Consider the following 115,343-nt stretch of genomic DNA (forward strand, 5'->3'; position numbering starts at 1 on the left):
AGCTATTTTTTCATATCAGCTTAACAGATTCCACCATAATTTTAGTTATTTAAATTTGTTAAATATATTAAAAATTAAAGCTCTTCTCCATTTGATGCAATAACCTTCTTATACCAGTCAAAACTCTTCTTCTTTCTTCTTTCTAGAGTTCCTTTTCCTTCGTTATCCTTATCAACATAAATGAAACCATATCTCTTTTCCATTTCACCAGTTGAAGCTGATACTAAATCAATACATCCCCATGGAGTATATCCTATTAATTCAACTCCATCTTTTATAGCTTCTTTCATTTCATTTATATGAGTTCTTAAATAATCAATACGATAATCATCATTAATGCTTCCATCTTCTTCAACCTTATCAAAAGCCCCTAATCCATTTTCAACAATCATTAATGGAATTTGATAACGTCCATATAAATCATTTAATACAATTCTTAATCCAATAGGGTCTATTTGCCATCCCCAATCACTAGCACTTAAATATGGATTCTTAACTCCACCCATAAGATTTCCTGATGTTCCTTCTAATTCTGGATCATGAGAAACACAATTGCTCATATAATAACTAAATGTATAGTAATCTACACAACCTTCTTTTAATACCTTTTTATCTTCTTCTGTTATATCTAATTTAATATTATTTTCTTCAAAATAACGTTTTGCAAAGAATGGATATTCTCCTCTAACTTGAACATCTCCACATAAATCATTTGCTATTTGATTTTTTTGTTGAGCTAAAATAATATCTTCTGGATTACATGTATATGCATAATTTGACATATATGCAAGCATACAACCAATCTTAAAATCTGGATTAATTTCATGTCCTAGCTTAACAGCCCTTGCACTTGCTACAAACTGATGATGTAATGCTTGGAATCTAATTTGTGGATCATCAACTTGCTTTGTAAAATCTTCAGTTCCTTCATTTAAAATTCCTAAACCAAGATATCCTCCAAGTGGCATAGTTCCACAGTTAATTTCATTAAAAGTCAACCAATACTTTACTACATCCTTATAACGATTAAATATTACATTGCAGTAATTAACATAAAAATCTATAACCTCTCTAGATGCCCAACCATTGTATTCCTTAGTTAAATTAAATGGCATTTCATAATGAGATATAGTTACTAATGGTTCTATATTATATTTCTTTAATTCTGCAAACACGTCATCATAAAACTTTAATTCTGCTTCATTTGGAACTTCATCATTTCCATTTGGGAATATTCTTGTCCAATTTATTGACATTCTAAATGTTTTAAAGCCCATTTCTGCAAATAATGCTATATCTTCTTTATATCTATGATAAAAATCAATAGCCTCATGAGATGGATAGTTAAGACCTTCAATAGTTTCTCTAGTAATTTTACGTGGAATTGTATGAGTACCACCTGTTAACATATCACTAGTACTTGCTCCTTTTCCATCTACATTCCAAGCTCCTTCAAACTGATTAGCAGCTGTAGCTCCTCCCCATAAAAATCCTTCTGGAAATACTGTATTTTTAATCATAATACCCTATTCTCCTCTCTATTAAATCCGATAATATTCTATTCCTATTTAAGAATGGATAATTAAACTTTTATATTTAATTATCCATTCATTAATTATTACTATCTAAACAACTACTGTTAATAAATTCTCATTATAGCTTGCCTTTTTATTATCAGTTTCAACTACATCTAAGTAGTTATCTGAATTTGTAACTATTACAGGAGTTACTGTTGAGAATCCTGCTTTAGATATAGCATTAATATCAAACTCTAATAATAATTGACCCTTTTTAATCTTTTCACCTTGCTTTACTTTTGGAGTAAAGTATTTACCTTCTAATTGAACTGTATCCATTCCTACATGGATTAATATTTCTGCACCCTTATCTGTAGTAATTCCTAATGCATGTGATGTTGGGAAAAGAGTTGTTAAAGTACCATCTGCTGGAGCAAAAACTTTACCTTCTACTGGTGTAATTGCAACACCTTTTCCTAAAGCACCTGATGAAAAAGCAGCATCCTTAACTTCTGATAAAGCTACAACATCACCTTTTAATGGACTAACTAATATTTCTTTATTAACTAAAACTTCTTTATTTTTTGTTGTATTTTCTTCTTGCATATCTTCTTCTGATAATTTACTAAACATCATTAATATAAATCCAACTGCTAATCCTGCAATACTTGCTATACACATTCCTAGTACTGAACTATCAAATCCTTCTGCACCCATAAATGTTGGAATTGCAAATACACCCATACCACCAATCATGTAAATCTTTGATCCAAAGATACCTAAAATACCTCCAGTTACTGCACCACCTATACAGCTTAATATAAATGGTTTCTTTCTTGGTAATGTAATACCGTAGATAGCTGGTTCTGTAACACCGAAGAATTCTGAAATAGCTGCTGGAATACATAATGATTTTAATTTTTTGTTTTTAGTCTTCATTAAGATTGCTAAAACTACACCTGTTTGAGCAAAACAAACTGCCATTGAAGCTGCTACAACTGGGTCATATCCTAATACTGCTATATTGTTCATAGCTATTGGAACTAATCCCCAATGTAAACCAAACATAACGAATACTTGCCAGAAAGCACCTATAAACACACCTGCTACTACTGGACTGAAGTTATAAATACCTGTTGTTACTGTCCCTAATAAATTTGATGCATAAGTTGAAACTGGACCAATTGCCATAAATGTTAATGGAACAACTATTAGTAATGTGAAAAATGGAACTAAGAAAGTCTTAACTACATCTGGAATAATCTTCTTTAAGAATTTTTCAACTATTGAAGCAATGAAAACTGCTAAAATTATTGGAATAACAGTTGATTGATAACTACTTGAAGGCATCATTACTGGAATACCAAAGAAAGTTACTGTAGTACCAGCTAAAGCTGTAATACTTGGATAAACCATTGCTGCTCCAATTGCCATACCAGTAAATTGATTTAACTTAAATTTCTTAGCTGCTGTAAATCCTAAGAATATAGGGAAGAAGTTAAATAAACAATCACCAATAGCATTTAAAATTACATATGTTGAATCAGTATCTGCTAATAATCCTGTTGCTAGTAATATAGCATTTAAACCTTTAATCATACCTGTAGCACATAAAACTCCAAGTACTGGTTGGAATACCCCTGAAATAATATCTATAAATTTATTAAATGGACTCATCTTTTCTTCTGAATCTGATGCCGCTTCTGCAAATCCACCAATTGCTACTACATCTGCATAAACATCTGGCACATGGTTCCCAATAACTACTTGATATTGACCACCACTTTTAATTACAGTTACTATACCATCCATATTTTTTAATACTTCTGTATTTGCTTTACTTTCATCCTTTAGTTTAAAACGTAATCTTGTTACACAATGTGTTAAACTGTTAACGTTGTCTTTACCACCAACATTAGCTATTATGTCCTTTGCCAATTTTTCATACTTCATTATTTCTCTCTCCTTTTATTTATATTTAAATTTTTATTCTTATTTATAAAAAAAAGCGAAACCAAGATTTATAGGACAATATAGATATATACTTATCCTATAAATTTTGGTTTCGCCTGATTTAACAGTAACAATCCCCAGCTTATTTTAAATTACCTTGCAGTAACTCTTTGAATATGCAATGTTAGGTATAATTTTTCAGAATCAGTTAATTCTACACCTAGGTATTTTTCAACCTTTAACATACATCCATAAGCTTGACTATATTTAATTTTAACTTGTTCTAGTAAAAATCCATCTTCAGATTCTACTACTTCCTTTTTACTTAATCTTTTAAAGAAAAATCTTAAATGTGTAACAAATCTTTCATAATTTAATGAGTTCTCGTCTAATTGAGTATTGTATGTATACTTCACAATATTCAATATGTCTTGAACCATTACAGTCAATTTTCCAACTTCATTTTTATTATCTAATGACTTATTTATTTGTGCATTGACTAAGTGTAATGCAATACTTCCTGCTTCATCCTCTGGTAAAGTTTGTCCAGTTTCATCCTCTATTAATTCAATGGCTTTTAAGCCTATTTTATATTCTTTAGGATAAAACTTTTTTATTTCCCATATTAAAACATTTGACCTATGAATACCTTCACTATCCAGCTTTAAAGCATAACTTATATGATCAGTTAATGTAACATATATATAATCATTTAGCTCTACGTCTAACATATTTTTAGCATATTCAATAATATCATAAGACAAGGATACATGTTCTACAGGAATATCTTCTAATAATATCTTAAACTTTTCCGTTGTCTCTTTTTGTTTTAAAATAAAGGTTTTTTCAACCTTGTTATCATTTATAGCATCTCCAACTTTCTTTTTAAATGCTATTCCACAACCTAAAGCTACAACTTCATTTTTTGATGAATCCACAGCTAATATAACATTATTATTAAATATCTGCTTAATAATCATATTTTGAAACACCCCAATAAATTATGATAAAAAAAATAAACCTTACACCAATTAAAAGGATAGTAAAATACCCACTTTAATCAATTAAGGTTTCTCCTGATTTAACAGTAACGCATTGTATTTACTTTGTAAACTTTTGTCTATGTTATTATATTACCTTTATTTATAATTTTTGTCAACAGTTTTTTTGATTAAATTTACTTACAAGGAAAAATCATTAAATTTGAAATTTAATTTCCTTTTCCTATTCCTGTACTAGGTTTATCTACTATTTAACGCTATTTTCTTATTTAATTCAAGTCATTATCAATAACCACTCCAAGTTTAGTTGAAATTATAGTATTAAGTTTATTAATTGAAAAAGTTAACGCAAGTATTTGCTTTTCCAAACGCATCAATAAATAAGCACTTATAGCGACAGGAAAACCAACATTCGCAATTAAATTAGTCAAATCACCAAACTCCATAACACACACCCCATTTTCATATTAAATTTAGTATAAAGACTATATCTCTCCCCCTGCCCAACAAAATCAGTGGTAGAAATTAACATTCTAGTTTTCTTCACAGAAGTTATCGTTAAGGCATTTAAAATGATAAATTATTAATTTGTAGGGAGCATTTATAATGAACCGTAGAATTTAATCATTGATGGAATAATTAAATTTAGCACAAACATTAACTTTTTCTTCCTATACCACTAAAGTTTAATGTATTTAAAAAGCTAAGCGAAGTTCTAAATCTTGATTTAGCTAACTAAGCTTACTCCTTGGATGATAAGAGAAGGAGTTACCTATTAAATCGTAAGGAATATTTGCAATAAGCCGTAGAATTTAATTAATTTTGGAGTGATAATTGCGTAAAAAAGTTTTAATGTCCGAAGCGGAGCAAGTTTTAAAACTTTAGCAATTATCACGGAAAATTTAATATAAATTCAAGGTGAAATTGCAATAATTCCTGGAGATTTAATAATTAACTTTTTTATATCACCTAAACTTCAAATTTTGTTGTTTCTTTTTGGGTTAATGCAGCACTTTCTTTTGCTACATAGTCACCTTTTTTATTGATAAAAACGTTGTTCTCTATTATTGCATTCATAAGAGCTTGGACCTCTTCATTTGAAACATCCTCTCTTACATCTGATATTGAAAAAGTAGATTTTTCTCCACTTTCAGTTAAAAATGTCATAGCTAAAGTATAAGTCATAAAAACACATCCTTTCATAAATTAAATTTAAATTTCAATAACAAGTTATACCCATAATTTTAATTACTTCAGTTTAATACTAAAGAAAAGTTAATAATCTTTAGTTTTGTTGAAGCTTAGATACTTCTGTTAAATAGAAATATCTAGTATCCTTATCCAAAACATCTTCAATAACTGTAACAACTGCACCTATTTTTTCTGGATCAGCATTTTCCTTAACCTTTCCAATAGTTTTTTTGCTGTAAATTGGATTTCCATCATTATCTGTATCTGTCTCCACCTCAATAGAAAGAGCCTTAGTTTCAAAAGTTTTAGTAACTGCCATTTTTCATTCCTCCCTTTACATTTTATTAATTAAGTTATTTCATATAATATATATACAATTTTAAGAAAATTTTATAGATATAAACAATTTTATTTGTTATAATGTTTAAGAATTTTTTAGGAGGTGAATTTAAATGACAAAGTTTTTAAACAAACTATCATCAAATGTAGTAATATATCTATCATTGATTTTTACTATAGGTATGGTGATTTTAAATGGAATTGGATTAATTAGTTTTACTAACTTATTTTCATTTAACAGTGTATATGAAATCATAGGTATTATATTATTTCTAGCTTTAATGTTTTTATTAACAATGTACTTACCTAAGATAAAAGATAATAAAAATTTCTTAATTATCTTATTCATAGTAGCATTTATACTTAGACTTATATGGATAATATGGATTCCTACTGAACCAACATCTGATTTTAAGGTTATGTATGATGGTGCAACAGAAATTGTAAATGGTAATTATAATGCTATATTAGATAGCTTTTACTTTAATGTTTGGGCATATCAATTAGGCTTTACTGGATATTTAGCTTTATTAATTAAAATATTTAACGGTTCTTTATTTATGATAAAGCTAGTTAATGTATTAATTACATCATGTATTCCAATAGTAATATATTTTAGTGCAAAAAAATTATGTGGTGAAAAGCCTGCTAGAATAGTCTCTATCTTATATGCTTTATACATTGGAAGTATAGCTAATACCTCTGTTTTAACTAATCAACATTTAGCTACACTTTTATTCTTTATTGCTATTTACTTAATAATAAGTGATGTTAATAGAATATATAAATGGTTATTAATAGGACTACTTATTGGTTTTGGAGATATAATAAGACCTGAAGGGTCAATAATATTAATTGCACTTTTATTATTTGGAGTATTTAAGAATATTACTAATTTAAAAGAAGTAGCTAAAAGTATTTTAGAATTTGTTGGAATATTAGTTATTGTAGTAATGATTTCTAAAATAGTATCCTTTGGATTTGTAAATAGTGGTATAAGTAATTATCCATTAGAAAATAGAGATCCTCTATGGAAATTTACTTGTGGATTAAATCCAGAAACTAAAGGTACATATAGTGATGCTGATTTAGTTTATTTACATAATGCAGAAGTTTCAGGTAAATCTAGAAATGAAGCTCATATGGAATTAATTAAAGAAAGATTATCAAATCCACCACAATTAATAACTACTATGGAATATAAATATGTTACTATGTGGGCTGTAAATGATACTTCATTACAATTTGCATTTACAGACAATGTAGATAAGCCAGAAGTTTATGATTTTACACTTAAATTAGAAAAAATTCAGTACATATTAATTATAGTATTATTTATGATTGGAATAATTAATATAATTAAAAGAAAAGAAGGTTTCACTAATAATCATATCTATTTAATAATTTTATTAGGTTATTTATTAGCACATTTACTTATAGAAATACAACCAAGATATCGCTACTTTGGATTACCAATATTCTTTATTATAGCGGCATATTGCTTTTCTAAACCTTCAAGAGAATTAAGATTCTCAAGATATAACTAAATATAGTAAATTTAAGAGCCAAGTAAAAGTAACATATAATATTGCTTTTACTTGGCTCTTATTTTATTATCTTAAACTTTAAATTACTATGTATACTTTAATATATTTTTACAATATGAATTACTTTTTAAAAACCCATATTTTATTAAATATATAATTAATAATCATTACAATTCCTGTTGCTAATATTAGTGATATAAACTTATTTATATTAAATAAATCAACTAATAAAAATAAAATACTTGTATTTAATATTAATCCAACTATGTTTAATATTATAAACTTAACAGATGCTTTAGCCTTCGAACCTTCAGTATATTTAAATACCCATATAGAATTCCAAAAATAACTATGAGCTGTAGCTACTGTATAGGCAATGACATTTGCTATTATATAATAAACTCCCATACCACTTAGAACAAAGAAAATTATCCAATTCAATAAAGTATTTAAAACTCCTACAATTGCAAATTTTATAAAATTAAAAAAATCTTTTGATACTATGTTCATTTTTATTACCTCTTAGCTGTTAGTGGAATCTCTACCAATAGCTACTTCCTTATATATGTCTTGGTTTTCTTCTATGTTTCCTGAATACTCATCTACAAAATATAGTGGTCTTCCTTTAACTTCAATGAATATTCTTCCAATATATTCTCCTATAAGCCCTAAACAAATTAATTGAATTCCTCCAAGCATTAATAATATGCATATTAGACTTGCATATCCTGGTACATCAACTCCATAAACAACAGTTTTTACTATAGTAAATATCATATAAATAAATGATCCTATAGCTGATAAAACACCTATTATTGTTGCTATTCTAAGAGGTGCTGTGGTAAATGAAGTTATTCCTTCTATAGCTAAATCCATAAGCTTAAAATAATTCCACTTTGTACTACCTGCTACTCTTGGATCTCTATCATATTCTATTTCTTTTTTCTTAAAACCTATTAAACTAAACATACCTTTTGTATATCTTTGCTTTTCAGGAAATGCTTTTAGCGCTTCAATGGCTCTTCTACTTAAAAGCCTAAAATCTCCAGTATCCTTTTGAATAGGTACATTAGAAACTGATTCCAAAACTCTATAAAAGGCTTTTGATGTAAATTTCTTTAACCAAGTTTCACCTTTTCTGTTTCTTCTCTTTGCATAAACATCATCATAGCCTTGCTCATAAAATTTAAGCATATCTACTATAAGTTCAGGTGGATCTTGCAAATCCGCATCTATAATTACAACTACATCGCCTGTAACATAATCAAATGCAGCTCCCATAGCTACTTCTTTTCCAAAATTTCTAGATAAATTTAAATACTGTACTCTTGAATCTTTCTTTCTGTATTCTTTAACTATTTTTAATGAATTATCTTTACTTCCATCATTAACAAATAAAAATTCTAATTGATATTTATCTATCCTTTTTGCAAGCTCTACTAACCTTTTGTAAAGATATGGAAGTGACTCTTCTTCATTATACATAGGTATTATTATTGATAATTTTTTATTATCCACTATTTTCCCTCACTCTATTTGTTGTCTATCAATATATAGTTTATCTATTTCATTTCCCAATAAATGAAAGAACAAATTTTAATTTGTTTAAACTAATGATTTTTTATACCTATATATTCTATATTAAAATGCAAATTATAACCATACTTTATTATTGTATTTTTATGTACTTACAATTCATATATATCTGATAGCTCACTAAATACTCTATCAATATCAACATCATATTTATCTATTGCTTCAACTTCATTTATAGTAATATTAGGAATATATATCTTAAATTCACTACCTACATCTTCCATGCTTTCTAGTTCAATATATCCATTATTAACATCTACTAATGACTTAACTAAAGATAACCCTATGCCACTACCTTCATTTTTTCTCTTAAAAGTTCTATCCACTTGGATAAATTTATTAAATATATTTTCTTTCATATTATTTGGAATGCCAATTCCATTGTCAGAGATAATTACTAGTATATAACCGTCCTTCTGCTTCATCCTTACATGTATAAATCCATTTTCTTTACTAAACTTTATTGCATTTGATAATAAATTCAATATTATTCTCTCTATCATATATGGATCACATTTTGCAATCATCTCTTCTTCATCTGTATCAAATGTTATATAAATATTTTTAACTTCAACAGAAGATAAAACAGACATTGTTACCTCTTCAACTAAACTTACTAAATTATAATTACCAAACTTAGGTTTAATAGCTCCACAATCAATTTTGTTTATATCAATCATATTTTGTATTATTTTAAGCATACGCAAGCAATTAATCCTTACACTTTTTTCATGCTTTAAATAATATTCCTTAAAAACTTCATCACTTTTTCCCTTAAAAAGACTCATAAGTTGAATAGATGAATAAATTATATTTATAGGTGTCTTTAATTCATGAGATAAATTTGCAAAAAACTCTTCTCTTTCTCTTTCTTCCCTCTTTAACTCTTCATAGCTTTTTTGAACATTATTATACTTTGCCATTAAATTTACATGTTCTACATTCATAACAAGCTTGTTTACTTCTTCTATTGTTTCATATGCATTCTTATAATCTTCTAATGACTTATAATCATTTGCCAATGCTTCATATGCATTAATAGCATACTTTATCCTATATTTCTTTGATATATTTACTGCATTCTTATGATGTTCTATAGCATTAAAAAATTCACCTATTTGGTAATATATATCTCCATATAACTTTTCTATATAATAATCTACATATGCAAAAATAAAATTATCTATATCTCCTTGGAAAAAGTTATTAATTTCATCTAATATATCTAAGTTATCTTTTATATTTTCTTTTTTTGTTTTTATGTTATATTGAACTATTAATAAATTTAATTGCACTTTATATTGACCTTGTTTTATATAATCAATTTTTTTTATTTCCTTCTCACATTCATATAATAATTCTTGTATAGAATTCATATCAGCATTCTTTTCTAAAAGACTATTTATAAGGTCAAATCTTACACATAGCCTAGTAGAAGTAAAATCTAAAAACCTATTATCATCTAATATGCTATAAAGTGTATTAATAGCCTTATCCCTCATTCTTATTTCATCATATCCAATTCCTATGTAATATAATATCAACATCTCCATATAGATATCATTATAATATTTTGCTATATCCAATGCTTTTAAATACAAATCTATTGCCTTTTCAAATTCTCCATAAATTATAGAATAAACAGCTCCAATAGAAACATATAATTGTGCAGACCGTACTGATTGAAATTTAGTTATATAATCCAATGCTTTACCTAAATACATCTTTATTAAATTTTCCGGTTCTCCCCTTTTAGCCATATAAGCTGCGGTTTTAGTATCTAACATAGTCAAATCTTCATAAGCTTCTAACTCTTTATATATTTTTTCAGCTATTAAATAGTGCTTTTCAAAGCTATTAAATTCTTCTAATACAATATTATTTAGTGCTATTAATGCATGTGCTCTTGCTATAAAATACTTATCGTTTAAGTTATTAGCATATTCTAAAGATTTAAGTCCAGCTTCTATACTTTCATTATATGATCTTGTTCTATATCTAGTTAAAGCCAATAAATAATGTACTTTAAATAATATTTTATTCCCCAAATCATAACCAATACTATTTAAATTCTCCTCTATTTCATTCCTAATTCTTTTCGCCTTATTTATATCTAAATTTATTTCTGTTATATATTCAAATATCTCTATGTAATTATCAATTATTTTTTCCACTTTACTGCCCCCATTTAAAAAATCTCAGTATTATTATACTATTTTTACACTTTTTTGTAATTGTTTTTCTCCATTTTTTCACATAAAATGCTTTTATATCAAAATTTAAAAATACATTTTCCCCCTGAAAGATATGCAAATTTAATTATAAAACTTTAAAATTAATACTATTTACAAATTCCTTTTAATAAAAAATTAATTAAATTTAATTCTCGTTATAAAAAAAAGTGACAAGCTAATGCTTATCACTTTTTTACACTTCTCAATTCTAAAAATATTTAATTATCTTCTTTTCTTTAATCCTAAACATCCAGCAGCTAAAGATGTTACTCCCATGAATAAAGCTGCAACTCCTCCTAAATCTCCTGTATTAGGAAGTTGTCCTTTACTACTTGTTTTATTTGTACTATTTCCTGAAGTACTAGCTGCTACATTGTTACTTTCACTATTTGTTGTAGTTCCAGAGGCTACATTATCACTTCCTGTATTAGCACTTTCATTATTATTTCCATTACCAGCATTAGTGTTTCCACCATTTTCTGTAGATTCACTAGCAACTAAATTATCAATAGCTCCTTGTAATTCCTTTTCTACTTTTGCTATATCAGTACTAGTAGCTTCTTCATTTTCAAATACAGCCCTCGCTTTACCTAGAGTTTCTTGTAAGTTAGACCAAGATGAAGCTGTATATTGGTTTGCATCTAAAGTTTCAACTTTATTAATTAACCCTTCCAATTTATCTTTACTTGGTTTTAATCTTAATTCTAAGAATCCTCTTAAACCTTCTTTATAAGATTCAGCCACTTCTGCTTCAAGAGCATTTTCATCTGCTACAATAGCATTTGCTTTTTCAACAACTGTTTGTAAATTAGTCCAAGTAGATTGAATATATTCATCAGAATTTAATCCATTAATTCTATCTAATAAGTTAATTAATTGAGTTTTATCTCCTTTAATAAACTCTAACATTTGCATTACACCTGATAATCTTTCAAAAGCCTCATCTATTTCTGCTTGAGTTGAACTCTTATTTTCTAATATAGCCTTAGCTTCTTCAAGAGCTTCTATAAACTCATTAGCTACTGCAGGAACAACCTTTGAAAGTTCTTCTTCAGTGACTTCATTAGCTAATTCAACAGCAATTTCAAGATGAGAAGTAAACTCTACTTCTGAAGCCTTTGCATTAATTTTTATTGCAGTAACTGAATGTGGAGTTAATGTATATTGGAAATTACTAGTTTTAATAGTTTCAACAACAAACTCTTCCACAACTACATTATCTTTGTTATCAATGGTATTTTCAGCATCAAAGCTTGGACCATCTACTAACATTCCTTCTCCAGTTTTTCCTCTAAAATCAAACCCATCTACATTTATATTAACGCTAACTTCTTCTTTTGCAGTATTTACTAGCATTAAATATAAGTTTCCTTCATCATCCTTAGTTATCATAGTATCTAAGGCTTCTAAATTACCATATACTGTTTTATTATTAATAACTTTTTCATTTAAAACATAATTTCCTGTCATATTATTAAATAAAGTAAATACCTTTGCACTAGGAGTTGCAACAAACTCTATTTCCCCATTTTCATTGTATATACTTTGAATTATAGCTTGACCACCAGGCCCTAATAAGTCTCCTCCTGGAAAATCTACTAAACAATGCTTAGTTGCATATGGAATTGATTCAATATCTGCAAATCCAATTATAGATTTTGCTGTATATAAAGCATTTATTTGAGACTTTACAAACCTACTGCTATCATTAAATATCCCATATTCAGATACAACTACACTAACATCTTTTGCTTTTTCTTCCCCTAGTACTTCTTTTATTTTATTTTCATAATTTTGAGCCACATTTACCTTTTCTTCTGCTCTATATAATATTTTTTCATAATAATTTGCATCAGAACTACTTATTGTTCCTGAATAAGGATGTGTAACTATTCCATCATAACTTTTTTCCGTTCCCATTCTAGTTATAAAGTTCTCACTATCATAGCATGAATATATCTTTATATCTGGATCAACCTTTTTCATTTCTTCATAATAATCAACATATCCATCTCTATGAGCCTTATAAGAAACCTTTATTTCTTTTCCTTCTGCTGGAATATTTCCATTTATACCATCACCAAAATTTATTCTTCCGCTTTCATTATCATAAACAAATACATTACTTGCACCTTGACCTTCTAAAGACTCAACTTGTTGCCAAGTTTGTCCACCAACAGTTAATACTAGTGTATGTTCAACTATTGGATAATATCTAATTATTTTTTCTTGATTAGCTTTCCCATTACTTCTACCAGCAGTAGAATTTCTCCAATCCTCATATTCAACAACAAATTGGTTATTAAATTGGAATTCACCACCATCTATATAAGCTCCCATTGGATCATTAGATGCTGTTGTCCAATAAGCTTGCTCACTTAATAATTGAAATTCATTTCCCAGTTCAAAATGAGTAACATTATAAGGTTCAACTCTTCCATTTTCAGCTCTAACTTCAGCCCAATCTATTCCTCCATTTGGATTTTCTCCTACTTCGCAATTTAAATATTCAACCAAATCTGCTGCATCAAGCTTATTACCATTACCCATATTATAAACATAGGCAAGCTCACTATTATTTTCTTCTGCATATTTAGCAACTTCATCTACCCCAAAGTAAGGAAACTCTGGTTCTTGCTCTGGATCACCATGAATAGTATATTTTCTTTCATCTATATCTCCAATTGACTTCTTCCATTCAAAAAGATTTGCAACCTTTCCACCTGGATATCTTATAGCACCAAAATTAGATTCCTTATATAACTCATCAAATTCCTCTTTAACCTTTAAGTTTTCTGTATCATAACTGCCATAGCCATCCTTATGATACCTATGATTAGCCCCAAATAAAAATCTACCTATTTCCCTAAACACATCATTTATATCAGCCTTAACTAAAATATCATCTCCAATCTTATTATTTAAAGCTTCATTTACTTGTTCATTTAAATTATTTAAATAATTTATTTGATTTACAAACTCTTTAGCATCTTCTATATCACTTGATACTAACTCTTCTGATTTATTTATTTCACTTAAAAATTTATCAATTAAATCTCCACTTAAAAAATCAACAGCTAAATTATAAGTTTCATATGCCACATTAATAGCACTTAATAATTCATCCTTTAATATACTTATATCAGCATTTTCATAATAAATATTAAGTATCTGTTCATCTGTCAAACAATCCCCAAATATCATAACCTCATCAACTATACCATTTAAAGCTAAACCGTTATTATTTTTATGGTCCCCTAATCTTAAAGGATCATTAGAATTTGATAATGACGATAATAAATGTGTACTATCGAGCTTTCCATTTATATAAAACTTAATTTCCTTCTTAGAATAATCACTAACCATAGCTACATTTATCCACTTATCTTGAGTTAACTTTTCATTACTAAAGCTATCAGAACCACTAACAAAAGACCCTAATTTATCTCCACTACTACTTGCAGCATAATAAAGTATTGATTTACCATCGCCTTCTTGTTGTAGTAAAATGGTATGTCCACTCCTATTATTCTCACTTTCTGGTGATATATTTACCCAAAAGGATAAGGAAACGTTTTCTTGAGCTAAATTAAAAATCGAAGGAATACTTAAAAATGTTCCCTTTTCCCCTGTTAACTTAAGCCCCTTATTATTCTTTCCACCATCAACAATACTGGCATTTCCCTTCAAAGTTGCATCTTTTCCATTATTACTATCATCAATAATATTATCCCCTTCAACATTTTCAAATGTCCAGTATCCTTTTAAACTATCCATTGGTATAGCATCATTTTCTATAGCTCCTGCATACATACTTGGAAAATACGAAGTAGTAATAGCTAACACCGTAGCCATTGCAAGTATTTTTTTTATTTTCATAAATTTCTCCCTCCATTTATAATAAATTACAATACTTTATACATTAACTATCTTAAAACTTTATAATTAATATGTTTTAATATCCCTATGTAAAATTATACCATCTAAAAATTATGTTTACTTTTTTTTCGTTTTTCATTTTCTTTCAAATTTTTATCCACTATCTTGTTACTTCAAGCAAATAAGTATTATTCTTCATGTTCTAACAGCTACCGCCCGCGGGGTGAATCCAAATATTGGATTCACCCCGCGGGCGGTATTTATAAAAAATATACATATCTTAAAAGTAAACATAATATTATTTATATATACAAAATAAATTAATGGGGGAATCTTATGATTATAGCTGTTTGTGATGATAATGATATTGCATTAAATAATATATGTTCTTTAATTGAAAAAAACTTAGAGAAGCAATGTAGACTATTAAAATTTAATACAGCATCAGCTTTAGAGTTTTATATAGAGGATAATAAAAAAATTAATTTAGACATTCTTGTTATAGATATTGATTTAGGAAACTCCAATGGAATTGACCTTGCTAAAAAAGTAAAATCACATTTTCCACTTATAAAAATTATATTTATTACTGGTTTTATTAACTATGCTGAAAATATTTTTGAAGCTGATCCAACATATTTTATAGTAAAGCCTATAAAAGAAGATAAATTGGTAGACGCATTAAATAAAACTATAAATGCCATAAATGAAGATAAGCCAGATATCATATCCATTTCTTCAAAAGGCGCTATAACTAATATCAATTTAAAAAATCTAAAATATATTGAAAGCTTTAAAAGACAAATTATAATCCATGAATCTACTGATGAAATTAAGCTGTATTTCAAATTAAAAGAAATTGAAAAAATTCTTCCTTCACATTTTGTCCGCTGCCATCAAAGCTATATAGTAAATATGAATAAAGTTAAGTATTTAAATACTGGATCTTTTTCTTTATATGATGGTGAAAGTATTCCTATAAGTCAGTCAAGATACAATAAAACCAAAGAATCATTTATAAATTATTTAGGAGAAAAGCTATGTCATTAAAATCCTTAGCTATAATTAGTTTATTAATAGAGTCTTGTCTTACTTTTATATTCTTAATAAATGTATTAAACCTTAGGATAAATATCTTTAAGACATTTTGCATATTAATGGCTAGTATAATTTCTACTTCTATAGTAACTTACCCACTAAAAGAATTTCTTATTGTAAAACCTATAGCCATGGCAATTGTTTTATATATATGCCTAAGAAAAATTTCAAAAAACTCATCAAAGGAAATAATAATTATACTATCTGTTACTATCGGTTTCATCCTTGTAACAGATTTTTTTGCTCACTATATATATGGAATTTTTACAAATTTTGATTATACAAATTCACTTGAGCTTTCTGTCCCTAGAATTATAGCTATTCTCTTTGGATACATAGTTTACTTTACTTTAACTATGGGATTTTCTTTGTTTTGGAATAAAATTGTAAACTCCATAAAAAAGATTTTTATATTAATACTAATTTTAGTTCCAACTTCACAATTCACTTTACTTTTAGGTATGTATCTATATAACTATGATAATTTAACTGAAAAATTACTACAGTATGGAATTGCTTGTGTAGTTATCTTAATTGCAGTTGACACACTACTCTACCTTAGTATAAAAGAATATTCTAAGCTTACAAAAAAGGAAAAAGAGAGAGAATTTGAAAAAATGAAACAAGGAATGGAATTCTCCTACTATAAGTTAGCTAATCAAAATAAAGAATATATATCCAAGCTTAAACATGATATTAGAAATCAGCTTCAAACCGCTTATTTTCTTCTTAATAATTCAAATAATAATATTGATGCACAAAATATCGTTGATAACATAAGTCATAGGCTTGAATCTTTAGATAATATTTATTACTGTGAAAATTCAATTGTTAATACTATTATTAGTTTAAAAACTACTGAAGCAAAAAAGTATAAAATCCCAACGAAAATTTCTTTAAGAGATATTGATAAATTAGTAATTAACGAATTAGATTTATGTAGTATATTTAGTAACTTATATGATAACGCCATAAATTGTTGTATAAAAAATAAATATAAAGAAAATAACTTTATAAGCATAATTTCTTCTAAAGAAGCTGGCTATATAGTTATAAAGTTTTTAAATTGGTGTGACTTAGATATTGTCTTTAATAAAAAAAATACTATTTTAACAACTAATAAAGATAGTAAAAATCATGGCTATGGGTTAAAAATATTAAATGATATAACAAATAGATATGATGGAAACTTAAGTATGAAGCATGAAAATAATATTTTTTCTATAACACTATTATTAAAAATAGAATGAAACTTTAAATAATTACATTTTACACTTTAAAAATTACATCTCTAACCTTTATAAAAATTTTATTTTAGGAGGTGTTTACAATGCAAAAATTAAAAAAATTCATTTCACTTACAGTTTCATTAGCTTTTTTGCTTTCCTTTATTGGTAATCAAGGAATAACATTTGCACAAGATAATCCTGATGCAGAAAATTCTATAGAAGCACAAGAAGCTATGAAAGAAGAAACTTTCCTTGATGAAAGCTTAAATGAAGCTACCATCTTAGAAGAAACAGAAGAAGAGTTAATAGACGAAATAACTCCAGTTATAGATGAAACTACTTCGGATGAAGCTGAAATTACTACAGATATAAATGAATCAACTACATCAAACGAAACTATTAATAATGAAGATAATCTTGATGAAGTTATTATAGAAGATGTATCAGAAATTGAAGAATTTCCAAAAGATACTTCTACTGATAATACTAATGAAATAGAAGCTGAAGAGAATCCTATATTAACTAATGGAACCTCTGAAGAAGTATCTGAAAATGAAAATTCCAAAGAAACTACCTTAGAAGAAAAAGTTGAAGAAGTTCAAATTCCCTCTTCTATAGATGATATAGAAGTATATAGTATAGAAACTAATGGAACTTCCTTTGATTTTAGTAACTATACCATTCTTCCTTCAATAACTTTAAATGTAGCTGAAGAATTTAATCAATATATATCAACACAAATTACGCTTGTAAATATTAATGACACTAGTAAAACAGTATATTATACTTCTTATGGAAATAATATATCTACATTTGTTCCTGAAACTACTTCTGTTTCTGGAACTTATGAAATTTCAAAAATAGAAATTATACTTGATACAACTTATACTACTTTAGCTTATATAAACCCAAAATATAAAGATATAACAACAAGTTCATCTAATCGGACTGAATATAAAGACCTTGCACCTAACTTTCAATTAGAAATTATTAATTATGAGCCATTCAAATACTCCTTTGAAAACTTTAGTGTACCTCATATAGTTTCTAATGGTAATGAATTTACAGCTACTGTAACAATTAAATCAAATAGAGAGATAACAGGCCTTACAATCTGGTATCAATCAGATAATGATAGTATTGTTTTATATGATAATTCTGTAATTAAAGATGGTGATAATTATACTATTTCACCAATACCATACGTTTACGGTCAAGGATATACTCCATTTGAGTATTTAAAATCCGGAACTTATAGCGTAGAGTCAATGATTATTGAATATAAATATGATTCTTCTGACATTTTTGCTACATCTTATTTATCAATTTCAAATATAACTAGTGATGATGAATTTGAAAATGATGATTCTTACGATTTTAGCCCTTTAAACATAATATGCAACAATCCTAATGAAGATTTAACACCTCCAGTAATCAATAGTATTACTATGGAAAAAAATATAATTAACTTAAATGAAGTTGATACTTCAGATGGTATTAAAATTAATATTTCAGCCGACGTAATAGATGATCTATCTGGATTTTCTAATATGGATACATGGATGTTTTTAGTTTGGAATTCTCCTAATGGTACTTCTCCTATTTATTCGGAATTATATTATAATGATAGCTCAAATATGTTTGAAGGTTATGTATCTATAGATAAAGACCACCTTTATGAAGGCATTTATACGCTAGAATTTTTGTCTGTTTGGGATAGAGCTAATAATTTACTTAGCTATGACCGTGAAACTGACTCTGAATTTTTATCTAACTATGATATAACTATAACTAGAGATAGCTTAAACAATAACGGTAGCGATAATAACAACAATAATAACACTAGTAACAAGCCTAATGATTCATCAAATATTGGATCTAATTTATCTGGTAATAATAGTACAATTACTATTACTCCAACAAATAATAATACTAGTTCTCAAGTATCATCAAATAGCTCTACTTTAAATAAAACTACTCTTCCTTATACAGGAAGTCCTATTTCAAGTATATTTATCATTATATTTGGTAGTCTTATTTCAATAAGTGGATTTTATATGATTTTACGAAAAAAAGTTAATAAAGTCTAATAACTTTTATTTTTCTTTTTGTTATGTATTAGAATAAATCAAATGCTAATATTTATATAAACTAGCTGTATAAAAGTAAAAATTATAATAAAAAAAGCTATGTCAGATTGAATTTAAAATACAATCTGATATAGCTTTGCTTATTTTGATGCCCTTTTTAACAATTCATCTGCCATCTTTTTATTTTTTTCAGTTCCTAAACCATTCTCATACATAAAGGCTAATGGTATACAAGCTTCGTAATCTCCATGCTTAACAGCATTACTATACCAATAAAAAGCTTCATCATTATTAACATCAACAGTATCTCCATTTAAATAAGCATATCCTAACATTCTCATTCCTAATGTATTACCCTTATATGCAAGTTTCTTATACCAAACATATGCATACTTATGATTTTCTATAGTTCCTAATCCATGTAAGTACATATTAGCTAATTTATGAATATCATATTCATATCCTTTATCAACAGATATTTTATACAAAGTAAAAGCCTTTTTATAATCCTGTTCTAAATACTGTCCTTCATAATACATATCCGCTAATCTACTTATTGCTTCAACAACCCCTGCTTCAGCTAATTTATTATAAATAACAAAAGCTTTTTCATAATCTTGCTCTACTGCTATTCCTTCATAATATATATGTGCTAATATAATCTCTACTTCTCTTTTTTGTACTTCATTTTTACACCTATTAATATTAGATTTTATTAATTCAAAGGATTTTTTATAGTCCTTTTCACAACCCTCTCCATAGTATAGCATAATAGCCATATTGAATATTCCTTCTATATTATCTTGTCTAGCAGCTTCTGCATACCAATTAAATGCTGACCTTAGGTTTTGCTTTATTCCATTACCATTTTTATAAAAATCAGCTAATATAACCATTGAATCAGTATCATTTTTCATTGCTGCTTCCTCAAAATATTTAGCAGCTTTATAATTATCCTGTAATACACCTTGCCCTTTTAAATACATTTTAGCCACTAACTTAATAGCAGTTATCTCTCCTAATTTAGCTAACTCCTTATAAATCTCAAAAGCCTTTTTATAACTTCTTTCTATTCCTAATCCATTATAATACATATGTCCGCAATTAATCATTGCTTCCTTATTTCCACTTTTACCTGCTTCATTAAACCAAAAAAAGGCCTTTTGATAATCTTGAGTCACTCCTTTTTCAAAATAATACATTTTTCCTAAAAGTAATTGAGCTGCTGGATAACCCTTATTGGCAGAAAGCCATGCATTTTTATATGCTCTATTATAGTCATCATCATTTTTTGCTTTTAAATACAATAGCCTAGCTTGTCTATATAATTCTTCCTTAGAATAAAGTTCATATTCTTCTTTTTCCTTAATTCTATTTTCTTCTAATACTTTTATTTTGCTTACTGCTTCATCATAATGTCTTTTATTAATAATATCTAAACTTACATATCTAGTATATGATTCAATACTATCCTCATTAAGTGCCTTTCTCCATTCCTCATTATCCAATTTATTATTATTTTCTAAGCATGCCCTATTCCAATTAATTTCTTCTTCATTTTCCTTTTGATTAATAAAATTTAATTCTTCTATTCTTTTTAAGGCTTCATTTTTATATTTATTATCACCTTTTCTTGTAATATAATTTTCATAACTTTCTATTGTATTAATAGTACATGCTTGCTTCCATTCAATATCCTCTAAATTTATATTAAATTTATCATAATACCATTTAACTATATATTTTAATCCTTCAAATGCCCATTCTGCATCATCATAGGTAACTTCATCAAGCTCATTTTCCTGATAATGAGTACCCGTATTTCCCCATAATCTTGTGCTATTAAACCTATCCAATATTCTTTTATCTATTATTCCTTCTTTAAAAAGAATATTTAAAGAACCATTTAACGTTTCTTTCCCTTTACTTAATCCATTGCTTTTATATAAATGTGCACATATTGCTTCACAAGCCCTTCGTCCATTTGTAATAGCATCTTCATAATTGTCATTTAGAAAATACTCATAAACTTTAAATAATACTCTGCAACCTTAACTAATTCCCTACTATATGTATTATCATATGCTGTTATTTTTATTATTGCATTACATAACTCAAATAAATATTCTTCCTTTTCCAATACTCTCTCTTTTACTTTCACTTGTTTATCCTCTTACCATTAACTTAACTTTTATTTCTTTTGAAGCATTTGTATCATCACTATTTATAGTCCATTAATAGATATGTGCAAATCTTTTACTTCGTCCATCACCACATACAGGACATATTAAATGCCATGGATTTATATTGTCATTTCCTTCTCTTGATATATCATTAGTATTATTTTCATTATATATTGGTAAATGATAATTATCCCTATGCTTAATTAATTTATGTCCGCTATTAGCTTCACAATGATTTTTCACCCAAAACTCGCTACATCTTTTACAAGTATAATAATATTTTTCCTTTTTACCATAAGTAAGCCTTGTTTCTATATTAATTTCTTCGACTTCTCCACATTCCCAACAAATAGAATAAGATCTAAATTGATTAGAACTTAAATGATATTCACTTAATAACCTTAAGAATTTATTTAAATTACTAATATCTGAAGGAACTAGATAAAAGGCTCCATAACTATGAGGCTTTAAGCTATCTGCTATAGCTTCTCTTTTTATATTATCTCCTCCCCAATCTACATACCTTTTATAATTATGACTATGAACTATCATAGAACAAATTGGTTCATTTATAGTATCTTCAAAAGTCTTTATATACTTTTCTATAGCCACATCTTTTATATCCTTATGATATATGACTTCCCCTTGAGAATCATAATTTCTATATTTAGCATCTAAATATGCTCTTTTTTCAATAATAGTTTCTCCTAATTTATCTTTAAGAGTATATATAAATTGATAATCTGGAGTTTTAAACTTCTTTCCATCATAATAAACCCTTCCTTCATAAATAAGATTAAGTGTTAGCATATATCCATTTAGTAATTTTTTCTCAAAAACAAATTCTAATTGCTTTTCACTAAATGGCTCCTTTAGTTCCATAAAATTATTTAATGAATATGCTACTTCCTTATGATTCAATAAAGTAAATTTTTGCTTACCTATTAATATCTGTACTATTTTAAATAAACACCATATTTCATATATATCACTAGTTGACTTAATTAATATAGCCCTTGGACTTTTCATATTTAATAATAAAATATTATTGTTAAGCTCTTTTATAAGCTTATATATTCTTCTATATGATGGATTATTAATAAATACCTGTGTTAATTTAACATTGTAAATTTGTTTATCATTAATATTTTTAAACATACTTACACTTAGCATTTTATCTATTCTTTTTTCTAAGGAGTTCCATACTTCTCCATAAGAGACTCTCTCTTGAATATTATCTATTTCTTCCTCTTTACCTACTATAGAGTCAAGCATTCCTAATATTTCATCTTCATTATCATCTCTCATATACTTTTTCAAAAACTCTATCTTTTCTTCCATAGAATAATTTCTTCTAATAGATTTAACACCGTCAGCATATATAATACAATTACAATAAAATTCCCCATTTTTGCTTTGTTTTTTCTCTCTTTTATAATCATTAATATTCATATCTATAAATGTTGGTAGATTATTAATGGGCTTTTCTTCAATAATATTTATAAATGATAACATTTCATCAATATTATTAGTATATAAAAACACCTTTAAACCGTGCTTACTAATCTTCATTTCTTTTTCATTAAAATAACTATATCCAGCTGCTATATTTTTACCTATAGAAGTAAACTGTAGTCTAAACTTCTTTTTAGAGTAATCAAACATAATCTTTATAGACATATCATCAATCTCAGCATTTTTAAATATTCCTAATCTACAATTTGATTTTACATTAAGTCTATTAGGTAACTTGCTAACCCTTTTTATTAGCTCATATTCTAATGCTTTCTTATCCTTAATTTCTTTTCTTTTAGCTTCAACTGAAATATTAGTTATTTGTTTAAAGTTATCTTTCACTTTTTTAATATTATTTTTTTCTTCTATAATATAATCATCATAAAATTCTTTATAGCTTCTTACCTTTTCTTTTAAAGTACATAAAACATATTTAATTACTCTATTTTCATATACATCTAAGTTTTCAGAGTAATTAACAGCTGTAAATGAATTTTTATATGGATACATACTTTTTTCTATTAAAGTTTTACTAGTCATCTTATTTATCTGATTATAACTTTTCTTAATATACTCTTGCGTTAATGAAGATATTGGATTCTTATTTATTATATTTATGCTTTTTTCTAACTCACCTATAATCTTTTCAATATTTTCCTTCTTAGTTACCCAAAGTTCACCAATCCCAACCTTACTTTTATCATTAAGAATAATATCTTCCTTAATTTCTCTTAGTTCACGAATCATTTTTAAATAATCTTCATAAGACAAAGATGAAGGCAATACTAATATTGGAATAGTCTTTTCTATTACACTATTATCTTTTCTTATTATTTCAATAAAAAATCTACCTGATGTATCATTTGCTAATCCTAATGTTCTAACTATATTACCATTATCTTTATAAAAATAATCTGTATCAAAAAACAAATTATTTTTAGGGCAATATCTTAAATAATCAACTTCTTGATCTTTATTTGTCACTTTAATCCTTAAATAAAAATCATTAATATTCTCATTATTTTCTAATACTGGCTCAAATGCAATTCTATATCTTTTTTTTGGTGAATTAATTCCTTTACCCACATAGTGAGTTTTAATTATCCACCCTTCACTTCTTTCTTCTCCTAAAATAGTTCTATCTTCATATTCTTCTTTTGGTAGCTTAGTGATATTAGCTATTTTTAAAACCTTATATCTTGGATCTATTTTTATACCTTTTGGAAGCATACTAATATCTTCTTCCTTAGAGTAAGAAATACTTATCATATGAGAAATTAATTTCATAATATCCTACCTCCAGAAAGTTAATATCCCACATTGCTTCCAATAGCTTATCATCTTTGAAAATATACTTTTAGCAATAATAGTATTAGATAAACTCTTTTCAAAATCCTTTATTAAGCTTTCATTTTCAAAATCTATCTCCACGCTTATTTTAGGTAAAATCTTAGCAGTTACAATAGCATCAAATATATTATTTTCACTAATAATTTCAGAACCATATAACTCATTTACCTGTTGTCTTATTCTATTAGTTAATGTAATATCAAATTTTCTTAAAAGCAATTCCAAAGCATTTAACTCTTCTCTTAATTCCTTAGATAATATTTTAGTATTTCTTTTAAAACAATTAGCTTTTAGATATAAATTTTCTTTACATTCTATTCTGTCATTTTCAATTTTATTTTTTAAATCTTCAACTAATTTTATGCTATAAGGATTAATCTCCATAATATAGCTTCTATCCACAACCTTAGGACTAAGACTTTTCGTTGTTTCATCTTTATTAATAGTTCCTACAAATCTAATATTACTTGGAATTTTAAATTCATTTTTATATGTATTAATGGATTTCCATTGTTTTTTTAATTTATAATACTCATTAATATCTATATTTTTTAATAAACTTATACCTTCTTCCACATTTAAGGCATTTTCTTCTCTTTTATTAGTAAATAGCTCTATCTTAGAAAAAATTTCTTCTCTCGCTTCTTCATACAAGTTTTTACTATATAATGTAATTATATTATCCTCTGATTGAAGCTTACTTAAAAATTCAGAGAAATAATATTCAACATGAGCTAAATTCATTTCATCTAAGCATATAATATGTAACTGCTCTGGATTATTCTCAGCTTCAATTATTGCATCTAAAAATGGAGTAGAAATATAAGTTCCTTCTATTGGATTGAAAAATCCTAATAAATCCTGATTATCTGTCCAATTAGGTTGAACAGAAATAATTTTTAGCTTTGCAGCAATAGCATTGCAAAAACCTTCCACTAAGCTAGTTTTTCCTGTGCCAGGTTGTCCACTTAAAACTACTAATTGATTTGTACATAATCCAGCATAAAACTGTTCCAAAATTTCTTTACTATAATATAAAGGCTTTTCTTCCCTAGAAGCTAAATAGCTTTGAATATACTCGATATACTTATCTTTAGATATCTTAGTCTTTCCTCGTACAGCACTTTCTTTGTTATTATTTTCAAAACTAAATCCGTATTTCTCAAAAGTTTTTTTAAGCTCTTCTTTTTCACTTAACTCTTTATTTATAGTTTTCAAAAGTAATTCAATTTCATCTATTTTTTTAAATTCCTTCTTCTTTTTAGCTTCTAATCTTTTAAGTTCCTTATTCCCAGTTTCCCTTTTATCCAAAAGTCTTTTTCAAATTCCTCTTTTCTTTTAGCTAATTCATTTTCAACTTCTTCTATTTTTTTATTTAATTTTTCTTCTATATATACATCTTGTACTATATAATTTATATTCCCAACTATTTTCCTATTTTTAAACTGTTCTATAATGTCAGTCTTAGAAATCATATCTATATTTTCTGTATTAATTAGCTTAGATATATTTTTACTATCTGTTATTATAGGATTATAATTACTATTTTTATTTATTCTGAATTTAAAAACTACTTTATCTCTATAGTCTATATTAAAAGTTTCACTTTCAATCATACATTTTACTTTTAATTGTTCTACTTCATTAAAAGGATTTTTTAATATTTCCTGATTTCCTATTGCCTGAATATCTACTATTCCCATGTAACTTTGATTTTTATTATAAACTGTTCCAATTAAATACGGCTCATCTATTCCCCAGTATTTCATTAACTCTTTCAGCTGTTCTTCTGTACTCTCTAATTCTTTAAACTCTTTTATATTCATAACCTTTTCCCCTTATCTTGTGTAATATAATCTTATGGAGTATTATACCATAATTTCATTATTTATCTTGTATGTTTCCTTCCTCTAATAATCTCCCTGCTGAATTAATATTTGATTAATTCTTAAAGTTTCCTCCCAAGAACCATCATCATCATAATCATCCTGCTTATTATCTCTTTTATTGTAATCATACTCATCCCATTCATAATTTGAATCATCAGGTGCAAAATCTCTATAGTCAAATATATCATCAATTTCCTCTTGAGATTTCTTTATCCATTGACCTCTTCCCTTATTATTTAATATAATATTATGCCATCCCACGTAATTTTCTAAACCATTTCTATATTCTTTAAAGCACATCTTTTCTAAAATTTCAGCTTCCTCTGGTAATATTCCCTTTGTGTGCATTATATCTAAAATTGTGTTTCTTCCTCTTTGTCTATCTGTAGTACTTAATATCTCTGCGTAGCAATATTCCTCTCATATAAAATTTTTAATAGCTATCCCAACAAAGTATCTTTTTCTTTCCTCAATCTTCATTAATATACCCTCCTAATTTTTATTAACAGTTTTAGTAAGCCTTCAATTAATCTTTGAAGACTTACACCTCCATACAATAAATTAAATTTACTCCTCCATAATAGGCTCTTGTAATATAATTTCCCCTTCTTCTTCATTAGTTGCCACTTCAGAAGGATATTTCATTTCTAGTAAATCTCCTATTCCAAAACCTCTCATATGCTCTGTTAAATGATTAATTTCATCAGTTAATATATCAAGAAAATCACTATAATTTCCTTTAATAATATCTTCTACTTCTATTTTCCTCTTCATTGGAAAAACTAATCTATATCCTTCTTTTTCATACATCTTAGCTGCTTCATTTAAGTTTTTCTTTCCAGAATTCATTAATATAACTTGCTCAAGTTTTTTCTTAGCATCATTAAATTCTCCCTCTGCTACTCTGTATCTTGCAACTGTTTCAAATAAATCCATATCGCCTTTATTTAAATACCTAACTATATTTGAATACTGCTCAACTTCTTTATTTTCATTAACATAATCATAAACATCCTTCATAGTCTCATATCTATAACTTAATACAAGCTTTGAAAAATCCGAATTGTATTCACTTAAATCTACTCTTCCTGATTTTATCTCATCACTTTCAGCAATAACTCTAGCAATACTTGATACTAATTCAAATGAAGTATTAATTATCGCCCCACTTTCAATTCTTGAAATATATGTTGCACTTTTTCCAACCTTTTCTGCTAACTCCTTAGCCTGCATACCTATAGCAACTCTTATTTTTTTTAATTCTGTATACCACATATAAACCTTCTCCTCTTCACTTATTTAATTATTTAATCTATATAATTTCATTTTCTATTTATTTTCTACATATATAAAGCAACAAATTGATCAACTATCTTAAATCTTGAACTTTCGTTATCAAAGGTATTAACTACTCTCTTATATCCAACATTATAAGTATCATATCTTTTAAAATATTCAATTGTTGCATTACCATTATCATCATAATAGAAATTAGGTGCTTCAACTATTAAGTTATCTTCCTTAATTAGAGTTCTTTTACTTATTAGCTCATATTTATCATCAATGTTGCAAATTTCATTTAACTTGTTATTTAATAATACCAACTGCAAATAAGCTTCTGGGCTATTATCACTCTCTATTGCATCTAAATAACTTCTTTCTGCTTCATTAAATCTTAAACTAACTATCTCAAAATCATTAGTTACTAAATTATCAGAAGTTATGTTAGGTAAAATATCTTTATCTTTAAAAGCAAATATCATTCCCTTTTCTATCTCTTCAATCTTCACTTTATAAATTTGTAAAGTATAGCCTTCTTTTACCTTCAACTTATTATAATTCTTAACTATTTCATTTACATTAATACTACTGCTTAAAGCTTTCACTTCTATGTTTTCTTCATTTAAAACTATATTAAGACTTTTCCAATTTTCACTTTTACTATCCTTAATTTCATATATATTAAGCTTTTCATTTAACTTTAAACCATCATTAATACTTAAACTAGCAGGCATAAATGTTATCTTATTTGATTTCTTACTATTCCAAATTGATTCCTTCTCTGCTAAAGCTTTATTTATATCTTCCTCATTATTACTAACATAAAATCCATTATTGTTTAATAAAATACTATTCATTTCTAAAAAGCTATTAAAACCAAGCTCATTTAAAAATTCATCTCCATCATTTATTGCATTCATATATATATCCTTTATATTTTCCATACCAACCCCCCCCAAAATTAACTTATGAATATAATATAATTCAGATTTACATATTTGTAAAGTATTTTTCATTATAAAAATTACACATTTATAAATTTATATGATTTTAAACTGTTTTCTCTAAAAAACTACCCGCGGGGTCAATCCAAATATTGGATTGACCCCGCGGGTATTTCGTTAAAAATCCACAACTCTTGAATATCGTCCCTGCCATTTTACTGCACAAGTTCCTCTTTCACCATGTCTATTTTTTAAAACCACAACATTCATACATTCTGGGTTATTTTCTGCATTTTTAGAGTTGTATTTTATCTTTCCTTTTTTAAATAAACTTTCTCTATACTCTTATCATCTAGTTTAATATTTCTATAAAGAGCAATAACCTGATCACTGTCTTGCTCAATTCTTGCGCTATCTTGAATATCTGATGCATCTATTTTTTCAATTGCCATATCTGAAGTTCTTTTATCAACACTTCTATTTGCTTGCGCTAATAAAACAAAACAAATATCTTCTTCCATAGCTAATGTTTTTAACTTTGAACTAATTTTGCCAAGCTTATTTGTCATAATATCCTTGTCCGAAAAATCCACATACTTATTTATATAATCAATAAAAACAATATCTAAAGAATTTTGAAGCTTATAAACTTTAATTTCATTAATAAACTTATCAATATCTGTTTCTGTTGAAATATAAAAACCTCTATTAAAAAGCCTGCCCATAAAATCACAAATACCATCCTTAGCTTCTTTTGTAATTTTATCTTCATCAATTTCCTTACTAGACAAGGATAAATTACTTGCTGCCATCTTACTATAAACCTGCTTTGTACTCATTTCTGCACTACCATAAAGAACTTTAGCTCCTTTAAAAGCCATATTTGCTGCAATTTGAAGAGAAAAAGTAGTTTTACCAACACCACTTCTTGCAAAAATCGTTACAAGTCTTCCTCTTTGAAAATTACCAAGATAACTATCTAAATAAATTAATCCACTACTTATTCCTTTATTTCTATCAGCATCATAAAGCCATCTCATATATTCTTCATACTGCTTGTCTATATTAATTTCCTTCTTAATTTGGCACTTATGAATATTAATTTGAAGCATTTCAACTTCAGCTTCAATCTCCTCAATAGACATACTATCTGTAATCTTACCTACCATATCAATATACAAGCTCTTTTTATATGCCATAATAAACAAATCAAGCTTTGTATTAAAACCAATTTCACTAGAATTACAAGAGTAAATTTCAGAAACATAAGTTATACTATCCATTTCTCTTATATTTTCCTTGTGATACTCCAAAAAATTAACTAAATCAATCTCTAGCTTATTAGAAACCATTTCTAATATTCCAACATAAATCCTAACATGAGGCTTATATCTAAACATATAAGGCTTAATTTTCTCCCTAGCAGTAATTATCAACTCAGAATTCTTAAGTATAGCACCTAATATCTCCTGCTCCAAAACAACTTGATTACTCTCCAACATAAAACAATCCTCCCTAAATTCCTAACTACTAACCCCTAAATAATAGTTATAATCAACCATCAATGTATTGTTCTATGTCAAGACAATGGTCATCTTCTTCTTGATCTTTATAATTTAAATCTAAATAACTAAGCCAAATATCACCCTCACAACAAAATCTACTTATACCATTTTCTTTAACCAAAAAGTTTTCCAAAGTCCATCTTAAGTTATAATAATGCTTGCTTTTAAAAACCTCGCTATAATTATTAATAGCAGCTATAATTTCTTCTTCGCTATACTTAGTTAAAGCCCTAGATATACAATCTATAACTTTTACATTCAAAACTCTAACTACTCCGAGTTTTTTACTATTCCAATGATTTAAAATATTAATATATAATTTATTATTTATATTATTATAATTATTATTATTTATATTATTATCTTTAAATCTTTCTATTTCATTGTCATTATTATTAGAAATACTAGCAGTAATTTCAGTAGTACTAGCATTTTTACTATGAGTATTTTCAGCAGTACTATCTATTTTACTATGAGTAAATTCATCACTACTTTTACTTTCACTACTAGTATTTTCAACAGTACTATGATTCCTACTATTAGTATTTTTATAATTGCTCTCCACTTTACTAACTGCAATTTCAGTAGCAACATCATTTTCATTGATGAAATTCCCAATAACACTAATCTCTTTACTACTATCTAATTTTTCCTCTATATTATCCTTTAATAAATAATCCTTAATTAACTTATATTTATTAACAGTTCCACTTTTTCTAATGATTTCAATATATCCCTTACCCTCTAAAGCTTTTAATATTTTTGCCATCTTTACTTTATTTTTAGAACTTAAATATTTTAATAACAACTCATAAGGAGCTTTCACACAATTGTTTTCATCATTTAAACTATTTAAAGCAATTAACATAAGCTTTTCATCATTAGAAATATTAATATCACTTAAAATACTATCTATAATCAAACTATACATATATCTAACACTTCCCTTAATACCATATAATACCCTTAATTTTTTCAAATTATTGGTTGTTATTCTAATAAAAATATTTGAAAAAATATACATATTAAGGTAAAATGTTAGTTGAAGACAAACATTAATACATTAATATGTACTTAATGAATCTTAAGCAATGGTAGTTGCCGCTACTGTTGCTCTTTTTTTATTAAAATACTTTGTTTTAAATCAAATTCTCTTAAAACTCTAATACCTCTACTGCAGTCTTTTTTTCTAGATATATATCCTAATCTCTCAATCTTAACCAAATTATCATGAACAGAAGATGTTGACTTCATTCCTGAAAGCTTACTTATTTCTCTAATAGTTGGGGGTATCCCTTCCCTATTCATATAATTAATAATTTCCCGTAATATTATTTCTTGATTCTTACTTAACACACTATCACCTCCTAAATACATTATACCTGAACACCAGTTCACATTTCAATAGTTTTCTGTTATTTTATTACATTTTTCTTTTTCTCTTTATATTATGAGCCTTCAAAACTTACATAAAAGCTTCTTCACATTCTCTAATAAGCTTGTTCACTTTCATATCATAAACTGTACTTTCCCGTAAATTAGGTTGTATACATATAAGAGAAATAGTATTTGACTTAGTAATCTTTGAAAAAATCTTAGCTGCTCCAAATGCCATAAGTCTTAGCTCCATATCTTCCTTTGGACTTAGCCTATCATAATCAAATGATGATATTTTTATAACTTCTATTTTTTCTTTACCTACTATAACTACATCAACTATTTTAGATATGGAAATCTCATTAATATTTATGTTAACCTTTACACCAATAAAAATATTACTTCCTTTATCATTACAAAAACTTTTACTTACAATACCATCTAAAATTTCATATGCTATATTTCCCAAAGTATTTGCAAATTTATTAAACCTTTTATCCTCAGTTATTTTTATTAATTTTTCACTATAATCTTCATAATCTTGAAGCTTTAACTTCTTTCCTAACCTTGCCTTAGCATAGTTGGCAATTAGCTTGTTATCTTCCTTAAAATTATTGAAACAATTAATTTTATTTACTATTCTATACTTCTCCATTAAAACTCTCCTTAACCCCTTTCTTTATAATTTTTTCATAAATAAACCAACTTTAAATTTATCATTTTAATTTTTCTAAATAAAAAAAAGGCTATATTTATTCTATAACCTAATTTTACCATAAATTAAACTTTTTTCAATAATTTTATGTTTATTATTTTATATTTTTTACTTTCATCTTCATTTTTTACAATTAAGACTAACATTTGTTCCTTTTTTTATTTTATTTTTTAACTTTAATCTTCAAAATATCTAATTAAGGAACATTTGTATTGAAAATTTTTTTGTCCTAAATCTCAGGAACTCCTCCAAATATACCACTTAAATATTTTTGTGAATAGCTTTCAGTTTGTCTTACCTTCTTATCACTTAATCTATTTAAATAGCTTTGTCCATAACTATCCCTATCTACAAGCCAAATTTCATCTCTTCTAATATCTTTTTCAATTAAATTTGTATTATGTGTAGTGCAAATAAGCTGGGCATTTAATGGATTACTTTCTTTATTATAAAACTTGTCTATTATAGCTTTAAGTAAATTAGGATGAATAACATTTTCTATTTCATCAACAACCAAAATTCCACCTTCATCTAAAACCTTAAATACCAAAGGTAACAATTCAAAAATATTAATTGTTCCATGAGATTGCTCTTCAAAAAATGGTACTTTAATTTCCCCTACAACTTCATTATTCTTATAAATATTATGAATAGCTTCAACAGATATACTAGCTTCATTTTCATTAAATATAACATTTAGCTTCTTTATAGTTGGATCTGCTACTTTTATAATTTCTAAATACTTATTAAGCTTTCTTCAGTATATTCACTTTCACTTAATATATTTAAGGATTTAAATTTAGACATATTTATCACTATTATTTTATTTATAGCTTCAATTATTTTGTTGGCCAATTTATTATTTAAAATATTAGCCATAGATAAACATAAGGCCTTTTCCCTTACAATATGAATGTTAGGTTTAAAGCTCAAAAGTTCACCCTTTAATTCTATATCCTCATATCTTTCAGATGTTCTATTTAATATTAATTCTCTTCTTTTAACCTTTTTATATAGCTTTTCTTCAATAATTATATTATTTAAAGTTTTAAAACTATAGGTATATAAAATATCATCTATTAATAACTCTATACAAAAATAAATAGGGATACTTTCATACCCAGCTTCAAATTTAAAATAATTATCCTTTCCTTTAAGATGACTTTTAAATAAATTCATTTTCAAAGACTTTTCACATTAAATGCTATTATAGGTGATAAAGCTATAATACTCTTTAACCAACCTATAGCTCTACAAAAATTAGTCTTTCCAGAACCATTTGCCCCATATATGTAAGAAACTTTATTATAAACTTCTTCCTTTTCCTCAAATGTATTTCTTTCTAAATACTCTTTTTTACTATAATCAATTTCCGTTGTAAAACTTATCTCATCCTTAAAAGATTTAAAATTACTTACATAAAAAGATTTTAAAATTACTTTTTCCATATTCATCACTCCAGTAAATTCTCTACCATATAACAATAATACTTAAAATTATATTAAAAAGTTTCCGTATAGGAAACTTATATATATTTTATATCACTTTAGTATATTACTTTGTCATTTTCTGTCGTTTTTTAATAAAATTTACGTCATATTAGCTAACCAATCACCAGCTGCATTAATTGCTGTTCCTACTAAGATATTAGATATGACTCTTCCTACTATTTTACCTATGAAATATCCTATCTCATCTCTGTCAATATCAAAATAACTAGTTATCATTGCTAACTCATATACCTTATTTAATCTTATTAACATTATAGATAAATATAAAATTATTTTATAAAATTTACCAATATATATTTTAAATAAAGTTATTTATTTAATTTTATAATAGATTTATTAAATACATTTCAATATACTTGTGAAAAAAAGTGGTAAGCTTACGCTTACCACTTTAAATTCATTTAATATTCAGCATTATAAGAATTACTTCTTCTTATTGAAACGTACTCCTCCAAGCATTAATGAAACACCTGTAATTAATGAAGCAATTACTCCAGCACCATCTCCTGTGTTTGGTAATTTTGTAATATTTGAATTACCCTTGTTTGAAGATCCTGTATTTGAGTTACTTCCATTTGAAGTTCCCCCATTTGAAGTTCCTCCATTTGAAGTTCCTCCATTTGAAGTTGAATCATCCTTATCTGAGTTGTTATTATCATCTGAGTTATCCTTATCAGAAGTATCATCATCAGTAGTGATATCATTTACAGTTACCTTAAATTCTGCAGTCTTAGTAACATCATTTTCTGTATATGTTACAGTTATAGTTTGCTCTCCTACTACATAGCATCATATCCTTCTATAGTAGCGATTTCTGTAATATCTCTAGTATAATCATCTATATCATATTTAGCAGTTACGCTTAATTCTAACTCTTCACCCTTTTTATAAGTAGTTTTACCTTCTACTTCTAATGATTGTAATTTTGATGCTTCTAAAGTCTCTGGAAGTTGTACCCCTAATAATTGAGATAATGTTAAAGCTTTTAAGTCAAGCGGTTCATAAGTTTTATCTTCTCTTAACCATCCTGCATTACCAACTAATTCAATTGGAGTCTTTCCTAAAGCTTCAGCTGCAATTAATGATTGAGTGTAATATAATAATGAAGCTCTCTTTAAGTGATATTGACTACTAATCATTGAGATTGTTGAAATATCATATTGATTATATAAAATATTAAATGTATTTTGAGCATTTTGAACTGTTGTCATAGACTTATCTTCTATAATAAGTCTACTTTCATCAAAGTTTAACTCATTTACCATGTAATCTCTCATTTGTCCTGCTTCAGTAACCTCTTTATTATCTGCTGCAGTACCACCACCTGCTAATACAACATATGCATTAGGATATTTCATAGCACTTTCATATGCAACTTGGCAACGACCCTTTAACTCGTCTTGCATACTTCCATCACTATTTAGGGCATATCCTAAAACAACAAAAGCATGCTTGTTTGTATCTGGAAGTCCATCTGGAGCTACCCCTATACTTTCTACCATTGAATTTTCTGTATAATCCCAGAAATCTATTACTTGTTTTAATCTGTTATACTCCTTTTCAGAAACTGACTTAATAGAATCAAATGTTCTTAATATATCAGTAGATTGTCCAGTTTTGTAATAATAAATTAACTCTGCTTTTAGCTCCTCTACACTTTTTTCTACAGTCATTACTTGCTCATTTGTAATAGTTGAAGCAAAAACTGGCATTGAAAAACCAACTGATATACTTGTCGCTACAACCATACTACAAATAAATTTACATTTTTTATTCATTAATTTTTCCTCCTCAAAATCGGAATAATATTATACTAATCATAAATGACTTTTAATATATTCCTTTCTCTCTAATACTCATTTTTAGCGTTTTATGTAAAGGTTTTACATCGCATTATAAATAATATCATAGTTTTTTTCAAATTTCCAACTTTTTCTGTATACATTTTCATTTATTTTTCTACATTATTCTACATTATTCTACATTATTTTATATAATATATATTTTGTTATTGCTATTTTTTATTCTTATTTTTTAATTATTTACTATGTAAAATCCAGTTTCTTAAATGCTTGCTCCAAATAAAAGCATACATAAATTAACTGAAATTTTCCCTCAAAAAATATGCAACAAATAGTAACTATAAATCTAAATGTAGAAGAATCCTAAATAAAACCTTCATTTCTCGCATTAACAGTTATAAAAGGAAATATTATTAATTATATACTATATACTCTATAATAGCACTTACCTTATTGGCTCTAAAAGTCTTGCTGTTACTACTGTTCTTGCACCATCATATTCAAAGCTACATGTTACCAAAGTTATTAGACTACTGATTCCATCTTCATCAACTATATCTTCAGCATTTACATCCCTATAAAATATTGAGTTACCTTTTATTTCTTCCATGTATTTATTCATATCATCTTCATTTTCAAAATCAAAAACAATATTAGCCGCATCATCTTTTACAACAAATATTGAAAATATTTCATACTGATAGCTTATCCCATTTTTAAGTATAGTTATATATGGATTTTCATTGAAGTAAGTTTCATCCTTAAGATTTACTAAATCATGAAACATACTTTCATCCTTCATGTGATGTCCATATATCCATATGTTTTCATCATTTTCTATATCATTTCTATAATCAATAAAAATACTTCCTGGATAATAATAGTCTCCATTAAAATCCGTAGATAAATATATATCATTATCTGGGCCTTGCATTACTGGATAATTAATATTGGTATTAGGCATTTGTATCCACATTTTATATTCATTATTTTTTGACTTTAAAGTATTCTCACTTGCTAATAGCTCTTCATTAACTACTCTCTCAGCCTTTGTTTCCTCTTCTACTATCTCATCCTCTACTCTAGGAGAATTTATAACTATAATTTCATTAGGAATTTCTTCTCTTCCCTTCTTTTCACCTAGCTTATATCCTCCAAAACCTATTCCTCCCATTACAAGAATGCATAATATAGTAATAGCTATTTTTTTCACATCCATCTCCCCCCCAAATTACCCTCTTTATTATTTTCATAATAAAATTATAACATTTTATACCAATTTTAAAAGTTATATTTTACCATTATATATTAGTGATATATAATAGTACCCGCGGGGTCAACCCAAATATTGGATTGACCCCACGGGTACTACTTTATTCTTTTTCATGTCTACCTTTATTAGTTTTTTTACTTTGTGCTTCATTAATATTGGTAATTTTTTTATTCTATAAAATACATTATATCTGTTATCTTTCTTTCCTTTCCATCTGATGGATTATTTAATACTTCCCCATTAAAATACAACGTTGTAGAACCTCCACCATCTAGGTTATATCCCCAGTAGCATCCCCTATTTTTAAGTTCCACTGCTGCATCATAAAGACTAATTCCAACAGATGCTTCACTTCTTCCATCTATAACTAATATTACATATTCTAAAGGTCCTTTTTGACCAATAACTGTTCTTGGAGCTAAACCTTCCTTATACCATGTATCTCCATAGTCTACAATTTCACCATGTCTTATTAAATCAGGTCCAAAATCATATGTATGCATTGCACCCTTTTCAACTAACTCATCTCCTGTTAATAGCTCATCATATATTCTAAAATCACCATCATTTTGAATAACAAGTGGATCACAATCTAACCATGTATCTCTATAAACTACTCCATCTCTTATTACATAACTACTTTTGTTAAACCCAGTAGCAGCCCCATTAATAGCTAATATTGCATTATGCCTCATTGCCATATCAGAAGTCCTTTCCCTATTTATTAAAGAAAATTTATCTCCTGCAAAAGCTGATTTAATCTGAGAACCATCACCTATATTTACATTTACTTCCCACATCTCCAAATTAGGATTACTTTTCTTTATTGGAGTTATGTTTATATTTAAAGTATCTGACTTATACTCAATTACTCCAGTTTCACCATTTCTATTTATATATATTTCATTTGATTCATTAAAAACTGTATTTGCTTCTTTTATCTTTGACTTTGAATAAATATTATTTACTATTTTATATCCTACTCCAACTACCATTATTAATAATATAATACTTAAACACTTTATTATCTTATTGACCATATTAACCCTCACTTAAATTTATTCTATATTAATTTTTATCATAGTTATCTCATTTATTAAAACAATAACCTATTCCAATTTTTATTAGAATAGGTTATTACTTAATTATACAATATTTTATTTTCTTTATTTACTAATATTTTTTTATTTAACAATTTAATTATAGGATTATATATTAGATTAATTAAATAAGATGATACTAAGCATAATATAACTAACCACGGAAATATTAAAAAACTATATTTAGGAGCAAACACTAATTTCTTAAAATAAATCATATAGAAAAACATATGTGTAAGCCACATATTAGTTGAATGATTTCCTAAATAATCTAATAATTTATTTAACCATTTAGGTTTATCCATCAAATTAAATATACATATAAATGCTATTCCTGTGAATACTGCAACAAATAAAGTTTCAACAAAACCATGAGCTATAATCATTAAAGCTATTAATATAACACCTAATATATTTTTATACTTTATGTTATTAGCTATATTATACAATTTACTATATATTTTCTTATGTGCAAATATTGCTCCAACTATAAATGGTAGCTGGGATGTTCCAAAAAGAGCAACCTGTCTAATACTCCAATTTAATACTTCATTATCAAACACTATAATACCTTTTATTCTTTGCACATATGCTACTACATAAAATACAAAGGATATTGTCATAATAATTATACTGTTATATTTAACAATAATTTTATTTATAATTGGTGATAGCAATACTAAAATTATATATGTTGTTACAAACCACCAAGCTCCATTATATGCTGGAGATATTGCTGTAAAAGTTAATAAAAATGTTTTTAAATCACCCGGATATTTATTTACTTGTCCGCTTATAAATCCTAATAATACTACAAACATAAAAAGTATTATCCAGTAATTAACATACAACTTCAATATTCTTATTAGATTATTTTTAATATACTTTTCTTTATTATTTTTATAACTAATAAATAACCCATATCCACTACAAAAACAATAAATAGCAACACAACAATCTCCAAATAGTGCTAAATAATAAACTAATGGTATATCTCCTATAAATATTAATGGAGTATATAAACCTTCATATGTTTTTGTACAAAATAAATGTAATAATAGCATAAAACTTATTGCTATGCCTTTAGTTATTTTTATCTGATTTTTTGTTAATTCCATTATTACTTTTCACCAAATTTCTTTCATTTAATGAATATAAATTCTTATATACTATTTCATTTAGTTTCAAATCTATATTGGTAAATATATTCTTCATTTTTCAGATATACCTTTAATTGCCCCTGTTCTAATAACTTCTATAGTAAGGGCTATTATGTGTATTATAATAATACTTTTAAAGCCATAAATTATAAAAAACTTACTAAAATAAAATAGCTGAACCCCTTTTATTCTATTGAGTTCAAGTTTATTTCAATATACCGAATATAAATACTATAATCGAACTCAATATTATATATTAAAATACTATATTTATTTCAAAGCTTAAACTATCTAACTCTTTTTATCATATTATAAATTTTAATCTTTAATCTAATACTTAAGGGATCTTTTAAACTTTTTATAACTAATTTATCAAATGGAGTTTTATTAATTCTTTTAAAGAAATAATCTCTTCTAGGATTACAATATGAAGATTTAATTGCTGAAGAATTATACTTTATAGCTTCATCAATATCAACTTCAGCTTTTTCAATGGAATCAGATATATTTCTAAAATTTTTTTTTCCTTTTTCTGAATTGATTAAAATAAGAGAAATTCCCTTATCATCATTCATATCTCTTCTAACATTTTCTATTCCCCAAAAATCAGCTAATGTTATATCACTTTCTCTATTGATAGATTTAAATTTACAATTATGACAAGATGGTCTTAAATAAATATCTCCTATAAATCCATCCATATATGAATTTTCATTTCTTTTAATTAAGATATCACTACTATCTTCAAACTCAACCTTAAAAGAATATGATTTCCATCCATAAGTCTTATCTCTAAAATTTATACCCTTTATATTGTTGTTTTTTTCAAATCTCTGCTTATATTTTCTCCAACTAATAGGTGATGGTACTCCATGACATATCAAGTCTACACATATTAAATTCTCATGCTCTTTTTGTAAATATCTTTTCAAACCACCAATCTGACAAGGTGTTCCAGAAAAAAGTACTTTTCTCCCCTTTTCTAAAAACATCTTAGCAAGACTATAAGTTTCTCCTATATTGCTCTGAACATATTTTGCTCCCCTAAATTGAGCTATTCCATATATATTATCAGTATAATCATGAACTACCTCAAACTCATTATTAAATTTTGCTCCAAATACAATCCCACCACTTTTAATTATTGACTCTGCAATTAATGTGAATACTCCACCTGAAGAACTCTCTTTTCTTATTCGCTCATCCTTATTATAGGCTGCTAATGCTATAGGATTGTTATCCATATTTCTATTGTTTAAAATAGGACATACTTTATCACATAAATTACACTTTATACAAATATCGTTATTAATTTTAGGATATTTAAATCCCTCATCGTCTTCAATCATATTAATACAATTTTTAGGACAAACATTTGCACATCCATAACATCCTGTGCAATCTTTTTTTTCTAATATATTAATCATATCGTTCTCCTACTAAAGCAACCTTTCTCATAACTCTAAAGAATAAACATAATATTTTATTGGTCGCATTATAATATAATATTTTATATTCTATATCATTAGCTTTATATTTCTTTAGCATTATATAATTTTCTTTTAATAATTTAATATCCTTTTTATAAAAAGCTAAATTCATTAAATACTTAGCATATACAATTTCAAGTCTCTCTAAATATTTATTAAGTTCATCATCTGATAAAATAATATTAAGCATATGTTTTCTTATCTGCTTATATCCTAATAAATTTTTAACTTCAAGATTAAAATCTCCTTTTAGTTGTGATAATGAATTTTCTTGTCTTATATATTTCATAAGTGGTTTATCTATAAATCCAGATTTCCCCTTATAAGCTAACGGAAGCAATAATTGCAAATTTTGACCATATTTAGATTCATAAATATTTCTATCCTTATAGAATTCAAATAGTTTTGAGCTTCTTAGCATATAACTTCCCGCCCAATTATTAGTTTTTGCTTCAATTAAATCATCAAATATATATATATTATTTTTTTCATCATCATTAACAACAAATAGGTTTGTTTCATTATTTAAGTTTTCTTCGCTAACATAATATCCATTTGTTCTTACAATATCATACTCTTTATTATCTTCTAAAAACCTTACCTTTTCTTCAATTGAATTAGGCATAAGATAATCATCTATATCCAATAATGTAAGATATTTTCCTGTAACATGCTTAAGGCCACTATTTATAGCCCCTCCTGCTCCTTTATTTTGCTGATATATATATTTAAATTTAATATTTTTTTCCTTAAACTTTAACCTTTCTAATTTAATTATTTCTTCTGATTTATCTACTGATCCATCATTAACTAAAATAACTTCAATATTATTATAACTTTGGTTTAAAATACTATTAAAACATCTATTAATAAATTTTTCTCCATTAAAGCAAGGTATTACTATGCTAACCATATTTTTTCTCCTAATTACACTATTACTTATTTCATTTACTATTAGCTTATAAAACTTTATAAGCTAATTTTCTAATAATATTTTTATTATTTTATAAAACTCATCTAACTTAATAATTCGTAACACTTGTTTTTCTCAAATATTTCATAATTGAAAATCAAAAGCTACTTTTTATTTCATTACTGTCTACTTTTTATTAAATTTATGACTATATCTAAAACATATTTAAATTCTTTACTTCTACTAAATATAATAAAATTAATAAAATTAGGTAAAATAATACATATAATTGCCTTAATCGCAATATTTACAAAAGGATTTACTATATTTATCAGCTCACATATATAATAAGAAATAATCATGTGTAAGATTCCCATGAATACATAGATAAAATATTTTTTAAAATAATGAAAAACTGATTTTTTAAAAACTTTTTTGAAGATTACCAACGGCCTATACCAATCTGCAGTTAAAAGACTTCCAATTATACTTCCAAGAACTACTCCAAACACGCCAAAATATTTTGCTAAAACTACTGATGAAGCTAAGTTTATAATTGAAAATCCAAATGGAACCCATATATCCTCTGTGTAAATACCTGCAGCACTCTTCATTGTTATTATAGGCATTCTTAATCCTGTTAAGAAATTATTTATTACAATAACAGCTACTACAGGAAAAGAAAATAAATATGATTCTCCTATCCAAATTTTTATAAAAGGATTAAATAAACATATAAAGCATACCGCTTCAAAACTATACAATACAAATGAAATAAAAAACAATACATCAAATATTTCTAAACACTTATCTTCATTTTCTTTAGCCACTAGATTTCCAAAACCAGATGTTATTGCTCCAAATAATATTCCAATATATCCATTAACTAGATTTCTTAACATGATATAATTAGAGTAAATACCTACTGATACCAAGCTTATAAATTTAGAAATTATAAGATTATCCGTTGAATTTACACAAAAATCACCTATTTTAGCTGATATTAATCCGAATATATTTTTCTTAATTATTTTACTTTCATTTTCTGGGATTTTATCTTTTGAGTTAAAATTAATATCCTTATATTCATTAGTAATAAATCTATTTTGTAAATAATTAAGTAATATAGATGAAGCTATTTGTAAAAATAAATATCCTATATAATTTTTGAATATTAATAAATATATAATTTGTAAAATTTCAGTTGTTGTATTAATTTTTAATTGAATTGGAACTATTTTATATGCATTTTGGTCTGATGAAATTAAAGTCGTTTTATATGATAGAAAATATCCAACAACTATATTTATTAAATACATAAAATAAATATAGCCTATTTCTGGTGGTTGCTGACTTGGATCAACGAAAAAATCTAAATAATTATATAATATTGTTCCTATTACTAATATTACTATCCCTATTACTCTATAAGCCTTTCTATATAAACTCATTAATGAACTAATAAGTTTAGTATCATTATTAGCTATAGGCTTATATAAACTAAATCCTATAGCAGTACTTATTCCTAATTCAGAAATAGACAATAATCCAAATATATTTTGTAATAATCCTGATATTCCTAAATACGTAGCCCCTAATGTATATATAAAAACTGTTCTGGATATAAATCCTAAAATGCTTATGATAATATTGTTTGATAGTGCAAAAAAAATGTTTTTTATAGACTTTTGTACCCTCATTTTATCTTCCTTTTTTTATTCATTCATTAAAATTTTTAATTCTTTTGCTGCATCCAATGATTTTTCTTTATATGAAGACATAAATTTATCCAAATGTCCTTTTATTTTATCTTCATTACACTTCATCCATTCAAATGCTCTTGTTAAATCTTTTTCACTTTCTAGTGCTTGTACTGGTATAACATAATTCTCATATTCTCCAAATATATCCTTAGCTATTCCTTTTGCTTTTATTGAATATCCTACTACTAAAGTTGGAACACCTGTAGCATAAGCTGCTATTGTAGAGTGTGTTCTTGCTCCAATAAACATTCTACATCTTGATATATATCCCTTTAAAACTTCACAATTATCATCTTCTATTACTATCACCCTACCAGTATGTTTAAATTTATTATATAATTCCATAGATGGAATCCTATCATCATTATTATCTTCCCAAATTACATGTGGAATAAGTGCAATATTCATATCAGTATTTTTAATTATATCTTCTATTAATACTTCATAATTTTTCATAGTAATTCCACTTATTTTTTCATTTTTCATTATCATAGGGCTTATATTTATACCTACTGTATTACCTTCTATAAATCCCTTTGGTAAGTCCTTATTAATCTTATTTAGTTGAAAAGCAGGATCTGGATATAATTTCACATTTGCACCTATATCTTCTAACGCACTTAATGTTAATGTTTCTCTAGTAATAATCAAATCATAGTTTCTTAAATCTTCTGCCATTTCTTCATCTATTTTACTTGGTTCGACTGAGCATCCCCATAAAACAGTTTTTATACCTTTTTTTCTTAGCATATTATGTAACATAGTAAATCTTTGGTATCCTGGATAACAATAGTTATCTCCCCCAATTGATAATGCTATTGTACTTTTATCTTGTCCATAAAATGTATCTCTATATTCTAACTCTTCTGATTTTAGTCTATTATTAAATAACTTTATATTTAAATACGCATTAGCATATGCTAATGTTAATTTACTAACTCTATTTTTTTCATCAACAACATTAACAACCTTATCTAAGTTATACTTTTTATCCTCATTTCTTCCACCTGATGCTAATGTAACAATTGCATTATCATATTTATTTCTTAATATTTTAGCTGTTGATCTTACTATTGCCTCACATCCATGATTTCCACTTCCATTATGTCCATATAAAAAGAATCTATTTTTACTCATACTTACCTCCAAATTTCTATTTACCAAATTTTTTATTCATAATAAATTTATATATATTGCATGAATAGGATAATACTATAAATACTATTTTCTCATTACTATTAATACTTTTATTAATTATTAACTCTCTTCTATATCTAGCTAATAATTTTTTCGTTTCATTCATATATAAAACACTACTCTTTTTCTTCCACTTACTATCTATTTGTTTTTTATCAGAAATATACTTAATAACTTGAGAAATTACTCCGTAAAATGAAGTATCCCATATACTTGGAATTTTTAACTTTATAAATTCTAAAATATCATAGGCAGCTTTTATACTATCTCTACTTGGCTCTTTAATAAACTTAGCCATAGCACCTATGCCCTCTCTATGTAAGTAATAATATCTACATCTAGTTGTAAATACAACATTACCAGCTTTGTATATAGCTTTATAACTAAAAATTAAATCTTCATATACTTTTAATTCTGGAAAATACAAATCATTTTCAAATAAAGATTTGTGTATTAATTTACCACAAGGTCCACCATTTAAATTTTTAAATTCAAATAATTCCTTTAAAGCTTTAGTAGAAGAATAGATTCCATTCTTCATTTCCTTCATTGAAATTAAAGTACCATCTTCCTTTACAGATCGTATTCCACATATACTCATTTTTACATTATTATTTACACATTCATCATATAAAACCTTCAAATAATTCGAATCAATATAATCATCACAATCAATAAAGCATATATATTCTCCTACTGCACTATTAATTCCTATATTTCTTGCATTACTTACTCCAGAATTATTTTGATGTATTACATTTATTCTTTGATCCTTCTTGGCTAATTCCTCACATACTTGTCCACTGTTATCACTTGAACCATCATTTACTACTATTATCTCAAATTCCTTTAAAGTTTGTTTTTGTAAGTTTTTTAAACAACTTTTTATATATTTTTCTCCATTATATACTGGAACTATAACACTAATTTTAACCATATTATTTACCTTAATTGGCGAATTGCCTCTTTCTTCTTAGTGATAAAATATATCCAAAAGGTAATGCTATTAGTGTTAACAACTTTGCATTACTTTTAAATATATAACTACATTCTTTACCTATAATAGATAAAGCTATATGCTGACATGCATAATTAAATCTATCTTTAAATCCTTTAGTAAATTTTAATTTATGATTATATAACATAGCATATCCCATTGGATTATTTTTTAATAAATTCCAATTTCCTCTTGTCAAACCATCCTCTAAATAATCACATATATATATGATATCTTTATGCCATCTTACTTTATATCCACTTAATGACATTTCATTTAAAACTATCTCTTCAGGTGAAAATTTCTCTCCATTCCAAACCTCAAACGGAAAATTTTTTAATATTTTTATTTTATATGCCTCACACATATCTGCATCTAAATTATATTTACTTCTATCTATATTAGTCGCATCTAAATAACCTATACTTTCATCAATATTAGGTTCGATTCCTTTAATATATTTCATATTAGGAAATGCTCTAGCTGCGCCTACTGCAACTATATCCTCTACTTCATCTACTTCTTTTATCCATATTTCTAATTTTTTTATTGCATCTTCTAGTAAATAATCATCCGAATCAACCATAAAAAAATACTTTCCTTTAGCTAGTTCTACTCCCTTATTTATAGCTCGTGGCTTTCCACCATTCTCAAATTTATAATACCTTATATTAAATTTATTATCACTTTTACACCAAGTATTAAATAAATCTTCTGTGTTATCACTAGATCCATCATCTATAACAAGCCACTCAAAATTAAATGAACTTTGAGCTTTTAGTGACTTATATAATTTTTCAATAATATATCCTCTATTATAAGTAGGAGTAAAAACTGTTATTAATATGTTATCCATCTTAAATTTTCCCCTTTAAAACTCCATATCTAATTTTTCTATAAATAACTTCTATTCTTTTCCTTATATACAGCAATATCAATAATACAAAACTGCTCTTGCTTTTTATTAAAAGTATAATTATCCTTTTAAATAAATTTTGATTATCACTAGTTAAACTCATTACAATTCTTTGATCACCATAAATTCTATTAATTACTTTTTTATTTTTACTAAAAGAATAATCAAACTCCTCATATAAATAACATAATGTAAAACTAGTTATAACTTTATTAATAATATTTTCATTATTAATATTTAACGAATTATTTTTACTAAGCATATTTTTAGCCTTTAAATTAATAAGTATCTGAGTAAAATAATCATTTTTAAAATTTATGCTAGTAGACGAATTTTCAGCATTTTGTAAATAATAGTAATATGATTCATTACAAAAATATATATCATTAATATAATCATATAACGTTAAATAAAAATCTAAATCCTCTGCTAATTTAATATTTTTATCAAATTTCAGTCTTATTTTTTCTATTAAACTTCTCTTTATCAATTTATTACTAACACACCCATATAGTCCTGTGCTAAACTGTTCTTCTACAAAATTATCCATTAAATCTTGTTTGTTTTTTAATCCGTTTAATGAAGGTATTATTTTACTTATACTATTATAATCTTTATCAACTTTTGTTAATCCAGTTAAAATTATATCTGGAGTATATTTATCAATTATCTTTTTTAATTCTTTAAACATATCTAAATCAATATAATCATCGCCATCAATAAATTGAATATATTTACCTTTTGCATGTTCTAATCCTATATTTCTTGCATTAGAAACTCCTGAATTATTTATGCTTATTATCTGAATTCTATTATCTTTTCTAAAAAATTCATTACATATTTTTAAAGAATCATCACTAGACCCATCATCTACTATTATTAATTCAAAATCCTTAAATGTTTGATTAAGTATGGAATTTATAGATCTATTTAAATAATTCATCTTATTATACACAGGCATAATTATACTTATTTGAGTCATCTAATTTCCCACCCTAAATATATATTTATAATTTTCTTTCATACTAATTAATTTCTTATATAATATTGGATTTATATAAAATATAATAAATCTTATCTTGTCTTTTAATAATATTTTTTTATTTATAATTTCCAATAAAATCTTATTATACTGTTCAAAATACCTCTTATAGTCAATTTCATTATCCAATTCTTTTATTTTAAAATAATAACCAATATTTACATCACAATATTCTTTTAAACTTTTTATAAATAAGTCAACATATCCTACACTCTTAAACAAGCTACATCTTTCATATAAAATATCTAAATTAACAAGATTCTCTTTAGAAAACTTTTTGTTAGTTATAGACTGAGCAACTTGAATATATTTATATAATGGTTGTCCTAATAGATATATATTTAACTTTTTACTATATATTTGCGTACAAATCTGCTCATCTTCATGAATAGAGTTTATAAATCTTAGATTATTAAATATACTCTTTTTATAAATTTTATTCCAAATGCATACACACAAAGCATTTTTATGCTGACCTTCATAAATAAAATCCATGAACTCTTTACTGGTATATATTCCCTCTAAACCATTCATTAAATCTTTGTTATATAAAGAAATATTATCTTTTGTAAAATATTCAAAATTACAAGCACATATATCTACTTTTTGTTTAATAGCATTTTCATATAAAATTTCATACATATTTTCTTCTATCCAATCGTCACTATCTAAAAAAGCTATCCATTGCCCAGTTGCCAAATCTAAACCTATATTTCTAGCAGAAGATACACCTTCATTTTCTTTATGAATAACTCTTATTCTACTATCACTCTTAGCATAATAATCACAAATTTCTCCACTTTTATCTGTTGAACCATCATTTATTAATAATATCTCTATATCTTTCATTGTTTGATTAATTGCACTTTCTATGCACTTATTTAAATACTTTTGTACATTATATACCGGTATAATAATACTTATTAATGCCAATTAAAATCTCCGCCCTTTCAATTATCTAGTATAAAATAATAAAGAGTATATCCAACTTAATTTATATTTTATTAATATAGTTACTATTTTTAATCCCTTAGACACTTGTGGTATTTTAAACTCTTTAAATATTTTTCTTACTCTATCATTACACATTATTTCTTTGCAATTTTTGCTCTTTTCTATAAATACGAGATTTGATTTTCCATTTTCTGATAGCATATTTAATGTAAAATACAACATATTAATCTTTATTTGTCTTGAAAAATCAAAGTCACTCTTGTTAAAATATTTTTCCATTCGTTCATTTATTTTTATATATGAATCCCATTTATTTTTATTGTAAGTTGATGTCGTAGAATTGGGATTATAAAAATAATTATAAAAGTATTTATTTTTCATATAATAAAATCTATTAGCATTATACATAGATTTAGATCCAAATATAGAATCCTCACAATAATGAATATCTTCATCATAAAATATATTATTTTTAATTAAAAATTCCCTTTTAAATAGACATGTACAATTTGATATTGTAGGTGGAAATTCTATATTTTCAAACATAATTAAACACGGGAATACTTCTTTTTTATTCTATCCTTATCATAAAATCCACTCGATATTGGTTGAGATACATTGTATGATTTATCTACTCCCTTTTTAGAAAAATCACACATTATAAAATCCACATTAAATTCCTCTGCCTTTTCATACATACTCTTATACATATTAGATTCAATCCAATCATCTGAATCTATAAAGCTTATATATTTACCACTTGCTAACCTAATTCCATCATTTCTAGCAGCTGCTACACGAGAGTTTTTTTTATGTATAACCTTTATTCTACTATCTCTTCTTACGTATTCATCACAAATACTCGCGCTTGAATCTGTAGATCCATCATTCACTAATATTACTTCAATCTCTTTCATCTCTTGATTTAATATACTATCTACACATCTTTTTAAATATTTTTCAACATTATATACTGGAACAATTACACTTATAATAGGTAAACTATCGAATACCATACTTGTACTCCTTTTATTAATACTATTTAAAACATTTCATATAATTTTTTTAACTCATATTTGTTACTATAATCCGTGTTTCTTGAATTATTAGCTAACTTTTCTTTTAACTCTTTATTTCTATATAGCTTTTCTACTCCATTAGCAATGCCATCAATTGATAACTCACATATATATCCATCAATATTTTCTCTAACTTGACTTTTTGCTGTCGTATAATTTGTTATAATAACAGGCTTTCCAAGTATTTGAGCCTCACCTACAGTAACAGCTTTTCCTTCATATCTAGAAGGTTGTACATAAATATCACATACTTTCATATATGGATAAGGATTAGTTTTTTTACCTAATAATATAAAGCTATCTTTTAAGTTATTTTCTTCTATTAGTTCTTTTATAATAGCTTCATCTCCACCATATCCAACAACATACCATTTAATATTTGTAAATCCTCTGTCATGTAATACTCTTAAAGCCCTAACAGCATTATCAATGCCTTTAGCATGTGAAAGTCTTGCTACTGAAAGCAACTTAAAGCTATTATCTTTACTAATGTCATCATCTACCTTTTCTTCCGACATTCTTCTTATAAAATCAGGTGAAGTTATATTTTCCATTACCTTAACTTTATTATGTAAACTAGGATACTTTTTTAAGAAAGCATTTTTACATTCTTCTGATACTGCCATTATATAATCAAACTTATTCCACATTTTTAAGTCCATTTTTATATCAGTTTCTATTGTTGAATAATCTGTATGTATCCAAGCTATTTTAGTTTTAGCTTTAACCTTTTCTGCAACGAAATAATGAGGCCAAAGATAGCTTATTGCTACATCATATTCTTTATCTAGCTTAGGTAAAAAAGGTAATGCATATTTCCACATAAGCTGCATTTGAACTACACTTTCAGTATTATTCTTATTATCTTTTTTTGATAGTTCTCCAATTAATTTTGCTAATAATCTAGATGCTCCTAAAAATACTTTTCCTTCTTTTATAGTTTGTCCTATACCTTTTCTAAAAGTTGAATATGATTTGTGTTCTTCTAATAAATTAACTTTATCAGTTAAAAGATTCATAAAATCACCGGTATGTCTATATAACATTAAGTCAACTTCATTATTCTCATAATCGAAATTATTTAACATACTTATTAAACTTCTTTCAACTCCACCAACTTCCATATCAAAAGATGATATTAATATCTTCCTCATAATTTCACTCCTAGTTTATATCGATTTTATAAACATCTAATAAAGTATTAACTATATCTTCTATTTCATATCCTTTAGCTTTAAGGCTTCTTCTATAGCTTCTTTATTATTATTTTTTTTGCCTATAAGCTTTAATGCTTCATCTGCCCATTTATCTATTCCATCATCTAGCTTAATTTGCTTTACAAGTCCTATTCCTAAATCTGCTTCTGGCTGTATAGCCTCTGATACTAAACAAGGCAATCCACTTGCTTGTGCCTCTAACATAACCAATCCTAACCCCTCATATATAGAAGGGAAAAGAAATATATCACAGCTATTCAATATTAAATCTACATCTTTCCTTAACCCTAGGAAAAAAACATTATCACTAATTCCTAATTTGATTACCTTTTTTTCTATCTCTTCCTTTAATGGTCCATCTCCAACTAAAATCAGCTTTATCCTATTATCTTTATTTATCATTTTATTTGCTACTTCTATTAAAAAGTTATGATTTTTAGCATCTACAAATCTTCCAATATGTCCAGTAATAATATCATCATCATTTAATTTTAATTTTTTTATTAAGTTAATATTATTATTAAAATTTAAAAACTTAGTATAATCCACATAATTAGGTAATACCTTATATTTATTATTCTTAATTATATTTTTTCCAAATAAGTATTCTCCTGCACTATTACTACATGCAATATAATTAGTCGAAAATAATATTATTAAAATTCTCATAATAGTAAAATAAATCTTTTTTATAATACTATTTCCCATATCTAAATTAGTATGTGAATGTGATATTCTTATTTTAGTTCCTGCTAATTTTGCTGCTATCATAGCTATTCCACAATTAAACAAAGTATGAGCATGAACTATATCATATCTTCCTTCTTTTATAATTTTATATAAATTCTTAATAGCCTTTAATTGCCCTATTTCAGCAGGAGATTTTGTGCTAATAATCTTTCCACCTAGCTCAATAATTTCCTTATCATAATATCCATCTCTATCATAATAAGATATAAAGTCGAATCTAATATCTTTATGAATTTGCCTATATAAATTCATAAGCATAGTTTCCGTTCCACCTATATCCATTCCACCTACTACATGTAATACTTTTTCTTTTTTATTCATATTAATCTCAACTTTCTATACTTAATAAAAGAAATTAATTATATTAAATTTACTTGTATAATTTATTCCACTCATCTTAGAATCTACTACAAAAAATACGATATAACATAAAATTAAGAAATAATATATAACTCTTTTCTCTTTAATATTATTAAAAGATTTTTTTATTATAAAAGGTAATGTTATAAGTACATATAACTGAGTATATATAGTAAATCTTGCAAATATCCAATTATAATAGGATATAGCCATTATAAGAAAATTAATCAAAGTCATATTTATAAATATGTTACCATTTTCCCATTGTTTCAAACTTTCTCTCTTTATATATGACAACATTACTGGCACAAAATAAACTATTACTCTAATAATATTTGCTCCACCTTCATTAAAATCTTCATATCCTGCATATTTCGAATTTCCTAATATTTTGTATATTAAACTTATTGCTGGCTCATAAAATATCATCACTACAATAAAAGCTATAATTGCAACCCATATCTGTTTAGACCATTCCTTCTGTATCGCAACTAAATATATTGGAATCATAACCAGTGCGGATATATGAAAAGTAGACAGTGCTATCATAATAAGACAATATGTTTTAAACTTTCTATTAATAATCAGTGGAGTACATAAAAATATTATTGATGCAACTAACGATTGTCTAATTCCATTCATTGTAACTATATAATATGAGACCATATATAAAAATACACCTAATTCAAAATTATCCTTTGAATATTTTCTGATGACCCATATATTGCATACATTTATTATTAATGAAGTTATTAAAATCATAAATTGTGGATCTTCAGATATACTTTTTAATATCATAAGAAATATTGTAAATCCTGGCTCATAAGCTGAATTAGCAATATCATAATTAGGAGTAATTGAATTATATGAATGTACATAATAATATGTGTCCCCTATTCCACTTCTTAATCCTGATACTAAAGTAAATATACTAATTATTACTATAGTAATTAATAAATTTGCATTACCATTTTTATCTTTAAAAATTACTGCTAATATTGCTAAAACAAATGTAATTATCAATGTAAAATAAAAAATATCCACACTTTCTACCCCTCTATATTAACTTCTGATATACTTACATTATTATGATATCTTCTAATTAAAGCTATTGGTATAAACATAGTAACTAATGGTTTTAACAAGTATAAATAATATTTCAATGGAATACTTAACCTTTTATATCCTCTACAACTTATTACAAATACATTAAAATAATTTCTAAATGTTCTTCTCTTATAAGCATCATTATCATCTCTTACTTTATATAATGCATCGTCTAAGTTATATCCTTTAAAACCTTCTTCAAAAAATCTAAACCATAAATCCATATCTTCACAACGAGTTGTATACTTAGTTACTCTATATCCATTTAATTTTTCATAAACTTCTCTCTTAGCTAATATAGTAGCATGACAAAAAGCTGTTCCTTTTATCATTGTAAATTTATTAGGTATATTCTCTTCTATGCCCCTTATTCCATTTATTCCATTTTCATCGAATGAAACCATTTTTGTTCCAACTAAATCATATTCTTCATTCTCACTTAAAAACTTAACCTGTTTTTCTAATCTATCATTTAAAGATATATCATCACCATCTTGTCTTGCTATATAATCCCCAGATGCGATCTCAAGGCATCTATTAAGTGTAGGAGCTAATGTTATATTATTTTCATTTGTAATAATCTTTATTTTATCTGGATATTTATTAGCATATTCTTTAGCTATATCTAAAGTTTTATCTTTAGAACAATCATCACACATAATAAGCTCCCAATTATCATATGTTTGTCCTAATATAGAATCTATACTTTCTCTTAAAGTACTTTCACAGTTATATATCCCCATTATTACAGAAACTTTTGGATTCATATGCTCCTCCTAATTCAAACTTTTGTATATGTCCATTAACTCCTTATTAACATTAACAACATCATAAGGTTCAATTTCTCTAACTATTTCTTCATCACTACTTTCATAAGTAGCAGCAACTTCTAGCATTATTTCTTTCATATAGTAATATTCTTTAATTGTTCTTGCTGTTGCTTGAAAGTCTCCAACTTTAACTAACTGTCCAACATTTTCATTGCAAACTAAATCTCTACATCCTCTAATATCTGTAGCAATAACTTTCTTTCCATTTGCCATAAGCTCCATAATATTTCTTGGAAGCCCTTCTCTATATGAAAGTAATGTTCCTATATCACTTATATTGATAAGTTCATTAACATCATTTCTAAAGCCTAAGAATAAAACCTTATCCCTAACCCCTCTAGCTAAGGCTTCTTGCTTTAATTCATTAAGCTTATCACCCTCACCAACAAACATTACTTTAAGTCTTGGACAATCTTCTTTTAATAATTCAATTGCTTTTATAAGCTGTATTTGGTTTTTATTTTCATTAAGCTCTGCAATCATTATTACAACAAAATCCTCATCTTTAATATTAAGCTCTTGTTTCTTTCTTTTTTGTTCTTCATAACTTAATGTTTTATATGAATTTAAGTCTAATCCAACACCTTTAACTAAATAGCTTTTTTTAGGCTTAAGCTTTGACTTTGTAATTTCATAATCTTCACTATTTATATTGATAGTAACATCAGTAAATTTTGCCATAACCTTCTCAATTGGATAATATAAAAGCCACCCTGCCTTTGATCCACCTTTTAAGAAATGATACCCATGAGCTGTATAAATAGTTTTTAGCTTAGGGAATTTAACCTTAAGTAATCTACCAAATATAGAAGCTATAGGTGTATGAACATGAACTATTCCATACTGATTTTCCTTTTGAATTTTTATAAGCTCCTTAAAAGCTTTAAAGTTTCCAATACTTAAAGGACTTCTGCTAAATGGAACCTCAAAAACTCTAACTCCCTTTTCAATTAAACCTTTATCAATTTCCTTATCAATAGAACATGCAATATCAACGCTATATCCATTTTCTAAAAGCATCTCTATATGAGGAATTAAAAAAGCATTAACAGTTCTACTAACTGTAGTTATATATAAAACTTTTTTCATATTTTCTTTACTCTTATCTTTTTCATTATTTTCTTCTAGCTTTACTATGCTAGCATCATTTATTTCTTTCTTTTTAATAATCTTACTTGGAACTCCAACATTAGTTGTATTGCTTAAAACATCCTTAACTACAACTGCACCAGCTCCAATAATTGAACCTTGTCCAACAGTTTTACCTTGAATTACAGTAGCTCCAGATCCAATAAGCACTCCTTCTTCTATAAGATCATTTCCAGAAATATTAACATTCCAAAGAAGTGAGGCATAATCTTTTATGATAGAATCATGACCAATACCACATTTTGGACTTACAATAACATGATCGCCTATAGTAATATTAGTAGTCATAATTACACCTGGATAAATTATAGTCCCAGCACCAATGCTAATGCTTTCATTAATAAAAACATCTGGATGAATTATAGTAGCAAAGTCAAAATCATCCTTTAGCTTATCTACAATATTTTTCTTAACTCTATAATTAGCTATAGCAACAACAATATTAGGTTTATTAATATAAGTTATGTCACCATTATTTCTATATCTATCTAAATAGCTTAAACCACCTAAAACAACATATCCATTAACAACTTTTCCCCACATAGATTCATTATCATCAACAATCCCTAGTATGTTCCACTTTGGAGTCCTAGCATTTATCTGCTCAATAATCAAAGCAACTTCTCTACCAACTCCACCAGCACCGATAATTATAATATCCATTTTCCTACCTCCCTCTACAATGTGATTTTTAATAATGTTATTATAGTTAGACATTAATTTTAATATGTAATATTTATACAATGCTGAAATAAATGTTTCATATTAATATTTTAATCTTCATAATAATAGTAATAATAACTATCCTTTTTGTTTTCTACGGCATTTAGTACTGTTCCAACAACATTAGATTTAACTTTTTCTAGTTCCTTATATCCTTTAACTATATCAACACTCTTTGTTACTCCAGCTCTTACAACTAAAATAGTTCCATCAACCTTTGCTGATAGTACAACCCCATCATTTATATTTCTAACTGGAGGTGTATCAATAATTACATAATCATAAACATCCTTTAAAGCTGCTATTAAATCTTCCATTGCTTTTGAAGAAACCATTTCTGCTGGATTTGGTGTTTTTTGACCTGCTGTAATAATATGTACATTATCTTCTATCTTATTAACAACCTCATTAACCTTTTTCTTACCAATAAGGCAATCTGTTAATCCTGCAGTATTTGCTACTCTAAATTTTTTATGTATTGTAGGCTTTCTTAAGTCAGCATCAACAATAATAACTTTTTTTCCACCTTGAGCTAAAACAAAAGCTAAATTACCAGAAACAGTAGACTTTCCTTCTCCTGGATTACTACTAGTAACAACTAATGTTTTTAACTTCTTATCAACAGATGAGTATTCTAAACTTGTTCTTAGTCCTCTATAAGCTTCTGCTAATAAAGATTTTGGATTTTCTTTAACAGTTAACATATTATGCCCTCCTAACTTGCCTTTTTGTTATTTCTTTTATTTTTCTTGCTTCTGCTTATTTCATCATCTTCTAAAGGTAATTCCCCTAATACTGGTATTGGTAATAATTTTTCTAAATCTTCTCTTCTTGCTAAAGTATCATCTAAATAATCTAAAACAAATACTAATCCAATTCCCATTAATAAACCTGCAATAAGCCCTACTAAAACTACCTTAGCCTTTGCTGGTACTTTTTCAACTACCTTTACACTTTCAATAACCTTTGTATATGTATTTAAAACTATTTCTTTTACTCCAACTTCAAACTCACTAGATAATGTACTTACTACCTTTTCTGCTGTTGTTGGGTTATCCGAAGTATATCCTATAGTAAGTATTGGTGCATTTTGCGATGCAGTAAAGCTTAATCCACCCATAAGCTGACCTGGAGTCATATTTAAGTTTCCTTTGTCTATAACTTTTTTCATAAAGTCATCTGTTTTGATTATTTCTATGTATGAATTTATTAAACTAGCATAACTACTTAATTCACTACTGCTATAATCACCTTGAATATTTTCATTTTTCCCTGCAAATATCTTAACTGTTGCTGTATAGCTTGACTTCATTTTAAATGTAGCAAAAATACCAGCTAATAATGTAAATGCTAATGCACAAATTACTATTAATTTAAATCTTTTCTTTAAAACATATAAAAGCTCATCAATATTTAAAGTCTTTTCGTCCATTTTTTCCTCCTAATCAGTAACTACCCGCGGGGCCAATCCAAAAATTGGATTGACCCCGCGGGTCATCCATTAATTATTTCCATTAAAGAATTCTGCTGTAGCTTGACCTTCTTGGCTTATTCCTTCTCTCTTAGAGACTTTATAAAAAGTCATAAAGAATATTTTTATATCAAGCCATAAACTCCAGTTTTCAACATACCAAACATCAAGCTCAAACTTTTCATTCCAAGTTAATGAGTTTCTTCCATTAATTTGAGCCCATCCAGTAAGTCCTGGTGTTACATCATGTCTTTTTATTTGTCTTTCGTTATATAAAGGAAGATATTGAACAAGTAATGGTCTTGGCCCAATTAAACTCATATCTCCTTTTAATATATTTATAAGCTCTGGTAATTCATCTAAGCTTAAGCTTCTTAAAGTTTTACCAAGCTTAGTCATTCTAAGCTCATCTGGAAGCTGATCCCCATTCTTATCAACAGCATCCTTCATAGTTCTAAACTTAATCATCTCAAACTCTTTATTGCCCTTTCCAATTCTCTTTTGTCTAAAGAATATTGGACTACCAAGCTTTGTTCTTATAAGTATTGCACATATAAGTAAAACTGGTGATAATACTATAAGCCCCCCAAGAGCACAAAGTATATCAAACACTCTTTTTATTACTAAACTAAATCTATTCATTAAATAATCCCCTAAAACTACTTCACTACAATTTTATATAAATACACTTTTTACTATATTTATAACTTTATCTATTTCTTCTTCAGTCATTTTTGTATCTGATGGTAAGCATAATCCCCTATTGAATATTTCTTCTCCTACGCTTATTCCATATTCATTATGATTGAAGAATTCAAATTCACTATAGTATGGTTGCATATGCATTGGCTTCCATATTGGTCTACTTTCAATGTTCTTTTCTTCTAAAGCTAATATAATATCAAGTGGCTTAACCTTGCTTTCTTCCTTTAAAGTCATACAAGATAACCAGTAGTTTGGCTCACCATATTCACAAATTGGCATCATTGCTATATCTTCAATATCTTTAAATGCTTCTGTATATCTTTCAAAGATATGCTTCTTTTGAGCTATTCTTTCGTTTAAAACTCTAAGTTGTCCTCTACCAATACCTGCTGTTATATTTGACATTCTGTAGTTGTAGCCAAGCTCTGTATGTTCGTAATGTCTTGCATTATCTCTAGATTGAGTTGACCAAAATCTAGCCTTTGCTATTTTTTCAACATCATCTGAAACTAACATTCCACCACCTGAAGTAGTGATTATTTTATTTCCATTAAATGAAAATACTCCAAACTCACCAAAGGTACCTGTTTGTTTTCCTTTATATGTCGCTCCAAGTGATTCTGCTGCATCTTCAATTATTGGAGTGTTGTATCTATTACAAATTTCCATGATTTTATCCATATCAGCTGATTGTCCATAAAGAGGAACTACTATAACAGCTCTAGGCATTTTGTTTTCTTCCTTAGCTTTAATAAAAGCTTTTTCTAAAGCTAAAGGTGACATATTCCAGCTTTCTGGTTCTGAATCTATAAATACTGGCTCTCCATGCTCATACATTATTGGATTACAACTTGCTGCAAAAGTTAAACTTGTACAGAAAACCCTATCTCCCTTTTTCATTCCAATTGCCTTTAAAGCTAAATGAATTGCTGATGTTCCTGAAACTAAAGCTGCTGCATCCTTAGCCCCAACATACTCTGCAACTTCCTTTTCAAAATTATTGACATTTGGTCCAAGAGGTGCAACCCAGTTAGTATCAAAAGCTTCCTTAACAAAGTCCTGCTCCATTCCACCCATATGAGGAGATGCTAAATATATTCTCTTATTTTCCACGTTCTATTCCCCCAATCTTTTTTATTTAGGGGAATTTGCTTCTCCCCCATTACTTCATATTGCTCTTTCATGACTTACTTCTAGATCAACTTAATAAAATTACTCCTATGATAAAACACTTAAAAATTATTTACAAAATTTATATAATATTGAAGTGAATATTTAATATTAACCTTTCTAAATAACCTTACTATTTATTTCTTCTGGTTCTTTAAATGTATCAACAACCATCTTTAATTGTTTCTTAAGTCTAATCTTACTTCCTTTAGTTGCATATTTTAAAAGTTCTTCTGTCTTTTGAGCGATATCATCAATTTCAAAATCTCCTGGTTTTCCTATAAATATCTTCTCATGCTTTGTTTCTGTTAACCCTTCTTCATTCATAAGAAGTTCTTCATATAGCTTTTCTCCTGGTCTAAGTCCAGTAACTTCTATCTTTATATCTCTATGTGGCTCATATCCACTTAGCTTTATAAGATTTTCTGCTAAATCGTATATTTTAACTGGTTTACCCATATCAAGTACAAATATTTCTCCACCTTCTGCATAAGCTCCAGCTTGAAGTACCAATTGTGATGCTTCTGGTATTGTCATAAAGTATCTTGTTATCTCCTTATGAGTTAAAGTAACTGGCCCACCTGCTGCTATTTGCTTTTTGAATAATGGAATTACTGAACCATTACTTCCAAGTACATTACCAAATCTAACTGCAACAAATTCTGTATCACTTACTTTGTTAAATGCTTGTACTATCATTTCACACATTCTCTTAGTTGCACCCATTATATTTGTAGGATTTACCGCTTTATCTGTTGAAATAAGAACAAATTTTTCCACTCCATAGCTATTTGCAAATTCTGCTGTATTGAAAGTACCAACAACATTATTTTTAATAGCTTCTTCTGGGCTAATCTCCATTAGTGGAACATGCTTATGAGCTGCTGCATGGAACACTACATTTGGATTATATCTTGTATAAATCTGTCTTAATCTTTGCCTATCTCTAACTGAACCTATAAGAGTAACTAAGTTTAAATCTGGATATGTTCTTTTAAGTTCATTTTGAATATCGTAGGCATTATTTTCATAAATATCAAAAATTATAAGTTGTTTTGGTTTAAATTTAGAAATTTGTCTGCAAAGTTCAGAACCGATAGATCCCCCACCACCAGTAACTAATACAGTTTTTCCTTCTAAATAATCTGCTATACCATCGTGATCTAATTTGATAGTTTCCCTTCCTAATAAGTCTTCTACATCTACATCCCTTATTTTATTAATAGAAAACTTACCATCTATCATTTCAGCTACACCAGGCATAATTTTAACTGCAATTTTTGCTTCTGTGCATTTTTCTATAAGCTCTTTTAAAACTTGATCTTTAATAGAAGCAATAGCAATTATAATTTCATCTACTTTTTTTTCTTTAGCAACTCTTATGATGTCTTCTCTATTTCCGTAAACTTTAACCCCATTTACATATGTCCCTAACTTTTGTCTGTCATCATCAATAAAAGCTACTACTTTTCTCTTAAGTTGTGGAAATTTCTTATATTCATTTGAAACAAGTGCTCCCCCAGAACCTGCTCCTATAATAAGTACTCTTTTTAAATCCTCTGGATTACTAGCTTCATTATACATAATAGCTCTTCTTAAAATTCTCCATGCAACTCTAACTCCATTACAAAGAATTAAAATCATAATCCCAGCAAGTAAAGTGACCATTAAAGGAATTCTTTCTTTACTAATTAGTGAAATTAAAACAGATACTACTCCCCCCAAAGTAACTGCTATAACTCCATTAACAATTTCATTAATCCCAGCTAATGTCCATATACTTTTGTATTGTTTAAATATGTAAAAAATTAAAATATAAATAATTGCACTTAAAATCACTTTTCCAAAATGACTACCAAAACTTGCTATGATTTGAATTAAAGTGCTATCACTTAAATAGAATCTAAATATAAACCCTAAAAAATAAGATAGTAGTATTAAAACAAAATCAGTAATAACTAAAGTTGTCATCTTAATCTTTCTATTACTTAAGATATCCTTCATCATCATCCCCCCTTTGTATGTTAAATTTTAAACATTGTTAACGTTAACTTAATTCTAAGATATACCATTAGTGTTGTTTAAAACCAACTACATTTAATGATATTTTTCTCCTCATAATATCAATTTAATTATAACACGCTTTACTATTTTAATAAAATTTATAATTTTATAATAATCTTCCACTGAAAACGTTTGTTTTTCTCTAATAAATTCCTTGCATTCCTTTATTTTTATTAGCTGTTCTACACAATTCATTTTTTTTACTGTATCCTTCTATTTTTTCTAACTTTATTTGAGTAAGACTGTTTTTTATCAATTAAACTTTATATATTAAAAAATAATTTTTGTCGAATACTGACGATTAATTTTTTTATATTTTTTATATCTTTTTATTTTTCTTCTGCTTTTCTTATATTCTCCTCATGTTTTTCTTATGTTTTTCTTATAATCTTTATAAATTTATAGTTTTTAGTTTTTCATATATAAATATATTTAAATTTTATTAATTATTAACTGTATTTATCCATATTTTAATTTGTACTTATCTTTATTTTTATAGCAATTACCTTTTCGTTGTTATTTTTGAATTCTTATTATAATTTTATTTATAATTACTAATACATAAATCTTAATATCTATATATTTATTTTACATATTATGGTATAATATTTTTATGAATGTTATCTCAAAATTCCTTTCTGATTCCTCAAACCACTCTTCCAAATTATCCTATCAAATCACATTTTCAAACTAACCTTAATATTACCCTTTACTAAAGCACAATTAATGTAAATATTCTATCTATTCTATATCCTACTTTCTCTTAACTTTTCTCGCTATAATATATTTCCCATCCTATATTCTTACTCTGTTATATTTTGTCCAAAGATATATCTATCTTTATTTAAATACTTAGATTTACTTAAATACTTATCTAATAACATTAACTTCTTCATACTCCTACTACTTCTTACATCTGTCATATCTTATCCCCGTATATCTTGCCCCTGTTATACTCTATTTAAATGTAATCTTGATTCTCTTCTTTATCACTGATTACACTCCCAGTATTTCATATCTTAATTTTTCTAATAATTCATATACTAAAATTTTTAAAGAAGGTGATTTATATTGAAAGAATACTCAAACTCTCCAAAGCTAGAAATTTTAAAAAGTGCCCAAGCTGGTGATGAATCTGCCAAGCTTTGTATCATAAATAAATATGAAAAACTAATCTTAAAATACTCAAATTCCTATCATTTAAAGAACTATGATATTGATGACTTAATTCAAATAGGAAATATGGCTGTTCTTTATGCAATTAATAAATTTGACCTAGAAAAAGGTAACCGTTGTATTGATTCCTATATGATTAACTCCATAAAAAATGCTTACAGAAATCTTGGTAGAGAAAACATTAAGTATTCAAATGAATCTAGTCTTAATATTCTTGTTAAAACTGGTGATTACGTTAGTGAAATTATCGACTTAATTGAAGATAATATAAATATTGAAAATCTAGCTATAGACAAGGACTCTATAAAAACATTAACTGAAGCTCTAACCCACCTATCTAACTTTGAAAAAAATCTAATAAAGGAAGTTTACCTAACTCCAAAAGGCTCTTTATTAAAATATTGCAAATCAAATAACCTTTCATATAATCAAACTAGAACAAAACTAAAATCAATTCTCAAATTTCTAAAAGAATCTATAAGTTAATATCTTACCCCAAAATGTAAATTAATAAAAAGCAAAAGTCAGCATAACTCTGATTTAAAATCAAATTTACACTGACTCTTACTGTCCTCATGCTTTTTATTTAAAAGTTGCCATTTTTAAACTGAACATGCTTATTATTAAATTACCTATGACTACTAATCTCTATCTTTAAGTTTTACCAAATCCCTAAAAGCTTTTTTCTTTCCTTAATAAACTTTCCACTAAACTCTATTTCTCCATCTTCAACTAATAAATTAGAATTTTTCTTAAAATCTTCCTTATATTTTTTATCAATAGAATCTATTAAATCAAAAGCTTCTGTCATATCTGTGCTTCTGCTTTCATCTCTATGAGCATCTGACCCTATAAAGCTATAAACTCCATTTTCAAGATACTTCATAGCAAGCTTCTTAACATCTTTTCCAAAATACCCAGTTAAGCTACCTGCATTAAGCTGAAATAAAAATCCTTCTTCTATAAAATTATTAATTAACCATGGTTTCTTCAAGAACACTTTATATCTTTCTGGATGGGCTATAATTGCTACTATACCTCTTATTTGTAATTCATATATATCATTTAAAATTGCATCTATATCAAAATCCCTCATAGGAAATTCAATTAACATATATCTAGATTTATTTATTGTCCCAATAATACCATCTGTAAAATACTCTACAATTTTTTCAGTATAATAAACCTCTTGTCCTGTATAGATTTCAATATTAATATTATTCTTTTTAGCCTCTATTCTCAATTGCTCTGCACATTCCTCAATTTCACTATATTCAAAATTATAAATACCTCTTAAATAATGTGGTGTTGCAACTATTCCCTTAATTCCAATTTCCTCAGATTTTCTAAGCATATTAAGTGCCATATCCAAATTCTTTGCACCATCATCTACATTATTAATAATATGTGAATGTATATCTATCATCTTCTTTACCCCTCCTAAAACTACTGAAACCTACTACAATTAAACTTCTCCAATAAATCCTTATATAACAGTTTTATATATTATTAAACCAAACTCTTTTTATTACACTTCCATATATATATAATTATAGACAAGCTTTCAAAACTTATTCAATGATTTTTAGCTTTTTATATAAAAATTCACATTAAAGACATAATAAAAAAATAGTCTACATAAAAATGCAGACTACATCTTAACCACAATTCTTTGAAGAGAATCATTTAAATAATATTCAATAAAAACATCTTCAACTTTACTTAAATCAACGCTCTTAGAGTTTTCATAAATATTTATTATAGCTTTTAAAACATCTTTATTCTCATCTCTAAAATCATAAACACTATATCCTTCATTAATACTCCAAATAGCTATTTGAGTTGCTAAATATGCATCATCATTACTTTTAAGCCCAAGTTCTTCAGCTGATTTGCATGGATATCCTACAGCTAAAACCCTTGCTATATCCTCATTAACCTTGCCTTCAACCTCAAAAACTTCTCCAGTTGGATAATCCTTATTATCCTCTAAACAATATGCAGCTCCAACCCTTGTTAATATTCTTCTTACAGCTAAATAAAAGTCCTCATATTCTAATATACCTAAAATACTACTATCAGTTTCAATTTTTAAACTTTCTGGAACTCCAACTCTACTTGGAACCTTAATTGTAGAACAATTTACCCGTGTAGCACTTCCCCCTATAATTAAAAATATAATACCTAATAAAACTAAACTTAGAGATTTACAAAACTTCATTAATATATCACCCCTAATACTTTTCTTACTATTAGTATTATCCTAGTCAATAATTCTATACAAAACAAATTTCAAACTTTAAACTTCAAATTTTAAAATTGAAAATTTAAAATTCAAACCTCTTTACTGCAACCCTTTTAAAATTTTCTGATTACTATAGTAACCTTTAAATATCAACTACATATATTAATTATTATACAATTAAAGTAATTGCTTTTTTCATTGTTTCCTCCTTTAATATATACAATAATAAATAAAAGATACAGCATCTAGCTACGATCCAACTAAATGTTGTGTCTTTTATACTTACTACATATTATCGCCCCATATTATCGCCCCAGGGGCACACCCTATTATTTCCATTTACCTTCTTTAATAACGCTAAAAAGTAGCCATAGCCTAGATTTGCAGCATCTAAGCCATGACTACTTTTACCGTACAACTTACTATTGTTTTTGCCCCTGGGGCAAATCAATATTTTTACTCTTCGCTCTTACCAACGCCTGATAGAACTAATCCCTTGTTATGATCAAGTGCCCAGTTAATTCCCCAGTCATTTTGGAATATTATTAGGTCTCTATCTTTAAAGTCTTTAACTCTCTTAGCATCAGAAGTTAAGTTTAATCTATCAATGTCTCCATCATAGCTTTCAACCCATCTTACATATCTGAATGGAAGTCTATCCATCTTGATTTCAACATTATATTCATTCTTAAGTCTGTATTCAAGAACTTCAAATTGAAGTACCCCTACAACCCCAACTATTATTTCTTCCATACCAACATGGTTTTCTTTAAATACTTGGATTGCCCCTTCTTGAGCTATTTGAGTAACACCTTTTACGAATTGTTTTCTCTTCATAGTGTCAACTGGTCTAACTCTTGCAAAATGTTCTGGAGCGAATGTTGGAATTCCTTCAAACTTGAACTTTTTGCTTGGTGAACATAAAGTGTCTCCAATTGAGAATATACCTGGATCAAATACCCCGATAATATCTCCTGCATATGCTTCTTCAACTATTTCTCTGTTTTCAGCCATGAATTGTTGTGGTTGAGCTAATTTTAGCTTCTTTCCACCTTGCATATGGAATACATCTTCACCCTTAGTGAATTTACCTGAACATATTCTCATGAAAGCAATTCTATCTCTATGAGCCTTGTTCATGTTTGCTTGAATCTTAAATACAAATGCAGAGAACTTCTCATCAAATGGGTCAATTTCCCCAATGTTTGAGTTTCTTGCAAGTGGTGATGAAGTCATTTCTAAGAAGTTTTCAAGGAATGGCTCAACACCAAAGTTAGTTAACGCAGATCCAAAGAATACAGGAGTTAATTCACCCTTGCTTACTTTATCTAAATCAAGCTCATCTCCAGCTATATCAAGAAGTTCAATATCTTCCATTAGCTTATCATGAAGAGCTGAACCTAATATTTCTCTGAACTTTTCATCATCAACAGAACCTTCAATAGCTTCAACTTCTGTAGAACCGTGATTTCCACCATTGAATGCTATGATTCTTTGATTTACTCTATCATAAACCCCTTTAAATTCCTTACCAGAACCAATTGGCCAATTCATTGGATATGTCTTAATACCAAGTTCTGATTCAATGTCTTCTAAAAGACCAAATGGATCTTGAGCTTCTCTATCCATCTTATTTATGAATGTGAATATTGGCATTTCTCTTAAAGAACAAACATGGAATAACTTTCTTGTTTGATCTTCCACCCCTTTAGCAGCGTCAACTACCATTACAGCAGAGTCAGCAGCCATAAGAGTTCTATATGTATCCTCTGAGAAATCTTGGTGCCCTGGAGTATCAAGTATGTTTATACAGTGTCCAGCATAGTTAAATTGCATTACTGATGAAGTAACAGAAATCCCTCTTTGCTTTTCTATTTCCATCCAGTCAGAAACAGCATGTGTAGATGCTTTTCTAGCTTTAACAGAACCTGCAAGTCTAATAGCTCCTCCATATAATAAGAACTTTTCAGTTAAAGTTGTCTTACCAGCATCAGGGTGAGAAATAATTGCAAAGGTTCTTCTCTTTTTAATCTCATTTATGTAATCAGCCAATTTTGTATCCTCCTAAATTATATATACTGCCCGCGGGGCTAATCCAATAAATGGATTTGCCCCGCAGGCGCGCTATATCAAGCGTTTTTCAACACTCTTAAACACGTTTCATTTTAATTCATTAATATTATACATCATTAATGCTATTTTCTCCACATATAAATACATTATCCTGCAAAACCTTCATTACCTGCGGGGTCAATCCAAAAATTGGATTGACCCCGCAGGCAATCACATAGTTTCTATCTTACTTTCAACGTATTGTTTATATTTTTCTTTAGAGTTTTGTATTTTTCTTTCCACTCTTGTTTTTATATTTTGAATACTATTTTCTTCAACTAATAAATATATATCCAACAGCTCTATTATTTCTTCTGATGCAACATCTATCTTATATTTATTTCTCTTTGATTTGTTATTTTTATAATCCTTTATATTTGCCCTCGCATCTATATCATCTAGTATCCTATTATAACTAGACCATCTATATTCCTCTGGCAATTTAGTTATATTGGCTCTTACTGGATTTAAATGTATGTATCTACTAACTTCTAATAATTCAATGACACTTGTTATGGTATTGCTATAATATCTTCCCTGAAATAAATGACCTACACACTCATACTTATTATTAAAATACTTTGCATACATGCTACTTAATCTTCTCATAAAATAACTTGGATCATACTTATCTGTCTTTAAAAGCATATGTACATGATTTTTCATTAAACAATATGAAATTAATTTATAATTATATTCCTTATAAAAATGCAATGTATTTTTTATAAGCGATAAGTAAATATAATAATCAACCTCTTCCAAAAATATGTCTTCTTTGTGATTTCCCCTATTTGTAATATGATAACTAGCACCTGGAATCCAGATTCTTCTCTTAGTTACCAAAAAAGCACCTCCTTTTACCATAACAGTATCTAGAGTATTGCCTTATTGCGTTAATATTAAACACCCGCGGGGTCCATCCAAAAATTGGATTGACCCCGCGGGTATTTCATCTGCGGGTATTTCATCTGCAGGTATTTCATTTCTCAACTTGTACTAATCTATTATTTGATATTGCTTCCCAATAATCATAAGTGTTCCCATCACTTCCTAATAGGAACTCATTAACTTCATAATCAGGTTGTCCTTTATTCACTCTTACTAAATAAAGTTCCACTCCATCAATTTCACATTGTGCATCAGGTGATATTGCATAGTCTAGCATATCTTTAAACATATCTTTAGCCATATTACCTATTGAATCATTAACTTTTACAATCTCTTCACTCTCTGTTCTTCTACGAAGATAAATCATATAACTTTCTGCTACCTCAGTAGGATTATCATAAAATGTTGTTTTAAATTCAAAATTTTTATTTATTATTGCCTCCATTCCTGGAACGCACACTGTAATTTCCTTTGTTTCTGGATAGTAATAATATTGCTCTTCTGAAGATTCATAAACAGTTTCAAATAGATATCTATTATTACTTTCATCAAAGCTAATAAATACTATATCTTCACTTTTCATAATATTAGCAAATTCATTCTTTACAGATGTTATTATATTCTTTAATTCTGCATCATCATTCTCTTTTTTCTTTTCTTTATTTAAAGTAGCTGAAAAAAGAATAACTCCTGCTAAAGTTATTATAGCAATTATCATTATTGGCTTATTTGAATGGTTTTTCTTCTTATTATCTATATTTAACTTACGTTGATTTTCAACGCTTGTTTTTTTATCATCACTAATAATCTTTTCTTGAGTATTTGCAAGTGGCTTGGAATTTATAGGTAGTCCACATCTAGGACAATATTTTTGATTATCTAATACCTTAAATCCACAACTTGAACATATCTTCATTAAATATTTTCTCCCTCTATACAAATATATTGCTTCTAAATAACAATTAAAAATATACTCATTATATTAACTATATATAAGTTAACTTATTTACAATAACATTAATTTAGCTCCATTTTTAAGCTCTAACTCTCTTGCTGACATATTAATATTTAATATATCACCTGTTGCCCTTTCACATAAAATTGAATCATCATTTGAAATAAATAATCCATTGGATAATTCACTTATTATTTTAGAAACTAATAGTGTTATCTCATAGAATTTCAAATCCAAAGGAATATAAATTTCAAAACTTCTATTAGCAGCTGGTACTAATACATCTATTAAAATTTTATCCATATCTTATTCCCCCTGTATATCATTAATACTAGTAGTTATCTTAATTTACCGTAGGTCTTTCATCATTTTATAGCCTCATATATTTTGTTATATTTTAAGAATTAAAAAAATATTTTATATAATAAATATATTTATATTAAAGGAGAATTATTAATGAAAGTATGCTCTCATTGTGGCTTTAAAGTGCTGGATAACCAAAGGTATTGTGCAAAATGTGGTTTTCCTATAGATTCAGCTAATAGCCAAACAAATAATATTATTAATAATGAAGAAGAAACAAATGAAATTGAGAAAACCATTAGGCTAAATATTACTGATACTCATGAAAAAAAACATGTTAAAAAACCTATATTAATAATTACTGTACTATTGATATCTGTTTTAATTTTATCTGTAATTATAATGGCAATAAAGCTTTCTAATATAGATACTACTCCTAATATAGTAAATAATAAAAATACAAATGAATATGATAAATCCCAAACTAATTCTAAAACTACCAATACTACTGGAACAACCACTTCCTCTAATACTGAAAACAAATTGTCCAATGGTGAAGTTGAAATAAGTAATCAAGAAAAAACAAATAATAACAATCAATCCTCTAACTCGAAATACTAATAATCAATCATCACAAGTAAATACAGCAGAGGTTTATATAAAAAAATATTCAAATAGAGCTTTTATAATTGAAGATAGCGATAAAGTAGAACTAACTTATTCAGCTATAAACCATCTTTCTGAAGAAGAACTTTTTATTGCTCGTATGAAATGTTTGCAAGATATGGTTATACTTTTGCTCCTGGTAGCAATTTGTAAAGTTTTTTTGAAAGTAAAGATTGGTATTCTCCAAGCTCTCAAGATTTTTCTAAATTCGAATTCGATACACAAATTGAAGAAGATAATTGTAATTTAATAAAAGCATTAGAGTTTGTAAGAGCATCTGCAAATTTCTATCCACCTATAAGCTCTGATTTTGTTTTCCCAAATAGTAATAGTGTATTATTATCATCTAGTGATGTTTCTTCACTTAATAACTGGGAACTTATTATTGCTACAAATGAGATATATGCTAGATATGGCTATAGATTTTCAATATCTGAACTACAAGATCATTTTAATAGTAAATCGTGGTATGTTAATATCACTAATCCATCAAATGATATAGTTTTTAGTGATATTGAAGATGCTAATCTAAAAACCATAGTAAAAGAAAAGGATAGTAGAGTTAAGGATGCTTTAATGCATGATTTAGGTAAATAATTATATCACTATTTAATATGTTCTTTAGACAATAAAATAATTTATATAATAACTAAAAGAGAGTAGCTAGATTTGTATTTTACACAAATTTAGCTACTCTCTCAATACATCTAGTTACTCTACTTAATAACAGACCATAAGCTTATGAAATTCCTATTATGCCATCTCTAGCACTACTTACGCCACTGTTATTACTATTAATTTTATCAACACTATTATCTTTTATATTATCAATAATTTCTTTGTATTAATAGTTTTAACCTATATCATCATCACCACCTAGAACTAATTCTGAAATCTCATCTTTTAATAAATCAGTTCCTTTTTCTTTTACTACATTAACTATTGATTTTGCCATACCTTCAGCAGTTACTTCTTCTCCATCTTTAATAACTTCCCCAACATATTTTCCTGCTGCTTCTCCACTGTCAACAACTATATCTCCTATTATTTCATCCTTAAATGCACCTTTTAATTCGTCCTTAACAGAATCAACAGCTATACTCTTAGCATTCTCTATAACTCCTTCACCAACATCATAAACAAGATCTATACCAGTCTCCTTACTCTTAAGAGCTTTTTCAAATCCAGCTTTAGCAGCTCCTTTGGCTATTTTTTTACCTACACTCTTTATTTTTTCCTTTGCTACATCCCTAAATAAATTCTTAGAAACAACCTTTGTTCCAGATTTCACTACCTCTGCACCTGTTTTGTTTGCTATACCTCCTCCTACTTCACTTGCTACACCTCCACCTGCACTACTAGCTAAACCACTGACTGCAAATCCAACTGCTGCTCCGGCTACTGCCCCAACTGCAGATCCAAACATCAATCCATTTGCAAATCCATCTATAAAATTTCCACCTTTTTTTTCACTTATGATACCACTAACTACTCCAGCTGAACCCCCTACAACTGTTGCTCCTACAGCTGCACCAATTGCTATTGAGGATCCTCCTGTAACTGGTATTGCTATAATTGATACTCCAATAACAGTTACTCCAACTGCTATCTTAATAAGATTTTTATCAAATAATTTCTTCTTTTTCTTAGTCTTTTTCTTTGGTTTACTAGAGTTATCGTTACTATAATTTTCAATACCACCCATTAAGTTCTCATCAAGAACCTTTAATAATTTCACTACTGTTTTTTCTGCATTTTCATAATTAGTAGATGCAAATAATAGCAGGTATTGAATCTTTTCCATTCTCTCTTCAACTTTCAATATCCTTATTTGAAGAGAATTCATTGAATCAACTATATTTCTCTTATACTTTACTTCATAATCGAGTTGTTTTTGTATACTTTCCAAACGTTCTCTTTTATCGGCTAAATTCCTCATGTAGCTTTTTAACTGTTCTGCATTACTTCTCACAGTATTTGTATCTATTAATATTTCCATCTCATTCCCTACCAACTAGAACCGCCATTTTTCCTAGAAGAATTATTATCTAACTCTTTAGACACACTAACTATAATTTCTCCCAAATTTTCAAGCTCATTTCCTATGCTACTAAGCTCATGTTTTATACTATAAATTTCTTTTAATATAGTTGAAACTTCTACACTTCTATATTTGCTAGGCATTATATAAATTATATTCTCACACTTATTCCCTATAGTTTTTATATCATTTCCTAATATTGAAACTTTTCTTCCATTGTTTATATTTTTTGAAGCATCAAACATTATAAACAATCACTCCCTTTAAGCCCTTAATGTATACTTAAACCTTTAAAATTTATTTATTCATCCAGGGCCTATACCTTCATTAAAATATTTATATATAACTAATAACTCTTAATATATTTATTTCAAATTTTCTTCTACAAATTTAACTTCCTCATCATCTCTATATCCTAAATAATAAACTTTGTCTATTTGGTCATGATTAAATAAGTACATAAATTCCTCATTTATATTTCCTTCAGGATATAAACAAGCTAAATAATCCCATTCTTTCCCTGTTTCTATATGAATTTGCTTTCTTCCATAAATCATCACTCTTTTAGTTCCATTTTTCAATAAAACCACTGATCCAATTGGTAAATATTTATCCATTAAGCATATCTCCTTTATTCTCCATATAATTTATTTATAAAAAAAAATATAGTTGAAATATATTATTAAAATCAGTAATATTCCTTTACATACCTAATTTAAATAACATATTCAACTATTTAATCTGATGTACTCTAATAATTATTATTCAAATGCACTTGCATTGCTATTTATGCTAGATTCAGCATTTGTATATGAATCAACTGTAGTTTCTAAAAATGTCCCATAAGAATCAATAATCTTTCTACATTCTTGGAATTTTGATTCTAATTTATTGAAGTTTGTTCTTATTGTGCTTGAAGCCTGACTTTGCCAAGTTGACTCTAAAGAATTCATTTCCTTTTTAATATCATCAAGCCTTGTTGCTAATTGGCTATTTAATGCTTTTATAGTTTTTGCAGTTGCACGAACTTCCTCTAAATTAATATTAATTCCTTCTATACTCATTTATATATCACCCCACCACTAATTTGTTAATGTCTTAGCTTTATTTACTACTTCTTCTTGAGTATTTTTATATATCTTTGCACTTTGCTTCAAAAATGTTGAATAATCATCTAGAAGCTTCTTTATTTGATTTAAATCCTCTCTAAAGCCTTGAATTTGGGTTGTATAAGCAATATTATCTGCACCTTGCCATGCTTTTTCCATTGCTTCTACTTCTGTAAATAATTGCTTATATAATTTTGCATAATCTGCTGCTTGCTGCTCCATTTTATTTGCAGCCATTTCTAACTTGCTTGGATCTACCATAATTTTTGCCATATAACCACTCCCTTTGTACTTATAAAATTTATATATATTTTTTTGATATATCATAATAAGCTTTAATTAAACTTTACATAAATCAATCCCATCCTAATTAATGCAATGATATTTAATTAGTTTAATTTAATGATATTTATTTAATATTCTTCTGCAAATTCCTATTTTCCTTAACCATACTTTAATCATCTTCTTGTACCTTATTTACACTAGTAAGAACCTTAATTAATTTAACTTTTCCATCATTTATTGCATATCCAAAGTCATCGCCTATTTCTGAATACATCTCTTTAGTAATTTTGTTTATTTTTAATTGATATTGTTCTGAAATTCCATTACCTATCCAAATACCATCACTTAGTGAAACTTGCTTACTAAACCATTCTTCATAGCTTATAGAACTTAAATTATTGATGTCTTCAACTAAGATAAAGTTGATATTATATGATAATTTTCCATTTAACATAAAGACATTTACTTTATCCTTACTATCTTCTGATAAATATTTAAAAAACTCATTAAAAGAATTAATAATACATTTAATGTTTTTATACTTTTTAATTTCAATATTATTTCCTATTGAATTCTTAACTTCTTTATGGCGTTGTACTAAAGTATTAAATAGCTCAACTGCTATAGCATCAAACTCTGCTGAATCATTAATATATCTATATTTTCTATTTTTATCTTCAATAAAAGAATTCTTAGCATCAATTACTATTACTTCATCAGTACATTCTGCCATAACTTCTGCTAAACCTTGTGAAAAGCTATTATTACTTTGATTTTGAGATAAAACCATGTTTACAAAGAATTTATCAAAATCATAATGCTTAATTTTAAGTGTATCTTTTTCAACACCAATAGGAACTCCTTTAAATTTATCACTATGATTAATTTCATCTTCAAAGAATAATAAATCAACATTTTGTGGTAATATAGGAATTTTCCTTGCAAACGCTTTGTCCCATTCAATACTATATTTATTACAATAAGACTTAATTAATTCAAAAATATTGTCTACCTCTTTAAATGAAAGAGCTATTTGGAATTCATAAACTCTATCAATTTTAAATATTCCTCTTCCTTTATACTTTGATGGAATAACCCCATCTGTATGTCCTAAAACTGATACATATTCACTACTATCATTAAGTTGAAGAGAATATATATTTTTGAAGTTTTGAAGCAATTTATATCTTATTCCACTTACATTTGATACAGTTAAAATAAAGTAAATTCCATACTTTGTACACTCTCTTGTTAAATAAGCTATGTCCTCTTCCTTATCTTCATATATCTCAATGAAGGCTGTAATATTATGAATTACTATTACTAAAGACTCTATACTACATCCACTATTTTTAATGTATGAATTATAATCTCCACCAAAATCAACAAATAGCTTTTTTCTCTTTTCAATTTCTTCATATAACATTTTAAATAAATTATTTATCTTTTCAGCTTCATAAGAGAATAATACTTCCCCAACATGAGGAGCTTTTTCAAAAACCTTCAAAATTTCTGTATTAAAATCTAATACGTACAAATTCACTTCTTCTGGTGTATGACTCTTAATCAATGAATAAATAAGCGTTGTAATAAATGTAGTTTTACCACTTTCTGCAGAACCATAAACAATAGTATTTCCCCCTTGAGAAATAGGAATAGTCAATGGATGTTGAGATTGTGTCGTAGGATCGTCATATTCACCAACTACAGGATTCAATTTATATTTAATATCTTCAATATCATATTTCTTTCTAATATCCTCAAGAAAAATTATTGGAGATATTGGTTCAAGCCATATTGGTCTAACTTTAATATTTTCTTCCTTTGAAATATTAATAATATATTTAACTATTTCATCTATTTGTTTTGGAGGATTCTTAGATAACTTAGCTTTCTTATCTATTTTTGCACTCCTTAAAACCCTACCTATATTATCTATAACTGCAATACTTTCATCTTTATTAACTTCAAATCTATTGGATGGATAATAAGGTGCTCCTGACCATGCAGATTGTCCAATTTCAAACAATTCATTAAAGCCTACTTGTAAATAAAATCTACCTGTTTCAGCTATTTCAGCTGCATCTGCTCTTTTAATTACATCCATACTATCTGACTTTTCTTGAACCTTTAAACAAACCCTAAATCTAGAATTACTCCATATTTGATCATCAACAACACCTGCTGGCTTTTGTGTTGCAAGTATTAAATGAACACCTAAACTTCTACCTATTCTTGCTGCACTTATAAGTTGTTCCATAAACTCTGGCTGTTGAACCTTAAGCTCCGCGAACTCATCAGATATAATAAATAAATGTTGTAGTGGCTCACTAACCTTTCCTTCTCTATATAACTTTTGATACTTATATATATCTATATTACTTATTTGCATATGTTTACTTGCCTTAGAAAATATAGCTTGCCTACGTTTCAACTCACTTTGTATAGATATTAGGGAACGTTTAACTGCTGCACCATCCAAATTTGTTATTGTACCTGCAACATGAGGTAGATTTGTAAATGCATTTGCCATTCCTCCACCCTTATAGTCAATTAAAATAAAAGCAACTTCATCAGGATGATAATTAATAGCTAATGAAAGTATAAATGTAATTATAAATTCACTTTTACCTGAACCTGTCATTCCAGCTATTAATCCATGAGGGCCATGAAACTTTTCATGTAAATCTAATTTAAATAAATCACCCATTGCATCTACACCAACTTCAGTTTCAATACTTTTAGTAGGATCACTTTTATTCCATCTTTCTAAAATATTAAGATGTTCTATTTTTCCTACCTTAAACATTTCTAAGAAAGTTATCATTTCTGGCAATGAATTTTTACTATTTTCATCATCAAGAACAATATTAGATAGCTTAATAGCTAAATCTTCACAGTTTACATCTGCTAGAGCCTCCATATTAAATTCTATATATTTTCCTGATATATCATCCTTATCATATATTTGAGCACTTTCAAGTGTAACTTCTATAACAGTTGAACATTCCTTAGGCAAGTTTTTTATTTCATCATATAAACTAACAATACTAAAGCCCAAATTTTCCTTTTCCCTTAATATTGATTTAATAAATTCAGATTTTACCTCTAAGGTTTTACTCATAGAAAATATTATATAATAAGGAAGTAACTCTTCTATTTCTTTCTTACTATTGTTTTTTCTTTCAACTATTATTTTTTCCATGTTCATAGATATTTCTTTTACATCTTTTACATTTGTACCGATAAATCTAATACTTTTATCTTCACTCCATGAATGTGGTAACCATTTTGAAAACCCCCACTCTTCTTCATCTTTTTCATCATACAAAAATATAAACTTCAATTGATCATAGCCTTGAAGTGCTGCTAACTGAAATATTATTGATTTAATAAGAGATTTTGCACTTTTTCTATCACCAATTATTCCAGTTGCCTTTTCATCAAATAATGATATTGTAATTGGAGCAGGATTTATCATTTTAGGCTCATCAATAAGCTTATATAAATCATTTTTTAATTCATCTTCCTCTAACTCAAACTTCTTTTCCTCATAGCCAAAATCCGCTTCTATTGGTAAACTGCCTACTCCTAGTCTTACCCTTGCAAAATCATTATGACTAATAATTCTTTCCCAAAGGTTTATTTCTCTATTTTCTATCATTTCAACACATTCATAAATTGAAGTGTTATTTGCATATAATATTCTTCTTTGCTTCTCACATTCTAATGCAATATCAGACCTTACTTCTTCTATATAATTCTTATATTTTAACTTTCTAATTTCCTCATTTTTCAAAATCCTTTTCTTTTCATATCTTTTAGTTAAGACAGGCCATAAAACTGTACCAAGTATCATGCTAAAAGCCATAAAAATTGTTGGTAAAGCTGTAGTTAAATCTCCCCCATTGCTTATGATATTTTCAACTGTAACTATACTAGTAAGAAGACTTGCCATTCCCATAGTAATAGATGGTCCTAGCATATACATTAATGGTACTTCTTCACCTTTTGTTGGTGCTGGAGGAGAATCTATTTTAAATTCTCTTCTTTCTATATCCTTCTTAAATCTTGGTGAACGAAAAAATATTTCTTTCTCTATACTTTTCTCTTCAAGGTCTTCTAATTTATCTGTAACTATAGTTTTAGGAACTGCCTTTTTTAATAAATTAAAACAACTTTCATCAATAACAACAGCATTATTAGGATTATTAATAGCTAAAATATTACCGTTATATACTATTTTTAATCCCATTATATAAATGACATCTCCAACTACCAGCTTTTTTTCTACTATCTTTTTACCATTTACATAAGTTCCATTTGAACTATCACAATCTATAACTGTAGCTTCTGAATTACCACTGTCATACTTTATCTGACAATGAATTGGAGATACTAATTTATTTTCAAAACATATATTTGCTTCTTTACTTTTACCTATTTTTATTACTTCTTTATTTACTGTATATTTTTTAAACTTATGAGCTTCTTCAGATTGATTTTGAGTAAATAATAAAGCAATCGTTGAATCACTCTTAAAAATCTTATACTTATTGAATGGTTGTAATTGTACTTTTGATACTAAATTATCTTCGTCATCCTTTAATTTTGCATTTTTATTAGACCTTATGAACCATTTTCCTTCTTCCTCTTCTACAGTAATTAATGGTATTATGTTTTCATCATCATCTTTAGTATTTATCACATATTTTCCAGATGTTTTTTTAGGCAATACATAATCTAACTTATTGTTCTTATCAATTAAAGTTAATAGCAAATTCCTCGCCTCCTTCTAACCATTTATATTTATATTTATTTATATTAATAAAAATTACTATTATGTAATGAAAGATAAAACACCCGCGGGGTGAATCCAAAAATTGGATTCGCCCCGCGGGTGCTTCTTATAACTATTTATTTTTAACTTCTACTTCTTTTTCTCTAACAGGTTGTACTATTGGTTTGTTAATTCCAACAATCTTCATTATTTGCTCTGATCTTTCTTTTGTTGATCCTGTAATTACTGAATACTTAACATTTTCAGCATCTAAGAATCCTAAGATAGCCTTGTCCACTGCTTGAGCGACTTCCTCATCTTGCCATCTTACACCATCTTTCTTATATCCAAATTCTCTTGGAACAAAGAAGATATGATCATATTGTGGTAGGTCTCTTATTGCTAAGCTATATAAATCATTTAAGATTTCTATTTCCTTCTTAGTTCTTACCTTATCTCCAAGCATTAATCTTCCATATATGTACGGTACAAATGTTGCATAGTCAGTTACAGCATAATCATGAGAATCTAAGCTCTTTTCTAAATGTAATTGACCTAAGTATATTCCATATTGTTCTGAAATAGATTCAATCATACCCTTATCTCTTAAATAATCTGTGCTATATTCTGTAGCAACACCTACATTTATATCTCTAATTTTTAAGTCTACGTATAATTGTTGTATTAATGTTGTTTTACCACATCTTGGCCCACCAAGGATAGCAATTCTTACTGGCATTGGTAATCCCTCCAAATATTTATATAAATTTTTCAAATTTTGTTCGTGCCCACGAGAAATTTAATTATACCAATAACTTTAACTTTTTTCAACGACAATTTTTGCTATATTACCTCATGGGCATAATAATCAAAGTAATTATCTTCTAATTAAGTTATATACTCATTTATATACCCTTTCCCTTTTCCACTGAGGCATTTAAAAACTACGCACAGTCTAGCTTTAGAAAAATTATATCTAACAAACTCCTTTCCCCTACTATTTTATATGTACCTTCAAGTGAAATATTGAATATATTAAATATATACTTCACCCTAAAAAATTTTACTATTTCTCCTAACTTCACAAATTATAATTTAAACTCTATCTATATAACTGATGATAAAAAGGAAAGATATAAACCATCCGATTATATTAATTTTTCATCTGAGGCAAAGTAAAAAGCCTGACTTATCATTAAGTCAGGCTTTTTTGTTCATCTGTGGTTAAATAACTTTTTATTATTTATAATTCAGCATTAACTGTGTATTTTCCCAAATTTACAAGAATTAAATAGCTATGTCCTTTTTAAATTTTTTCGCAAAAATTATTACTTTTTATAGTCCACTTCCTTCGACACAAGTTAAAGTTTCAAAATCTCTTCCACCCCAAATTTTATGAAAGTAAATGTTCTTTAAGTATTATTGGATACATATTTATCTCTCCTCTTACCACTAATTAATGGCTATAAAATAACCGTATTACCTTTTATTACTTCTATAGAGGACTTGTATATTTTCTATTAATCTACAAATACTATTTATATAGTGAGAGAAAGGAGTACGATTATGGACGATAAATCTAATGTCTATTTACCTAGAGTAAGATCTTATTATGAACCAGATAAAGAATACTTAATAAGCAAATCTCCAGAAGGAGTTGATACCAAACTCGCTAATACAGTTGAAGATCCAATTGTAGTTAATAATATTGCTTATAGCGAATTTGATTATACTGAAGATCCTTTTGATGAATCTGAATAAATACTACTCCGTAATACAACACTTGCTTATTTAAATTAATATCTCATATAAGGAGGAATTTTAAATGGCAAAATCTAATGATAAACAACATAGAACTAGAGGAATTACTCAATCCGCTAATACAGAACTTCCAGACCCATTAAATAGCTTTAATAGTCCTCTTGGAAGCTTAAATAATAAAAGTAAAGAAACTATTCAAAAAGAAAATAAACAAAACACTTTATTTTAATTAAAAATTTTTTACTTTAATTGCTGTAGTAGCTTTCATTTTGAATATATATTCCTTAAATATTTATGTATAAAATACATTAAACTAACCAAAATAATTAGTGTCTCTTTTTAATAGAAATAAGTACCATAGAGAGCATGATAATATGTCCTCTATGGTACTTATTATATTTTCAACATATTTTTCAATATAGGTATTCTTTTTAAAATCTCATTAATGGTCAATGATAATATAATTATTATTATAGTAATAATTATTGCTAGGATAATATTCATACTTCTCTTAATAAAATAGAACTTCATGAATGTAATAATCGGCATATGAAAAATATATACCCCAATAGAATTTTCACCTATATATTGTATGATTTTTTTTACTTTTAAATTTCTTATAGATTTAAAATTTGATAAAAGTATAAAAATTGCTGAACTCATGCATAAAGCTCCAATGGTAGGAAATACAGAATTTCCACTATCGAATATTTCATTATTTATATTGGTCCATAATGTTACTTCAATTGTAACTAATAATAATCCTAAGCAAAATATTAATATAGATATAATATTTATATTTTTATGTTTTTTCCTATACTTTTCTATATTTTTTGAAATTATTGCACCAATTAAAAAGTATTCAACTGAATACAGTGTAAAAAAGCCTGTCCTAGGAATATGCTTAAGGCTCTCATAATCTATTAAATTAAACAATAGCACTAGATAATTGTATACAAACGGAAAGATAAATAATCCTATCATGACCATATATAAAAATACCTTATTTTCACTTAAGTATATTCTTTTTAGAATAGGTGTTAATAAAGTCAAAATAGCTAATGTTCTAAAAAACCATAAATAATCTATATCTGTTTTTCTATTTAATAACAATTGTATAATATTATAATCAAATAAATTTCCTCTTATAATTGCACATATTATAACTACTACAATACTCCAAAAACAATATAATAAAATTAATTTTACTGCTCTTTTTAAAATATGTCTAAACGAATATTCCTTTTTATTTAACATTAATGCCCCATTAACCATAAAAAATATTGGGACACCTATACTAGAAATATTCATTATTATTGAATTGATATTAGGTATAAATACTTCGCCTTCTATAAATCCTAATTTTAAAATATTCAAATGATAAAAAACAACAATGAATGCAGCCACTACCTTTAATATATCATAATATAATATACGTTCTGTTGATTTAATAATTTCATGATTATTTATTAACTTTCGCAACACTATTCCTCCTAATAATTATCATTATTTTAAATTTATGTTAATAAGTATATTTATATACACCTTGCGTTATATAAATAATTAGATTTTTAGGGGGAATATTAATGAATAATAAAAAAGAGCATCTTTCTGAATTAGATGTGTTTAATGGAATTGCAATATTATGCGTTGTATTTGTACACAGTAGTTCATATTATCTTAAAGATATTTTAAATTTAACCACCTATACCGATACTAGCTTTATTCTTAGATTGTTGGATAATTTTTGTCATGGCGCTGTAACTATGTTTATTTTTAGTGCTGGATATAAATTCATTTTGACTAATTCTCAAAATAATCATAAGATTTATTTTCTTAAACAATTCAAAACAACTTTTAAACCATTTATAATAATTAGTTTTATTTTATATTTATTTAATCTATTGTTATCTAAGGAACCTTTTAAAATAACCGAAATAATAACTTATTTTATTAAAATATTATTAGGTTATAACATAGCTTATCAACTATGGTATATTCCCATGTATTTGTTTTTAATTTTTTCATATCCTTTTATATATAAATTTATTAAAAATGATTTAATTAGATTTATAACTATAATATGTATAGTCATTTTTCAAAAATTAATTTCTATTAACTCTAATAATATATTAATTTCTGGACATCCATTTGACTTTTTGTATTATTATATATTTTTCGAATTAGGTGTTATTTTTCAAAAATACAACTTAAAAAATAAAATAACTAAATATTCTACTACTATATTATTGGTGTATATAATCTCCACTGTAGTTGTTACCTTTAACCTTCTACCAGCATATTATGGAAAAATTCAATCATACTTTTTATGGCCTCTATGTATATTGGGATATTATGCATTTAGCCTTAAATTCAAGAATAATAAACTGCTTATCTCACTAGGAAAATATTCATTTTTTATATTTTTATTTCATGATCCTATAATTTGTAGAACCTTATCTCAAGTTTTACAGCCACTATATATGTTTAACCCGTTATTTTATATATGTATTATAACTATTCTTACTATAATTCTATCTATTGCTCTTTATTTTATTATATAATCAACTTTCTTGAATAAAATATTATTTTATTCAGGAAAAAATAATATTTCTAAAACTTAAAATAGTAATATATGATTTGTTGATTATAACCAATAGTTAAACAAATATAATTACTGAACCGCTAATAAAAATAAACAAAAAAAATTAGTATAATATAAGCCTAGTTATTTTAACTCGGCTTTACATTATACTAATTTTAAAATTTATTGATAATATTTTTAATTATATCTGAAATAATATTAAGCTTAACCTTTTCACCATTAACTTCTATATTCCTACTAGAATTAACAAAAATACTAGACTCATCTTCATTAACTGTAATACTGTCTTCTATTCCATTATAATTATTAACTTTTATATTTTTAGCTTTAGTTATATAAATCTGTGCTTTTTCTCTATTTTCATAAAATGTACAATTATTAACCTCAACTTCGCTTACCTTTCCAAACTGTCCGTCAATTAATAAACCTATTCTGTTATTATTAAATTCACAATTATTAAAAACTATATTTTTTACATACATAGATTTATGAGATGGTTCTATATCAACTCCAGACTCTGGAAGAGTTCCATTTGTATTATTAAACACACAATCCTCAATAATAGCTCCATCGCAACTTTCTATACTAATACCTTGCCTTCTATTATTTTCAAATATACATCCTTTAATGAATATTTCATTATTTTTATAATTAGTATTAGCAGTATTTATATTTATTCCATCGCCCCACATGTTAGAAAACTTAGAATTCATAATCAATATATTTTTAGAATCCGCTATAAAAATTCCGAATCCAAATTCACCATCATTTCCTATATGCTCTTCCCTATCCCCTAATATATTCATTCCTAATATTTTTACATTTTCTACACCTTTTATAGTTATGACATTATATGCTTTATAATCACTTGCTTTAACCTTTATCAAAGATTTATCTGAACAAATAATGGTAGTGTTAGACTTTATGTTAAAATAACCATTTGTCATAAAGTTACCGCCAACATCTAACCAACTTGGATCTTTATTATCACACTTTAATAGAAATGTTCCTTCTGGTATATATATATTGTTATATTCAAACATTTTCTTAAAGGCATCACTATCATCTGTAACTCCGTCACCAACTGCTCCAAAATCATATGGAGTAACATATTTTACATTTTCATTCTCAATTCCTCTTTAAACTCTGATAGTTTTCTTCTAATATGCTATTTAAATCTTTTTTTTCTATAATTAAATTATGCTTTGTATAAACTACAAAGCATATCATAACAATAAAAATACCACCTAATAAATATCTCTTATTATTTTTCATATTTACACCTTAATATTATATTTAATTATTCAATATTAATGCATTATCCTTTTCTCTATATTTAGGAAAAAATTTAGAATCACTATAATTATTTCCCCTTATATTCACTAAATAATCATACATTTCCTTATTATAAATTTTTTTACCAATATAAAAATCAAATCTATTACTCTTAGAAAAAGTACTCTTGAATTTAAATAGGTTATCATTCTCTGATTGATATCCTCCTCCTATATGGAATATACTTTTTCCATTTTCATGTCCCCATTTAGCAATTTCAAAAAATAATAAATTATTAGGCGCTAACTTTAAATACTCTTTATCATTGCCCAAGAAATGACAATGAACATAATTTTCATTAAACAATACTAATGCTGCTGAAATTACCCTTTCGTCAATATTTGCAGTGAATATCTTTGAATTATCTTTTAATTCATTTATTACTTCAAAGAAAAACTCTTTATTAAAATAATAGTACTCTTCTGCATTATCTCTATCCATAGTACCAAGATATAAATCAGAAAATTTACAAATCATATCATCAGTATTTCCATTTTTAACTATAACCCCATTCTTTATAGCTTTTCGTACACGCCCTCTACACTTCCCATCCATATCACTTAAAATCTTTTCTTCACTCTCATCTATCTTCATATAGACAGTTTTTCGATTAAAAGTTATATCATAATATTCATCTAAAAATTTATAATTATTTATCATTGGATTAAATCTTATAAATTCGCTTATTATATTATTATCAGCACAATATCTTTCAAATTCTTCAACATATGCCTTTGCTAATAACTTTTCGTTTGTTCCTTCATGTAATACCCCTCCATATCCGTATGGAGAAGTAATATCAAAATATTTTTCCTTATCTATAATATTTTTAAAATACCTACAATCAGCTATATCTCTTTTTAAAAATATGTTTGCTACTCTTCCATTATCATCTTCATAATAAAATAATATTGGCTCACCATCTCTATTATCACTAAATGGTTTTATATATCCCCACCTAAAATATATGTCTACATTATTAAAACTATTTACTATTTCATCCCATATATCTTTTTGTGAAAAATTTACCTCTCTATACATACTCTCTTACTCATCCCCCATATACCAAACTACACCTATTATCATATTAAGTATATTTTAAATAATCTCTATAACTTATCCTCATGCGTATTAACTCATCAATCAAATTACTTTCGCACTTGCCTAAATAATTATTAAATGCTCCCCAAACCTTCTTGTAATTAAACTCCCTTTTTATAAATGCAATTAATTTATCATTATCAATAATTGAATAATCATAAAGCTTTAGTATTTCATTAATAAATCCTATTTTATATATCTTTTTATTATCCTCTATGAAATATATAGCAAATCCAAGTTCATCATGTTGCTTTTTAGCTTTTTCATAATTAGTTATTTTTATATTATCGTAATCAGTAAACTTATAGTTACTTTGTATATTTATTTCTATCCACTTAGTCCTGCTAACTTCTTTAAATCCAATCTTTTTATACCACTCTTTAGCTCTTATATTTTTATTAAAAACATCAATAAAGATATATTTAAACTTTCTATTTAAACTGCATTTATCAATTGCACTATTAAGTAACTCCTTCCCAATCCCTTTTCCTGTGTACCTCTTATCAATAACAATATAATTTATAAATAAATTTTCTGATTCCAATAGCAACTCAACATATCCAACAACTAATCCATCTATTTCATAAACCATATTAATCTTCTCTTGATATTCTTCTTTTTTATTTAAATTATCAATTAAGTATTTATCTATTCCTTTTGCTCCATATATAGTTTTTTCTAATATCGTATTATTAATTTGTTGTGTCATTATTTCTATTATTCTGCTTATATCATTATTTTCGGCTTCTCTAATTATATTCATAATTGGTAACTCTTCTTTCAACATCTAAATCATTTAATGTTAAGTTAGTTGCAACCTTTATATCACTAAACTTAAATACCTTAATAAATGTTTTTAATATAATTTTCATATCTAATAAAAAACTATAATTATCAACATAATAAATATCATATGAAAATCTTTCTTCCCAAGATATGCTGTTTCTACCGTTAATTTGTGATAATCCAGTTATTCCTGGTTTCACATTAAACCTCTTTCTTTCTTCAGCTTTATAATAAGGTAAATACCTTTCTAGTAATGGTCTAGGTCCTACTAAGCTCATATCACCTTTTAATACATTAAATAATTGTGGAATTTCATCTAAGCTTAATAATCTTAATACCCTTCCTACTTTAGTTAAGCGTTCTGAATCTGGTAATTGCTTTCCTTCCTCATCATACTTATCTACCATAGTTTTAAACTTATATATTTTAAATAGCTTTTCCTTATATCCAGTTCTAACTTGAGTGAATATAGGTGATTCTCTCATTGTAACTAAAATTAAAATATATATTATTATAAAAATAGGACTTAAAATAACAATTCCTAATAATGATAAAATAAGATCAAAGCATCTCTTTAAACTCATATTTTAAAATCTCCTATATACTAAAATTTCAAATTAATCTTCAACCTTAACTCTTCTTATATATTTTCTATTAAAAATGTTAATTATCTTTTTTATTATTGTACTTGCAACTTCTTTTTCATATTTGTTAAAAGAAATTTTATAGCATGTTATAAAATAAATACTAGTAAATATACATACAAATAATCCTATTTTAAAATATGATTTTGGTACTATAATTATTTTAACTAAATATCCAAGTATAAATGATAAAGTAATAGGTATCATTACATTTATAATTTCTCTCCAATATCTCTTCATATCTAGCTTAATATTTAACATATAATATAGATTATTTAATATAGCATTTATAATCATACCAATTGCAGTGCCTAAGGCACATCCAATTACCCCTAGATATTTTACCAAAATTAAAGTTAATACTAAGTTTACTATAGCTACTCCTAAATATATAAGTGATTTAATTTTATGCTTATTCATTGCTTCTAGCATAGTAGCAAATAATGTTTGTATTATTGATATAATTTGAGGAATCATAACGATTAAAGCAATATAATATGATTCCTTATATTCATATCCAGCCCATCTCATAATAAACTCTTGTCCTACAAGAATGAATCCAGAAAGAATAAAAAATGCTATATACGATTGTATTCTCGATACCTTAATTAATATATTCATTAACTCTTCTTTATTATCTTCATTAACAGTAAGCTTTGTTAATTTAGGTAAAAACATATTACTTATTACTCCTGAAAATGAAGTAAAATAATCATTAAACTGTATTCCTATAGAATATATTGCTATAGGAATTGAACCTGCAACCATACCTAAAATAAATTGATCCGTACTCCAATAAATCCTATATGCAACTACAGCTAAAAATACATAAAATGAATATTTAAATATTTCCTTATATAACTCCTTATTAAATCCACTAAATTTAATTTTTATTTTTAATACTTTAAAACAATAAATTACATTAATAATACCTAAAATTACATTGAAAATTGTTGATGCCATTATCATTCCTATAGCTTTATATCCTAATAGTAAAACTGATATCATTATTATTGGATTTAATATAGTTCTTATAAATGCTAAACATTTCACATATACAAATCTTTCATATGCCATTATTATTCCGTTAAATACATTTAAAGGAAATGCTAAAACTAAATTTATCAAAGCCATAAAAAACATTACTTTTATCCTTGCTATTTCTTCTAATGTTAATCCCTTACCAAAGATACTTCCTAGGTTCAGGTAAACTATTAATCCAATTATTAAACCAATCACTGAAATTATTGTATATAGAATCAAAAACATTCCATTTATTTTTTCTAAGCTCTCTTCATCATTATTAGCTATAAACTTAGAATTATATCTAATAACTGCATTGCCTATTCCCATATCAAGTAGATATATATAAGAAATTATTGTATTTACTAATGTAAATAATCCATATTCTCCTGTACCTAATGTAGTTAGCATAAATGGAGTATATAAAAGTGATATAACATTTCCAGCTATCAATGTTATATACGATATTATGGTTGCCAATTTAATGTTATTTTTCATAACTTCACCTACTCATACATTCCTTAAGACAGACTATTTATTAACTTTTTAAAATAAATACTTTCAAAGTCTATATTTGTCTTTTCATTTAAATTTATAAGTTCCATACCTAATTGCTTAATTAAGTTAGTATCTAATTTTTCAACAAATTTAATATAATTTAAATCTTTAATCCATTCATAAGTACCTGTAATTTTATAATCCAATGATTTTGTAACAATGCATGGTGTTTTGGTTATTGCAGCAAATAACATTCCATGTAATCTATCTGTTATAACTACCTTACACCTTAAAAACTCATTAAGCATTTTTCTTAATTCATTTTCTCTATTGTCAGCAGTAATACTTATGTTTATTACAGTATCATAAGCAAATACATTTTCAAAAGCTCTGTCTAATTCATTAAATAATCTGCTTTTATCCACATCTATAATACTTTCTTTATCATTTCTTAAGCACAACATAACCTTAGTTCTTTCATAATCATTAAATTTTATATTGTTATATAAAGAAAGAACTATATCTGGATTTATTAAAACTCTACAATTGTTAAATTCTTTTTTCATTATTTTATAAGAATTTTCTTCTCTCGCTATTAAGGTTAAATTTTTATGATTGTTATATATCCTTTTACTCTTTTTCAATTCATGTATTCCATTTTTATCCTTAGTAAAATCTATTGTTTGTGGCATAGATATAATCTTATTATTATGAAAGGTTTTTATTACTAGACGCCTTCCAACCTCTTCACTTACCCAGATATTCCCCATATTCCCGCCACCAATAAGTACTATTAAATCATCATCATTTATTTCATATTTCAATGCTTTTGCATACTTATAAAACTCATTGCTATTTACTTCTATTAATTTATATTCACTAAAATATTTTCTTAGCAGCTTATTAGTTGCATATATAATAGCTTGATCTCCCATATTTCCATATACAGGTGTAATAGCATGAATAATTTTTTTTTCATTTTTATATTTTTTAAATTTTTTATAATATATAAAGCTAAAAGTATACTTAATCCTATTAATAAATTTCTCTCCACATAAATTAACTATTATATTTTTTGAAAGCATTGGCATAAGTAATCGCCTCGTATTTCATTTATTAAAGTTTAAATAACATTCTCTTTTAATTTTTCAAAATAAATCTCTTTAAAATTTATTTCATTAACTTTTTCTAGGTTAAGAAAATTATCAATTATATTCTCTATTTTTTCAAATTCTAAATCATCAATCATCTTTATATAATTTAAATTTTTAATCCATTTATAAGTTCCTGGAACTTTATGATCTAATGATTTAGTAATTATACATGGAGTTTTTGTAATAACAGCAAAAACCATTCCATGTAATCTGTCTGTTATAACAACCTTAGCACTTAAAAATTTATTGAGCATGTCCTTAACCTCGTTTTCTCTTATTTCTTTGGTAACTAATTTATTTACAACTGTATCATAATGAAATGTATGTTTATATTTTTTATCAATCATTTCAATAAGTTCATATCTCTTATGTGCTATTAGGCTTTCTTTATCTTTTCTTAAGCATGTCATTATATTTTTTCTCTTATGACAATTATTCTTATATATATCATGTAGATATAAGACAATGTCTGGGTTTAATAAAATTTTATTATTCCGTAGCTCCTCTTTCATAATTTTATATGAAGTTTCTTCTCTCGCTATAATTGTTAAATCTTGATGTGAATTATATATTTTTTTTGTTTTTTCTAACTCCCTTATCCCTTCATCATCATTAGTAAAACTCATAGTTTGTGTCATTGATATAATTTTATTTTTAGGGAAATTTTTTATTATAAATCTTCTTGATTTTTCTTCCTCAATATAAAGATTTCCCATATTGCCACCACCATGTAGTACTATTAAATCATCTTTGTTTAATACCTTATTTATTGCCTTTCCATAAGTATATATATCGTTACTATTAACTTCTATAACTTCATAATCTATAAAATTTTCTTTTAAAAACTTTATCGTTGCAACTGCAATGGCCTGATCTCCTATATTTCCATGCAATGGTGTTAATGCATATATTATTTTTTTAGTGTCCTTATATTTTTTAAATTTATTATAATGTCTGAAACTAAAAAGATACTTTATTGCATTTACTTTATCTCCACCTATTAAATTTGCTATAAAAATCTTAATTTTTATCAAAATAAAATATCTCCTCATCAAATATTTATATATATTAAACCTCACTTACATTATTAGAGATACTACCAATACTCTTAAATTTTCTATATATTGATTCTATTTTTATATATAAAGGTATATTAATATCAATTAATTTACTTCTAATTTTTAATCCCTTTGAAAGTGAATTTTCATTAATTATTTCTTTTACCTCATTATCAATATTAGTAAATTTATAATCATATATAGTATTTATAGCCATTCTAGATATATATTTTTTTAACTCTTCTTGTAACTCTTTATTTTCTATCTTACTAGCAACCTTATCCAAGTCTAAACAAATATTAATTAAATCATTACCCCTTTTAGTGTTTAACCCTGAATTCATTATTGAACCACTTCTTTGTCTATATACATAAAAATCTTTTTTATAAATTGATACATTATTTGCTTTTAATAATACTCTTGGGGTAAATTCTTGATCTTCATGATATATACCTTTTTTAAAAAACAATTTATTATCTATTAATAAATTTCTTTTAAAAATATATAACCATACTGGTGAGTACATTCTAAATTCCCGTAATGATTTTAATAAAAATTCTCTTGCATCTATAGAGCTACCATTTAATGCACTGCTTTCTCTTTTCATAGGATATTTATTATCATCTGAGTAATACCAAATACAATTTCCCTCAACAATATCACTATTATTTTTAATGGCCATATCATACATTTCTTCATAGGCAGTATCAAATGCTATATAATCATCACTATCAACAAATGCTACATAGTCTCCTTGAGCTACTTTTAATCCATTATTTCTAGCTGATGATAATCCAGAATTTTCTTGATTAATAATCTTAATTCTATCATCATTTATTTTTTCAATTTTTTCTATACTATTATCTTGTGTTCCATCATTTACAATAATTATTTCTATATCATTAATAGTTTGATTACATAAAGATTTAACACATTGCTCTACGTAATCTTCAACATCATAAACTGGAACTATAAAACTTAGCTTTATCATTTTACTCCTTTTTGAATTTAATACTTTTTTTACATTAATCTTTAAATTTTTTTACTTAGTTTTATTCTTTTTAGATAATATTATCTCCTTAATATTATTAGCAATATTGTAAGCATCTTGTAAATTTAACTGACCATAAATAGGTAAAGTTAAAACTCTATCAGATACATATTTAGCAACATTTAAATTATTACTATTATATTTTCCTTTATAACATTCTAATTCCGGTATCATTGGATAAAAATACTTTCTAGTATAAATATTATATTCTTTCAAAGATTCATGTAATTCATCTCTTGTTATTCCTGTACATTCCTCATCAACTAATATAGGAAAGTATGAATAATTATGCTTTATTCCTTCCTTGTCATTCAAATAATAAACCCCTTCAACCTCTTCTAGTTGTTCTCTATATATTCTAGCTACCTCTTTTCTATTTTTTATTTGCTCATCAACATACTTTAAATTACATAATCCCATTGCAGCTTGAAACTCATTCATTTTTGCATTTAATCCAACTACTTCTACTTCATCATTGCTTATATAGCCAAAATTTTTCAAGCTTCTAAGCCTTTCTTCTAAATCACTATTATTGTACGCTAATATTCCGCCCTCAATTGAGTTATATACTTTTGTTGCATGTAATGAAAACATTGAAATGTCCCCAAAGTTACCAATTCCTATTCCACCTATTTCCACTCCAAATACATGAGCTGCATCATATATTACTTTTAAGTTATGATCCTTAGCTATTTTTTCTATTTTTTCTACATCACAAGGATATCCAAATACATGAACTGGTATTATAGCCGAAGTCTTATCTGTGATTAATTCTTCAATTTTATCAACATCAATAGTGAAATCTTCTTTATTTATATCGCAAAAGACAGGTTTTAAGTTGTTCAACACAATTGCATGAGTTGTTGATGGAAATGTAAATGGTGTTGTTATTACTTCACCTTTAATATTTAGCGCTTTTATTGCTATATCTAATGATAGATGTCCATTAGTAAATAATGTTGCATTATTTACTCCTAAATAATTAGCTATTTTATTCTCTAGTTCATTGTGTAGACATCCATTATTAGTTATCCAATTAGTTGACCACATACTTTGTATCTTTTCTATATATTCTTTAAATGGTGGTAAAAATGCCTTTGTAACTTGAATGGGCTCTTTAAAATAATACATATTAGCCCCCCAAATTTTAATTCTATCTTTTAAAATACCCCAAACATCCTCTTAGGAACTTTCATTATAATTGTATCTAAATTTTTTATAAAAAATATAAGCTTCTCTACTAATGAATACTCTTCAAACCTATATCCTCTTTCATATCTCCACATTGCATTTTTATATGCCCAATATCCTAATTGCTTTTTATAAGGAATAATTTCTTTTTTATAACATTTTATTGTGTCATTAAAGAATATATTATTTTGCTTCTTATTTATGCTTACTCCCCTTCCAAATCTATATTTAATAGTTATAGTATCTAAATAATCTATTTTACATCCTAATCTAACTACTTTTAAAAACATAGTCCAATCATCTAAATGCATATAATCTTCATCATATACACCATATAACTCAAAAACCTTTCTATTAAATAAAACTGCTGGATTTGGTATAACATCTTCTATTGCTAATTTTTTAAAAAATATTTCTGGATTTTTTCCCAATGGTAAATATCTTCTAAAATATTTTATTTTTTTATTAGCTATAGGTAACTGATTCATATTTTCATCACAAAATAGCATATTTCCTGTTACTATTAGGCTGTCATTTTCCTTCATGAAATTAACCAATTCAGATAGCGATTTATTATTAAAGAATACATCATCACCATCTATAAATTTTATATATTTCCCATTTGAAAGTGATAATCCCTTATTATAATTTTTAACTACCCCTAGATTTTTATTATTACTATTTATAATTACATTTTTAATATTGTTTTTCTTTCTTTTATTTATATATTCATAATAATAGTCATTTTTAAATTCCTTAGTTCCATCATCACTTATAATAATTTCTATATTATGATAATCTTGCTCCAATATAGAATCTATAGTTTCATTTAAAATATCTAGTTGATTATATGATAATATTATTACACTAACTAAATCATCCTTCACTCTATCTCCCCCATACCTATTTATTAAAAACCAATTTTATATGGCAAGACTCCGTTCATATTTCCTTGCAAAGTTGTTTTATAAAACCATACAAATGATATAAACATAACTAGTAAGTATATGTTGTATCGTATTCTATAATCCTTTATCACCGATATCATTCTTGGAATAAAAATAATTACGACAATATAAAAATATTCAGCTATTCTTGTAAAATTTGATATAATTGTTGATAAAAGAAAACATACGCATGCACAAAAAAGAAGATTTAAAAATACATTGTTTTCTGGATTTTCTTCTATTAATTTATCTTTCATCATAAATGCAATAATAAATATAAATACTGGAATAATAATTATTAATCCTATCCCTAATCCTTGCATTCCCCAGGCTACACTATCATAATCTGAATAAAATTTATTTCTCATAAAATATATTATTTTATTAATTAATAATGATCCCGCGCATCCTAATACTATATATATACATATTTTTTTTACATTTAAATTAATTTTAGATATGAAATACATTGGGAAAAATATAAGAGCCGACTTATGGATAAGAATAGCAAACAGAATAACTAGACAAAATCTTTTAAAGTCTTCATTTATTATATACTTTATGGATAATGTGCATATTGCAATAGCAATAAACTGTCTTTGAATATTCATAGCATCAAAATAAAAATTAAATGTTATTAATAAATAAACACTCAAAAGCATATTTGTTGAATATCTCTTTATAAAAATTATAAATAATATAATAGTTATAAAGCTAACTACTATAAATACCCACTGAGTATTGTTAGTAAAAAGAGCAATTATTTTATTTAGTAATGCATATCCATAATCTTTATCTACGTAAGAATAATCAAAAAAATTATTGTTGGTATGTTGTCTAAATATAGCTTCATAATTTCTAAAATCTACACCTACATTTTTTCTAAATCCAGAAACTATAAATAATATGAGAAATGATATTGTTAAAAAAATATTATCAGCCGTTGCTTTATTTTTAAATATTATATATATATATATCCCTATTAATATTATTGATAATATCATTACTTCATAAACCATACTTACTCTCCATTCTTAGTAATTTTAAAAATGAACTCCTCAAATTTATGGGCCATATCAACAATCTCAAATCCATTTAATTTTATCTGTTCACTTCTATCCGTCCTTATATACTCCCTTTTAAAACTAACCACTTCATTTGCCCACTCCCTAGATGATTTTTCTAAGGATAAATATTTTAAATTATCTGTTACACAAGCTTCTTTTGGTACAGCATCTGAGACTATGCATTTTAATCCTGTAGCCTGTGCCTCAATTAATACTATTCCTAAACCTTCATAATTAGATGGAAAAATAAATAAATCCATAATATTCAATAAATCAGGAATATCATCTCTATTTCCTAAAAAAATAACCTTTTCTTCTAATCCTAATTTTTTAACTTTATCAATAATTGTATTTTTTAATTTACCTTCCCCAATTAACATTAGAGTAGAGTTTGGTTTTATTTTAACTACATCATTAAAAATATCTATAATAAAATTATGATTTTTTTGATAGTCAAATCTTCCTATATGTCCTATAACAAATTTATTTTGTAAATTATATTTTCTTTTTAGATCTATTGATTTTTCTTCATCATATTTAAATCTGCTAGTATCAATAGCATTTGGTACTAATCTAACCTTGCCTTCTTCAATTATTTTTTTGCCAAATAGCCATTCTCCGGCTAATTTAGAGCACATAAAAAAATATGTTGCCTTTTTATTTATAACTCTTCTATTTAAACAATGAAGTATATAATATAATTTAGACATATCTCCGCTATCTGAATTATGACTATGAACAATTTTTATCTTAATATCACTTATTAAAGACATTAAAAACGGAATATTATAATACAAGCAACTTAAATTGTAATATACAATATCATAGGTATTCTTTCTCCTTAAAATATCATAGTATCCCTTTATATTTTTAAAAACATTCTCTTTTCTTGGAGTTATATAATATATCTCTCCTCCAAGCTCTCTAATTTCATCTTCATATTCACATTCATTACCACATACAATAAAATCTAACTGTATCTTCGATTCATCAATATTTCTATATAAATTCATTAAATATTGCTGAACTCCACCTTTTCCTGGACACATCCCATCAACCAATATTCTTACTTTCTTATCTTGCATTTTCTCACCTTTTTATATTTTTTTTACATATATGCAATTTTAATAATTCTTTTAAGTCGCTCTATTAACTTCTTTTTATAAAATTGAAATCTACTTATAGGTGAATCATCATAAAAAGAGCTTTTTCTAAAATCTCCATATTTTCCTTGGTAAATACAAGCTTTTAAATATTGCCAGATACATACTTTATTAATTTCTTCACTTTCACTGCTTGTCCTAAGCTTATTTAAATATTCTTCTTTTGGTTTCAAATCAAACTTAAATGTTTTTAAGTTTTGAATCATTGATATTTCAAAGTGTAAATCCAGCTCTTCTTTAGATACTTTTACATTTAAATTATTTAAGTAATCGTTAAAAATAGCTTTAAATACCTCTTCTCTCTGTTTCATATCTTTATTGGCTTTTCTTGTGATACTATTTTTTACTATCCTATATTTAACTAAAGGTTTGTTAATGTTACTAACCTTATACTTTGGCATTATTTCTGCCCATAATCCAAAATCCTCTGCATATTTAAAATTTTCATTATATCTAAAGTTATTTTCTTTTAATATACTACTCCTCATAATTACAGATGGATGTACAAATGAACAATCAAATATACTTGCTGCTTTTATTTCTTCATAATTTTCTATACAATAGACATTTTTTCTTATAAATCCTACTTTATCTAAAAAAAAAGTAGCTGCAGTTCCACACATCGCAATTTCAGTATTTTTCTCCATGAATTTAACTTGTTCACTTAATCTTGTTTTTCTTGAAAAATCATCTGAATCCATTCTTGCAATATACTTTCCCTTAGAATTTTCTATTCCCTTATTTAATGAATAAATAAGTCCTTTATTTTTAATATTATCTAAAATAATTATTCTTTTATCTTTTTCCTTATATTCGTTCAATATTTTAAGACTTGAATCCGTAGATCCATCATTAATAATAATAAATTCAAAATTAGAATAATCCTGACATAAAATACTTTCTATAGATGACTTTAAATATTTCTCACTGTTATAAACTGACATTACTACACTTACTAATGGATTCATATATTCTCCTTTAGTCCTATGTCTTTATATATTAAATTCATTTCATTCAATACTTCTTTTATGTCATATTTTTTTATATCATTGATATTATTATTACTAACTTTTCTGCTAATTTATCATCATTATAAATTTTTAAAATTGCTTCTTTGGTTGCTTGTATATCGTTTATTGGTACAAGTAGCCCATTAATATTATCTTTTACTAAATCATTGTTTCCCCTAATATTAGTACATATTATAGATTTTCCAATGGCCATTGCTTCCATTAGATTTCTTGGTAAACCTTCTTGCAAAGAAAATAATGCAATTATATTAGAAATATTTATTATTTCACTTACATCATTTCTAAACCCTAATAACTTAATACTCTCACTAAGATTATTATCTTCTATATACTTTTTATAATTATCCTTAAGTACTCCTTTTCCAACAAATAAAACCTTAATATTAGGATATTCTTTATATAATAGTTTCATAGTATCTATTATTTGTAGATGATTTTTTCTTTTTATTAGTTCTGCAATTATAGTAATAACAAAATCCTCATCTTTTAATCCTAAAGATTTTTTAAATTCTCTTAGATCATTTGAATTATTGCTATACTTATTTAAATCCAACCCTATTCCATTTATTTTAAAAATCTTATTATTTTTGTATTTAAATTTTTCTTTTGCTAATATAAAGTCCTCTTCATTCATAGTTATTATGCAGTCTGTCCATCTTGCAGCTATCTTTTCTAAATTATAATATACAATCCAATTTAACATTGGAGCCCCCTTATAAAAATGGAAGCCATGAGCTGTATATATGATACTTATATTCATATTTCTTGTTGCAAGCCTAGTAATAAAGGCTGCTATAGGGGTATGGACATGAACATAATCATATTGTCCATTTTTTATTACCTCTTTTATCTTCTTATAAGCTCCTATATTGCTAGTTGATAACGGACTTCTACTAAAAGGAATATCATGTATCACTAAATTTTTATCTAATAGTCGTTTATCTAAATTTAATCCTATATTACACGCACATTCTACTTCATAATTATTATCTAATAGATATTCAATATGAGGTACTAAGAATGCATTTATCGTTTCGCTTATTGTCGTAACGTATAATATTCTCTTCATATATCTCCTTACTATCGGATAAATTTAATATTACTTTTTTAATTTCTAGCAAATAACTTACTCCTACAAACCAATAATAGTAACTAATTTCCTTTATTAAAAATCTAATGTATTAATTTTTTCTAATTTATACTTAACTTTTCCTAAATATATTCTTTATCTATACGCATCCTCTAATGATTTCTTCGTTCTAAATATTTATCATCTCCATAATGAGCATGGGTATTTTCAGTTACAGAGTTAAAAACAACACCTAATATATTGCACTTCTTTTTTTCTAATATGTTTTTAGCTTCATTAGCAAATGTTTTTTTACTCTTTGATTCTCTAACTACAAATACAACCCCATCTGCTTTAACTGCTAATATTTGCGCATTCTGCAACTGCCATTATTGGAGGTGCATCCAGTATTACATAGTCATAACTTTCTCTTAGTAACTCTATAAAATCATCCATTTTCTTAGAGCTAATCATCTCCACTGGATTAGGAGGTGTTTTTCCACTAGTTATAATATCTATGTTTTCATTAATATTATAATTATCTTTAATTTTATTAGATTGTCCTGTTAATATCTCAGATAATCCTGTACTATTTGATATCTTAAACTTTTTATGAATATTGGGTCTTCTCATATCACAGTCTACTAATACAACTTTTTTACTTGATTCAGCCATTGTTAATGCAAGATTTTTTGCAATAGTAGTTTTACCTTCACCAGATTGTGAACTAGTTACAACAATTACCTTAATAGGCTTATCATAAGATGAATATTCAATATTGCTCATTAAAACTCTATACGCTTCTGTTACTAAAATATCTTTGTTTTTTTTCACCATATATATACCTCTTTTCTAATCATCATTATACCTAGGTATAACACCAATTATAGGTAATCCTAAATTTCTCTCAACATCTTCTTTACTATTAAATGTATTATTAAAAAAATCCATTAATAATACTAAAGAAACACTTAAAACACAGCCTCCTATAAAAGCAACAACTAAATTTCTTAATAAATTATTTGTTAATGGTTCTTTTGCTATTTGAGCATCATCAATAATCTCTATATTTACATTGGGTATAATATCTCTAGAAACCTTTATAAATTCATTAGTTATTGCATTAACAACATCAAAACTTTCTTTGCTATCTATAGATTTATAGCTTATTTCAAGAATTTGTGTATTTTCTTTTTGTACAACACTCAAATTTTCTAATACATCTTCTACATCTTTATCTAAATTAATACTTTCTAATGCACTCTCAATTAAGTTATTTGTACTTGCTAATTCCACGTATGTTTGCATAAGCTGTTGATACATTTGTATTTCCCATTGATCATAAGTAGATTCATTATTTATTTCTTTTCCAACAAAAACTTTGGTTTTTGACTCATATACAGGCTTAATTACATACTTGGTAATTGCTATAGTAGAAATTAAACAAATAGCTATAATAAAAACAATTAGAGCCCACTTTTTCTTTAATAAATATAAAAATTCTCTCAATTGAATAAACTCTTTATCCATTCACTTCTCCTTATACTACTTATATTTATCTAAAGGTTTTTAACCACTATACATATTTAATTAATATATCATCATACTTAATTGCATAAATTTCATCTTTATAAGTGCCTATATTTTTCTTGTTTTCTACCCCTGATAAGTTGTTTCTTATTAATTTAGTAAAATCTTCCCCACATTCATATGCATGTGGATATCCACCTCCAAATCTCGGATTAATCTCTGAAATATAATACTCATTACCAATTTTAAACATATCTATATCTATAGGACCAACCAGTTTTAAATCAGATATTAATTCTATAACTAGATTAAATAATTTATCTGATTTATATGATTTTGATTTATCAGTTTCCCCAGACCTCAATCTAATTTTCTCTTTTGCAAAAATAGAAACCGTCTCCTTAGAAATCATATCAACATAAGCATCTACCCCAATTTCAATTCCATCTAAATAATCTTGTATAATAAGATTAGGAAACTTACCAAGTAAAAACTCTACTTCCTCTAATGTATATACTTTATTTATACCTATACTCGCACTTCCACAAATCGGCTTTACAATTACAGGAAAATTTATTTTCCTTAAAGTATAATCATTTTTAAACTCTTCAAAATCAATATAAGTTTTTGCACATTTAAAATTATTATCTGTTAAAAATTTGTACATTTTATATTTATTAAAACATATCTCAATTGATTCATAGTTTGATAAAAAGCATGTTACTCCCATTTCTTTAAAATCATCTATATGCCTTGCTAATATACTTAACTCTGGATCAATTAAAGAAATAATACCTTTAATATTCTCCCTTTTACATATATCCTTTATGATATCTATATATCTTTCATCATCTATCTTAGGAACATTATAATAATTATCTGCAACATATAAACTTGGAGCTAATCTATCATAATCAACTGCTATTATCTTTCCAAATCCCTCAAATTCTTTAGTAAAATATTCCAGTAACTTATATCTTCTTCCTGAACTCAGAAATAATAAATTCAAAATTTCTACACCTCCTTACTATATAAAACACTTATTTATATATTCATTTACTCCCCATCTTTCACGAACACACTTATATTTATTATTCTCCCTTACATATACTGCTGGAAAATACTCTATAAATAATGGTGATAAGCATAAAGTATATGAGCCAACCTTATTAAAAATTATCTTATCTCCAATTGTTAATTCCTTTTCATTAGTTAATTTCATAATCCTATCATTTTCCATACATGTATAACCACAAATTATTTGTTCATCATCAATTTTATCCATATTAGTTATCAGCTCATACTCATAAAACTTCTTTCTCATGAGAGGATCTATATTACTTCTACTCCCATTAATATTTACTATCCTTTTATCTAAAACATTTTTTACATCAACAACTTCACATACAAAACTTATAGGTGATGCTATCAAAGATGCTCCTGGCTCAACTATTAACTTAGTAGTATTCCTATTAAAATGTTTTGATAATTCATCAGTTATAACTTTCATATATTCATAGTATGATGGTTTCTCAGGCATCCCCCCGAAAAATCCACCACCTATATCAACATAATCCAAAGGATTGTTAATTAGCTTTGCAATAACACAGGCCTTCTTAGCTATTTCTTCATAAACCTTTAAACTTCTAGTTTTAGTGCTACAATGCAAATGAATTCCTACAATCTTAACTCTTGAGATATCTTCTATGTCTGATATAGCTTTACTTAACTCCCCATTTTCAAAACTAAAGCCAAATCTCCCAACTTCACTTCCCATCGCACTTTCATTAGGGCAACATTCTTCTAAATTAAAATTAACCCTTATCCCTATATTAATTACATCAGTACTTCTCGCTTCTTCTCTTAACCAATTTATTTCTCTCCAGCTATCAATATTAATGATACCTTTATTCATTATTGCTCTATGAAATATTTCTCTCCCCTTATTAGGACCATTAAATATTATCCTCTTTTCATTGTTTCCTAATGCTACTGCTAAATTATACTCATCATCTGATACTACTTCTGCAAAGCAACCATTCTCTTTCATGAAATTTAAAACCCAAGGCAAAGAATTGGTCTTATACGAATATCCAATAATATAATTTCCCCAAGTGTCACTTAATGCATTATTAAAGTCATCAATATTTTTTTTTAACTTTTCCTTATATATAATAAAATATGGAGTCTTAAGTTCCTTCAAATATGAATTCACCTCCTCACCTAATTATTTCTTATAAATAACTCTTTAATATTTTCAATAACTTTTGCTATTTCCTCATCATTCATATTAGTATCTGATGGAAGACATACCCCTCTATTAAATATATCCTCTGAAATACTAATTTCTTTATCCCTTTCCTTAAAGAATTTACACTCCTTATAATATGGTTGTAAATTCATTGGCTTCCATATATACCTTGATTCTATATTTCGCTCTTCTAGTCTTAATATTATGTCTATAGGTTTAACTTTAGAACTTTTCCCTAACAAAATTACGCTTAGCCAATAGTTTGGCTCTCCATAATTACATATTGGAACCATTTCAATATCACTAATATCTTTAAATGCTTCTCTATATTTCTCATATATATATTTCTTTTTAGCTATTCTATCTTCTAAAACTCTAATTTGTCCTCTTCCGATTCCTGCACAAATATTACTCATTCTATAGTTGTATCCCAACTCTACATGTTCATAATATCGTTGATTTTCTCTAGCTTGAGTTGCCAAAAATCTAGCCTTTCTTATACCTTCTTCATCATTTGAAACAAGCATTCCACCTCCTGAAGTAGTTATTATCTTATTTCCATTAAATGAATAGATACCATATTTTCCAATAGTCCCTGTCATAACACCTTTATACGTTGCTCCCAAGCTTTCTGCTGCATCCTCAATTATTGGAGTATTATAGAAATCACATATTTCTTTAATTTTATCCATATCAGTACTTTGTCCATATAAATGCACTACAATAACTGCTTTTGGTCTTTGTCCTGTTTTTTCATAAAACTCAAATGCTTTTTTTAATGCCTTAGGCGACATATTTAAACTCTCTATTTCAGAATCTATAAATACTGGTTGTCCGCCTTCATAAATTATTGGATTGCAACTTGCTGCAAATGTTAATGACGAGCAAAATACTAAATCTCCTTTATTAATGCCTATTAACTTTAATGCTAAATGTATAGCTGCTGTTCCTGATGATAATGCTACGGCAGCTTTTACTCCAACATAATCACGTATCTCATTTTCAAAACTATCAACATTAGGTCCAAGTGGTGCACTCCAATTGCTTTCAAATGCCTCATTAATAAATTTTTTTTCTAATCCCCCCATATGAGGAGATGCTAAATATATCCTCTTATTTTCTTTATATAATGATTTTTTCTCCATTAACTTCATCTCCTCTAAGTTATTCATTTATTTCTACCTATCTTTTGCAGTAACTGATACTTCCTCTAATATTTTTTTGTTATTATATATTTCAGGTGAACTATATGTTGGCACAATTTCTTTTAATTTATCAATTAGCATATTCTTATTGCCAATCTTAGAAATAGAAACAAGTTCTTCTATTTCTAAAAGTAATTTATTTAAAGATTTACTTTCAGGTCTATCTATAAATATTTTTTCATGAGCTGTTTTTGTTAAATTATCATTGTTCATTAGTAATTCTTCATATAATTTTTCTCCTGGCCTTAATCCTGTTATTTCAATTTTTATATCCTTATTTGGAGTATATCCTGAAAGTTTTATTAGATTTTCTGCTAAATCATATATTTTTACTGGACTTCCCATATCAAGTACAAAAACCTCTCCACCTTTTGCATATGCACCAGCTTGAAGTACTAGCTGTGCCGCTTCTGGTATAAGCATAAAATATCTTGTTATATCTTTATGAGTTAGCGTTATAGGTCCACCATTTTTTATTTGCTTTTTAAATAGTGGAATCACTGAGCCATTACTTCCAAGTACATTTCCAAACCTAACTGCAACAAATTCAGTTTCATTATCTTTTTCATTATTAATAGCTTGAACTATCATTTCACAAAGTCTCTTACTAGCACCCATTACATTTGTTGGATTAACTGCTTTATCTGTGGATATTAATACAAACTTATCAACCTTATATTCACTTGCAAGTTGAGCCATATTTAATGTACCAAGTACGTTGTTTTTTATTGCTTCTGTTGGATTATCCTCCATTAACGGTACATGCTTATGGGCCGCTGCATGAAAAATTATATTGGGCTTATACTTACTTATTATTTGGTTTATTCTTTGTTTATCTCTTACTGATGCAATAATAACTTTTTTTCTTAATTGTGGATCAGTGTAATTTAATTCATTTTGTAAATCATACGCATTATTTTCATATATATCTAATATTAAAAGTAATTTTGGATTGAACTTTGCAATTTGTCTACATAGCTCTGAGCCTATAGACCCTCCCCCACCAGTTACTAAAATAACCTTATCTTTTATATAACTTTCTATTCCACATTTATCTAACTCAACTTCTTCTCTTCCAATTAAGTCCTTTAAATCTATATCTCTCATTTTATTAATTAAGGTTCCATCTTCTAATATCTGATGGTATCCAGGAATAACCTTAACCTTTGCTTTAGTATTAGTACATATATCTAATATTTTTGCTTTTTCTTTTGAATCTATTTTTACAATTGCAAATAGTATTTGATCTATATTTTCTCTATCTACTATTTCCTCTATATCTTCTCGTGTGCCTAATATCTTTACACCATTTAAATAATTATTTTTTTTAGATATATCATCATCTATAATTCCTATAATATTAAATTTACTACTTTCTTCTTTTCTTATTTCTCTTATTATTGCTGCTGCACAATAGCCAGCTCCAATTATTAAAACATTATATTTTCCTGCAACTCTATCTGCTGAAAAATAAGTTACAGCTCTAGTTATTATTCTTAAAGATAACCTTATCCCTGTTGTTCCTATCATTATTAATATTGCTGATATAATATTAACTATTATTGGCACCTTTATTATTGGTAGAATTCCTATAATAACTGAAGTTATAATAAATCCGCTTATAGATGCCATTATTGATTCTGTAAATTCATATGCTCCTGCATTAATCCAAATACAGTTATACATTTTAAAAATCTTTAAAGATAATACATATACTAATATTGCTATTATTATTGCTACTAGCTCATTTTTAATATTTTCATCCATACCATAATAAAATAAACTGCAAATATAGTAAGACATTACTATTATTGATATATCAATAATAATTAATAGTATATTTTTTTTCTTCTTATCCAAATTCAATATAGATATACCAAGCATTATTTCCCCCCTATGATAATTGCTATGTATAAATTCCTTTTAATAAAAAATTAATATATTATAAAGTATATTTTTATTCATAATAAAGTATTACCTATGTACTACTTTTACAATAATACTAATTATGTATTGCTCATTAATGATTACTTATTCTTTTAAATTTTGTTATCCAATATGTTTCAATAATTTTACGTTTATCCATAATTATACTATTCTTATATTTATACTATTATTCTGAAATATTCTAATAACTTCAGTTTTAAATATGCATTTTGTTATATAAAATTATTTGTATATATTGTCTAAATTAAAATCTTTTCTACATATTCGTATATTTTTCTTATATTTCACCTCACTAAACATCTTCTATAATTTTTTAAGTATACTACTATCTACTTATTTATAATTAATACTAAGTAGTACTACTAATTTTATATATAGCTTCTTAACTCATTACGCTACACTACAAGTTTCAAACTATATCTACTTGACAGCATAAATTTATATTTAATTTTTCTAGAATACTTCTCTATTCTAAAACCTTTGTATACTTTTACATAGAACTAGTGTATAATTAAATTGTTAAATTATGTAATTGGATTAGAGGTGTTTCTTTTGAAAATTTCTATATTATGTAAATATCCATTGATTCACTACGGAATAAAATCAATCTTGAAAGAAAAGTATAAAAATATAACTTCATTTTTTTTAATTGATGATTTTTTGAAATATATATCTACATGCAAAAATGATATATCAAATGGGAATGTAATTTTGATTACTGTTTTATTAGAAGAAAATTGGGAATTTCTCGATAAAATTTTATCTGTTAAAGCTTTTAAACCCAATCTTAAATTATTAATTATTGATTTTAATGAAAGTAAGGATATATTTCTTAAACTATCAAATTTAAATATTGATGGTTATATCCTTGGTACTTTTACTCAAGAAGATATAACCTATGCCATTCATAAAATTTCTACTGGATTCAAATTCTATGATAGGGAATTTTTTTATAAACTTATTGAATCTGAAACTGCACTTACTCTCACTGGTCAAAATTCCAATAAAAATAACTTAACTAAAAGAGAGATTGAAATACTGTCTCAACTTTCTAAAGGTTTAAGTAATTTGGAAATTGCTAAAAATCTTAATATCAGTGAAAATACTGTGAAAAAACATATCAGTAATATTTTCATAAAAATTAATGTTAATGATAGAACAAAAGCAATTATTTATGCTTATGAATATGGAATTATTTTTTAATAAAAAAGTCAACCAGTAGGAGTATTAATACTACTACTGATTGACTTTTATGCTTATTACTTATATTCATATTTCATAATATGAAAGCTCTTATTTTAAAAACTTATTATTTAAACTATATTAATATCTTTAATTAAAATAATAAAAGAGTTTTGGATCAACCAAAGATTTTACCTTTTAACGATTCTCTCTCATTAAAGCTATAAACCTAAATCAATTATATATAAATTAATTAGTCCTTTACACTCCAATGACTTGTTATCAAGTGTACATTACATAACTTTAGTGTTTCTGGCAAAATAATATGCCATTTAAATATGCAGTATGTTTAAACTTGAAATATCCGCAGTTATGTTTAAATTTTTAAGTTGCTTAAAAAGTTAAATACAGACTTGAACCATCATTTCACTTTATAAAGCTTTACTAATTTAATATATAATCTTATTAAAAATGAGTTAATCTACAATGCCATAAATCAACAAATCATTTTTAAATGTTGTAATCCAAAACTCCCTAGAGATAGCTAATATTTTAAACTAAAAAATAATTCTTATAAAATATAATAATTATATTACATTGTCTTTACTATATAATGATCATATTATATTTCCTTCACTATTTTCTAAATTTAAAATTATTATTTACCACCTCTTATTAATGTTTTATCCTATTATCTAAATTTTATGCACTAAATAAAAAAACTTATTTTTAACTGAATAAACTTTTAATTTAAAGTCAATAATTGGTAATGTAATAATAGTTTCTTACTATAAATAAACTTAGACTGCACTATATTTTTAAACTTAATTGATTCATAAATATAATTCAATAAAAATCTATTTACTTTCCCCTATTATTACAAAATATTATATATAGGAGGAAATAATATTGATTATTTCAAAGAAAAATTTTAAAAATAACAAAAAGAAAAAAGGTGGTTTTACCCTTATTGAACTTGTAGCAGTCTTAGCTATAATAGGTATTTTATCAACAGCCCTTACACCTAAGATAGGTGGATATATAACAGAAGCTAAAAAAGCTAAAATTTTAAATGAAGCAAAAACTATAGTTACTGCCTATGAATCTATAAGTTTTAAAAATACAGGTCTTCCAACCGACCCTACCGTAGCTCAAGTAATTGATAAAGCATCAGACCTAATACCAGAAAAAGCAATTTCTAAATTACCTGATGATTTTACTATAACTCATTGTAAAAATATTTTAGATACGGAAAGGTATACTTTCACATATAAAGATGGTATTGTCGGTGAACCCCAAGAAATAAACTCTTCTGATACATCAGGTTCTTAAAATAGAAATTTTATTTTACTAATCTATTTATTTGTAATATCTACATGATATTAATTGCTTTTTATAAAAGCATTTTAATATATTAAAACATTAATTTACTGTTCTCTCATCACCTTAAATTAATGTTATAAATAAAATGATGATATAACTATAGGAATTTATATTATTAAGTAGTTCACTAAGTAACACCCTTTAATAATATTAACTTCTTAAAGTTTATATCATCATTTTTATTATTTATTTAATTTTTAAAATTAAATAAATTATTAAATCTATATATAGAGTAATTTATCTGCTAATTAATTTTATATTAGTTTTAATTAATTAAATTATAGACTAAAAAACTCTGTAAATGCTTTAACTGTATAGTAGTTATCTTTAACAGATGCTAATTCTCTTATTGAGTGCATTCCTAAAACTGGTGCTCCCATATCAATAACTGGTATTGTTAAATTAGCTGCTGTTACAGGACCTATTGTAGTCCCTCCTCTAACGTCTGATCTATTAACAAACTTTTGGAATGGAACTCCTGCTGCTTCACAAACACCAGCAAATACTGCTCCATTAAAGCTATCTGTGCTATAACTTCCTGATGCAGCTATCTTTAATACTGGACCACCTTCAAGTACTGGTCTATTTGTTGGATCATGCTTATCACCTAAGTTTGGATGAACTGCATGAGCTAAGTCTGCTGATATCATTATAGAATTAGCAAGTGCTCTATAGTATCCTTCTCTATCCTTGCCTAATCCTAAAGCAATTCTTTCTAATATATTATTTAATAATGTAGAGTTTGCACCTTCAGCAGTTAAGCTTCCAATTTCTTCATTATCAACACAAATCATAACTTTAGTCGCAGCATTTTCTCTGCTATCTACTAAAGCCTTAATTCCTGCATAAACCATCCATAAATCATCAAATCTTCCTGAAGAAATAAGTTCTTCATTCATTCCTATTAATGAACCTTTTTCATATTCATATAATCCAAGTTCAAAGTTTAATATCTCTTCTTTATTAACATTAAGTTCTTCAAAAGAATTTTTATTAAAATAATCTTCTTTTTCAACTTATCATTAATAAGACCTAATAAAGGAAGTGTATCTACTTGTCTGTTTATTTTGTATCCTTCATTTACTTCTCTATTCATATGTATAGCTAAGCTTGGTATTATTAATAATGGTTTATTTATATTAACTAATCTAGTTTCTGGCTTTAATGGTGATGCTCCCTTTAATGATACCTTACCAGCTATTGATAAAGGTCTATCATACCAAGTATGAAGTATTGGACCACCATAAACTTCAGTGTTTAATTTAACATATTTACCTTCTGAAATCATTTGTGGATTTGGTTTAATTCTAAACCCAGGTACATCAGTATGTGCTCCTATAAGTCTAAGACCAGTTTCTTCAATATCTCCAGTACCAACTTCAAAAGCAATTAAAGCAGAATCATTTTTTACAACATAATACTTACCTTTTGCTTCTAAGTTCCATTTTTCAGTTTCTTTTATTTCAACAAATCCATTTTCATCTAATATCTTTTGTGTAGCTTTTACTCCATGACAAGCACTTGGGCTATCATATAAAAAGTCTACTAATTCTAATGCTAGCGTCTTTTCCATACTCTCTAACTCCTTTACATTACGTATATTACTAATATACCCCATTTTCCTATAATTCTCAACTTTTCAACTAAATTGTGTGCTAAAGAAAATAATATATATCCTTAATTAAATTACAATAATTTCAAAATATAATAACATAAACTTTTTATAATGACCATAGTTATAATATTGACTTTTGTTTTGGTGTATTTTAGCATATTATAAAGGATATAAAATGCAATTAACGGTAATAACTATTTATATCTATAAATTTTAATATTAGGAGTAATTATATGTTATCTAATTTTTTAGTAAAAAAGTTTATTAAAAATAGTGAAGATGTTTCAAATATTAAAGTTAGAGAATCCTATGCCAATCTAGCTGGAATAATTGGAATCTTGACTAATACACTATTATTTGTAATTAAGCTTTCTGTAGGATTACTTTCAGGTTCTGTAGCAATTATGGCTGATGCATTTAACAATTTATCTGATGCTGCCTCTTCTATAATTACTATAGTTGGTTTTAAAATGGCAAATAAGCCTGCTGATGCTGAGCATCCATTTGGTCATGGTCGTATTGAATATATAACAGCAATGATAGTTTCTTTTATGGTTATGCTTGTTGGATTACAATTTGTTAAAACATCATTTGAAAGAATTATTAATCCTTCTCCAGTTGCCTTTGAAATTATACCTTTTATATTATTATTAGTTTCTATTTTCTTTAAGGTATGGCTTTCAAAATTTAACAAAACTATTGGATTTAAAATTAATTCTTCAGCTCTAAAAGCAACTGCAACTGATGCTATGGGTGACGTTTTTACTTCAACAACAGTTGTTATTTCATTTTTATTATCAAAATTTACTTCACTTCCACTTGATGGTTATATAGGTATTATCGTTGCATTAGCTATCGTTTACTCTGGATATAGCTTAATTAAGGAAACACTTAGTCCATTACTTGGAGAACCACCTGATCCAGCTTTAGTTAATAGCATCACTGAAATGGTTATGTCTTATGATAATATTACAGGTTTTCATGACTTAATCATTCATAACTATGGTCCAGGTAGAATAATGGCTTCAATTCATGCTGAAATTCCTAGTACTATTGATATAATGGAAATTCATCATATTATTGATACTGCAGAAAGAGAAATTTCAAAGCAATTAAACATATATCTTGTAATTCATATGGATCCAATTTGTGTTGATACTCCTGAAATTATTGAAGCAAGAAAATTACTTGAATCTGTAATAAAGAAATATCCTGAAATTAAATCTTTCCATGACTTCAGAGTTGTTGGAAATGATGATAATAAAAATCTTATATTTGATTTAGTTGTTGATCCAGAGTCTTTAAAGGATACTTCATACTCTGAAATAATATCAAATAATATAGAAAAGGATATTAAATCTAAACTACCTAATTGTAACTGTGTAATAACATTAGACTTAGCTCTTGATCATAATCACTAATATAGTTACTGCTTTTAATTTAGTAGCTAAATTAATGAAAAATAAGATGTCTCAATATAATTTAAAAATTATATTGAGATATTCAAAACAAAAACACACCATAAGAACATTTAATCTTATGATGTGCTTTTATCATGTCTGCTTATAATTTATTTTTCATAAAATACAAGCTATATTTTTGGAATTAGATATTTAGAGATATCTTATTATTAAACTCTATAAAGCTTTTTATACATACTTTTCAACAATTCATATTTAAAAAATATAATTTCAAAGATATCATAGGACTATTTTTAAATTCTTACTGCTAATTATAGATTTTATAATAATAAGCTTTTTGCATAAGTTCATGATACCCTATCTTATCCTCTACCTTCCTTGTCTTGTACCATGTTTTTAAATCTTCTATCCCCTCATATACCCCTTTATTTATTAAAAGCTTTATTTTCTTAACTATCATTAATTCTTCAATAGTTACTATGCTAGAGGTTTGTACTTCTTTTAATTTTTGTTTTAAAAAGATATATGAGCATTTATATGATCCTAAGTCTTTTCCCTGCATTGCAAGAGCAAATTTATCTGCATACTTCTCATTATCATATAAATTATTATTATATAAATAAACAGCTAACTCTCCATAGCATCTTAAATTTCCATGCTCTATGCCATCTTCATATAATTTTATTATTTCATCTTGAGACATTTTAATAAAGTTTTCTTGTGCCAATTTACCTCTTAAATAATCAGCACTTCCTTTATCTATATCCTCTATTTCATTTATAAGCTCATTTCCTTTTTCCTCATTTTCCTCAATGCCTATTCCTTTAAAGCAATAATATGCAAGCTTTTCTTTTCCTTTAAGCACATCTAAATCACATAATTTAAAAACATAAAATATAGCCTTTAAATCACTTTGCCTATTGCCAAATCCCTTTTCATAAATTTCAATTAAGCTTTCTGTTGCGTCTAAATCTCCCATATCAGCTGCTTTTTCATACCACCTTATTGCTAAATCTATATTGCATTTAAAATAAATACCTTTTTTATACCAATCGGCAATTTTAACTATTGCATTTATAGAGTTTTTTTCTGCTGCAATATTGTAGTAATAATATGCTGTTTCTAAATCTTGAGGTACGCCTATTCCTTTTTCATAAATATATCCATATTGAAATATTGAATTTTCTAATCCATTTTCTACTCCAAATCTAATATATTTAATAAGCTCATCATTATTAATTTCTTTTCCCTCTTTAAGCTCATTAATCATTAGAGAAGCTAGACTTTCTGCTGCATACGGTGATTTTAATTCAAAAGCTCTCTTTAATAATTCTTTTGATATTTCAGTTGTCTTTTCCCCAAATTTATTTGTTCTTAAATATGCAACAGCTAAAACATACATAGCATGTGGTTCTTTTTTTTGAACTGCAATTTGCATATATTCTATTGCCTTGTCCAAATTTCTCTCTAAACCTTCACCATTGTAGTACATTATTCCAAGCCTTTGAGTACATTTTAAATTTCCTTCATTATGTCCTTCCTCATAGTACTTTACAGCTTGATTAATTAATCCTTCCTCTTCATATATTTTACCTACTTTAAAAAACAGTCCCTTTTCTCCATAATCTATTGCTATATTATAGAATTCTAATGCCTTATATACATCTTTCTTTCCCATGCATCCTTTTAAATACATATCACCTAAGGCTTCTATACAGCTTGTATCTAAAGCTTCATATCCTTTATTTAAGTAATAAAATGCCTTTTTATAATCTACATCTACATATATTCCTTCTAAGTATGATTTACCAATAATATAATAAGCATCTTCGTATCCATTTTCAGCTGATTTTTCAATCCAATAATATGCGCTAATCATATTAGTATCGCAACCTTCTCCGTTTTTATACATAAGTGATAATGCATATTGAGCTGCTGAAAAATTCTCTTCTGCTGCTTTTTGATACCATTTAAAAGCTTTATCCTTTGATTCCTCACACCCAAAGCCAGAATAATAACATCTACCTAGTTGATAAAATGCTTCTACATAATCATTTTCAGCACTTTTTTGGAACCATAGAAAAGCTTTATAATAATCTTTGATTACACCATTTCCCTCAAAATATAACATTCCTAATGCATATTGAGCAAAAGCATTTCCTTTAATAGCTGCTTTATAGTACCATTGAAAAGCAATTTCATAATTTCTATTTACCGCTATGCCCTTTTCATAAAAAAGTCCTAAGTAGCTTTCAGCATATTCATTTTTAAACTTAGCAGCATTTAAAAAACATTCATAAGCCTTCTTGCTACTTTTACTAACACCACGCCCCAAATAATAATTTTCTCCGGCCTCTACTAATTTAGCTACTTGCTTTTCCTTTTCCTCATCGTCTTCCTCAATAGATTTAGAATCAATTTTCTTTTTTAATACTGTAGTTGCTTTATATTCTGGTAAATATTTTATAAATATTCTTAGTTCATCCTCATTTAAATTTTTAGCTATTAAATAATAATTTTCTTCACCACAATTTGTAACAAACCAAGCTATTATTTCATATAAATCAGCTCTTTTGCTATCAAAGAATTTCTCTTTTTCTTCTTCAGTGCCTTGAAACTTTGATTCATCTTTCATTTCTTCAACCAAAAGTGTAATCTTATTAAAAATATTATTAGGTAATATATTTATTTCTTTTAATACCTCTAACCTCTTTAAATAATTAAGATTTTCATCATATAAAACTCTATTTTTTTTATAAATAAAATAAATAATATCATCTATTAATATTTCTATACCTTCATTTATCTCTTTGAAAACCTTCTTTTCTTCTAAAGCTTTTATATCTTCATATATTGGTGCAAATTCTAGCTTGAGAAAATCATATCTAAAGTTTCTGGCCATAACTCCTCCATCTGCTATTACTTGTACTATTAATCTATTATATGAGAACACATTAGGTTAAAATACACTATAAAAGCTTTAAAGAATCAAAAAATCAAATTTTGATATAATATTTTAATTAATTAATATAATTTTTCTAAATATTATTCTATAAAATTAAATAAAGTCGGCCTAAGCCGACTTTATTTTTCCATTTATTAATTTACTAACTTATTAATTTCTAAAGTACCTTTGATAAAAAATCTATTGTTCTTGGATTTTTAGGATTATTGAAAATTTCCTCTGGAGTTCCTTGTTCTACTATGTTTCCATTATCCATAAATAAGATTCTATCTCCAACTTCTCTTGCAAATCCCATTTCATGAGTAACAACTACCATTGTCATTCCTTCCTTTGCAAGATCCTTCATAACACTAAAACTTCTCCAACCATTTCTGGATCTAGTGCTGATGTTGGTTCATCAAATAACATAACATCTGGTTCCATAGCTAAAGCTCTTGCTATTGCAATTCTTTGCTTTTGACCACCTGAAAGTGATGAAGGATAAGCTGTTGCTTTGTTAGCTAATCCAACTCTATCAAGTAAAGACATTGCTTTTTTCTTAGCATCCTCTGCACTAAGCTTTTTAACCTTCATTGGTGCTATAGTCAGATTTTGAAGAACAGTTTTGTGTGGAAAAAGATTAAATTGTTGAAATACCATTCCCATCTTTTCTCTTATTTTATTTATATCCACACCTTTCTCCATTAGGCTATTTCCTTCAAAAATTATTTCACCTGAAGTTGGCTCTTCTAAAAGATTTAAGCATCTTAAAAATGTACTCTTTCCTGATCCTGAAGGCCCTATAACAACTACAACCTCTCCTTTTTCTATATGCTCATCTATTCCTTTTAAAACATCATTTTTTCCAAAACTTTTATGAAGATTACTAACGCGAATCACTTCTCTTCATCCTCCTTTCTATAAGTGAGATTATTCTACCTAATGTAAATGTCATAATAAAATAGAACCCTGCTGCTACTATATATGGTTCTAATCCACGATATGTTGAACCTACTACTACTTTTGCTGCAAACATTAACTCATTAACACCTATTATTGATGCCATTGATGATTCTTTAATTATTGCAACAAATTCATTACCTATAGCAGGTAGTATATTCTTTATAGCTTGAGGTATTACTATTAATACCATTGCTGTACTTTTTCTCATTCCTAAACTTCTTGCAGCTTCCATTTGCCCCTTGTCCACTGCTTCTATACCAGCTCTTACAATTTCTGATACATATGCCGCTGAATTCAATGCAATAGCTATTATTGCTGATGTAAATGGACTTAAATCTATTCCAAAAAACATTTTAGATCCAGCATACATAATTAAGATTTGTAATAGCATTGGTGTCCCTCTAATTATTTCAATATAAACTACTGCTATTATTTTTAAAGGCTTAATCCTCCATATATGAAAGTTTGAAGTTTTCATAAAAAATAATACAGAACCAAATATTGCTCCAAAAATTACTGTAATTAATGAAATTACTAATGTATACTTAACACCTTCTAAATAATAAGGTATATACTCCGGCACAAAACTAAAATCAAGATTCATTTCCTTATCCCCCTCTTTTTAAATAAAATTTACTATTTAGCAGAGTGTACTATAGCCCCCTAAATTCTGTACACTCTGCTATAACTAAATTTTATTTTTATAATTTAAAATATCTATAATTACTTTTATAGCCCCATTTATAAAAATAACTTTATATTTTAAAATTATTCCTCTTCATCTTCTCCAACTATATCAGCTGTTGCTGCTAATTCATTAGCCTTTAATATATATTCATCCATTTTTCCTGTTTCATTTAACTCATTGATAACTTCATTTACTTTAGCTAATAATTCTGGATTATTCTTAGCAATTCCTACTGCATTTCCTCCAGTTTTCTCTTCATATGATGGTATACCAACTGCTAATTCTGGATTACTCTTAACAGCCATTTCTGCAACTGGCTTTTCCATAACTATTGCATCAACTTTCCCTGCCTTTAATTCTAAAATTAAGTTATTAACATTAGCTAATTGTTGTAAATCTACATTAGGAATCTCTGTTTTTGCTATTTCCTCTTGAGTTGAACCTAATTGAACTCCAACCTTTACTCCCTCTAAATCAGCAAAAGTTTTAAACTTGTCCTTATCTTCTGCTCTTACTAATATTCCATGTTGTGAATTATAATAAACATCTGAGAAATCTACTACTTTAGCTCTCTTTTCTGTAGGATTCATTCCTGAAATTACTAGGTCTACTTTTCCAGCTGGTAATGCTGATACTAAAGCATCAAAATCCATTTCTTGAATTACTAATTCAACTCCTAATGCACTAGCTATTTCATTTGCTATATCAACATCAAAGCCACCAATAACATCTTTACCATTTTCATCTATGTAGTGGAATTCATATGGTGCATAATCTGCACTCATCCCAACAACTACTTTTCCTTTTTCCTGAATTGTTGTTAATAAATCCACACTTTCACCTTTAGAGTCATTACCTGATGAACCACAACCTACAAACCCCATAGTCATTATTCCTAATAATGTACCTGCCATTATCTTCTTTAATAATCCAT

The 115,343-nt window shown here is 26.5% G+C and carries 104 protein-coding genes and 2 pseudogenes (1 of these 106 running past the window's edge); 13 read left to right on the forward strand and 93 right to left on the reverse strand.

Annotation, left to right across the window (positions count from 1 at the left end; translation table 11 throughout):
* Positions 1-74 precede the first annotated feature (74 nt).
* The 6 genes from HMPREF0216_RS01500 to HMPREF0216_RS01520 all read right to left on the reverse strand — a co-directional run bounded on the left by HMPREF0216_RS01500 (position 75) and on the right by HMPREF0216_RS01520 (position 5,981).
* Positions 75-1,520, reverse strand: a complete 1,446-nt coding sequence (locus tag HMPREF0216_RS01500; protein ID WP_005210330.1) for a glycoside hydrolase family 1 protein — start codon at positions 1,518-1,520, stop codon at positions 75-77.
* Positions 1,521-1,625: 105 nt separating this feature from the next.
* Complete coding sequence (locus HMPREF0216_RS01505; protein ID WP_005210331.1) at positions 1,626-3,470, reverse strand: beta-glucoside-specific PTS transporter subunit IIABC; 1,845 nt, start codon at positions 3,468-3,470, stop codon at positions 1,626-1,628.
* Between the two features lie 152 nt (positions 3,471-3,622).
* Positions 3,623-4,450 (reverse strand): BglG family transcription antiterminator LicT, encoded by an 828-nt coding sequence (gene licT / locus HMPREF0216_RS01510; RefSeq protein ID WP_005210332.1) that lies wholly within the window; start codon positions 4,448-4,450, stop codon positions 3,623-3,625.
* Between the two features lie 290 nt (positions 4,451-4,740).
* Positions 4,741-4,917: a YvrJ family protein gene (locus HMPREF0216_RS16640; protein WP_005210334.1), complete on the reverse strand. Its 177-nt coding sequence runs from the start codon at positions 4,915-4,917 to the stop codon at positions 4,741-4,743.
* 523 nt (positions 4,918-5,440) lie between these two features.
* On the reverse strand, positions 5,441-5,656 hold the full coding sequence (locus tag HMPREF0216_RS01515) for a DUF2922 domain-containing protein (protein WP_040418502.1): 216 nt from the start codon (positions 5,654-5,656) through the stop codon (positions 5,441-5,443).
* 100 nt (positions 5,657-5,756) lie between these two features.
* Positions 5,757-5,981, reverse strand: a complete 225-nt coding sequence (locus tag HMPREF0216_RS01520) for a DUF1659 domain-containing protein (RefSeq protein ID WP_005210338.1) — start codon at positions 5,979-5,981, stop codon at positions 5,757-5,759.
* 133 nt (positions 5,982-6,114) lie between these two features.
* On the opposite strand from HMPREF0216_RS01520, the gene HMPREF0216_RS01525 reads away from it, so the two are divergent.
* Positions 6,115-7,548, forward strand: a complete 1,434-nt coding sequence (locus tag HMPREF0216_RS01525; RefSeq protein WP_005210339.1) for a glycosyltransferase family 39 protein — start codon at positions 6,115-6,117, stop codon at positions 7,546-7,548.
* Positions 7,549-7,668: 120 nt separating this feature from the next.
* On the opposite strand, the gene HMPREF0216_RS01530 is transcribed toward HMPREF0216_RS01525, so the two are convergent.
* The 4 genes from HMPREF0216_RS01530 to HMPREF0216_RS01545 all read right to left on the reverse strand — a co-directional run bounded on the left by HMPREF0216_RS01530 (position 7,669) and on the right by HMPREF0216_RS01545 (position 15,257).
* The gene (locus HMPREF0216_RS01530; RefSeq protein ID WP_005210340.1) at positions 7,669-8,058 is read right to left on the reverse strand and encodes a GtrA family protein; all 390 of its coding nucleotides are present in this window, start codon (positions 8,056-8,058) and stop codon (positions 7,669-7,671) included.
* Between the two features lie 12 nt (positions 8,059-8,070).
* Complete coding sequence (locus HMPREF0216_RS01535) at positions 8,071-9,066, reverse strand: glycosyltransferase family 2 protein (protein ID WP_005210341.1); 996 nt, start codon at positions 9,064-9,066, stop codon at positions 8,071-8,073.
* A gap of 170 nt (positions 9,067-9,236) precedes the next feature.
* On the reverse strand, positions 9,237-11,318 hold the full coding sequence (locus tag HMPREF0216_RS16135) for an ATP-binding protein (RefSeq protein ID WP_005210342.1): 2,082 nt from the start codon (positions 11,316-11,318) through the stop codon (positions 9,237-9,239).
* A 282-nt stretch (positions 11,319-11,600) separates the two neighbouring features.
* Positions 11,601-15,257, reverse strand: a complete 3,657-nt coding sequence (locus HMPREF0216_RS01545) for a LamG-like jellyroll fold domain-containing protein (RefSeq protein ID WP_005210343.1) — start codon at positions 15,255-15,257, stop codon at positions 11,601-11,603.
* A 336-nt stretch (positions 15,258-15,593) separates the two neighbouring features.
* Here HMPREF0216_RS01545 and HMPREF0216_RS01550 point away from each other — a divergent pair, with 336 nt between their 5' ends.
* From HMPREF0216_RS01550 to HMPREF0216_RS16140, 3 genes are all read left to right on the forward strand, one after another.
* Entirely contained in the window at positions 15,594-16,307 is a 714-nt protein-coding gene (locus tag HMPREF0216_RS01550; RefSeq protein WP_005210344.1) for a LytR/AlgR family response regulator transcription factor, read from the forward strand.
* Positions 16,298-17,605 carry an ATP-binding protein gene (locus tag HMPREF0216_RS01555; RefSeq protein ID WP_040418503.1) on the forward strand — a complete coding sequence of 436 codons (1,308 nt, stop codon included), beginning with the start codon at positions 16,298-16,300 and terminating at the stop codon, positions 17,603-17,605. Before HMPREF0216_RS01550 ends, HMPREF0216_RS01555 begins: the two co-directional genes overlap by 10 nt.
* An 80-nt stretch (positions 17,606-17,685) precedes the next feature.
* Positions 17,686-19,674, forward strand: coding sequence for an LPXTG cell wall anchor domain-containing protein (locus HMPREF0216_RS16140; protein WP_005210354.1), 1,989 nt, complete (start codon positions 17,686-17,688; stop codon positions 19,672-19,674).
* 140 nt (positions 19,675-19,814) lie between these two features.
* Here the strand turns inward: HMPREF0216_RS16140 and HMPREF0216_RS01565 are convergent, their stop codons facing one another.
* From HMPREF0216_RS01565 to HMPREF0216_RS01740, 42 genes are all read right to left on the reverse strand, one after another.
* Positions 19,815-21,665: a DUF4145 domain-containing protein gene (locus HMPREF0216_RS01565; RefSeq protein WP_341349462.1), complete on the reverse strand. Its 1,851-nt coding sequence runs from the start codon at positions 21,663-21,665 to the stop codon at positions 19,815-19,817.
* A 20-nt stretch (positions 21,666-21,685) separates the two neighbouring features.
* Positions 21,686-21,835 (reverse strand): hypothetical protein, encoded by a 150-nt coding sequence (locus HMPREF0216_RS16945; RefSeq protein ID WP_005210358.1) that lies wholly within the window; start codon positions 21,833-21,835, stop codon positions 21,686-21,688.
* Positions 21,836-21,908: 73 nt separating this feature from the next.
* Positions 21,909-24,659 (reverse strand): DUF2357 domain-containing protein, encoded by a 2,751-nt coding sequence (locus tag HMPREF0216_RS01570; RefSeq protein WP_005210359.1) that lies wholly within the window; start codon positions 24,657-24,659, stop codon positions 21,909-21,911.
* Positions 24,660-24,665: 6 nt separating this feature from the next.
* A complete protein-coding gene (locus HMPREF0216_RS01575; RefSeq protein ID WP_005210360.1) occupies positions 24,666-26,033 on the reverse strand; it encodes an McrB family protein in 1,368 nt (455 codons plus the stop codon).
* On the reverse strand, positions 25,991-26,548 hold the full coding sequence (locus HMPREF0216_RS16145) for a hypothetical protein (protein ID WP_005210361.1): 558 nt from the start codon (positions 26,546-26,548) through the stop codon (positions 25,991-25,993). Before HMPREF0216_RS16145 ends, HMPREF0216_RS01575 begins: the two co-directional genes overlap by 43 nt.
* Positions 26,549-26,632: 84 nt before the next feature.
* Positions 26,633-26,959: a hypothetical protein gene (locus HMPREF0216_RS01580; protein WP_005210362.1), complete on the reverse strand. Its 327-nt coding sequence runs from the start codon at positions 26,957-26,959 to the stop codon at positions 26,633-26,635.
* 219 nt (positions 26,960-27,178) lie between these two features.
* Entirely contained in the window at positions 27,179-27,886 is a 708-nt protein-coding gene (locus HMPREF0216_RS01585) for a helix-turn-helix domain-containing protein (RefSeq protein WP_005210363.1), read from the reverse strand.
* Between the two features lie 65 nt (positions 27,887-27,951).
* Positions 27,952-28,836 (reverse strand): hypothetical protein, encoded by an 885-nt coding sequence (locus HMPREF0216_RS01590; protein WP_040418505.1) that lies wholly within the window; start codon positions 28,834-28,836, stop codon positions 27,952-27,954.
* 177 nt (positions 28,837-29,013) lie between these two features.
* Entirely contained in the window at positions 29,014-29,106 is a 93-nt protein-coding gene (locus HMPREF0216_RS17555) for a DnaB-like helicase C-terminal domain-containing protein (protein ID WP_242824708.1), read from the reverse strand.
* Between the two features lie 38 nt (positions 29,107-29,144).
* The gene (locus HMPREF0216_RS01595; RefSeq protein ID WP_005210365.1) at positions 29,145-30,338 is read right to left on the reverse strand and encodes a DnaB-like helicase C-terminal domain-containing protein; all 1,194 of its coding nucleotides are present in this window, start codon (positions 30,336-30,338) and stop codon (positions 29,145-29,147) included.
* 52 nt (positions 30,339-30,390) lie between these two features.
* Positions 30,391-31,332 (reverse strand): hypothetical protein, encoded by a 942-nt coding sequence (locus HMPREF0216_RS01600; RefSeq protein ID WP_040418507.1) that lies wholly within the window; start codon positions 31,330-31,332, stop codon positions 30,391-30,393.
* Positions 31,333-31,505: 173 nt separating this feature from the next.
* A complete protein-coding gene (locus tag HMPREF0216_RS01605; RefSeq protein WP_051040641.1) occupies positions 31,506-31,757 on the reverse strand; it encodes a LexA family protein in 252 nt (83 codons plus the stop codon).
* A gap of 109 nt (positions 31,758-31,866) precedes the next feature.
* Positions 31,867-32,433 carry a DUF2800 domain-containing protein gene (locus tag HMPREF0216_RS01610; protein ID WP_005210374.1) on the reverse strand — a complete coding sequence of 189 codons (567 nt, stop codon included), beginning with the start codon at positions 32,431-32,433 and terminating at the stop codon, positions 31,867-31,869.
* A 289-nt stretch (positions 32,434-32,722) separates the two neighbouring features.
* A complete protein-coding gene (locus HMPREF0216_RS16645) occupies positions 32,723-33,226 on the reverse strand; it encodes an AAA family ATPase (RefSeq protein ID WP_083875346.1) in 504 nt (167 codons plus the stop codon).
* A gap of 2 nt (positions 33,227-33,228) precedes the next feature.
* Positions 33,229-33,672 (reverse strand): hypothetical protein, encoded by a 444-nt coding sequence (locus tag HMPREF0216_RS16155; protein WP_005210378.1) that lies wholly within the window; start codon positions 33,670-33,672, stop codon positions 33,229-33,231.
* 2 nt (positions 33,673-33,674) lie between these two features.
* On the reverse strand, positions 33,675-33,941 hold the full coding sequence (locus HMPREF0216_RS16160) for a hypothetical protein (protein ID WP_051040644.1): 267 nt from the start codon (positions 33,939-33,941) through the stop codon (positions 33,675-33,677).
* Positions 33,942-34,082: 141 nt separating this feature from the next.
* On the reverse strand, positions 34,083-34,220 hold the full coding sequence (locus HMPREF0216_RS16950) for a hypothetical protein (protein ID WP_157464279.1): 138 nt from the start codon (positions 34,218-34,220) through the stop codon (positions 34,083-34,085).
* A 207-nt stretch (positions 34,221-34,427) separates the two neighbouring features.
* Positions 34,428-34,769 (reverse strand): LPXTG cell wall anchor domain-containing protein, encoded by a 342-nt coding sequence (locus HMPREF0216_RS18220; RefSeq protein ID WP_147576209.1) that lies wholly within the window; start codon positions 34,767-34,769, stop codon positions 34,428-34,430.
* Between the two features lie 14 nt (positions 34,770-34,783).
* Positions 34,784-35,782: a YdcF family protein gene (locus HMPREF0216_RS01620; protein ID WP_005210383.1), complete on the reverse strand. Its 999-nt coding sequence runs from the start codon at positions 35,780-35,782 to the stop codon at positions 34,784-34,786.
* A gap of 469 nt (positions 35,783-36,251) precedes the next feature.
* The gene (gene srtB / locus HMPREF0216_RS01625; protein WP_169317564.1) at positions 36,252-37,019 is read right to left on the reverse strand and encodes a class B sortase; all 768 of its coding nucleotides are present in this window, start codon (positions 37,017-37,019) and stop codon (positions 36,252-36,254) included.
* Positions 37,020-37,246: 227 nt separating this feature from the next.
* Complete coding sequence (locus tag HMPREF0216_RS01630; protein ID WP_051040646.1) at positions 37,247-38,119, reverse strand: phosphodiester glycosidase family protein; 873 nt, start codon at positions 38,117-38,119, stop codon at positions 37,247-37,249.
* Positions 38,120-38,220: 101 nt separating this feature from the next.
* The gene (locus HMPREF0216_RS01635) at positions 38,221-39,297 is read right to left on the reverse strand and encodes an acyltransferase family protein (RefSeq protein ID WP_005210386.1); all 1,077 of its coding nucleotides are present in this window, start codon (positions 39,295-39,297) and stop codon (positions 38,221-38,223) included.
* Positions 39,298-39,626: 329 nt separating this feature from the next.
* Positions 39,627-40,766: a Coenzyme F420 hydrogenase/dehydrogenase, beta subunit C-terminal domain gene (locus HMPREF0216_RS01640; RefSeq protein ID WP_005210388.1), complete on the reverse strand. Its 1,140-nt coding sequence runs from the start codon at positions 40,764-40,766 to the stop codon at positions 39,627-39,629.
* Positions 40,759-41,742, reverse strand: a complete 984-nt coding sequence (locus HMPREF0216_RS01645) for a glycosyltransferase family A protein (RefSeq protein WP_005210390.1) — start codon at positions 41,740-41,742, stop codon at positions 40,759-40,761. Before HMPREF0216_RS01645 ends, HMPREF0216_RS01640 begins: the two co-directional genes overlap by 8 nt.
* Positions 41,743-41,921: 179 nt before the next feature.
* On the reverse strand, positions 41,922-43,442 hold the full coding sequence (locus tag HMPREF0216_RS01650; RefSeq protein ID WP_005210392.1) for a lipopolysaccharide biosynthesis protein: 1,521 nt from the start codon (positions 43,440-43,442) through the stop codon (positions 41,922-41,924).
* 15 nt (positions 43,443-43,457) lie between these two features.
* On the reverse strand, positions 43,458-44,642 hold the full coding sequence (locus HMPREF0216_RS01655; RefSeq protein WP_040418509.1) for a polysaccharide pyruvyl transferase family protein: 1,185 nt from the start codon (positions 44,640-44,642) through the stop codon (positions 43,458-43,460).
* 16 nt (positions 44,643-44,658) lie between these two features.
* Positions 44,659-45,639 carry a glycosyltransferase family 2 protein gene (locus HMPREF0216_RS16170; RefSeq protein ID WP_005210395.1) on the reverse strand — a complete coding sequence of 327 codons (981 nt, stop codon included), beginning with the start codon at positions 45,637-45,639 and terminating at the stop codon, positions 44,659-44,661.
* 10 nt (positions 45,640-45,649) lie between these two features.
* Positions 45,650-46,555: a glycosyltransferase family 2 protein gene (locus HMPREF0216_RS01665; protein WP_005210396.1), complete on the reverse strand. Its 906-nt coding sequence runs from the start codon at positions 46,553-46,555 to the stop codon at positions 45,650-45,652.
* 1 nt (position 46,556) lies between these two features.
* Positions 46,557-47,597 carry a glycosyltransferase family 2 protein gene (locus tag HMPREF0216_RS01670; protein ID WP_005210398.1) on the reverse strand — a complete coding sequence of 347 codons (1,041 nt, stop codon included), beginning with the start codon at positions 47,595-47,597 and terminating at the stop codon, positions 46,557-46,559.
* On the reverse strand, positions 47,598-48,590 hold the full coding sequence (locus tag HMPREF0216_RS01675) for a glycosyltransferase (protein WP_005210400.1): 993 nt from the start codon (positions 48,588-48,590) through the stop codon (positions 47,598-47,600).
* Between the two features lie 21 nt (positions 48,591-48,611).
* Positions 48,612-49,157, reverse strand: a complete 546-nt coding sequence (locus HMPREF0216_RS01680; RefSeq protein ID WP_005210402.1) for a glycosyltransferase family protein — start codon at positions 49,155-49,157, stop codon at positions 48,612-48,614.
* A gap of 2 nt (positions 49,158-49,159) precedes the next feature.
* A complete protein-coding gene (locus tag HMPREF0216_RS01685) occupies positions 49,160-49,627 on the reverse strand; it encodes a glycosyltransferase family 2 protein (RefSeq protein WP_005210403.1) in 468 nt (155 codons plus the stop codon).
* A 26-nt stretch (positions 49,628-49,653) separates the two neighbouring features.
* Positions 49,654-50,844: a glycosyltransferase gene (locus HMPREF0216_RS01690; protein ID WP_040418511.1), complete on the reverse strand. Its 1,191-nt coding sequence runs from the start codon at positions 50,842-50,844 to the stop codon at positions 49,654-49,656.
* A gap of 60 nt (positions 50,845-50,904) precedes the next feature.
* Positions 50,905-51,978 carry a glycosyltransferase family 1 protein gene (locus HMPREF0216_RS01695; RefSeq protein ID WP_005210407.1) on the reverse strand — a complete coding sequence of 358 codons (1,074 nt, stop codon included), beginning with the start codon at positions 51,976-51,978 and terminating at the stop codon, positions 50,905-50,907.
* 21 nt (positions 51,979-51,999) lie between these two features.
* The gene (locus HMPREF0216_RS01700) at positions 52,000-53,061 is read right to left on the reverse strand and encodes an EpsG family protein (RefSeq protein WP_005210409.1); all 1,062 of its coding nucleotides are present in this window, start codon (positions 53,059-53,061) and stop codon (positions 52,000-52,002) included.
* Positions 53,062-53,066: 5 nt separating this feature from the next.
* Positions 53,067-53,891, reverse strand: coding sequence for a glycosyltransferase family 2 protein (locus HMPREF0216_RS01705; protein WP_005210411.1), 825 nt, complete (start codon positions 53,889-53,891; stop codon positions 53,067-53,069).
* A 9-nt stretch (positions 53,892-53,900) separates the two neighbouring features.
* Positions 53,901-55,766 carry a NeuD/PglB/VioB family sugar acetyltransferase gene (locus HMPREF0216_RS17565; RefSeq protein WP_234088601.1) on the reverse strand — a complete coding sequence of 622 codons (1,866 nt, stop codon included), beginning with the start codon at positions 55,764-55,766 and terminating at the stop codon, positions 53,901-53,903.
* A 110-nt stretch (positions 55,767-55,876) separates the two neighbouring features.
* Positions 55,877-56,530 (reverse strand): CpsD/CapB family tyrosine-protein kinase, encoded by a 654-nt coding sequence (locus HMPREF0216_RS01720; RefSeq protein WP_005210413.1) that lies wholly within the window; start codon positions 56,528-56,530, stop codon positions 55,877-55,879.
* Between the two features lie 11 nt (positions 56,531-56,541).
* Positions 56,542-57,258, reverse strand: coding sequence for a YveK family protein (locus HMPREF0216_RS01725; protein WP_005210416.1), 717 nt, complete (start codon positions 57,256-57,258; stop codon positions 56,542-56,544).
* Positions 57,259-57,327: 69 nt separating this feature from the next.
* The gene (locus HMPREF0216_RS01730) at positions 57,328-57,939 is read right to left on the reverse strand and encodes a sugar transferase (RefSeq protein WP_005210418.1); all 612 of its coding nucleotides are present in this window, start codon (positions 57,937-57,939) and stop codon (positions 57,328-57,330) included.
* A 33-nt stretch (positions 57,940-57,972) separates the two neighbouring features.
* Positions 57,973-59,079, reverse strand: a complete 1,107-nt coding sequence (locus tag HMPREF0216_RS01735) for a DegT/DnrJ/EryC1/StrS family aminotransferase (RefSeq protein WP_051040649.1) — start codon at positions 59,077-59,079, stop codon at positions 57,973-57,975.
* A 213-nt stretch (positions 59,080-59,292) separates the two neighbouring features.
* The gene (locus HMPREF0216_RS01740) at positions 59,293-61,182 is read right to left on the reverse strand and encodes a polysaccharide biosynthesis protein (RefSeq protein ID WP_005210420.1); all 1,890 of its coding nucleotides are present in this window, start codon (positions 61,180-61,182) and stop codon (positions 59,293-59,295) included.
* A gap of 1,125 nt (positions 61,183-62,307) precedes the next feature.
* Here HMPREF0216_RS01740 and HMPREF0216_RS01745 point away from each other — a divergent pair.
* The gene (locus HMPREF0216_RS01745; protein WP_005210423.1) at positions 62,308-62,898 is read left to right on the forward strand and encodes a sigma-70 family RNA polymerase sigma factor; all 591 of its coding nucleotides are present in this window, start codon (positions 62,308-62,310) and stop codon (positions 62,896-62,898) included.
* Between the two features lie 175 nt (positions 62,899-63,073).
* Here the strand turns inward: HMPREF0216_RS01745 and HMPREF0216_RS01750 are convergent, their stop codons facing one another.
* The 6 genes from HMPREF0216_RS01750 to HMPREF0216_RS01775 all read right to left on the reverse strand — a co-directional run bounded on the left by HMPREF0216_RS01750 (position 63,074) and on the right by HMPREF0216_RS01775 (position 68,915).
* A complete protein-coding gene (locus HMPREF0216_RS01750; RefSeq protein WP_005210424.1) occupies positions 63,074-63,838 on the reverse strand; it encodes a tyrosine-protein phosphatase in 765 nt (254 codons plus the stop codon).
* Positions 63,839-64,063: 225 nt separating this feature from the next.
* The gene (locus HMPREF0216_RS01755) at positions 64,064-64,633 is read right to left on the reverse strand and encodes a thioester domain-containing protein (RefSeq protein ID WP_005210431.1); all 570 of its coding nucleotides are present in this window, start codon (positions 64,631-64,633) and stop codon (positions 64,064-64,066) included.
* Between the two features lie 480 nt (positions 64,634-65,113).
* The gene (locus HMPREF0216_RS01760) at positions 65,114-66,709 is read right to left on the reverse strand and encodes a peptide chain release factor 3 (RefSeq protein ID WP_005210434.1); all 1,596 of its coding nucleotides are present in this window, start codon (positions 66,707-66,709) and stop codon (positions 65,114-65,116) included.
* A gap of 231 nt (positions 66,710-66,940) precedes the next feature.
* Positions 66,941-67,612 carry a transposase gene (locus HMPREF0216_RS01765; protein WP_169317565.1) on the reverse strand — a complete coding sequence of 224 codons (672 nt, stop codon included), beginning with the start codon at positions 67,610-67,612 and terminating at the stop codon, positions 66,941-66,943.
* A 136-nt stretch (positions 67,613-67,748) separates the two neighbouring features.
* Positions 67,749-68,573 (reverse strand): zinc-ribbon domain-containing protein, encoded by an 825-nt coding sequence (locus HMPREF0216_RS01770; protein ID WP_005210438.1) that lies wholly within the window; start codon positions 68,571-68,573, stop codon positions 67,749-67,751.
* Between the two features lie 90 nt (positions 68,574-68,663).
* A complete protein-coding gene (locus tag HMPREF0216_RS01775; protein ID WP_005210439.1) occupies positions 68,664-68,915 on the reverse strand; it encodes a hypothetical protein in 252 nt (83 codons plus the stop codon).
* 153 nt (positions 68,916-69,068) lie between these two features.
* On the opposite strand from HMPREF0216_RS01775, the gene HMPREF0216_RS01780 reads away from it, so the two are divergent.
* Together HMPREF0216_RS01780 and HMPREF0216_RS18225 are read left to right on the forward strand one after the other, a co-directional pair.
* Entirely contained in the window at positions 69,069-69,536 is a 468-nt protein-coding gene (locus HMPREF0216_RS01780) for a zinc-ribbon domain-containing protein (RefSeq protein WP_005210441.1), read from the forward strand.
* Between the two features lie 342 nt (positions 69,537-69,878).
* Positions 69,879-70,178: a YARHG domain-containing protein gene (locus HMPREF0216_RS18225; protein ID WP_423219165.1), complete on the forward strand. Its 300-nt coding sequence runs from the start codon at positions 69,879-69,881 to the stop codon at positions 70,176-70,178.
* Between the two features lie 256 nt (positions 70,179-70,434).
* Here HMPREF0216_RS18225 and HMPREF0216_RS01785 read toward each other — a convergent pair whose 3' ends face one another.
* The 7 genes from HMPREF0216_RS01785 to HMPREF0216_RS01815 form a co-directional block, all read right to left on the reverse strand.
* Entirely contained in the window at positions 70,435-71,580 is a 1,146-nt protein-coding gene (locus tag HMPREF0216_RS01785; protein ID WP_005210442.1) for a hypothetical protein, read from the reverse strand.
* 8 nt (positions 71,581-71,588) lie between these two features.
* Complete coding sequence (locus HMPREF0216_RS01790) at positions 71,589-71,867, reverse strand: hypothetical protein (RefSeq protein ID WP_005210444.1); 279 nt, start codon at positions 71,865-71,867, stop codon at positions 71,589-71,591.
* Between the two features lie 120 nt (positions 71,868-71,987).
* Positions 71,988-72,239: a DUF4176 domain-containing protein gene (locus HMPREF0216_RS01795; RefSeq protein WP_005210446.1), complete on the reverse strand. Its 252-nt coding sequence runs from the start codon at positions 72,237-72,239 to the stop codon at positions 71,988-71,990.
* Between the two features lie 144 nt (positions 72,240-72,383).
* Positions 72,384-72,686 carry a pore-forming ESAT-6 family protein gene (locus HMPREF0216_RS01800; RefSeq protein WP_005210448.1) on the reverse strand — a complete coding sequence of 101 codons (303 nt, stop codon included), beginning with the start codon at positions 72,684-72,686 and terminating at the stop codon, positions 72,384-72,386.
* Positions 72,687-72,704: 18 nt separating this feature from the next.
* Positions 72,705-73,004 carry a WXG100 family type VII secretion target gene (locus tag HMPREF0216_RS01805; protein WP_040418520.1) on the reverse strand — a complete coding sequence of 100 codons (300 nt, stop codon included), beginning with the start codon at positions 73,002-73,004 and terminating at the stop codon, positions 72,705-72,707.
* A 181-nt stretch (positions 73,005-73,185) separates the two neighbouring features.
* Positions 73,186-77,796 carry a type VII secretion protein EssC gene (essC, locus tag HMPREF0216_RS01810; RefSeq protein WP_005210451.1) on the reverse strand — a complete coding sequence of 1,537 codons (4,611 nt, stop codon included), beginning with the start codon at positions 77,794-77,796 and terminating at the stop codon, positions 73,186-73,188.
* 133 nt (positions 77,797-77,929) lie between these two features.
* The gene (locus HMPREF0216_RS01815) at positions 77,930-78,535 is read right to left on the reverse strand and encodes an AAA family ATPase (protein WP_005210458.1); all 606 of its coding nucleotides are present in this window, start codon (positions 78,533-78,535) and stop codon (positions 77,930-77,932) included.
* Positions 78,536-79,362: 827 nt separating this feature from the next.
* Between HMPREF0216_RS01815 and HMPREF0216_RS01820 the strand changes: the two genes are divergently transcribed.
* Positions 79,363-79,557, forward strand: a complete 195-nt coding sequence (locus HMPREF0216_RS01820) for a hypothetical protein (protein WP_005210461.1) — start codon at positions 79,363-79,365, stop codon at positions 79,555-79,557.
* 64 nt (positions 79,558-79,621) lie between these two features.
* Positions 79,622-79,786 carry a hypothetical protein gene (locus HMPREF0216_RS16960; protein WP_005210462.1) on the forward strand — a complete coding sequence of 55 codons (165 nt, stop codon included), beginning with the start codon at positions 79,622-79,624 and terminating at the stop codon, positions 79,784-79,786.
* A 164-nt stretch (positions 79,787-79,950) separates the two neighbouring features.
* Here the strand turns inward: HMPREF0216_RS16960 and HMPREF0216_RS01825 are convergent, their stop codons facing one another.
* Positions 79,951-81,039 (reverse strand): acyltransferase, encoded by a 1,089-nt coding sequence (locus HMPREF0216_RS01825; RefSeq protein ID WP_040418521.1) that lies wholly within the window; start codon positions 81,037-81,039, stop codon positions 79,951-79,953.
* 104 nt (positions 81,040-81,143) lie between these two features.
* Between HMPREF0216_RS01825 and HMPREF0216_RS01830 the strand changes: the two genes are divergently transcribed.
* Entirely contained in the window at positions 81,144-82,121 is a 978-nt protein-coding gene (locus tag HMPREF0216_RS01830) for an acyltransferase family protein (RefSeq protein ID WP_005210466.1), read from the forward strand.
* 196 nt (positions 82,122-82,317) lie between these two features.
* Here the strand turns inward: HMPREF0216_RS01830 and HMPREF0216_RS16175 are convergent, their stop codons facing one another.
* From HMPREF0216_RS16175 to HMPREF0216_RS01930, 22 genes are all read right to left on the reverse strand, one after another.
* Positions 82,318-83,295, reverse strand: coding sequence for a right-handed parallel beta-helix repeat-containing protein (locus HMPREF0216_RS16175; protein WP_083875352.1), 978 nt, complete (start codon positions 83,293-83,295; stop codon positions 82,318-82,320).
* Complete coding sequence (locus HMPREF0216_RS16965) at positions 83,291-83,437, reverse strand: hypothetical protein (RefSeq protein WP_005210469.1); 147 nt, start codon at positions 83,435-83,437, stop codon at positions 83,291-83,293. Before HMPREF0216_RS16965 ends, HMPREF0216_RS16175 begins: the two co-directional genes overlap by 5 nt.
* A gap of 21 nt (positions 83,438-83,458) precedes the next feature.
* Positions 83,459-84,538, reverse strand: coding sequence for a GNAT family N-acetyltransferase (locus tag HMPREF0216_RS01840; protein ID WP_005210471.1), 1,080 nt, complete (start codon positions 84,536-84,538; stop codon positions 83,459-83,461).
* 46 nt (positions 84,539-84,584) lie between these two features.
* Positions 84,585-85,361 carry a GNAT family N-acetyltransferase gene (locus tag HMPREF0216_RS01845; RefSeq protein WP_040418522.1) on the reverse strand — a complete coding sequence of 259 codons (777 nt, stop codon included), beginning with the start codon at positions 85,359-85,361 and terminating at the stop codon, positions 84,585-84,587.
* Positions 85,348-85,968 carry a sugar transferase gene (locus HMPREF0216_RS01850; RefSeq protein WP_005210474.1) on the reverse strand — a complete coding sequence of 207 codons (621 nt, stop codon included), beginning with the start codon at positions 85,966-85,968 and terminating at the stop codon, positions 85,348-85,350. The genes HMPREF0216_RS01845 and HMPREF0216_RS01850 overlap by 14 nt, the downstream gene beginning before the upstream one ends.
* A gap of 33 nt (positions 85,969-86,001) precedes the next feature.
* Positions 86,002-87,549, reverse strand: a complete 1,548-nt coding sequence (locus HMPREF0216_RS01855; RefSeq protein WP_005210479.1) for an oligosaccharide flippase family protein — start codon at positions 87,547-87,549, stop codon at positions 86,002-86,004.
* Between the two features lie 23 nt (positions 87,550-87,572).
* The gene (locus HMPREF0216_RS01860) at positions 87,573-88,640 is read right to left on the reverse strand and encodes a polysaccharide pyruvyl transferase family protein (RefSeq protein WP_005210480.1); all 1,068 of its coding nucleotides are present in this window, start codon (positions 88,638-88,640) and stop codon (positions 87,573-87,575) included.
* Between the two features lie 32 nt (positions 88,641-88,672).
* Positions 88,673-89,737 carry a polysaccharide pyruvyl transferase family protein gene (locus HMPREF0216_RS01865; RefSeq protein WP_242824710.1) on the reverse strand — a complete coding sequence of 355 codons (1,065 nt, stop codon included), beginning with the start codon at positions 89,735-89,737 and terminating at the stop codon, positions 88,673-88,675.
* A gap of 34 nt (positions 89,738-89,771) precedes the next feature.
* Positions 89,772-90,752, reverse strand: coding sequence for a glycosyltransferase (locus tag HMPREF0216_RS01870; RefSeq protein ID WP_005210482.1), 981 nt, complete (start codon positions 90,750-90,752; stop codon positions 89,772-89,774).
* 51 nt (positions 90,753-90,803) lie between these two features.
* The gene (locus HMPREF0216_RS01875) at positions 90,804-91,943 is read right to left on the reverse strand and encodes a DegT/DnrJ/EryC1/StrS family aminotransferase (RefSeq protein ID WP_005210483.1); all 1,140 of its coding nucleotides are present in this window, start codon (positions 91,941-91,943) and stop codon (positions 90,804-90,806) included.
* Between the two features lie 29 nt (positions 91,944-91,972).
* Positions 91,973-92,890, reverse strand: coding sequence for a glycosyltransferase (locus HMPREF0216_RS01880; RefSeq protein WP_005210485.1), 918 nt, complete (start codon positions 92,888-92,890; stop codon positions 91,973-91,975).
* 23 nt (positions 92,891-92,913) lie between these two features.
* Positions 92,914-93,969, reverse strand: coding sequence for an EpsG family protein (locus tag HMPREF0216_RS01885; protein WP_005210488.1), 1,056 nt, complete (start codon positions 93,967-93,969; stop codon positions 92,914-92,916).
* A 2-nt stretch (positions 93,970-93,971) separates the two neighbouring features.
* A complete protein-coding gene (locus HMPREF0216_RS01890; RefSeq protein ID WP_005210490.1) occupies positions 93,972-95,102 on the reverse strand; it encodes a glycosyltransferase family 1 protein in 1,131 nt (376 codons plus the stop codon).
* A gap of 23 nt (positions 95,103-95,125) precedes the next feature.
* Entirely contained in the window at positions 95,126-96,148 is a 1,023-nt protein-coding gene (locus tag HMPREF0216_RS01895) for a glycosyltransferase family 2 protein (protein WP_005210492.1), read from the reverse strand.
* 73 nt (positions 96,149-96,221) lie between these two features.
* Positions 96,222-97,280 (reverse strand): glycosyltransferase family 4 protein, encoded by a 1,059-nt coding sequence (locus tag HMPREF0216_RS01900; RefSeq protein WP_005210495.1) that lies wholly within the window; start codon positions 97,278-97,280, stop codon positions 96,222-96,224.
* 173 nt (positions 97,281-97,453) lie between these two features.
* The gene (locus HMPREF0216_RS17570; protein WP_005210497.1) at positions 97,454-97,663 is read right to left on the reverse strand and encodes a P-loop NTPase family protein; all 210 of its coding nucleotides are present in this window, start codon (positions 97,661-97,663) and stop codon (positions 97,454-97,456) included.
* Complete coding sequence (locus HMPREF0216_RS01905; protein WP_005210499.1) at positions 97,635-98,117, reverse strand: CpsD/CapB family tyrosine-protein kinase; 483 nt, start codon at positions 98,115-98,117, stop codon at positions 97,635-97,637. The genes HMPREF0216_RS17570 and HMPREF0216_RS01905 overlap by 29 nt, the downstream gene beginning before the upstream one ends.
* Before the next feature lie 15 nt (positions 98,118-98,132).
* On the reverse strand, positions 98,133-98,810 hold the full coding sequence (locus tag HMPREF0216_RS01910; protein WP_005210501.1) for a YveK family protein: 678 nt from the start codon (positions 98,808-98,810) through the stop codon (positions 98,133-98,135).
* 46 nt (positions 98,811-98,856) lie between these two features.
* Positions 98,857-99,819: an ATP-grasp domain-containing protein gene (locus tag HMPREF0216_RS01915; RefSeq protein WP_005210502.1), complete on the reverse strand. Its 963-nt coding sequence runs from the start codon at positions 99,817-99,819 to the stop codon at positions 98,857-98,859.
* Positions 99,820-99,837: 18 nt separating this feature from the next.
* Entirely contained in the window at positions 99,838-101,013 is a 1,176-nt protein-coding gene (locus HMPREF0216_RS01920; RefSeq protein WP_207635630.1) for a type III PLP-dependent enzyme domain-containing protein, read from the reverse strand.
* A gap of 20 nt (positions 101,014-101,033) precedes the next feature.
* Positions 101,034-102,206: a DegT/DnrJ/EryC1/StrS family aminotransferase gene (locus HMPREF0216_RS01925; protein WP_040418524.1), complete on the reverse strand. Its 1,173-nt coding sequence runs from the start codon at positions 102,204-102,206 to the stop codon at positions 101,034-101,036.
* Between the two features lie 33 nt (positions 102,207-102,239).
* On the reverse strand, positions 102,240-104,150 hold the full coding sequence (locus HMPREF0216_RS01930) for a polysaccharide biosynthesis protein (RefSeq protein ID WP_005210508.1): 1,911 nt from the start codon (positions 104,148-104,150) through the stop codon (positions 102,240-102,242).
* Between the two features lie 615 nt (positions 104,151-104,765).
* On the opposite strand from HMPREF0216_RS01930, the gene HMPREF0216_RS17575 reads away from it, so the two are divergent.
* Both HMPREF0216_RS17575 and HMPREF0216_RS16180 read left to right on the forward strand, forming a co-directional pair.
* Positions 104,766-105,416: a response regulator transcription factor gene (locus tag HMPREF0216_RS17575; protein WP_040418526.1), complete on the forward strand. Its 651-nt coding sequence runs from the start codon at positions 104,766-104,768 to the stop codon at positions 105,414-105,416.
* Between the two features lie 888 nt (positions 105,417-106,304).
* Complete coding sequence (locus tag HMPREF0216_RS16180) at positions 106,305-106,727, forward strand: type II secretion system protein (RefSeq protein WP_005210512.1); 423 nt, start codon at positions 106,305-106,307, stop codon at positions 106,725-106,727.
* 329 nt (positions 106,728-107,056) lie between these two features.
* Here HMPREF0216_RS16180 and HMPREF0216_RS16655 read toward each other — a convergent pair.
* Positions 107,057-108,351: pseudogene (locus tag HMPREF0216_RS16655) on the reverse strand (M18 family aminopeptidase).
* A 275-nt stretch (positions 108,352-108,626) separates the two neighbouring features.
* Here HMPREF0216_RS16655 and HMPREF0216_RS01955 point away from each other — a divergent pair.
* The gene (locus HMPREF0216_RS01955) at positions 108,627-109,814 is read left to right on the forward strand and encodes a cation diffusion facilitator family transporter (protein ID WP_005210520.1); all 1,188 of its coding nucleotides are present in this window, start codon (positions 108,627-108,629) and stop codon (positions 109,812-109,814) included.
* A gap of 307 nt (positions 109,815-110,121) precedes the next feature.
* On the opposite strand, the gene HMPREF0216_RS16185 is transcribed toward HMPREF0216_RS01955, so the two are convergent.
* The 4 genes and pseudogenes from HMPREF0216_RS16185 to HMPREF0216_RS01975 all read right to left on the reverse strand — a co-directional run.
* Positions 110,122-112,716 carry a tetratricopeptide repeat protein gene (locus tag HMPREF0216_RS16185; protein ID WP_051040647.1) on the reverse strand — a complete coding sequence of 865 codons (2,595 nt, stop codon included), beginning with the start codon at positions 112,714-112,716 and terminating at the stop codon, positions 110,122-110,124.
* Between the two features lie 220 nt (positions 112,717-112,936).
* Positions 112,937-113,658, reverse strand: a pseudogene (locus tag HMPREF0216_RS01965) (amino acid ABC transporter ATP-binding protein).
* Positions 113,645-114,325, reverse strand: a complete 681-nt coding sequence (locus HMPREF0216_RS01970; RefSeq protein WP_005210529.1) for an amino acid ABC transporter permease — start codon at positions 114,323-114,325, stop codon at positions 113,645-113,647. The pseudogene HMPREF0216_RS01965 and the gene HMPREF0216_RS01970 overlap by 14 nt, the downstream one beginning before the upstream one ends.
* A gap of 164 nt (positions 114,326-114,489) precedes the next feature.
* On the reverse strand, positions 114,490-115,343 hold the 3' portion of the coding sequence (locus HMPREF0216_RS01975) for a transporter substrate-binding domain-containing protein (protein ID WP_005210533.1). Its footprint extends 7 nt past the window's final position; the window shows 854 of its 861 coding nt (coding positions 8-861); the start codon falls outside the window, past its right edge — the gene reads right to left on this strand; the stop codon is at positions 114,490-114,492.

The organism is Clostridium celatum DSM 1785, assembly GCF_000320405.1.
GTDB classification, from domain to species: Bacteria; Bacillota; Clostridia; order Clostridiales; family Clostridiaceae; genus Clostridium; species Clostridium celatum.

What these genes read in the sequence shown, in the direction of transcription:
- HMPREF0216_RS01500 (WP_005210330.1), bottom strand. Translation starts at nt 1,520, where the DNA reads ATGATTAAAAATACAGTATTTCCAGAAGGATTTTTATGGGGAGGAGCT.
- HMPREF0216_RS01505 (WP_005210331.1), bottom strand. Translation starts at nt 3,470, where the DNA reads ATGAAGTATGAAAAATTGGCAAAGGACATAATAGCTAATGTTGGTGGT.
- licT (WP_005210332.1), bottom strand. Translation starts at nt 4,450, where the DNA reads ATGATTATTAAGCAGATATTTAATAATAATGTTATATTAGCTGTGGAT.
- HMPREF0216_RS16640 (WP_005210334.1), bottom strand. Translation starts at nt 4,917, where the DNA reads ATGGAGTTTGGTGATTTGACTAATTTAATTGCGAATGTTGGTTTTCCT.
- HMPREF0216_RS01515 (WP_040418502.1), bottom strand. Translation starts at nt 5,656, where the DNA reads ATGACTTATACTTTAGCTATGACATTTTTAACTGAAAGTGGAGAAAAA.
- HMPREF0216_RS01520 (WP_005210338.1), bottom strand. Translation starts at nt 5,981, where the DNA reads ATGGCAGTTACTAAAACTTTTGAAACTAAGGCTCTTTCTATTGAGGTG.
- HMPREF0216_RS01525 (WP_005210339.1), top strand. Translation starts at nt 6,115, where the DNA reads ATGACAAAGTTTTTAAACAAACTATCATCAAATGTAGTAATATATCTA.
- HMPREF0216_RS01530 (WP_005210340.1), bottom strand. Translation starts at nt 8,058, where the DNA reads ATGAACATAGTATCAAAAGATTTTTTTAATTTTATAAAATTTGCAATT.
- HMPREF0216_RS01545 (WP_005210343.1), bottom strand. Translation starts at nt 15,257, where the DNA reads ATGAAAATAAAAAAAATACTTGCAATGGCTACGGTGTTAGCTATTACT.
- HMPREF0216_RS01550 (WP_005210344.1), top strand. Translation starts at nt 15,594, where the DNA reads ATGATTATAGCTGTTTGTGATGATAATGATATTGCATTAAATAATATA.
- HMPREF0216_RS01555 (WP_040418503.1), top strand. Translation starts at nt 16,298, where the DNA reads ATGTCATTAAAATCCTTAGCTATAATTAGTTTATTAATAGAGTCTTGT.
- HMPREF0216_RS16140 (WP_005210354.1), top strand. Translation starts at nt 17,686, where the DNA reads ATGCAAAAATTAAAAAAATTCATTTCACTTACAGTTTCATTAGCTTTT.
- HMPREF0216_RS01570 (WP_005210359.1), bottom strand. Translation starts at nt 24,659, where the DNA reads ATGAAATTAATTTCTCATATGATAAGTATTTCTTACTCTAAGGAAGAA.
- HMPREF0216_RS16145 (WP_005210361.1), bottom strand. Translation starts at nt 26,548, where the DNA reads ATGAATATAAAAGAGTTTAAAGAATTAGAGAGTACAGAAGAACAGCTG.
- HMPREF0216_RS01580 (WP_005210362.1), bottom strand. Translation starts at nt 26,959, where the DNA reads ATGCACACAAAGGGAATATTACCAGAGGAAGCTGAAATTTTAGAAAAG.
- HMPREF0216_RS01585 (WP_005210363.1), bottom strand. Translation starts at nt 27,886, where the DNA reads ATGTGGTATACAGAATTAAAAAAAATAAGAGTTGCTATAGGTATGCAG.
- HMPREF0216_RS01590 (WP_040418505.1), bottom strand. Translation starts at nt 28,836, where the DNA reads ATGGAAAATATAAAGGATATATATATGAATGCAATAAATGATGGAGAT.
- HMPREF0216_RS17555 (WP_242824708.1), bottom strand. Translation starts at nt 29,106, where the DNA reads ATGAATGTTGTGGTTTTAAAAAATAGACATGGTGAAAGAGGAACTTGT.
- HMPREF0216_RS01595 (WP_005210365.1), bottom strand. Translation starts at nt 30,338, where the DNA reads ATGTTGGAGAGTAATCAAGTTGTTTTGGAGCAGGAGATATTAGGTGCT.
- HMPREF0216_RS01600 (WP_040418507.1), bottom strand. Translation starts at nt 31,332, where the DNA reads ATGTATAGTTTGATTATAGATAGTATTTTAAGTGATATTAATATTTCT.
- HMPREF0216_RS01610 (WP_005210374.1), bottom strand. Translation starts at nt 32,433, where the DNA reads ATGGAGAAGTATAGAATAGTAAATAAAATTAATTGTTTCAATAATTTT.
- HMPREF0216_RS16155 (WP_005210378.1), bottom strand. Translation starts at nt 33,672, where the DNA reads ATGAATTTATTTAAAAGTCATCTTAAAGGAAAGGATAATTATTTTAAA.
- HMPREF0216_RS16160 (WP_051040644.1), bottom strand. Translation starts at nt 33,941, where the DNA reads ATGGAAAAAGTAATTTTAAAATCTTTTTATGTAAGTAATTTTAAATCT.
- HMPREF0216_RS16950 (WP_157464279.1), bottom strand. Translation starts at nt 34,220, where the DNA reads ATGATAACTAGTTATTTTGATATTGACAGAGATGAGATAGGATATTTC.
- HMPREF0216_RS01620 (WP_005210383.1), bottom strand. Translation starts at nt 35,782, where the DNA reads ATGAATAAAAAATGTAAATTTATTTGTAGTATGGTTGTAGCGACAAGT.
- HMPREF0216_RS01630 (WP_051040646.1), bottom strand. Translation starts at nt 38,119, where the DNA reads ATGGTCAATAAGATAATAAAGTGTTTAAGTATTATATTATTAATAATG.
- HMPREF0216_RS01635 (WP_005210386.1), bottom strand. Translation starts at nt 39,297, where the DNA reads ATGGAATTAACAAAAAATCAGATAAAAATAACTAAAGGCATAGCAATA.
- HMPREF0216_RS01640 (WP_005210388.1), bottom strand. Translation starts at nt 40,766, where the DNA reads ATGATTAATATATTAGAAAAAAAAGATTGCACAGGATGTTATGGATGT.
- HMPREF0216_RS01645 (WP_005210390.1), bottom strand. Translation starts at nt 41,742, where the DNA reads ATGGTTAGCATAGTAATACCTTGCTTTAATGGAGAAAAATTTATTAAT.
- HMPREF0216_RS01650 (WP_005210392.1), bottom strand. Translation starts at nt 43,442, where the DNA reads ATGAGGGTACAAAAGTCTATAAAAAACATTTTTTTTGCACTATCAAAC.
- HMPREF0216_RS01655 (WP_040418509.1), bottom strand. Translation starts at nt 44,642, where the DNA reads ATGAGTAAAAATAGATTCTTTTTATATGGACATAATGGAAGTGGAAAT.
- HMPREF0216_RS16170 (WP_005210395.1), bottom strand. Translation starts at nt 45,639, where the DNA reads ATGGTTAAAATTAGTGTTATAGTTCCAGTATATAATGGAGAAAAATAT.
- HMPREF0216_RS01665 (WP_005210396.1), bottom strand. Translation starts at nt 46,555, where the DNA reads ATGGATAACATATTAATAACAGTTTTTACTCCTACTTATAATAGAGGA.
- HMPREF0216_RS01670 (WP_005210398.1), bottom strand. Translation starts at nt 47,597, where the DNA reads ATGACTCAAATAAGTATAATTATGCCTGTGTATAATAAGATGAATTAT.
- HMPREF0216_RS01680 (WP_005210402.1), bottom strand. Translation starts at nt 49,157, where the DNA reads ATGTTTGAAAATATAGAATTTCCACCTACAATATCAAATTGTACATGT.
- HMPREF0216_RS01685 (WP_005210403.1), bottom strand. Translation starts at nt 49,627, where the DNA reads ATGGTATTCGATAGTTTACCTATTATAAGTGTAATTGTTCCAGTATAT.
- HMPREF0216_RS01690 (WP_040418511.1), bottom strand. Translation starts at nt 50,844, where the DNA reads ATGAGGAAGATATTAATATCATCTTTTGATATGGAAGTTGGTGGAGTT.
- HMPREF0216_RS01695 (WP_005210407.1), bottom strand. Translation starts at nt 51,978, where the DNA reads ATGAATAAAAAAGAAAAAGTATTACATGTAGTAGGTGGAATGGATATA.
- HMPREF0216_RS01705 (WP_005210411.1), bottom strand. Translation starts at nt 53,891, where the DNA reads ATGAATCCAAAAGTTTCTGTAATAATGGGGATATATAACTGTGAAAGT.
- HMPREF0216_RS17565 (WP_234088601.1), bottom strand. Translation starts at nt 55,766, where the DNA reads ATGGATATTATAATTATCGGTGCTGGTGGAGTTGGTAGAGAAGTTGCT.
- HMPREF0216_RS01720 (WP_005210413.1), bottom strand. Translation starts at nt 56,530, where the DNA reads ATGTTAACTGTTAAAGAAAATCCAAAATCTTTATTAGCAGAAGCTTAT.
- HMPREF0216_RS01725 (WP_005210416.1), bottom strand. Translation starts at nt 57,258, where the DNA reads ATGGACGAAAAGACTTTAAATATTGATGAGCTTTTATATGTTTTAAAG.
- HMPREF0216_RS01730 (WP_005210418.1), bottom strand. Translation starts at nt 57,939, where the DNA reads ATGAATAGATTTAGTTTAGTAATAAAAAGAGTGTTTGATATACTTTGT.
- HMPREF0216_RS01735 (WP_051040649.1), bottom strand. Translation starts at nt 59,079, where the DNA reads ATGGGTGGAATGGAGCAGGACTTTGTTAAGGAAGCTTTTGATACTAAC.
- HMPREF0216_RS01740 (WP_005210420.1), bottom strand. Translation starts at nt 61,182, where the DNA reads ATGATGATGAAGGATATCTTAAGTAATAGAAAGATTAAGATGACAACT.
- HMPREF0216_RS01750 (WP_005210424.1), bottom strand. Translation starts at nt 63,838, where the DNA reads ATGATAGATATACATTCACATATTATTAATAATGTAGATGATGGTGCA.
- HMPREF0216_RS01755 (WP_005210431.1), bottom strand. Translation starts at nt 64,633, where the DNA reads ATGAAGTTTTGTAAATCTCTAAGTTTAGTTTTATTAGGTATTATATTT.
- HMPREF0216_RS01770 (WP_005210438.1), bottom strand. Translation starts at nt 68,573, where the DNA reads ATGAAGATATGTTCAAGTTGTGGATTTAAGGTATTAGATAATCAAAAA.
- HMPREF0216_RS01775 (WP_005210439.1), bottom strand. Translation starts at nt 68,915, where the DNA reads ATGGATAAAATTTTAATAGATGTATTAGTACCAGCTGCTAATAGAAGT.
- HMPREF0216_RS01780 (WP_005210441.1), top strand. Translation starts at nt 69,069, where the DNA reads ATGAAAGTATGCTCTCATTGTGGCTTTAAAGTGCTGGATAACCAAAGG.
- HMPREF0216_RS01785 (WP_005210442.1), bottom strand. Translation starts at nt 71,580, where the DNA reads ATGGAAATATTAATAGATACAAATACTGTGAGAAGTAATGCAGAACAG.
- HMPREF0216_RS01790 (WP_005210444.1), bottom strand. Translation starts at nt 71,867, where the DNA reads ATGTTTGATGCTTCAAAAAATATAAACAATGGAAGAAAAGTTTCAATA.
- HMPREF0216_RS01795 (WP_005210446.1), bottom strand. Translation starts at nt 72,239, where the DNA reads ATGGATAAATATTTACCAATTGGATCAGTGGTTTTATTGAAAAATGGA.
- HMPREF0216_RS01800 (WP_005210448.1), bottom strand. Translation starts at nt 72,686, where the DNA reads ATGAGTATAGAAGGAATTAATATTAATTTAGAGGAAGTTCGTGCAACT.
- HMPREF0216_RS01805 (WP_040418520.1), bottom strand. Translation starts at nt 73,004, where the DNA reads ATGGCAAAAATTATGGTAGATCCAAGCAAGTTAGAAATGGCTGCAAAT.
- HMPREF0216_RS01815 (WP_005210458.1), bottom strand. Translation starts at nt 78,535, where the DNA reads ATGCCAGTAAGAATTGCTATCCTTGGTGGGCCAAGATGTGGTAAAACA.
- HMPREF0216_RS01820 (WP_005210461.1), top strand. Translation starts at nt 79,363, where the DNA reads ATGGACGATAAATCTAATGTCTATTTACCTAGAGTAAGATCTTATTAT.
- HMPREF0216_RS16960 (WP_005210462.1), top strand. Translation starts at nt 79,622, where the DNA reads ATGGCAAAATCTAATGATAAACAACATAGAACTAGAGGAATTACTCAA.
- HMPREF0216_RS01830 (WP_005210466.1), top strand. Translation starts at nt 81,144, where the DNA reads ATGAATAATAAAAAAGAGCATCTTTCTGAATTAGATGTGTTTAATGGA.
- HMPREF0216_RS16965 (WP_005210469.1), bottom strand. Translation starts at nt 83,437, where the DNA reads ATGAAAAATAATAAGAGATATTTATTAGGTGGTATTTTTATTGTTATG.
- HMPREF0216_RS01840 (WP_005210471.1), bottom strand. Translation starts at nt 84,538, where the DNA reads ATGTATAGAGAGGTAAATTTTTCACAAAAAGATATATGGGATGAAATA.
- HMPREF0216_RS01845 (WP_040418522.1), bottom strand. Translation starts at nt 85,361, where the DNA reads ATGAATATAATTAGAGAAGCCGAAAATAATGATATAAGCAGAATAATA.
- HMPREF0216_RS01850 (WP_005210474.1), bottom strand. Translation starts at nt 85,968, where the DNA reads ATGAGTTTAAAGAGATGCTTTGATCTTATTTTATCATTATTAGGAATT.
- HMPREF0216_RS01855 (WP_005210479.1), bottom strand. Translation starts at nt 87,549, where the DNA reads ATGAAAAATAACATTAAATTGGCAACCATAATATCGTATATAACATTG.
- HMPREF0216_RS01860 (WP_005210480.1), bottom strand. Translation starts at nt 88,640, where the DNA reads ATGCCAATGCTTTCAAAAAATATAATAGTTAATTTATGTGGAGAGAAA.
- HMPREF0216_RS01870 (WP_005210482.1), bottom strand. Translation starts at nt 90,752, where the DNA reads ATGATAAAGCTAAGTTTTATAGTTCCAGTTTATGATGTTGAAGATTAC.
- HMPREF0216_RS01875 (WP_005210483.1), bottom strand. Translation starts at nt 91,943, where the DNA reads ATGTATTATTTTAAAGAGCCCATTCAAGTTACAAAGGCATTTTTACCA.
- HMPREF0216_RS01885 (WP_005210488.1), bottom strand. Translation starts at nt 93,969, where the DNA reads ATGGTTTATGAAGTAATGATATTATCAATAATATTAATAGGGATATAT.
- HMPREF0216_RS01890 (WP_005210490.1), bottom strand. Translation starts at nt 95,102, where the DNA reads ATGCAAGATAAGAAAGTAAGAATATTGGTTGATGGGATGTGTCCAGGA.
- HMPREF0216_RS01895 (WP_005210492.1), bottom strand. Translation starts at nt 96,148, where the DNA reads ATGAATCCATTAGTAAGTGTAGTAATGTCAGTTTATAACAGTGAGAAA.
- HMPREF0216_RS01900 (WP_005210495.1), bottom strand. Translation starts at nt 97,280, where the DNA reads ATGAAGAGAATATTATACGTTACGACAATAAGCGAAACGATAAATGCA.
- HMPREF0216_RS01905 (WP_005210499.1), bottom strand. Translation starts at nt 98,117, where the DNA reads ATGGTGAAAAAAAACAAAGATATTTTAGTAACAGAAGCGTATAGAGTT.
- HMPREF0216_RS01910 (WP_005210501.1), bottom strand. Translation starts at nt 98,810, where the DNA reads ATGGATAAAGAGTTTATTCAATTGAGAGAATTTTTATATTTATTAAAG.
- HMPREF0216_RS01925 (WP_040418524.1), bottom strand. Translation starts at nt 102,206, where the DNA reads ATGGAGAAAAAATCATTATATAAAGAAAATAAGAGGATATATTTAGCA.
- HMPREF0216_RS01930 (WP_005210508.1), bottom strand. Translation starts at nt 104,150, where the DNA reads ATGCTTGGTATATCTATATTGAATTTGGATAAGAAGAAAAAAAATATA.
- HMPREF0216_RS01955 (WP_005210520.1), top strand. Translation starts at nt 108,627, where the DNA reads ATGTTATCTAATTTTTTAGTAAAAAAGTTTATTAAAAATAGTGAAGAT.
- HMPREF0216_RS16185 (WP_051040647.1), bottom strand. Translation starts at nt 112,716, where the DNA reads ATGGCCAGAAACTTTAGATATGATTTTCTCAAGCTAGAATTTGCACCA.
- HMPREF0216_RS01970 (WP_005210529.1), bottom strand. Translation starts at nt 114,325, where the DNA reads ATGAATCTTGATTTTAGTTTTGTGCCGGAGTATATACCTTATTATTTA.